General features: G+C 65.4%; 95 protein-coding genes, 1 tRNA gene and 2 pseudogenes. 61 read left to right on the forward strand and 37 right to left on the reverse strand.

Features of this window, described 5'->3' with window-relative positions:
* Window positions 1-364: hydroxypyruvate isomerase family protein (locus WCE05_RS10140; RefSeq protein ID WP_368815841.1), on the forward strand; the 364-nt coding region annotated here is incomplete at its 5' end.
* Window positions 365-457: 93 nt separating this feature from the next.
* Window positions 458-1,348: a 2-hydroxy-3-oxopropionate reductase gene (locus tag WCE05_RS10145; RefSeq protein ID WP_368815842.1), complete on the forward strand. Its 891-nt coding sequence runs from the start codon at window positions 458-460 to the stop codon at window positions 1,346-1,348.
* Window positions 1,349-1,428: 80 nt separating this feature from the next.
* On the opposite strand, the gene glcC is transcribed toward WCE05_RS10145, so the two are convergent.
* Complete coding sequence (glcC, locus tag WCE05_RS10150) at window positions 1,429-2,208, reverse strand: transcriptional regulator GlcC (RefSeq protein WP_225789236.1); 780 nt, start codon at window positions 2,206-2,208, stop codon at window positions 1,429-1,431.
* A gap of 258 nt (window positions 2,209-2,466) precedes the next feature.
* Here glcC and glcD point away from each other — a divergent pair, with 258 nt between their 5' ends.
* The 10 genes from glcD to WCE05_RS10200 all read left to right on the forward strand — a co-directional run bounded on the left by glcD (window position 2,467) and on the right by WCE05_RS10200 (window position 15,102).
* Window positions 2,467-3,966, forward strand: a complete 1,500-nt coding sequence (glcD, locus tag WCE05_RS10155; protein WP_368815843.1) for a glycolate oxidase subunit GlcD — start codon at window positions 2,467-2,469, stop codon at window positions 3,964-3,966.
* Window positions 3,966-5,018, forward strand: coding sequence for a glycolate oxidase subunit GlcE (gene glcE, locus WCE05_RS10160; protein WP_368815844.1), 1,053 nt, complete (start codon window positions 3,966-3,968; stop codon window positions 5,016-5,018). The genes glcD and glcE overlap by 1 nt, the downstream gene beginning before the upstream one ends.
* Before the next feature lie 9 nt (window positions 5,019-5,027).
* Window positions 5,028-6,245 (forward strand): glycolate oxidase subunit GlcF, encoded by a 1,218-nt coding sequence (gene glcF, locus WCE05_RS10165; RefSeq protein ID WP_368815845.1) that lies wholly within the window; start codon window positions 5,028-5,030, stop codon window positions 6,243-6,245.
* A 9-nt stretch (window positions 6,246-6,254) separates the two neighbouring features.
* Complete coding sequence (locus WCE05_RS10170; RefSeq protein ID WP_225789232.1) at window positions 6,255-6,653, forward strand: heme-binding protein; 399 nt, start codon at window positions 6,255-6,257, stop codon at window positions 6,651-6,653.
* 45 nt (window positions 6,654-6,698) lie between these two features.
* Window positions 6,699-8,876 carry a malate synthase G gene (locus tag WCE05_RS10175; protein WP_368815846.1) on the forward strand — a complete coding sequence of 726 codons (2,178 nt, stop codon included), beginning with the start codon at window positions 6,699-6,701 and terminating at the stop codon, window positions 8,874-8,876.
* Between the two features lie 217 nt (window positions 8,877-9,093).
* A complete protein-coding gene (locus WCE05_RS10180) occupies window positions 9,094-10,779 on the forward strand; it encodes a lactate permease LctP family transporter (RefSeq protein WP_368815847.1) in 1,686 nt (561 codons plus the stop codon).
* Window positions 10,780-10,965: 186 nt separating this feature from the next.
* Window positions 10,966-12,654 carry an FAD-dependent monooxygenase gene (locus tag WCE05_RS10185; RefSeq protein ID WP_368815848.1) on the forward strand — a complete coding sequence of 563 codons (1,689 nt, stop codon included), beginning with the start codon at window positions 10,966-10,968 and terminating at the stop codon, window positions 12,652-12,654.
* A 10-nt stretch (window positions 12,655-12,664) separates the two neighbouring features.
* Window positions 12,665-12,847, forward strand: coding sequence for a DUF2783 domain-containing protein (locus WCE05_RS10190; RefSeq protein WP_225789228.1), 183 nt, complete (start codon window positions 12,665-12,667; stop codon window positions 12,845-12,847).
* A 70-nt stretch (window positions 12,848-12,917) separates the two neighbouring features.
* Window positions 12,918-14,243: an MFS transporter gene (locus tag WCE05_RS10195; protein WP_368815849.1), complete on the forward strand. Its 1,326-nt coding sequence runs from the start codon at window positions 12,918-12,920 to the stop codon at window positions 14,241-14,243.
* Window positions 14,244-14,292: 49 nt separating this feature from the next.
* Window positions 14,293-15,102 carry a LuxR C-terminal-related transcriptional regulator gene (locus tag WCE05_RS10200; protein ID WP_225789226.1) on the forward strand — a complete coding sequence of 270 codons (810 nt, stop codon included), beginning with the start codon at window positions 14,293-14,295 and terminating at the stop codon, window positions 15,100-15,102.
* A gap of 45 nt (window positions 15,103-15,147) precedes the next feature.
* On the opposite strand, the gene WCE05_RS10205 is transcribed toward WCE05_RS10200, so the two are convergent.
* Genes WCE05_RS10205 through WCE05_RS10220 form a run of 4 tightly spaced genes read right to left on the reverse strand, consistent with a single transcriptional unit; the run spans window position 15,148 to window position 20,108 of the window.
* A complete protein-coding gene (locus WCE05_RS10205) occupies window positions 15,148-16,404 on the reverse strand; it encodes an OprD family porin (RefSeq protein WP_368815850.1) in 1,257 nt (418 codons plus the stop codon).
* A 45-nt stretch (window positions 16,405-16,449) separates the two neighbouring features.
* A complete protein-coding gene (locus WCE05_RS10210) occupies window positions 16,450-17,163 on the reverse strand; it encodes a sulfite exporter TauE/SafE family protein (protein ID WP_253080609.1) in 714 nt (237 codons plus the stop codon).
* A 20-nt stretch (window positions 17,164-17,183) separates the two neighbouring features.
* Window positions 17,184-18,581: an amidohydrolase family protein gene (locus WCE05_RS10215; RefSeq protein ID WP_368815851.1), complete on the reverse strand. Its 1,398-nt coding sequence runs from the start codon at window positions 18,579-18,581 to the stop codon at window positions 17,184-17,186.
* Between the two features lie 21 nt (window positions 18,582-18,602).
* The gene (locus WCE05_RS10220) at window positions 18,603-20,108 is read right to left on the reverse strand and encodes a uracil-xanthine permease family protein (RefSeq protein WP_225789222.1); all 1,506 of its coding nucleotides are present in this window, start codon (window positions 20,106-20,108) and stop codon (window positions 18,603-18,605) included.
* 98 nt (window positions 20,109-20,206) lie between these two features.
* Here WCE05_RS10220 and WCE05_RS10225 point away from each other — a divergent pair, with 98 nt between their 5' ends.
* The gene (locus tag WCE05_RS10225) at window positions 20,207-21,232 is read left to right on the forward strand and encodes a substrate-binding domain-containing protein (RefSeq protein WP_368815852.1); all 1,026 of its coding nucleotides are present in this window, start codon (window positions 20,207-20,209) and stop codon (window positions 21,230-21,232) included.
* Between the two features lie 58 nt (window positions 21,233-21,290).
* Here the strand turns inward: WCE05_RS10225 and WCE05_RS10230 are convergent, their stop codons facing one another.
* A complete protein-coding gene (locus WCE05_RS10230) occupies window positions 21,291-21,470 on the reverse strand; it encodes a hypothetical protein (RefSeq protein ID WP_253091559.1) in 180 nt (59 codons plus the stop codon).
* 149 nt (window positions 21,471-21,619) lie between these two features.
* Between WCE05_RS10230 and WCE05_RS10235 the strand changes: the two genes are divergently transcribed.
* The 5 genes from WCE05_RS10235 (at window position 21,620) to WCE05_RS10255 (ending at window position 26,204) form a co-directional block, all read left to right on the forward strand.
* On the forward strand, window positions 21,620-22,555 hold the full coding sequence (locus tag WCE05_RS10235) for a cyclase family protein (protein WP_253080607.1): 936 nt from the start codon (window positions 21,620-21,622) through the stop codon (window positions 22,553-22,555).
* Between the two features lie 302 nt (window positions 22,556-22,857).
* Window positions 22,858-23,754, forward strand: coding sequence for a LysR family transcriptional regulator (locus WCE05_RS10240; protein ID WP_368815853.1), 897 nt, complete (start codon window positions 22,858-22,860; stop codon window positions 23,752-23,754).
* A 101-nt stretch (window positions 23,755-23,855) separates the two neighbouring features.
* Window positions 23,856-24,653, forward strand: coding sequence for an SDR family NAD(P)-dependent oxidoreductase (locus tag WCE05_RS10245; protein WP_253091555.1), 798 nt, complete (start codon window positions 23,856-23,858; stop codon window positions 24,651-24,653).
* Window positions 24,654-24,673: 20 nt separating this feature from the next.
* On the forward strand, window positions 24,674-25,081 hold the full coding sequence (locus tag WCE05_RS10250) for an SRPBCC family protein (protein ID WP_225789219.1): 408 nt from the start codon (window positions 24,674-24,676) through the stop codon (window positions 25,079-25,081).
* Between the two features lie 136 nt (window positions 25,082-25,217).
* Window positions 25,218-26,204, forward strand: a complete 987-nt coding sequence (locus tag WCE05_RS10255; protein WP_368815854.1) for a zinc-binding dehydrogenase — start codon at window positions 25,218-25,220, stop codon at window positions 26,202-26,204.
* Window positions 26,205-26,232: 28 nt separating this feature from the next.
* Here WCE05_RS10255 and WCE05_RS10260 read toward each other — a convergent pair whose 3' ends face one another.
* Window positions 26,233-27,018: an SDR family oxidoreductase gene (locus WCE05_RS10260; RefSeq protein WP_253091557.1), complete on the reverse strand. Its 786-nt coding sequence runs from the start codon at window positions 27,016-27,018 to the stop codon at window positions 26,233-26,235.
* 176 nt (window positions 27,019-27,194) lie between these two features.
* Between WCE05_RS10260 and WCE05_RS10265 the strand changes: the two genes are divergently transcribed.
* Complete coding sequence (locus tag WCE05_RS10265) at window positions 27,195-27,506, forward strand: hypothetical protein (RefSeq protein WP_368815855.1); 312 nt, start codon at window positions 27,195-27,197, stop codon at window positions 27,504-27,506.
* 124 nt (window positions 27,507-27,630) lie between these two features.
* On the opposite strand, the gene WCE05_RS10270 is transcribed toward WCE05_RS10265, so the two are convergent.
* Window positions 27,631-28,149, reverse strand: coding sequence for a DUF1993 family protein (locus WCE05_RS10270; RefSeq protein WP_368815856.1), 519 nt, complete (start codon window positions 28,147-28,149; stop codon window positions 27,631-27,633).
* A gap of 468 nt (window positions 28,150-28,617) precedes the next feature.
* Window positions 28,618-28,857 carry a hypothetical protein gene (locus WCE05_RS10275; protein WP_368815857.1) on the reverse strand — a complete coding sequence of 80 codons (240 nt, stop codon included), beginning with the start codon at window positions 28,855-28,857 and terminating at the stop codon, window positions 28,618-28,620.
* Window positions 28,858-29,079: 222 nt separating this feature from the next.
* On the opposite strand from WCE05_RS10275, the pseudogene WCE05_RS10280 reads away from it, so the two are divergent.
* Window positions 29,080-29,522, forward strand: a pseudogene (locus WCE05_RS10280) (GFA family protein).
* 244 nt (window positions 29,523-29,766) lie between these two features.
* Here WCE05_RS10280 and WCE05_RS10285 read toward each other — a convergent pair.
* Window positions 29,767-29,854 (reverse strand) — tRNA-Ser (locus WCE05_RS10285).
* Between the two features lie 124 nt (window positions 29,855-29,978).
* On the opposite strand from WCE05_RS10285, the gene WCE05_RS10290 reads away from it, so the two are divergent.
* From WCE05_RS10290 to WCE05_RS10325, 8 genes are all read left to right on the forward strand, one after another.
* On the forward strand, window positions 29,979-30,650 hold the full coding sequence (locus WCE05_RS10290) for a Bax inhibitor-1/YccA family protein (protein WP_225789213.1): 672 nt from the start codon (window positions 29,979-29,981) through the stop codon (window positions 30,648-30,650).
* A 276-nt stretch (window positions 30,651-30,926) separates the two neighbouring features.
* Window positions 30,927-32,306, forward strand: coding sequence for a nucleobase:cation symporter-2 family protein (locus WCE05_RS10295; RefSeq protein ID WP_225789212.1), 1,380 nt, complete (start codon window positions 30,927-30,929; stop codon window positions 32,304-32,306).
* A 91-nt stretch (window positions 32,307-32,397) separates the two neighbouring features.
* Window positions 32,398-32,790 carry a sulfurtransferase complex subunit TusD gene (tusD, locus tag WCE05_RS10300; RefSeq protein WP_225789211.1) on the forward strand — a complete coding sequence of 131 codons (393 nt, stop codon included), beginning with the start codon at window positions 32,398-32,400 and terminating at the stop codon, window positions 32,788-32,790.
* Between the two features lies 1 nt (window position 32,791).
* Entirely contained in the window at window positions 32,792-33,151 is a 360-nt protein-coding gene (tusC, locus tag WCE05_RS10305; RefSeq protein ID WP_253091048.1) for a sulfurtransferase complex subunit TusC, read from the forward strand.
* Window positions 33,151-33,447: a sulfurtransferase complex subunit TusB gene (tusB, locus tag WCE05_RS10310; RefSeq protein ID WP_225789209.1), complete on the forward strand. Its 297-nt coding sequence runs from the start codon at window positions 33,151-33,153 to the stop codon at window positions 33,445-33,447. The genes tusC and tusB overlap by 1 nt, the downstream gene beginning before the upstream one ends.
* On the forward strand, window positions 33,444-33,779 hold the full coding sequence (locus tag WCE05_RS10315; protein WP_225789208.1) for a TusE/DsrC/DsvC family sulfur relay protein: 336 nt from the start codon (window positions 33,444-33,446) through the stop codon (window positions 33,777-33,779). Before tusB ends, WCE05_RS10315 begins: the two co-directional genes overlap by 4 nt.
* 14 nt (window positions 33,780-33,793) lie before the next feature.
* The gene (locus WCE05_RS10320; protein WP_225789244.1) at window positions 33,794-34,777 is read left to right on the forward strand and encodes a glycosyl transferase family protein; all 984 of its coding nucleotides are present in this window, start codon (window positions 33,794-33,796) and stop codon (window positions 34,775-34,777) included.
* 96 nt (window positions 34,778-34,873) lie between these two features.
* The gene (locus WCE05_RS10325) at window positions 34,874-35,836 is read left to right on the forward strand and encodes a glutathione S-transferase family protein (protein ID WP_368815858.1); all 963 of its coding nucleotides are present in this window, start codon (window positions 34,874-34,876) and stop codon (window positions 35,834-35,836) included.
* 33 nt (window positions 35,837-35,869) lie between these two features.
* On the opposite strand, the gene WCE05_RS10330 is transcribed toward WCE05_RS10325, so the two are convergent.
* Both WCE05_RS10330 and WCE05_RS10335 read right to left on the reverse strand, forming a co-directional pair.
* Window positions 35,870-36,652, reverse strand: a complete 783-nt coding sequence (locus tag WCE05_RS10330; RefSeq protein ID WP_368815859.1) for an SDR family NAD(P)-dependent oxidoreductase — start codon at window positions 36,650-36,652, stop codon at window positions 35,870-35,872.
* An 84-nt stretch (window positions 36,653-36,736) separates the two neighbouring features.
* The gene (locus WCE05_RS10335; protein WP_225789205.1) at window positions 36,737-37,783 is read right to left on the reverse strand and encodes a sigma-54-dependent Fis family transcriptional regulator; all 1,047 of its coding nucleotides are present in this window, start codon (window positions 37,781-37,783) and stop codon (window positions 36,737-36,739) included.
* 158 nt (window positions 37,784-37,941) lie between these two features.
* Between WCE05_RS10335 and WCE05_RS10340 the strand changes: the two genes are divergently transcribed.
* The gene (locus tag WCE05_RS10340) at window positions 37,942-38,865 is read left to right on the forward strand and encodes a LysR family transcriptional regulator (protein ID WP_225789204.1); all 924 of its coding nucleotides are present in this window, start codon (window positions 37,942-37,944) and stop codon (window positions 38,863-38,865) included.
* A 140-nt stretch (window positions 38,866-39,005) separates the two neighbouring features.
* Here WCE05_RS10340 and WCE05_RS10345 read toward each other — a convergent pair whose 3' ends face one another.
* The 3 genes from WCE05_RS10345 to WCE05_RS10355 are packed head-to-tail and all read right to left on the reverse strand — an operon-like array spanning window position 39,006 to window position 42,721.
* Window positions 39,006-39,797: an SDR family NAD(P)-dependent oxidoreductase gene (locus WCE05_RS10345; protein ID WP_225789203.1), complete on the reverse strand. Its 792-nt coding sequence runs from the start codon at window positions 39,795-39,797 to the stop codon at window positions 39,006-39,008.
* 12 nt (window positions 39,798-39,809) lie between these two features.
* Entirely contained in the window at window positions 39,810-41,693 is a 1,884-nt protein-coding gene (locus WCE05_RS10350; protein WP_368815860.1) for a TRAP transporter large permease subunit, read from the reverse strand.
* Window positions 41,690-42,721 carry a TRAP transporter substrate-binding protein gene (locus tag WCE05_RS10355; RefSeq protein ID WP_225789201.1) on the reverse strand — a complete coding sequence of 344 codons (1,032 nt, stop codon included), beginning with the start codon at window positions 42,719-42,721 and terminating at the stop codon, window positions 41,690-41,692. Before WCE05_RS10355 ends, WCE05_RS10350 begins: the two co-directional genes overlap by 4 nt.
* Window positions 42,722-43,118: 397 nt before the next feature.
* Here WCE05_RS10355 and WCE05_RS10360 point away from each other — a divergent pair, with 397 nt between their 5' ends.
* The 5 genes from WCE05_RS10360 to WCE05_RS10380 all read left to right on the forward strand — a co-directional run bounded on the left by WCE05_RS10360 (window position 43,119) and on the right by WCE05_RS10380 (window position 48,226).
* On the forward strand, window positions 43,119-44,285 hold the full coding sequence (locus WCE05_RS10360) for an acetyl-CoA acetyltransferase (RefSeq protein WP_225789200.1): 1,167 nt from the start codon (window positions 43,119-43,121) through the stop codon (window positions 44,283-44,285).
* Window positions 44,285-45,865, forward strand: a complete 1,581-nt coding sequence (locus WCE05_RS10365; protein ID WP_225789199.1) for an acyl-CoA synthetase — start codon at window positions 44,285-44,287, stop codon at window positions 45,863-45,865. The genes WCE05_RS10360 and WCE05_RS10365 overlap by 1 nt, the downstream gene beginning before the upstream one ends.
* Window positions 45,862-46,413, forward strand: a complete 552-nt coding sequence (locus tag WCE05_RS10370) for a hypothetical protein (protein WP_225789198.1) — start codon at window positions 45,862-45,864, stop codon at window positions 46,411-46,413. Before WCE05_RS10365 ends, WCE05_RS10370 begins: the two co-directional genes overlap by 4 nt.
* Window positions 46,410-46,808, forward strand: coding sequence for a PPC domain-containing DNA-binding protein (locus WCE05_RS10375; RefSeq protein WP_225789197.1), 399 nt, complete (start codon window positions 46,410-46,412; stop codon window positions 46,806-46,808). The genes WCE05_RS10370 and WCE05_RS10375 overlap by 4 nt, the downstream gene beginning before the upstream one ends.
* A gap of 107 nt (window positions 46,809-46,915) precedes the next feature.
* Window positions 46,916-48,226 (forward strand): OprD family porin, encoded by a 1,311-nt coding sequence (locus WCE05_RS10380; protein WP_225789196.1) that lies wholly within the window; start codon window positions 46,916-46,918, stop codon window positions 48,224-48,226.
* A 52-nt stretch (window positions 48,227-48,278) separates the two neighbouring features.
* Here WCE05_RS10380 and cysG read toward each other — a convergent pair whose 3' ends face one another.
* From cysG to ftsK, 6 genes are all read right to left on the reverse strand, one after another.
* On the reverse strand, window positions 48,279-49,673 hold the full coding sequence (gene cysG / locus WCE05_RS10385) for a siroheme synthase CysG (protein WP_225789195.1): 1,395 nt from the start codon (window positions 49,671-49,673) through the stop codon (window positions 48,279-48,281).
* Window positions 49,674-50,954, reverse strand: coding sequence for a serine--tRNA ligase (serS, locus tag WCE05_RS10390; RefSeq protein WP_253101530.1), 1,281 nt, complete (start codon window positions 50,952-50,954; stop codon window positions 49,674-49,676). It lies immediately after the preceding gene.
* A 24-nt stretch (window positions 50,955-50,978) separates the two neighbouring features.
* A complete protein-coding gene (crcB, locus tag WCE05_RS10395) occupies window positions 50,979-51,353 on the reverse strand; it encodes a fluoride efflux transporter CrcB (RefSeq protein ID WP_225789193.1) in 375 nt (124 codons plus the stop codon).
* Window positions 51,350-52,675: a replication-associated recombination protein A gene (locus tag WCE05_RS10400; RefSeq protein WP_225789192.1), complete on the reverse strand. Its 1,326-nt coding sequence runs from the start codon at window positions 52,673-52,675 to the stop codon at window positions 51,350-51,352. Before WCE05_RS10400 ends, crcB begins: the two co-directional genes overlap by 4 nt.
* Before the next feature lie 12 nt (window positions 52,676-52,687).
* Window positions 52,688-53,311 carry an outer membrane lipoprotein chaperone LolA gene (gene lolA, locus WCE05_RS10405; protein WP_225789191.1) on the reverse strand — a complete coding sequence of 208 codons (624 nt, stop codon included), beginning with the start codon at window positions 53,309-53,311 and terminating at the stop codon, window positions 52,688-52,690.
* A 62-nt stretch (window positions 53,312-53,373) separates the two neighbouring features.
* Window positions 53,374-55,788: a DNA translocase FtsK gene (gene ftsK, locus WCE05_RS10410; RefSeq protein WP_253080565.1), complete on the reverse strand. Its 2,415-nt coding sequence runs from the start codon at window positions 55,786-55,788 to the stop codon at window positions 53,374-53,376.
* A 392-nt stretch (window positions 55,789-56,180) separates the two neighbouring features.
* Here ftsK and aat point away from each other — a divergent pair, with 392 nt between their 5' ends.
* The 3 genes from aat to infA all read left to right on the forward strand — a co-directional run bounded on the left by aat (window position 56,181) and on the right by infA (window position 57,946).
* On the forward strand, window positions 56,181-56,861 hold the full coding sequence (gene aat / locus WCE05_RS10415; protein ID WP_368815861.1) for a leucyl/phenylalanyl-tRNA--protein transferase: 681 nt from the start codon (window positions 56,181-56,183) through the stop codon (window positions 56,859-56,861).
* Between the two features lie 55 nt (window positions 56,862-56,916).
* Window positions 56,917-57,624, forward strand: a complete 708-nt coding sequence (locus WCE05_RS10420) for an arginyltransferase (RefSeq protein WP_225789188.1) — start codon at window positions 56,917-56,919, stop codon at window positions 57,622-57,624.
* Window positions 57,625-57,727: 103 nt separating this feature from the next.
* A complete protein-coding gene (gene infA, locus WCE05_RS10425; RefSeq protein WP_002553999.1) occupies window positions 57,728-57,946 on the forward strand; it encodes a translation initiation factor IF-1 in 219 nt (72 codons plus the stop codon).
* A gap of 88 nt (window positions 57,947-58,034) precedes the next feature.
* On the opposite strand, the gene clpA is transcribed toward infA, so the two are convergent.
* Both clpA and clpS read right to left on the reverse strand, forming a co-directional pair.
* A complete protein-coding gene (gene clpA / locus WCE05_RS10430) occupies window positions 58,035-60,305 on the reverse strand; it encodes an ATP-dependent Clp protease ATP-binding subunit ClpA (RefSeq protein WP_368815862.1) in 2,271 nt (756 codons plus the stop codon).
* Between the two features lie 30 nt (window positions 60,306-60,335).
* Complete coding sequence (gene clpS / locus WCE05_RS10435) at window positions 60,336-60,698, reverse strand: ATP-dependent Clp protease adapter ClpS (RefSeq protein ID WP_225789186.1); 363 nt, start codon at window positions 60,696-60,698, stop codon at window positions 60,336-60,338.
* 230 nt (window positions 60,699-60,928) lie between these two features.
* Here clpS and cspD point away from each other — a divergent pair, with 230 nt between their 5' ends.
* Window positions 60,929-61,186: a cold shock domain-containing protein CspD gene (gene cspD / locus WCE05_RS10440; RefSeq protein ID WP_317235052.1), complete on the forward strand. Its 258-nt coding sequence runs from the start codon at window positions 60,929-60,931 to the stop codon at window positions 61,184-61,186.
* Between the two features lie 174 nt (window positions 61,187-61,360).
* Here the strand turns inward: cspD and icd are convergent, their stop codons facing one another.
* Window positions 61,361-62,617: an NADP-dependent isocitrate dehydrogenase gene (gene icd / locus WCE05_RS10445; protein WP_225789185.1), complete on the reverse strand. Its 1,257-nt coding sequence runs from the start codon at window positions 62,615-62,617 to the stop codon at window positions 61,361-61,363.
* 560 nt (window positions 62,618-63,177) lie between these two features.
* Between icd and WCE05_RS10450 the strand changes: the two genes are divergently transcribed.
* From WCE05_RS10450 to WCE05_RS10485, 8 genes are all read left to right on the forward strand, one after another.
* Window positions 63,178-65,403, forward strand: coding sequence for an NADP-dependent isocitrate dehydrogenase (locus WCE05_RS10450; RefSeq protein ID WP_225789184.1), 2,226 nt, complete (start codon window positions 63,178-63,180; stop codon window positions 65,401-65,403).
* A 159-nt stretch (window positions 65,404-65,562) separates the two neighbouring features.
* The gene (locus WCE05_RS10455) at window positions 65,563-66,003 is read left to right on the forward strand and encodes an NUDIX hydrolase (RefSeq protein WP_225789183.1); all 441 of its coding nucleotides are present in this window, start codon (window positions 65,563-65,565) and stop codon (window positions 66,001-66,003) included.
* 55 nt (window positions 66,004-66,058) lie between these two features.
* A complete protein-coding gene (gene mnmA, locus WCE05_RS10460) occupies window positions 66,059-67,183 on the forward strand; it encodes a tRNA 2-thiouridine(34) synthase MnmA (RefSeq protein ID WP_225789182.1) in 1,125 nt (374 codons plus the stop codon).
* Window positions 67,180-67,800, forward strand: coding sequence for a high frequency lysogenization protein HflD (gene hflD / locus WCE05_RS10465; RefSeq protein WP_225789181.1), 621 nt, complete (start codon window positions 67,180-67,182; stop codon window positions 67,798-67,800). Before mnmA ends, hflD begins: the two co-directional genes overlap by 4 nt.
* 128 nt (window positions 67,801-67,928) lie before the next feature.
* Window positions 67,929-69,299 carry an adenylosuccinate lyase gene (gene purB, locus WCE05_RS10470; RefSeq protein WP_225789180.1) on the forward strand — a complete coding sequence of 457 codons (1,371 nt, stop codon included), beginning with the start codon at window positions 67,929-67,931 and terminating at the stop codon, window positions 69,297-69,299.
* Between the two features lie 81 nt (window positions 69,300-69,380).
* On the forward strand, window positions 69,381-70,547 hold the full coding sequence (locus tag WCE05_RS10475; RefSeq protein ID WP_225789179.1) for a cupin domain-containing protein: 1,167 nt from the start codon (window positions 69,381-69,383) through the stop codon (window positions 70,545-70,547).
* Window positions 70,540-70,974, forward strand: a complete 435-nt coding sequence (locus tag WCE05_RS10480; RefSeq protein ID WP_225789178.1) for a GNAT family N-acetyltransferase — start codon at window positions 70,540-70,542, stop codon at window positions 70,972-70,974. Before WCE05_RS10475 ends, WCE05_RS10480 begins: the two co-directional genes overlap by 8 nt.
* A gap of 267 nt (window positions 70,975-71,241) precedes the next feature.
* Complete coding sequence (locus WCE05_RS10485; protein ID WP_368815863.1) at window positions 71,242-73,215, forward strand: DNA topoisomerase III; 1,974 nt, start codon at window positions 71,242-71,244, stop codon at window positions 73,213-73,215.
* A gap of 138 nt (window positions 73,216-73,353) precedes the next feature.
* Here WCE05_RS10485 and WCE05_RS10490 read toward each other — a convergent pair whose 3' ends face one another.
* The 3 genes from WCE05_RS10490 to WCE05_RS10500 all read right to left on the reverse strand — a co-directional run bounded on the left by WCE05_RS10490 (window position 73,354) and on the right by WCE05_RS10500 (window position 76,542).
* Complete coding sequence (locus WCE05_RS10490) at window positions 73,354-74,451, reverse strand: extracellular solute-binding protein (RefSeq protein WP_368815864.1); 1,098 nt, start codon at window positions 74,449-74,451, stop codon at window positions 73,354-73,356.
* Entirely contained in the window at window positions 74,448-75,560 is a 1,113-nt protein-coding gene (gene aguA / locus WCE05_RS10495; RefSeq protein ID WP_225789175.1) for an agmatine deiminase, read from the reverse strand. Before aguA ends, WCE05_RS10490 begins: the two co-directional genes overlap by 4 nt.
* 94 nt (window positions 75,561-75,654) lie before the next feature.
* Window positions 75,655-76,542: a LysR substrate-binding domain-containing protein gene (locus tag WCE05_RS10500; protein ID WP_253091044.1), complete on the reverse strand. Its 888-nt coding sequence runs from the start codon at window positions 76,540-76,542 to the stop codon at window positions 75,655-75,657.
* A 158-nt stretch (window positions 76,543-76,700) separates the two neighbouring features.
* Here WCE05_RS10500 and WCE05_RS10505 point away from each other — a divergent pair, with 158 nt between their 5' ends.
* The 4 genes from WCE05_RS10505 to WCE05_RS10520 all read left to right on the forward strand — a co-directional run bounded on the left by WCE05_RS10505 (window position 76,701) and on the right by WCE05_RS10520 (window position 80,866).
* A complete protein-coding gene (locus WCE05_RS10505) occupies window positions 76,701-77,990 on the forward strand; it encodes an FAD-binding oxidoreductase (RefSeq protein ID WP_253091043.1) in 1,290 nt (429 codons plus the stop codon).
* A 7-nt stretch (window positions 77,991-77,997) separates the two neighbouring features.
* A complete protein-coding gene (locus tag WCE05_RS10510; protein WP_225789243.1) occupies window positions 77,998-78,555 on the forward strand; it encodes a helix-turn-helix domain-containing protein in 558 nt (185 codons plus the stop codon).
* A gap of 9 nt (window positions 78,556-78,564) precedes the next feature.
* Window positions 78,565-79,917, forward strand: coding sequence for a glutamine synthetase family protein (locus WCE05_RS10515; protein ID WP_368815865.1), 1,353 nt, complete (start codon window positions 78,565-78,567; stop codon window positions 79,915-79,917).
* A gap of 175 nt (window positions 79,918-80,092) precedes the next feature.
* The gene (locus tag WCE05_RS10520) at window positions 80,093-80,866 is read left to right on the forward strand and encodes a TSUP family transporter (protein ID WP_225789171.1); all 774 of its coding nucleotides are present in this window, start codon (window positions 80,093-80,095) and stop codon (window positions 80,864-80,866) included.
* Between the two features lie 48 nt (window positions 80,867-80,914).
* On the opposite strand, the gene nudC is transcribed toward WCE05_RS10520, so the two are convergent.
* The 3 genes from nudC to WCE05_RS10535 all read right to left on the reverse strand — a co-directional run bounded on the left by nudC (window position 80,915) and on the right by WCE05_RS10535 (window position 83,592).
* Entirely contained in the window at window positions 80,915-81,745 is an 831-nt protein-coding gene (gene nudC, locus WCE05_RS10525; protein WP_368815866.1) for an NAD(+) diphosphatase, read from the reverse strand.
* A 33-nt stretch (window positions 81,746-81,778) separates the two neighbouring features.
* Window positions 81,779-82,591, reverse strand: coding sequence for a crotonase/enoyl-CoA hydratase family protein (locus tag WCE05_RS10530; protein ID WP_225789169.1), 813 nt, complete (start codon window positions 82,589-82,591; stop codon window positions 81,779-81,781).
* 107 nt (window positions 82,592-82,698) lie between these two features.
* Window positions 82,699-83,592: a LysR substrate-binding domain-containing protein gene (locus tag WCE05_RS10535; protein WP_368815867.1), complete on the reverse strand. Its 894-nt coding sequence runs from the start codon at window positions 83,590-83,592 to the stop codon at window positions 82,699-82,701.
* 93 nt (window positions 83,593-83,685) lie between these two features.
* Here WCE05_RS10535 and WCE05_RS10540 point away from each other — a divergent pair, with 93 nt between their 5' ends.
* The 8 genes from WCE05_RS10540 (at window position 83,686) to glpT (ending at window position 92,744) form a co-directional block, all read left to right on the forward strand.
* Window positions 83,686-85,128 (forward strand): aldehyde dehydrogenase family protein, encoded by a 1,443-nt coding sequence (locus WCE05_RS10540; RefSeq protein ID WP_368815868.1) that lies wholly within the window; start codon window positions 83,686-83,688, stop codon window positions 85,126-85,128.
* Between the two features lie 13 nt (window positions 85,129-85,141).
* Complete coding sequence (locus WCE05_RS10545) at window positions 85,142-86,128, forward strand: dipeptidase (RefSeq protein WP_253081539.1); 987 nt, start codon at window positions 85,142-85,144, stop codon at window positions 86,126-86,128.
* Window positions 86,129-86,183: 55 nt separating this feature from the next.
* Window positions 86,184-87,734, forward strand: coding sequence for a BCCT family transporter (locus WCE05_RS10550; RefSeq protein ID WP_253091042.1), 1,551 nt, complete (start codon window positions 86,184-86,186; stop codon window positions 87,732-87,734).
* A gap of 26 nt (window positions 87,735-87,760) precedes the next feature.
* Window positions 87,761-89,455, forward strand: a complete 1,695-nt coding sequence (locus WCE05_RS10555) for a hypothetical protein (protein WP_368815869.1) — start codon at window positions 87,761-87,763, stop codon at window positions 89,453-89,455.
* 2 nt (window positions 89,456-89,457) lie between these two features.
* Window positions 89,458-90,147, forward strand: a complete 690-nt coding sequence (locus WCE05_RS10560) for a DUF3726 domain-containing protein (RefSeq protein WP_225789163.1) — start codon at window positions 89,458-89,460, stop codon at window positions 90,145-90,147.
* A gap of 33 nt (window positions 90,148-90,180) precedes the next feature.
* Window positions 90,181-90,564, forward strand: coding sequence for a RidA family protein (locus WCE05_RS10565; RefSeq protein WP_225789162.1), 384 nt, complete (start codon window positions 90,181-90,183; stop codon window positions 90,562-90,564).
* A 201-nt stretch (window positions 90,565-90,765) separates the two neighbouring features.
* Window positions 90,766-91,146, forward strand: coding sequence for a DUF2195 family protein (locus tag WCE05_RS10570; RefSeq protein WP_225789161.1), 381 nt, complete (start codon window positions 90,766-90,768; stop codon window positions 91,144-91,146).
* A gap of 245 nt (window positions 91,147-91,391) precedes the next feature.
* Window positions 91,392-92,744, forward strand: a complete 1,353-nt coding sequence (glpT, locus tag WCE05_RS10575) for a glycerol-3-phosphate transporter (protein ID WP_368815870.1) — start codon at window positions 91,392-91,394, stop codon at window positions 92,742-92,744.
* Window positions 92,745-92,933: 189 nt separating this feature from the next.
* Here the strand turns inward: glpT and quiC are convergent, their stop codons facing one another.
* Window positions 92,934-94,841 (reverse strand): 3-dehydroshikimate dehydratase QuiC, encoded by a 1,908-nt coding sequence (gene quiC, locus WCE05_RS10580; protein WP_225789159.1) that lies wholly within the window; start codon window positions 94,839-94,841, stop codon window positions 92,934-92,936.
* A 499-nt stretch (window positions 94,842-95,340) separates the two neighbouring features.
* Here quiC and WCE05_RS10585 point away from each other — a divergent pair, with 499 nt between their 5' ends.
* Window positions 95,341-96,714, forward strand: coding sequence for an MFS transporter (locus WCE05_RS10585; protein ID WP_225789158.1), 1,374 nt, complete (start codon window positions 95,341-95,343; stop codon window positions 96,712-96,714).
* A gap of 131 nt (window positions 96,715-96,845) precedes the next feature.
* On the opposite strand, the gene WCE05_RS10590 is transcribed toward WCE05_RS10585, so the two are convergent.
* The 5 genes and pseudogenes from WCE05_RS10590 to WCE05_RS10610 all read right to left on the reverse strand — a co-directional run.
* Window positions 96,846-98,258: a DOPA decarboxylase gene (locus WCE05_RS10590; RefSeq protein ID WP_225789157.1), complete on the reverse strand. Its 1,413-nt coding sequence runs from the start codon at window positions 98,256-98,258 to the stop codon at window positions 96,846-96,848.
* Between the two features lie 173 nt (window positions 98,259-98,431).
* Window positions 98,432-99,376, reverse strand: coding sequence for a LysR family transcriptional regulator (locus tag WCE05_RS10595; RefSeq protein WP_253081533.1), 945 nt, complete (start codon window positions 99,374-99,376; stop codon window positions 98,432-98,434).
* 222 nt (window positions 99,377-99,598) lie between these two features.
* Window positions 99,599-100,303 carry a YebC/PmpR family DNA-binding transcriptional regulator gene (locus WCE05_RS10600; RefSeq protein WP_225789155.1) on the reverse strand — a complete coding sequence of 235 codons (705 nt, stop codon included), beginning with the start codon at window positions 100,301-100,303 and terminating at the stop codon, window positions 99,599-99,601.
* Window positions 100,304-100,466: 163 nt separating this feature from the next.
* Complete coding sequence (locus WCE05_RS10605; RefSeq protein ID WP_368815871.1) at window positions 100,467-101,858, reverse strand: FAD-dependent oxidoreductase; 1,392 nt, start codon at window positions 101,856-101,858, stop codon at window positions 100,467-100,469.
* 83 nt (window positions 101,859-101,941) lie between these two features.
* Window positions 101,942-103,189, reverse strand: a pseudogene (locus WCE05_RS10610) (MFS transporter); the annotation flags it as partial.
* Window positions 103,190-103,448: 259 nt separating this feature from the next.
* Between WCE05_RS10610 and WCE05_RS10615 the strand changes: the two are divergent.
* Complete coding sequence (locus WCE05_RS10615; RefSeq protein ID WP_225789152.1) at window positions 103,449-104,318, forward strand: LysR substrate-binding domain-containing protein; 870 nt, start codon at window positions 103,449-103,451, stop codon at window positions 104,316-104,318.
* 121 nt (window positions 104,319-104,439) lie between these two features.
* Window positions 104,440-104,811 (forward strand): DUF2784 domain-containing protein, encoded by a 372-nt coding sequence (locus WCE05_RS10620; RefSeq protein WP_225789151.1) that lies wholly within the window; start codon window positions 104,440-104,442, stop codon window positions 104,809-104,811.
* Here WCE05_RS10620 and tam read toward each other — a convergent pair.
* A complete protein-coding gene (tam, locus tag WCE05_RS10625) occupies window positions 104,801-105,577 on the reverse strand; it encodes a trans-aconitate 2-methyltransferase (protein ID WP_253091039.1) in 777 nt (258 codons plus the stop codon). The genes WCE05_RS10620 and tam overlap by 11 nt on opposite strands.
* Window positions 105,578-105,743: the final 166 nt, after the last annotated feature.

Genomic DNA, 105,743 nt, shown 5'->3' on the forward strand with positions numbered 1-105,743 from the left:
GGTCATGGAAATGATCAACACCCGCGACATCCCCGGCTTCTACCTGAACACCACCAAACAGGCCCTGGAGATCCAGGCCGAAGTCGGCAGCGCCAACCTGTTCCTGCAGTACGACATCTATCACATGCAGATCATGGAAGGTGACCTGGCGCGCACCATGGAAGCCAACCTGAAGTTGATCAACCACATTCAGCTGGCCGACAACCCCGGCCGCAACGAACCTGGCACCGGCGAGATCAACTACCGCTTCCTGTTCGAACACCTGGACCGCATCGGCTACCAGGGCTGGGTGGGCGCGGAGTACAAGCCACTGACCACCACCGAGGCGGGCCTGGGCTGGCTGAAGACCCACAACGCGATCTGAGAATGCTCTCGAAGGGGCAGCCCCGGCTGGCTTCCATATTCCCAGCGTCGCCTGCTCCACCGAGATTCAACAAATACAACGAGGTAATCTCTCATGGCTAAAATCGGTTTCATCGGCACCGGCATCATGGGCAAGCCCATGGCCCAGAACCTGCAAAAAGCAGGTCATAGCCTCTTCGTTTCCACCCACCACGATGCCGCTCCGGCCGACCTGATCGCCGCAGGCGCCGTCGCCCTGGCCAACCCGAAGGAAGTGGCCCAGGAAGCCGAGTTCATCATCGTCATGGTCCCCGACACCCCACAGGTCGAAGCCGTCCTGTTCGGTGAAAACGGCGTGGCCGAAGGCGTTGGCCCGAACAAGATCGTGATCGACATGAGCTCGATCTCGCCCACCGCCACCAAGGTCTTCGCCGAGAAGATCAAGGCCACCGGCGCCGCCTACCTGGACGCCCCGGTCTCCGGCGGTGAAGTCGGCGCCAAGGCCGGCACCCTGAGCATCATGGTCGGCGGCTGCCCGAACGCCTTCGAACGCGCCCTGCCGCTGTTCGAGGCCATGGGCAAGAACATCACCCGCGTCGGCGGCAATGGCGACGGCCAGACCGCCAAGGTGGCCAACCAGATCATCGTCGCCCTGAACATCCAGGCCGTCGGCGAGGCCCTGCTGTTCGCCGCCAAGAACGGCGCCGACCCGGCCAAGGTCCGCGAAGCGCTGATGGGCGGCTTCGCCTCCTCGAAGATCCTCGAAGTGCATGCCGAGCGCATGATCAAGGGCACCTTCGACCCGGGCTTTCGCATCAACCTGCACCAGAAGGACCTGAACCTGGCCCTGCAAGGCGCCAAGGAACTGGGCATCAACCTGCCCAACACCTCCAACGCCCAGCAAGTGTTCAGCACCTGCGTCGCCCTCGGCGGCGGCAACTGGGACCACTCGGCGCTGATCAAAGGCCTGGAGCACATGGCCAACTTCTCGATTCGCGGGGAGTAAGCGGCAAGCTTCAAGCGGTAAGCTGCAAGTAGAAGCCGATCAGCTTTTTCTTGCAGCTTGCCGCTTGAAGCTTGCAGCTGCTACTTCCACCCCTCCAAACGCATGGTCGCCCGAACGAGGCGCTGTTCTTCTTGCTCGATCTCGCGCAAGTTGTCGCGGACGCTGTTGATATGCTCCCGCGCCGCTCGCTGGGCCTGTTCGGGCAACTGCTCCATCACCGCATGGTAGAGCCGTGAGTGCTGGCGATCGATCTGTCGCTTCTGCGCGGGCCGACAGTAGAGATTATTGACCGAGGCGAAAACGGTACTCAGCATCAAATCGCTGAGTGATTGCAGGGTATGCACCAAGACCGGGTTGTGCGACGCCTCGCTGATCGCCCGGTGGAAGGCATGGTCGCGCCGGGCGTGCTCTTGCGGGTCATGTGAGTAGGGATGCTCCTGGGCATCGACCATCTCGTCGTAGCGTCGCTTGATCAGCACCCGGTCGACATCGGTGGCACGCAACGCGGCCAGCCTCGCCGACTCCGCCTCCAGGAGCGCCCGCACCTCCAGCAAATCGAACAAGGTGCGTGGCTGCGAGCTGAACAGATGCATCAGCGGCGTCGCATTCCCTGTTCGGCTCAAGTCTGCGACGAACGAGCCTCGCCCTTGCTCGGTCTCAACGATACCCCTCCCACGCAGCACCCGCAGGCCTTCGCGCAACGCCGAGCGGGAGCAGCCCAGTTTCTCCACCAGGCGCCGCTCGGAAGGCAATGCCTGGCCTACCTTGAGCACACCATCGACGATCAGCTTTTCGATGCGCTCGGCCACCTGGTCGGCGACTTGCGTCTTGCTTTGCTTGCGTGAATCAACGGTGTCCATCGCCACCTCTCAACTGGTCGGACCAGCTTCTTGTTATCGTGCGCTTCGGGGACGAGTTTCACGCAAAAAACCTGATGCTACTACCCACATTCGCCCCTCACGCCAAAAAAGTGGTCCGACCAGTTCACCCGCTCATCGACTCACAGGCTCGGAACGCGCAGCCTACGCTCGACGTCGGCCCGGTGGGCCAGCTTCGGGTGGACCAGGCCCCAAGCGCGCCGGCTGCCGCCAAGAACAACAAAAATACAAGTGAGCCTTATGAACATTCTCTACGACGAGCGCGTCGATGGCGCACTGCCTCGAGTCGACAAGGCCGCCCTGCTCTCGGCACTACGCCAGGCCCTGCCTGACCTGGAGATTCTCCATAGCCAGGAAGACCTGCGCCCTTACGAATGCGATGGCCTCAGCGCCTACCGCGTGGTGCCCCTGCTGGTGGTGCTGCCCGAGCGCCTGGAGCAGGTGCAGGCCCTGCTGAAGATCTGCCATGCCCGCCAGGTGCCGGTGGTGGCCCGCGGCGCCGGTACCGGGCTGTCCGGCGGCGCCCTGCCGCTGGAGCAAGGCATCCTGCTGGTGATGGCGCGCTTCAACCGCATCATCGAGATCAACCCCGAAGGCCGCTTCGCCCGCGTCCAGCCAGGGGTGCGCAACCTGGCGATTTCCCAGGCCGCGGCCCCCCACGGCCTGTACTACGCCCCCGACCCATCCTCGCAGATCGCCTGCTCGATCGGCGGCAATGTCGCCGAGAACGCCGGCGGCGTGCACTGCCTGAAGTACGGCCTGACCGTGCACAACCTGCTCAAGGTCGAGATCCTCACCGTCGAGGGCGACTACATGACCCTGGGCAGCGACGCCCTGGACGCACCCGGCTTCGACTTGCTGGCACTGTTCACCGGCTCCGAAGGCATGCTCGGCATCGTCACCGAGGTGACCGTCAAGCTGCTGCCCAAGCCCCAGGTCGCGCGGGTGCTGCTGGCCAGCTTCGACTCGGTGGAAAAGGCCGGGCGCGCGGTAGGCGACATCATCGCCGCCGGCATCATCCCCGGGGGCCTGGAGATGATGGACAACCTGTCGATCCGCGCCGCCGAAGACTTCATCCACGCCGGCTACCCGGTGGATGCCGCCGCCATCCTGCTGTGCGAGCTCGACGGCGTGGAAGCCGACGTACAGGACGACTGCGTGCAGGTCGAGGCGGTGCTCAAGGCCGCCGGCGCCACCGACGTGCGCCTGGCCTGCGACGAGGCCGAGCGGGCACGCTTCTGGGTCGGGCGCAAGAACGCCTTCCCCGCCGTGGGGCGAATCTCCCCGGACTACTACTGCATGGACGGCACCATCCCTCGCCGCGCACTCCCCGGGGTGCTCAACGGCATCGCCGAGCTGTCGCACGAATATGGGCTACGCGTGGCCAACGTGTTCCATGCCGGCGACGGCAACATGCACCCGCTGATCCTCTTCGATGCCAACCAACCTGGCGAGCTGGAGCGCGCCGAAGCCCTGGGCGGCAAGATCCTCGAACTGTGCGTGGCGGTCGGCGGCAGCATCACCGGCGAACACGGCGTGGGGCGCGAGAAGATCAACCAGATGTGCGCGCAGTTCAACAGCGACGAGCTGACCCTGTTCCACGCGGTCAAGCATGCCTTCGACCCGCAAGGCCTGCTCAACCCCGGCAAGAACATCCCCACCCTGCACCGCTGCGCCGAGTTCGGCTCGATGCACGTGCACCACGGCAAGCTGCCGTTCCCTGAACTGGAGCGTTTCTGATGCGACACGATCACGACGCCAGCGCCGCCCTGCTGGAGCAGGTCAACCAGGCGCTCAACGAACGCACGCCGTTGCGCATCCAGGGCAGCAACAGCAAAGCCATGCTCGGCCGACCGGTGAGCGGCGACGTGCTCGACACCCGCAGCCACCGCGGCATCGTCAGCTACGACCCGACCGAGCTGGTGCTGACCGCACGGGCCGGCACGCCGCTGCTGGACATCGAGGCCGCGCTGGATGCCGCCGGGCAGATGCTGCCCTTCGAGCCGCCGCACCTGGGCCGCGAGGCCACGTTGGGCGGGATGGTCGCCGCCGGGCTGTCCGGCCCGCGCCGCCCGTGGGCCGGCTCGGTTCGCGACTACGTGCTCGGCACCCGCGTCATCACCGGCCACGGCAAGCTGCTGCGCTTCGGCGGCGAGGTCATGAAGAACGTCGCCGGCTACGACCTGTCGCGCCTGATGGTCGGCAGCTTCGGCTGCCTGGGGCTGCTGACCGAGGTTTCGCTGAAAGTGCTGCCCAAGCCGCGCAAGTGCCAGAGCCTGCGCCTGGAGATGGACGTGCACCAGGCCCTGGGCGAGCTGGCCGAATGGGGCCAGCAACCGATTCCGATCAGCGCGGCCTGCCACGATGGCAAAGCCCTGTACCTGCGCCTGGAAGGCGGCGAAGGCTCGGTAGCCTCGGCGGTCGAACGCTTGGGTGGCGAGGCCCTCGATGGCCGCTACTGGGCTGACCTGCGCGAGCAGCGCCTGGACTTTTTCGAAGCGCCCGAGCCACTGTGGCGCCTTTCGCTGCCGCACAACAGCCCACCGCTCGAACTGCCGGGCCGGCAACTGCTGGACTGGGGCGGCGCGCAGCGCTGGCTGAAGTCCGACGCGCCGCCTGTGCTGATTCGCCAGGCCGTGGCCCGCCTGGGCGGCCACGCGACCCTCCACCAACCAGACCCGGCCCCTTTCCACCCACTGGCCGAACCGCTGCTGCGCTACCACCGCAACCTCAAGCAGCAACTCGACCCCCAGGGCATCTTCAACCCGGGCCGTCTGTACGCCGAAATCTGAGAGCGCGCCATGCAAACCAACCTGAGCGAACAAGCCAAAAGCCTTCCCCGCGCCGAGAAAGCCGAGCGGATCCTGCGCTCGTGCGTGCACTGCGGGTTCTGCACCGCCACCTGTCCCACTTACCAGTTGCTGGGCGACGAGCTGGACGGCCCGCGTGGGCGCATCTACCTGATCAAGCAGGTGCTCGAAGGCCAGGAGGTCACTGCCAAGACCCAGACCCACCTGGACCGTTGCCTGACCTGCCGCAACTGCGAAACCACCTGCCCCTCCGGCGTGCAGTACCACGACCTGCTGGACATCGGCCGTGCCGTGGTCGAGGCACGAGTACCGCGTTCGTTCGGCGAGCGCCTGCTTCGCGAAGGCCTGCGCACGGTGGTGCCTCGGCCGGCCGTGTTCAAAGCCCTGACTCGCACCGCAAAGGCCTTCCGCCCGCTGCTGCCGCAGACACTGCAAGCCAAGCTGCCGCGCCATCCGCACCCGGCCAAGCCGCGTCCCCGGGTGCTGCATGCCCGTCGTGTGCTGATGCTCGAAGGCTGCGTGCAACCGTCCCTGTCCCCCAACACCAATGCCGCCGCCGCCCGCGTGCTCGATCGCCTGGGCATCTCGGTGACGCCAGCCCGCGAGGCCGGTTGCTGCGGCGCGGTAGACTATCACCTCAATGCCCAGGACAAGGGCCTGGAACGCGCCCGCCGCAACATCGACGCCTGGTGGCCGGCCATCGAGGCCGGTGCCGAGGCCATCGTGCAAACCGCCAGCGGCTGCGGCGCCTTCGTGCGCGACTACGGCCACCTGCTCGAGCATGACCCGACCTACGCCGCCAAGGCCACACGGGTCAGTGCCCTGGCCCGCGACCTGGTCGAGGTGCTGCGCGCCGAGCCGCTGGAGCGCCTGGGCATCCACGGCGACCGGCGCCTGGCCTTCCATTGCCCATGCACCCTGCAACATGCGCAGAAACTCGGTGGCGCCGTGGAAGACGTGCTCGAACGCCTGGGCTTCAGCCTGACCCAGGTGCCCGACAGCCACCTGTGCTGCGGCTCGGCCGGCACCTACTCGCTGACCCAGCCCGAGCTGTCACGGCAATTGCGCGACAACAAGCTCAACGCCCTGGAAAGCGGCAACCCGGAAGTCATCGTCACCGCCAACATCGGCTGCCAGACCCACCTCGACGGCGCCGGACGCACGCCTGTGCGCCATTGGATCGAGCTGGTGGAAGAAGCACTCGTCTAGGAGAACGCCATGCAACGCAAAGCTGTACTCGAGCAGGCCGACGTCGCCCGCATCCTCGCCGCTGCCCACGAAGAGGCGCAGCGCAACCAATGGGCGGTGTGCATCGCCGTGGTCGATGACGGCGGCCACCTGCTGGCCCTCCAGCGCCTCGACGGCTGCGCGCCCATCGCGGCCTACATCGCCACCGAGAAGGCCCGTAGCGCGGCCCTCGGCCGGCGTGACACCAAAGGCTATGAAGAGATGGTCAACGGCGGGCGCACAGCGTTCGTCAGCGCGCCGCTGCTGACCTCGCTCGAAGGCGGCCTGCCGCTGCGGGTGGACGGCCAGGTGGTCGCCGCCGTGGGGGTTTCCGGCGTCAAGGCCGAGCAGGACGCCCAAGTGGCCGCAGCCGGTATCGCCGCGCTCTGAGCGCGGCTTCAAGAACAGATGGACCCAGTGATAGGAGAGACGAGCATGACCGAACGCGTGCCTTGCCAGCGTTTGCAGGTGGCGGAGAACTTCAAGCGTTTCATCGAGGATGAGGTGCTCCCCGGGACCGAGGTCGCAGCGGAGCGTTTCTGGAAGGGCCTCGATGCCCTGGTGCACGACCTGGCCCCGCGCAACCGCGCCCTGCTGGCCGAACGCGACCGCCTGCAGGCCGAACTGGATACCTGGCACCGAGCGCATCCTGGGCCGGTGACCGACATGGACGCCTACCAGCACTTTCTCACCCGCATCGGCTACCTGCTGCCGCAACCTGAAACGGTCAAGGTCGGCACCGAGCACGTCGACAGCGAGATCGCCGTGCAGGCGGGGCCGCAACTGGTGGTGCCGGTGATGAACGCGCGCTATGCCCTCAATGCCGCCAACGCCCGCTGGGGCTCGCTGTACGACGCCCTGTACGGCACCGACGCGATCGCCGAAGACGACGGTGCGGCCAAAGGCCCCGACTACAACCCGGTACGCGGTGCGCGGGTGATCGCCTTCGCCCGCGCCTTCCTCGACCAGGCCTTCCCGCTGCAGGGCGCCTCCCACGTCGAGGCCAGTGCCTACCAGGTGGTGGCCGGCCAGTTGCAGGTCTCGCTGAAAAACGGTGAGGCGACCGGCCTGGCCCAACCGGGTCAGTTCGTCGGCCACCAGGGCGAAGCCTCGTCGCCAGCCGCCGTACTGCTCGTGCACCACGACCTGCACGTGGAAATCCAGATCGACCCGACCAGCCCCATCGGCAGCACCGACGCCGCCGGGATCAAGGACCTGCTGCTGGAGTCGGCGCTGACCACCATCATGGACTGCGAAGACTCGGTGGCCGCGGTCGATGCCGACGACAAGGTGGCCGTCTACCGCAACTGGCTGGGCCTGATGAAGGGCGACCTGGCCGAGCGCGTGCGCAAGGGTGGCCAGACCTTCACCCGCACCCTGAACCCCGACCGCACCTACCACGGCCGCGATGGCGCGCCACTGACCCTGCCGGGGCGCTCGCTGCTGTTCGTGCGCAACGTCGGCCACTTGATGAGCACCCCGACCATTCTCGACGAGCAAGGTCAGGAGATTCCCGAAGGCATCCTCGATGCGGTGGTCACCAGCCTGGCCGCCCTCCACGACCTGCGCCGGCGCGGCAACTCGCGCAACGGCAGCGTCTACATCGTCAAGCCGAAGATGCACGGCCCGGCCGAAGTCGCCTTTGCCGATACGTTGTTCGGCCGTGTCGAAGACCTGCTCGGCCTGGCCCGCCACACCCTGAAGATGGGCATCATGGACGAGGAACGGCGCACCAGCGTCAACCTCAAGGCGTGCATCGCCGAGGCGGCCAGCCGCGTGGTGTTCATCAACACCGGGTTCCTCGACCGCACGGGCGACGAGATGCACTCGGCCATGGAAGCCAGCGCCATGCTGCGCAAGGGCGACATGAAGTCCACCCCGTGGATCCAGGCCTACGAACGCAACAACGTGCTGGTGGGGCTGGACTGCGGCCTGCGCGGCCGTGCACAGATCGGCAAGGGCATGTGGGCCATGCCGGACCTGATGGCGGCCATGCTCGAACAGAAGATCGCCCACCCCAAGGCCGGCGCCACTACCGCCTGGGTGCCCTCGCCCACCGCCGCCACCCTGCATGCCCTGCACTACCACCAGGTAGACGTGCGCCAGGTGCAGCGGGAGCTCGAACGCATCGACCTGCACAGCCAGCGCGAAAGCCTGCTGCGTGACCTGCTCAGCGTGCCGGTCAGCCCCACGCGCGACTGGAGCACCGCCGAGATCCAGGCGGAACTGGACAATAACTGCCAGGGCATCCTCGGCTACGTGGTGCGCTGGGTCGAACAGGGGGTCGGTTGCTCCAAGGTGCCGGACATCCACGACGTCGGCCTGATGGAAGACCGCGCCACCCTGCGCATCTCCGCCCAGCACATCGCCAACTGGCTGCACCACGGCGTGGTCAGCGCCGACCAGGTTCGCGCGACGCTGGAGCGCATGGCGCGGGTGGTCGACGAGCAGAATGCCGGCGACCCCGCGTACCGGCCGATGGCATCGGATTTCGAGAGCTCGTATGCCTTCCGCGCAGCCAGCGACCTGGTGTTCAAGGGGCGTGAGCAGCCCAGCGGGTATACCGAGCCGCTGCTGCATGCCTGGCGGCTGCGTTTCAAGCAGGCGCGCTGAATCTGTACCGGGCTGCCTTGCAGCCCATCGCCGGCAAGCCGGCTCTCAGGGCCAAGTCGATCACCAATGGTGTGACTTGCAAGGCCCTGTGGGAGCGGGCGTGCCCACGAACAGGCCCGAACAGACACCACCTGACCACTGACCCACCCGGAGACCTCATCCCCGTCGACACGCCCCCCCCCTGACAAGCTACCAACAATAAGAAGAGGCTTTTGACATGCAAACCTGGCAACAGATGTACACCCCGCTCGGCAGCCTAGGCCTGTCGGCGCTGGTCGCGCTGATCCCGATCATCTTTTTCTTCGTCGCCCTCGCCGTCTTTCGCATGAAAGGCTACCTGGCCGGCACCCTCACCCTGGTGCTGTCGATCCTCGTCGCCACCCTGGCCTACGGCATGCCCCTGGACATGGCCTTCGCCGCCGCCGGCTACGGCTTCGCCTACGGCCTGTGGCCGATCGCCTGGATCATCGTCGCGGCGGTGTTCCTCTACAAGCTCACGGTCAAGAGCGGCCAGTTCGAGGTGATCCGCAGTTCGGTACTGTCGATCACCGACGACCAGCGCCTGCAGGTGCTGCTGATCGGCTTCTCCTTCGGCGCCTTCCTCGAAGGCGCGGCAGGTTTCGGTGCGCCTGTGGCAATCACCGGCGCCCTGCTCGTGGGCCTGGGCTTCAACCCGCTGTATGCCGCCGGCCTGTGCCTGATCGCCAACACCGCCCCGGTGGCCTTCGGTGCCCTGGGCGTGCCGATCATCGTCGCCGGGCAGGTGACCGGCATCGACGCCTTCAAGATCGGCGCCATGGCCGGGCGCCAGTTGCCTCTGTTGTCGGTCATCGTGCCGTTCTGGCTGGTGGCGATCATGGATGGCTGGCGCGGCGTCAAGGAGACCTGGCCCGCCGCCCTGGTGGCCGGTAGCAGTTTCGCCATCACCCAGTACCTGACCTCCAACTACATCGGCCCGGAGTTGCCGGACATCACGTCGGCGCTGGTCAGCATCGTGTCGCTGACGCTGTTCCTCAAGGTCTGGCAACCGACCCGCGCTGCGGATTGCGAGGTCGTCGGCATGTCTGGCGGCGCCGCCGTGATGGGCGGCTTCTCCGGCGCTCGCAGCGCCACGCCCTCGCCCTACGCCTTCGGGCAGATCCTCAAGGCCTGGTCGCCGTTCCTAATCCTCACCGTGCTGGTGACCATCTGGACGCTCAAGCCGTTCAAGGCCCTGTTCGCTCCGGGCGGAGCGCTGGAGCAACTGGTACTGGTGCTCGCCATCCCGCATCTGGACCAGTTGGTGATGAAGGCCGCGCCCATCGTCGCCGAGCCCACTCCCATGGCGGCGGTGTACAAGTTCGACCTGGTGTCGGCGGGCGGTAGCGCGATCCTGCTGTCGGCGCTGTTGTCGATGTTCGTCCTGCGCATCGACTGGAAGACAGGCCTTGCCAGCTTCAAGGAGACCCTGGTCGAACTGAAGCTGCCGATCCTGTCCATCGGCATGGTGCTGGCCTTCGCCTTCGTCACCAACTACTCGGGCATGTCCACCACCCTGGCGCTGGTGCTGGCCGGTACTGGCGCGGCGTTCCCGTTCTTCTCGCCGTTCCTCGGCTGGCTGGGCGTGTTCCTGACTGGCTCCGACACCTCGTCCAACGCGCTGTTCGGCTCGCTGCAGGCCACCACCGCGCACCAGATCGGCGTCAGCGACACCCTGCTGGTGGCTGCCAATACCAGTGGCGGCGTGACCGGCAAGATGATCTCGCCACAGTCGATCGCCGTGGCCTGCGCCGCCACCAGCATCGTTGGCAAGGAGTCGGACCTGTTCCGCTTTACCCTCAAGCACAGCCTGATCTTCGCCGCCATCATCGGTTTGATCACGTTGTCGCAGGCGTATGTGTTCACCGGTATGTTGGTGCATTGATACCCATTGGGCGCAGGGAGAGAGCAGCGGGCTGCTCTCTCCCTGCTGCCAGCGCACCTTCACCTGGCCGCTTGATGAACGCTTGTCCCTTTATGGGGACATGGGCGGCAAAACATCGCGATTAGGATTGCCTTCGATTTCAGTGGTCTCTGCCCACAAACACAAGAACATCGGAGAGCATTCAGCATGCACTGCCCATCGGTCGAGCCACGACGCTCGCTTTATTTCGATTACCAGGTCTATCCCGCCTTTACCGCGGCCGTGGGTGCCGTCTCCCGCCATCGTGAGGCGGTCGTGGTGGTCGGCGCCGGCCCCATTGGCCTGACGGCGGCATTGGAGCTTGCGCGATATGGCATCCCCAGCGTGGTGCTGGAGGCCGAGCAGCAGGTCAGCGAGGGCAGCCGTGCCATCGTCTTCACGCGTCGTTCGCTGGAGATCCTGCAGCAGGTGGGTGTCGCTGATCGAGTCACCCAGGCCGGGCTTGCCTGGCGCTTCGGCAATTCGTTCTACCGCAACCAGCTGGTGTACCGCATGGAAGCGCCCCACGATGACGACGACCGCTTCCCGCCCATGACCAACCTGCAGCAGCCATGCCTGGAGCATGAACTGGTGCAGGCCGCCCAGGCCAACCCGCTGATCGAGCTGCGCTGGGGCAACAAGGTTGTCGAGGTACGCCAGCACGATGATCACGCATGCCTGGAGGTGGATACGCCAGCCGGCCTGTACTCACTGGAAAGCAGCTGGGTCATCGCGGCCGACGGTGCACGCTCGGCCCTGCGTAGCCTCCTTGGCCTGAAACTGGAAGGGGCAGCCTATGAAGGCCGCTTCGTGATTGCCGATATCCGTATCAAGATCGACCTGCCCACCGAACGGCTGGCCTACTTCGACCCACCCTGGAACCCGGGGAACACGGTATTGATGCACCGTGAGCCGGACGATATCTGGCGTATCGACTACCAGTTGCCGGCTGACGAAACGCCCGAGCAGGCGCTGTCGCCCGAGTCGTTGCGCGCGCGTATCGACGCGCAGCTGGCCTTGGTGGGTGTGCAGGATCGTCGTTGGGCGTTGGACTGGAGCTCGGTGTATTCGGCACGTGCGTTGACACTGCCCGAGTACATCCAAGGGCGGGTTGTGTTCGCGGGAGATGCCGCCCACTTGCTGCCGATTTTCGGCGTGCGCGGGGCGAATACCGGGTTTCAGGACGTCAGCGACCTGTGCTGGAAACTGGCCTTGCAGATCAAAGGCCTGGCTGGCCCTGAACTGTTGCCCTCCTATAGCCATGAACGGGTGGGCGCGGCTCGCGAGATCATCCAGGAGGCGGGAAAGAGCACACGCTTCATGACACCACCCAGCACGGGGCAGCGCTTGCTGCGCGATGCGGTGCTGTCCTTGTCGCTGAGCCAGGCGTTCGTTCGGCCGCTGTACCACTGGCGCACCTCCAGGCCGCATGACTATTGCGACTCGCCGCTCAATTGCCGGGACGACGATGACCACCTGTTCACCCAGGGGCCACGGGTAGGCGCTACGCTGCTGAACCTGCGCCTGGGCGACGACGACTTCCTCTTCGATCACCTTGGGGCGGCGTTTCATCTGCTCTGGTTCAGCGATGCCGCAGAACTGCCACAGGACGTTCAGGCCCAGGTTTCGAGCTTGCAGGCGCAAGGAGTACCGCTTCGGGTGATCGCCGTGGGTGCCCAGGTCAAGGGCGCGGACTTGTCCCTGGATGATCGCAGTGGCCGCCTGCGCCAACGCTATGGGGCACCGCTGGGCGGTGCCTACCTGGCCCGTCCGGACCAACACGTATGCGCGCGTTGGCAAACCCTGAGCGCAGCTGCGCTGGTGGCCGGCATCCATAGCGCCCTGGGCAATCACTGAGGAGAGCATCATGTCGACCCTGACCATCGCCGATCTGGAAACCCTCTACGACCACCTGGCCGACAGCCTGGACCGCACGCCCGAAGGCAAGCGGGAGCTGATGTTGGTCAAACTGGCCCTGCTGGCGGCCGAAGCGCTGGGCGATGCCGAGCGTTTCGCCCAACTGGTCGAGATCGCCTCGCGCGATCTTTAGCTGGCCTGTCCCCGTCGCCCGGCGCCCGCCGGGCAATGGACTTCCCAATAATAACAATCAGGTGGTCCCCATGACCCACGCTGTCGCCGAGGCCGCGCCTGCCTGCGCATCCAGTGACTATCACCGTGTCGGGCGCAAAGTTGCCCGTCGGTTGATCCCCTTCTTGTTCCTGTGCTTCGTGCTGTCGTTCCTGGACCGGATCAACATCGGCTTCGCCGGCCTGACGATGATGGCCGACCTGCAGTTGAGCAGTACCCAGTTCGGCCTCGCCACGACGCTGTTCTATGTCGCTTATATCGCCTGCGGTATCCCCAGTAACCTGGCCTTGGCCCGTATTGGCGCCCGACGCTGGATCGGTTGCTTGATGATTGCCTGGGGGCTGGCCTCGACCGCGACGTTGTTCGCCACTGGCCCACTGTCCCTGTACCTGCTGCGGATCGTGGTGGGCATTACCGAAGCCGGATTCCTGCCCGGCGTGCTGCTGTACCTCACCCTGTGGTTCCCGAGCGCCTACCGCGCCAGGGCCAATGCGCTGTTCATGATCGCCATGCCGTTCACGGCGGGTTTCAGCTCGGCATTGTCGGGGCTGATCCTCGGGCTCGACGGCACCTGGGGTTTGAAAGGATGGCAATGGCTGTTCCTGCTCGAGGGGTTGCCCTCGGTGCTGGTCGGGTTCGTGGTGTTCCGTTACCTGGATGACAGCCCGCGCCAGGCCAACTGGCTCGATGCCAAGGAGCAAGCATTGCTGCTCGCTGCGCTGGACGCCGAGCGCAAGGGCCCCGGCAAGCCGGCAGCAGCGCCACGCAGCGTGCTGATGGAGCTGGCCTCGCCGCGCATCCTGTTGTTCGGCATGGTGTATTTCTGCCTGGTCAACACGCTGGCGATGATTGCGGTATGGACACCCTTGATCGTCAAGAGCTTCAACAGTACCGGGAGCCACCAGGCGATCGGCCTGCTTGCCGCCGTCCCCCAGGTCGTGACCATCGTCTCGATGGTCGTCTGGGGACTGCATTCGGATCGCACCGCCGAACGCCGCTGGCATTTGGTGCTGCCCATGTTGCTGGCGGCGATCGGCTGGTTGCTGGCGCTGCCCGGCGGTGGCGCGACGCTGCAGTTGACCGGTGTATGCCTGGCCGCGGCCGGCTCCTACACGGCTATGTCGATTTTCTGGACCACGCCCGACCAGTGCTTGAGCATCGAAGCCCGGGCGCTGGGCATTGCCCTGATCAATGCCCTCGGCAACCTGGGCTCGGCCCTGAACCCACTGCTGGTGGGCTGGCTCAAGGACCTGACCCAAGGCTTCACGGCCGGGTTCATCTACGCAGGCGTGCTCATGCTGGTCGGGGCGCTGTTGGCCTTGTGTCTGCCGCTGTCGGCTAACCGAACCGCCGCCTGATAGACTGGCGTACAGTGCTCGAAGTCGACGCCCTAGTGAGGAAACGGATATGCAATTCTGGCCGCTGCGCACGATCGAGCCGGAGCGCTGCCTGAACATCGGGCAGGCAGCCGCCTTGCTGGGCCGGGTTGGAGAGAACCATCGGCGGCAACTGGCCGGCGACCTGCTGCAGTTGATTGGCAGCGGCATTCCCCTGGCGCAGTGCACGGTGTTCGCCTACGCGCCACGCCGCAACCCCCAGGTGTTCACCTTCGCCGACCGGGCCCGCGAAGTGTCGCTGTTGCAGATTTCCAGCCGTTATGCCGAGCGCTTCTACAGCCAGGACGGCAACCAGCACGCCATGGCCTGCAGCAATGGCGGCGAGCGAATCGTGGTGCAGCGCCAACGTATCGACGACATCGGCCATGCTGAATACCGGCGCATCTGCTACGAGCAACCGAAGATCGCCGAGCGGCTCGCACTGCTGGCCAGCTGTGACAAGGGGCGCTGGCTGTCGGTGAACTTCTACCGAGGGCGTGAACACGGCAGCTTTTCTGCCCAGGAGCTGGACTTCATGGAGGCCTCGGCGCCGCTGTTGATGCAGATCGTGCGGATGCATTACCTGGCTTACCTGCAAGCCAATGAACTGCCGCTGTTGCTGACCGAGCGGCTGGCTGGCCTGTATCCGGAGTTGACGTTGCGTGACCGGGAGCTGCTGCGCTTGCTGCTGAGCGGTATCGACAACGATGAAATCGCTGTGAGCCTGGGGGTACGCCCTTCCAGTGCGGCCACCTATATCAAGCGTCTTTATCGCAAGCTGGGCACCAGTGGGTTGCGGGAGCTGATTGGGTTGGCGACTCAGGCAGGGCGTTGGCGGTGATGCTTTGCGGGTCCAAAGGGTGAGGTAGTGGGAGCGGTTTTGAGTTTAAAAGAGTTCGACCGGCAAACTCACAATCAACCGGTTCTCAGTAAAATCGCTTACCCCAAAATCCCGCCCCACCTCAGCGTTGACCCAACGAACGCTGAGCCCCTGAAGGCTGCGAAACTGAAAGGTATACGTCAGCCCCACATCACGCGCCCACTCCCGCCCGTTGGAGGTCTCGGCGCTATGGATATGGTCGCCGTGGGCGTAGCGTACCAACAGCGTCAACCCCGGTATGCCCAGCGCGGCGAAGTTGTAGTCGTAACGCAGTTGCCAGGACCGCTCGTTGGCGTACACGAAGGTGTTGGCGAACATGTCGTTGGCCAAGGTGCTGCCCAGCGAGCGGTCGATCGTGACCCAACCGTCCTCCCCGTACATTCGCTGCCACCCCATGTAGAACCGGTGACCACCATGGGCGGCAGACAGCAGCAGTGAAGCCGCCTGGTTGTCCAGCGCGCCTGCCAGCGAACGGCCTGTGTCGCGGGTGTCGAACGCTCCCAGCACACCGCCGACCGTCCAACCGCCAACCGGTTGATAGTGCGTGAGGCTGTAGTAGTTCTGCCGGTAGACGTTGTCCAGCTCCGCCGTCCACAACCCTAGCGCCGAATCCTTGCCCAGGCGGTACTCGCCGCCGGCGTAGGTGAATCGGTCAGAGGTCGCGGTTGCAACGGTACGGCCGCCGACCGAGGGGTAAAGGTCTTCGCTGTCTGCGGCACTGCGCGGGCTGAAGGCGTGGATCTGGCCGACATGCAGGACAAGGCGATCGATCTCCCTGGAGGTCAGCATGGCGCCTTGAAAGGTCTGCGGCAGCAACCGACCGTCATTGAAGCGCAGGATGGGCACGTCTGGCATCAGTTCCCCCAAGCGCAGTTCGGTGCGCGACAAGCGCACCTTGGCGGTCAGCCCCAAACGGCCATAGCTGGCCGGCGCACGGCCATCGTCATGGTCATAGGGCAGCAGTTCGGTGCCAGTGCGGTCCGGGCTGCTGTCCAGTTTGACGCCCACCAGGCCCAGGACATCCAGGCCCACGCCCACAGCGCCCGGGGTGTAGCCGGAAGTGCCTTTGATGATGAAGCCCTGGGCCCACTCCTGGCGCTGGCTTTGCACCGCACCGGTGTCACTGTAGTCGCGGTCGAAGTAGTAATTGCGCAGCAATACCGTGGCCTTGCTGTCATCGATCAAGCCTGCATCCGCCATGGCGGACCAGGCAGACGTGCACAACAGAGCCGCCCGGGTAATCGGGTTGTTCAAGGCAAACATGACGAATTCCTTTTTTGTACTTGTTGTGGAATGCGATGGGGGGGCTTATTGCACCAGCAGAAGCGCCCCGGAGACGAAGGCGAAGATGAGTACGAAGCGGCGCAGGCGCGTCTCGTTGATCAGGTGGCGGGCCCAGTGGCTGGCGACCACACCCAGCGCCAAAGGCACGCACAGGGCCAGCACCGGAGAGACCTGCTCGGTGTGCAAATGCCCGCCCACAGCCAGCGCCACCAGCGAAATCACCTCTCCCACCAGAAAGCACAGGGCCACAGAGCCCCGCAAGGTGGCCACCGGCGAGTGCTGGTACACCAGGGCGAGCGGCGGGCCGCCCACACCGGTGGCGGTTTCGGTGATGCCGGTGATCACGCCGGTTGAGATCAGCGCCCGGCGCCCGGGCACAAAAGACGGCGCCAACCAAGTGGCCAGGCACGCGGCGATCGTCGACAGCCCGATCAGCAGGTTGAGCTGCGAAAGCGGCAGCAAGAGCAGGATCCAAAGACCGCCAAACGTGCCGGCAAAACGCCCCAGGGTAATCCACGAGCTGCCTCTGAAATCGATGGCGCTACGCTCGCGCCAGGCAACGGCGGCATTGAGCGGCAACATCAATATCAGCAGGCTGATGGGCAAGGACTCCGGCGCCAGCAACCCCATTACCGGTGCCACGATCAGTGCGAAGCCCATGCCCGTCGTACCCTGGATAAGCGCACCGCACGCGACGGCGACAGCAATGATGTACAGGGGGTCGAAGGGTAGATTCATCGTTCTTTCGTTCCTGTCAGTCAAGCCACGCTCGGCAAGGGGTGCACTTTATGGATGGGGGCCTGGTCGACGACGCTTCTGGCCAGCGCATCGACCCGGCGCATCAGGTCGCGTGCATCCCAGTCAGTGGGCCAGCCTTGCCACAGGCGTACCTTGCCCTGCACCACCACGGCCTGGATCTGGTCGCGGTTGGCGAGCCTGACCAGGTCCCAGGGCAGGTTCCAGGACGGCAGCAACTCGGGGACCGCCAGGTCCACCAGCAGGAAATCCGCCGCCTTACCCGACGCGATGCGCCCGGTCACCTTGCCCAGCCCCAGCACGTCAGCGGCGCTACCGGTGCCCATGTCCAGCCACAACTGGCCGCTGCCACACACCGAGTCGCCAACCGGCAACCCATGGGCAAAGCGCTGCGCGGCTTCGGCGTAATCGAGCAGGCGGAAACCGTCACCACGGGTGCCGTCGGTGCCCAGGCCAACGGGAATTCCCAGGCAGTGCATCAGGTGCGCCTGGGCAACGGCATTGCCTTTCCAGGCGCTGGCCACCGGGTTGTAGCTCACGGCTGCGCCGCTATCGCGCAGCAGGCAGAGCTCGTTCGAGGTCAGCAGTGTCGCGTGGGCCAGCAATGCCCCCGGCCCCAACGCGCCCGCCCGGTGCAGTTGCTCGAGGGGCCTTACCCCGTAACGCTCAAGGGAACGCTCGACTGCAACCAGGTGTTCGTTGACATGGCTCTGGAACACCCTGCCCGCCTCATGGCACAGGCGGTACGCAGCGCCCAGGGTGGGGTCGGTGGCAATCTCGGGGATGGGGATTGCCAGCGACGGAGTGATCAGCGAGTCGTTGTCCCACGCGGCCAGGTGCTGCTCAGCCACCGAGAGCACCTGGCGGGCATCGAGTACACGCTCGCCTTCCAGATCGTTGCAGGTTTTGGCCAGTACGCAGCGTATGCCCACTTCATGGACCGCCTGGGCAATTGCCTCCACCCCCTCCTTGGAGCGGGTACCGGCATCGCACACCGTGGTGAAACCGCCACGCAACGACTCGAAGGCGGCCAGTTTGCTGGTCAGGTACAGCAGGTCGGTATCCAGCGAGCCCTCAAGGGGAATCCACACGCGACGAAAGATCTCCGACGGCTCGCCAAACACCAGGCCTTTGCCGAAGCTCTGGCTGAGGTGGTGATGGGTATCGATGAAGCCCGGCATCAACAGCTGGTTTTCAAGACGCAGGACGGCATGGTCGGGATAGCGGCCTTGCAGCAGCGCCAGCGGGCCGACATCGGCGAAGTGGCCATCGACCACGCGCACGGCGTGATCTCGGAGCGGCCCTTCCGGCAGCAACAGCCAGTCGGGGGCCAGCAGTTGGCCGGGCGCGACAAGGTGCTCTGGCGAAACTGCCAGGTGATGGGTAAAGGAGCAGTTCATATAAAAACCTTAGTGTGCAGGTCAGGAGTTGATCAGCTTTGCCTTGGCGTCCGCGGCGGTGTGCGGGCGGCCAATGCAATGGAAAAGAAAGTTCATGACAGCCGCGGTCAGCGCGCCCATGGCAACGCCATTGCCGAGCAGCCCGGCGATGCCGTTGGGGAACTGGCTGTAGACGCCAGGCACAAGAATCGGTAGTAGCCCGACGGCCAGGGCGATGGACACCACATACATGTTGCCGTGGTTGCGCAGGTCCACTTTGCGCAGCATGTCGATGCCCATGGTGCCGACGATGGCAAACACAATCAGGCTGGTACCGCCGACCACGGCTTCAGGTACGCCTTCGATCAACCGTGCCAGCGGGGCAAGCAAGGCGAAGACCAGCAACAACACGCCGGAAACTGCAGTCACATAGCGTGAACGTACATGGGTGGCGCGGATGACGCCGATGTTTTCGCCGCTGGTGATGATCAGCGAAGTGCCCATGAAACCACCGAAGATCGAGGTCAGCGCATCGCCACGGATCGTCCGCACCACGTCTTTATGTACGTCCAGGGGTTTGTCTACCGCTTCACTGATGGCCACGGTCTGGCCGGTGGCCTCTACCATCGAAACCAGGCAAAAGAGCATCAGCGGGATCGAGGCGAACACATCGAAGTGCGGCACGCCGAACGGCATGAAGGTCGGCAGGCTCAACAAGGGGTAGGCACCAAGGCCTGCGCGGTCGAATGCGCCGATGGCCACTGCAAGCAAACTGCCGCCCAGCAAGCCCAGCAAGATCGACAACTGGCCCAGCGTGCCGCGCAACAGCCGCGCGCAGAGCACGGTGATGGCGATGGTGGCAAAGGCCAGCAGCAGTTGCTGGGGCGCGGCGAAATGCGCGCTGCCGGGCTGGCCGACAATCAACTGGCCCGACAGCTTGACCAGGTTGACCGCGACCAGCAGCAACATGGTGCCCACGACCACCGAAGGGAAAAACCGTAGCAGGCGCCGAAACACCGGCAACACCAGAAAGTAGAAAATGCCCGTCAGGATCACCGCGCCCGATGCCGTCGCCACACCGTTCTGCTGGGCGATCAGGATGAACAACATGATCGGTGCGCCGCCAGGCAGCATGATGAACGGCAGGCGTGCGCCACAGCCCCGCAAGCCCAGCGACTGCAACAACGTGCCCAGGCCACAGACCAGAAAGGTGGCGCTGAGCAGCTGTAGCGTCAGCTCACTGGAAAAGCCGAGGGCCGTGGCCATCAGAAACACCGACGCGATCGGCGATGCCGCCATCACCAGCACATGCTGGGCACCAAACATCAGCAACTGGCGCCAGGGCAGGCGCTCATCAACAGGGCTAACAGGGTTCTTTTCGATATCCGGCATATCCCACCTCGACCTGAGCCGCCAGCGACGGCCCATTGAATTATTGTTATTTGGATCTGGACGAGCCTTGGCAGGAAAAATGCTGTCATCTCCCCTACCAAATCGATTTGTTTGTTTACCCAAATCGATTTGGGTGAAATGTATCCCTGTCCACATCGACTGTCAACGCATCCATCACCCCGGCGCGCCTCAGTAGCTGATAGCCTTCAGGCAGCGTATAACTGCCGCCATCGCTTCAAAGAGCCCACCTGTCTATGCCCAACAGCACGTCTCGCCGCCTCACCATTGCCGATGTCGCCAACGCCGCCGGGGTGTCGCGCACCACCGTGTCCCACGCGCTGAATGATCGCGGGCAAGTCGATCCGGCGACCCGGGCACTGGTGAAGGAAGTCGCTGAACGCCTGGGTTACAGCCCCAACCTGCGTGCCCAGCGCCTGCGCACCGGCCGTGCCAACGCCATTGCCCTGCTCTCCTCCATGCCCTTTGCCGTGGCCGGTGGGTCGTCGCGCTTGGGCTTCTTGATGGAAATCGCCGCCACCGCTACAGAGGCGGCGCTGCGTCGAGGCGTGGCGCTGGTGCTGGTGCCGCCCATGGATGAGGCCCAGGACCTGCTTGATAGCCTGGATATCGACGGTGCGGTGATCATCGAACCGGTCGCCAACGACCCGAACGTTGCGCGCTTGCGCAAACGCGGCGTGAAGCTGGTGTCCATCGGGCGCCAACCCGAGGCACAGGCCTTGCCGTACATCGACATGCATGGCGAAGCCACCGGGACACTGCTGCTCGACCACCTGCACCAACAGGGCGCCCGGCACATCGGCCTGGTGATCGGGGCGCAATCCCGGCACTCCTACCTGGACATGGAGCAGGCCTACCGGGCGTACTGCACCGCCAACGACCAGGTACCGGCGATCGTTCGGGCAGATGAAGGGGGGGGCGAAGCAGCCGGTGCGGCCGCGTGCCTTGAACTGTTGCAAGCGCATCCAGACATCGACGGCCTGTGCGTGCCGGTCGATGCCTTTGCCACCGGCGCCGTGCGGGCGTTGCGGGACAAAGGGCTCAAGATCCCCCAGGACGTGAAGGTGGTGACGCGCTACGACGGCTTGCGGGCACGCGAAAGTACACCGCCACTGACGGCGTTGGACATGCATCTTGAAGACGTGGCTGCCCTGGCCATCGAGCTGCTCTTCGAGCAAATCAATGATACTGGCGAGCGTCAGCGTATTGATGCTCCGATGGCTACGCTGGTTGCGCGTGAGTCGAGCCTAGGCTCTGTATGAAACCTTTGGAGGCCTGATTTTTCGTTTGCTCAGGCGCAGCATGGCAGGACATGGGTGCTCAAGTGCCTGGTAAACGATGCTGCAAGCCGGTAGGGATGGCATTGCTGTCACGCTCCAGTTGCTGGATCGACTTGGCCGACTGCTCGATCTCCTGGCTCAGGCGGTCTACGCTCTGCACCGCTGCGTCAATCTGCTGCTGACCTTCGCGGACCTGCTGCTGGCTAATGATGCCGCTCAACCGGTAGCCGCTTTCAGGCCTCACCGCGCAGAGGGGCCGTCATCCTTTGACCTACACGCAAAAGTCATTGTCCTGCCCGCCGCTTTTTCTCGCCCTTGCCCCCGCCCAGAATCCGGGCCTGACATCACTTCCCGATCAGGAGATTCCGGATGAACCACTTCAAGCCCCTGCTGCTCGCCGCCGCCCTGGCCACCAGCGCCCAAGCCACCCTGGCCGCTGACTGGCAGGATTCACCCTACGGCAAGCAGGACGAAATCGGCGCCGCCAACCTGCTCACCCCCGAGGTGGTCAAGCAGGCCGTCGGCCTGGTCAAGACCGGCAAAACCTACCCCCTCGCCGTGCCGGTGAGCAAGGACCTGCCGGCCTTCCGCCACCGCAGCTTCCACCTCTACAACATCCAGCCCGGCGAACAGGCCGGCCGGACCCTGGGCAAGAACAAGTTCAGCTTCAACGACGAGCTGGTCAACGGCTGGACCGGCGTCGGCACCCAGCTCAACGGCATCGGCCACATCGGTATCGACAACGTCTACTACAACGGCAACAAGGCCGCCGACTTCGTCACCGTCGAAGGCGTGACCAAGCTTGGGGTCGAGAAGGTACCGCCGATGGTCACCCGTGGCGTGGTGCTGGACATGACCACCTACTACGGCAAGGCCATCGTGCCGGGCGGCACGTCGTTCACCGTGAACGACATCAAGGCCGTGCTGAAGAAACAAGGCATCACCTTGCGCAAGGGCGATGTGGTGCTGTTCAACACCGGTTGGCTGGAGCTGATCGGCAAGGACAACCAGCAGTTCCTCGCCACCGAGCCCGGCATCGACCTGCCAGCGGCTCGATGGCTGGCCGACCAGGGCATCGTCGCCTTCGGTGGCGACACCTGGGCCTCGGAGGTCTACCCCAACCCGACGGGCGAAGAGTTCCCGGTCAACCAGTTCATGCTGGCCAAGCGCGGCATCTACAACCTGGAACTGATCGACACCCGCGCCCTGGTGCGCGACAAAGCCTTCGAGTTCCTGTTCGTGTTGGGCCAGCCGCTGTACAAGGGCTCGACCCAAGTCAACATCAACCCGGTGGCCATCCACTGATCGTACATCATTGATGCCTCTTGCCTGTGCGCCGCGATAGGCAAGTGCATCTCTATTAATGACTCCCAGTCAAAGGTTTGAAACCGGACACCCCCTGCTCGCCCCGGCCATCGGGGCCTTTGGTATCGGCACCACCGAATTACCCCTATGGGTCTGCTGCCGGTGCATGCTGCTGGTATGGCTGGGCGGACGCGGCAAGGTCGCTACCAGCGCCGTGGGCGAGACAGTAGTTCGCCCGCCAGGGAGGCTAGCCAAGGCAGAGCTGTCCGAGTAAAACTCCGGACAGTTCCCTTGGAGGTCTCATGCAAGATCTACGTCAGTTGCGCTACTTCGTCGCCGTCGCCGAATGCGAGAACGTTGGACGCGCGGCCGAGCAGCTTCACATCTCCCAATCCCCCCTGAGCCGGCAGATCGCCCAGCTCGAGGGCAATCTGGGCCTTGCCCTGTTCGAGCGGCGCAACCAACGCCTGTACCTCACCGCTGACGGCCGCACCTTCTTGTCCGAAGCCCGCGGCCTGCTGAAGCATGCCGAGCGCCTGGAGTCGCTGGGCAAGCGCCTGGGCCGTGGCGAGGAAGGCGGCCTGTGCATCGGCTACGTCAACCACGCTATCCATGCCGGCGTCCTGCCCGGCGCGGTGCGGGCCATCCGCAGCGAACGCCAGAACATCCATATCGCCCTTTACAACATGACCCCGCGCGAGCAGTTCGAAGGCCTGCGCCAGCGCAGCCTGGACATCGCCTTGGTCTGCGAGCCCCCGCCCAGCGACGACCCCGACCTGCGTGGCCAACCCGTGCTGGACGACCCTCTGCTATTGGCCATTCCCGCCGAGCACCCCTTGGCCGTCAAGGCCGAACTCACGCCCGCCGACCTGCATGAGCAGGAATGGATCATCACCGGTGGCCAGCCTGACCAGATCAACAAACGCGACGATTTCATCGCCCGCTGCGCCGACGCAGGCTTCACCCCGCGCCTGTCGCTGGAGGCCAACGACCCGCTGAGCGTGCTCGGACTGGTGTCCGCCGGGCTGGGCCTGGCGATGGTCCAGAGCAGCCTGTCCACCAGCGCAGGGCCCACCGTTGTGCTGCGCAAGCTGTCGTGGTTCAGCCCCTGCGTGCAGCTGTGGGCAGCCTGGCACCGGGTGGATCTGCGGCCGATCGTGAGCGTGTTCCGCAAGCGGGTGTTGGCGCAGGCAGAGTAGACATACAAGGTCTTAACTCAGTCGAATTATGTCTTTTACAGTCTTACCAGGCAGCACTAGCATGGCTCCCATCGATGCAACTCATCCACAGGAGCCATCCCATGAACATCGACCTCGGCGCACGCACCGCCATCATCAGCGGCTCGACCGGCGGTATTGGTCTGGCCATCGCCCGCGGCCTGGCCCGCGCCCATGCCGACGTGGTCATCGCCGGCCGTAGCCAGAAGTCGGTCGACGCCGCCCTGGCCGAACTGCACGCCCAAGGTGGCCGTGGCCAGGTCCACGGCGTGGTTGCCGACCTGGGCACCGCCGAAGGCGCCCAAGCCCTGTTCGACGCCCACCCGAGCGCCGACATTTTGGTCAACAACCTGGGCATCTATGATGACGTCGATTTCTTCGATGTCCCCGACAGCGAGTGGAGCCGCTTCTACGACACCAACGTGCTGTCCGGCGTGCGCCTGGCTCGCCACTACGCACCGGGCATGGTCGACAAAGGCTGGGGGCGGATCCTGTTCATCTCCTCCGAGTCCGGCATTGCCATCCCGGCCGACATGATCAACTACGGAGTGACCAAGGCCGCCAACCTCGCCGTATCCCACGGCCTGGCCAAGCGCCTGGCAGGCACTGGCGTCACCGTCAACGCGGTACTGCCCGGCCCGACGCTCACCGACGGCGTTGCCACCCTGGTGGCTGAAGCAGCCAAGGTGTCCGGCCGCAGTCTTCGCGAAGAAGCGGACAACTTCGTGCGCACCGCTCGCCCGAGCTCGATCATCCAACGCGCCGCCGAGGTCGATGAAGTCGCCCACCTGGTGGTGTACCTCGCTTCCCCTTACTCCTCCGCCACCACCGGTGCGGCCCTGCGGGTCGACGGTGGTGTGGTCGACAGCCTCGCTATCTGAATTCAACTGGAGAACCCATCATGGCCAACGCCTACGCATCCCTGAAAACCCACCACAGCCCTGATCACGTCTGGGCCCTGATCGGCGGCTTCGACAGCCTGCCCGACTGGCTGCCGTTCATCCCTGAAAGTATCTCCAGCGAAGGCGGCCGCGTGCGCTCGCTGAAAGACCCGGATGGCAACACCATCATCGAGCGCCTGATGGCCTTCGATGAACAACAGCGCAGCTACAGTTACTCGATCCTCACCAGCCCGTTCCCGGTGACCGGCTATCTGTCGACCCTGCGGGTCAAAGCCGACGGCCAGGGCAGCCTGGTGGAATGGCTCGGCGAGTTCACCCCGGTTGGCGTGAGCGACGATGAAGCCATCGCACTGTTCACCGGCATCTACGACGGTGGTCTGCAAGCCCTGGCCAAGACCCTGGGCTGAAATGAACACAAGGGGCCGTCGCACAGCGGCCCCTCGTCATTGTTGCCCCTCGATCAACACGCCTTTGCGCCAGTGCAGCTGTTTCCCCCCGCTACACCTCGCTACCCTTCCCCTTCTTCTCTCAAGAGGATTCCCCATGTCCACCACGCATCGCGCCTGGGGTTGGACCCCGGGCGCCGGCCTGGACGGCCTTGAGCTCATCGACAAACCCCTCCCCCCACCCGGCCCCGGCCATGTGCTGGTGGCTAACCGCGCCATCGCCCTGAACCCGGTGGACTGGAAGATCTGCGAATGGGGCCATGCCGATTGGCGCCAGGGCACCGTGCCCGGCGTCGATGGTGCCGGCACCGTTGCCGCCGTCGGTGAAGGGGTCGACCTGCCCCTGGGCACCCGTGTCGCCTATCACCAGTCCCTGTCCCGCGATGGCAGCTTTGCCGAGTACTGCCTGCTCGATGCAAGCCTGGTGATGCACATCCCCGCCAACCTCGATGACCCCGCCGCCGCAGCGGTCCCGTGCCCAGCCCTCACCGCCTGGCAGGCCCTGGCCAAGGTAGCCGACGGCGCCTCCCGTGACGTGCTGGTAGTGGGCGCCGGTGGCGCGGTGGGCTTCTACCTTGTTCAGCTCGCCGTGCAGCGCGGTTTGCGCGTATGGGCCACCGCTGGCGAGAAACACCACGACCGCCTCAGGCAACTGGGCGTGGTCGGGGTGTTCGACTACCGCGCCAGTGACTGGCAAGCACGCCTGCAAGCCGCCCTGGGTGAGCGCCCGCTGCATGCATTGTTCGACACCGTCAGTGGAGAGCATGCGGCGAGCCTGGCTTGCCTGCTCGGCTACAACGGCCACCTGGTGTGCATCCAGGACCGCCAGGAAGCCGCCCCCCTGCCCGCCTTCAGCACAGCGATCTCGTTGCATGAAGTAGCGCTCAACAGCATCCATGCCCATGGTCTGCGGCTCGATCGCCAGGCGTTGAAGGTCGAAGGGGAGCGTTTGCTGCAAATGGTCGCCGAGGGCCGGCTGGTAATGCCGCAGCGCCTGGACTTTGCCTTCGATGCGCTGCCGAAGGCATTGCGCCAACTCAAGGAAGGCCGCGCATCGGGCAAGTGGGTGACGCGGCTGGGGTGATCCAACCGCCTCGCCCAGGCGTGCAAGGTCAGAAAGTACCCGGGTAGGCACCGCCGTCGATCAGCAGGTTCTGCCCGGTGATGTAGCCTCCGTGGACGCCGCACAGGAAGGCGCAGTACGCCCCGAACTCCTTGGCATCGCCGAACCGCGCCGCCGGAATCGCCTGGCGGCGTGCCTGGGTGATCGCCTGCAGGTCGCCACTGGCCTGGCTCGCTGCCTGCAGAGTCTTTTGCAGACGGGCAGTGTCGAAGGCGCCTGGCAGCAAGTTGTTCAGGGTCACGTTGCGCCCGGCCAGACGCTGCTGACGGGCGAGACCTGCGATGAAACCGGTCAGGCCGCTGCGCGCGCCATTGGACAGGCCCAGGATATCGATCGGCGCTTTCACCGCGCCCGAGGTGATGTTCACCACCCGGCCAAAGCCGCGCTCGGCCATGCCATCGACCACGGCCTTGATCAGCTCGATGGGCGTGAGCATGTTGGCGTCCAGGGCCTTGAGCCAGTCTTCCCGACTCCAGTTACGGAAATCACCTGGCGGTGGACCACCGGCGTTGTTGACCAGGATATCGACCTGCGGGCAGGCGCTGAGCAGGGCCTCGCGTACCGCAGGCTCGGCCACGTCGCCTGCGACCGTGCGTACCTCGATGCCCGAGAAGCGGCTGCGCAGTTCGACGGCCGTCTGCTCCAGGGTGGTGGCGGTGCGGGCGTTGATCACCAGGTTGACGCCCTCGCCGCCCAGGGCCTCGGCGCAGCCTTTGCCCAACCCTTGGCTGGCGGCGCAGACGATGGCCCAGCGGCCCTTGATACCTAGATCCATGTTGGCTCCTCGTCGATTGATGCGTTGGACATTATCACGCGTTGAAGCGCACTGGCCCCTGTGAAAGCAGCGGTTCGGTTGCCCCTACAGGATGCCTGCACGGGCCATTGGCGGGAAAACCCCACGGGTTGTTTGGTGCTTTCAATAGCACCGTTACCTCTGGAGCGGGTTTACCCGTGAAGACGATGCGCTGCATCTGCATCAACGATGCTGTAAATCTGGTTACCGGCCAGCGCGCTGAGGAGACGCCTGGCTCTGGCCCTTTCGTCATGCGCGCCGAGGGCCACCACCTTTCCCTGAACATCGAGACAGGAAAAGCCGTCTGGCGCTACTGCGTAGAGGTAACCGGCCACTACATGGCACCGAAGAAAGCCGGCGGCATGAAGCGCGTGAACAAAACGGTCTCGGTGGTCGCCAACTACTGCCCGTTCTGCGGCAAAAAGTGCACAGCAGACGATGAAGAGACAACCAGAGCCACATCAGCCTGACGTTAACTGCCCATCTGTGCCCGCCCATACAGGAAAGCATGGCGCAGAGCCCTCGTTGCCCATGTCGATTTACAGGCGCAGTCATAGAAGGTTCTGCGGTGTGGGTGGGCAGAAAATCACCAACTCACTGTCGCAGATAGGCGAACATGTGTTGTACGTAATCGGCCTTCCCGAGCGGCACACCGTTGTGACGCAGAATGTTGTATGCCGTGACTAGATGAAAGTAGAACTGCGGTGTAACCCAATTGACTGCGTACTCACTGCCAGTCATATCAAAAGTGATGCTATTTGGTAGCTCAATCGCGATTTGGAGCTCTGCTGCTGCATCTACCGTCGCTGCATCAGCAGTGTCGAGAATTCGTAAAGTTCGCTCGATCAGCGCCTTCGCCGATGCCATATCCTCTGGCGGCGAGAGCGACTCCAGCGGCTGCCGTGTAAGCCGCTGAACCGCCTCCTGCGCCTGGACACACGCAAACTGAACTTGCCTAGCGAGATTGTGCATGTCTGGTGCTAGCCGAGACTCAAGCAAGATTACCGGATCATAGCCACGATCACGGGCGCAGGTCTCTCCCTTAGATAGAAGAGCCGATAAGGATCGTAACATCTGGGCAAAACAGGGGATGGTGATTGCGTAGATCGACATATATTTTCCCTGAGTAATCATTCGACATGGGCACAAGCAATCAACCTTTTTCACTGTCACCCAGTGTGCTGAATCCTAGCAGATAACTGCAGCTTACCCGCCAACAGCATTTTTTACTGCCCCCAAGTTCTTTGACATAGAGAGATTTGAGCCGGAGACCGACGCCAGGTGTTTTACGGGGCGCTGGACTTCATCGCCAGCGCAGAGCGCCCTGCCCCATAGACAGTTCAGGGGGAGACAGTGCGGTGTTGATGGATGCGCGAGCTTAGTGCACCGCGAGGCCGAAAGGCGGCAGCCGCAGGCTGTGCGGCAAAGCCGGGTTAGCTCCGGCCTCACCCCCCTTCCCTTGACGGCCAGGAAAGACTGACCAGATCCATCCCCCCGACATTGCAATGGTGATCGCCATGCATCGCGAGCCCGCAACGCTCATCAGTGCGGCGGCCGTTTTGTCGAGATCTGCGTCGGACATCACCACCATGTGATTCTTCGTGCTGCTGAGCGCTTGCCATTGGCAGCGTCCACGGCACAGATATGCAGTGCGATGAGCGCGGTGCTGACGAAACTGACGGCCATCAGGGTGGGCAAGGACCGAATCGACTTGTCTCCCTGCCCCCCATTGACCACGCCTGCGAACGAGCCAGCCTCGGCCCACGCTGTCTCCCGTGCAATTGCCCGGATCACCTTTTCGGACCCGCTCAGCTTGGCCATATGCCCCCTTGCTGATGGCGTGATGGCCTCAAAGGGGACTTATCACGAACAACCCGAAACGTCACTTACTGCCGAATGCCAAGGGTTTTTGCTGGTCGACGTGAGTAATGCCCTTATAAGATGTCTCTCTGGTTATTGGCATTTTCAAAATCCCAGAGGTAACACTGGACCCTGACCCGTGAACACCTACTTTGACGTCTCAAACTCAAGTAGAGGAACGTTATGGCTGATGAAATAGACGATGATCGTCCTGTTTACCGGGCAGCCTGCCATTGCGGGGCGGTACAGTTCTCATTGCGCTTGACCGATGGCACGCGTACAGCACGTAGATGTAACTGCTCCCTCTGCCGTATGCGTGGTGCCGTGGCGGTATCAGCTAACCTGGGCGACATCACTATTACCCAAGGGGAAGAGGCGCTCACTCTTTATCAGTTCAACACACGCGAAGCGAAGCACTACTTCTGCTCTAAGTGTGGCATCTACCCTTCCACCGGCGCCGTTCTGCGCCCGATCAGTACGGCGTTAATGTGGCCTGTATTGAGGGAATGAGCCCATTTGATTTCCCAGAGGTGCCTGTCAATGAGGGTCGGACTCATCCTAAAGACCGTGTAGGCAGGGGCTCCGGGGTTGCAGGATGGGTGCGATACGAAAGCAATGCAGAGTGACTGCACAGCTTGCTTGGAGACAGCACTGCGAGGCTGTGGCTCTCGCTGCAAAGAGCACGTCTATTATGCGCCTCCCGCTGGTTCAGCGGCATAAGCCATGAAGCCTAGAGGAAGCAAGCTCGAGGTTGAGACTGAGAAGCTTCTGGCTGTCCGCGAGCGTCCGCTTTCAACCAAAAGCTGCCGCTGGGTAGAAAAACCATCACCCACAAAAAAGCCCCATTTTCAGGGGCTTTGATGAGAAATATGGCGGAAGCGTAGAGATTCGAACTCTAGGATAGTTGCCCATCGACGGTTTTCAAGACCGTTGCCTTAAACCACTCGGCCACGCTTCCAGAACGATTTTGCGGCCGCAATCATACCGTAATGAAACAAGCTGTCAAACTCTCTGTGTCGCGGGCCACGACGGCTCTGATATGCTCCTTGCAACCATACGTTTCAAACCACAGGAGTGTCGCCATGCGCGAACAGGATTATGCCGTACAACACGGCCAGCAGGTCGAGCAGCAGGAGGTCAGCCGCGTCCTGCGCAACACATACAGCCTGCTGGCGCTCACCCTCGCCTTCAGCGGTGTCATGGCCTTCATCGCCCAGCAGATGCGGGTCGGCTACCCGAACATCTTCGTCGTGCTGATCGGTTTCTACGGACTGTTCTTCCTCACCGCCAAGCTGCGTGATTCGGCCTGGGGCCTGCTCTCCACCTTCGCCCTCACCGGCTTCATGGGCTTCATCCTCGGGCCTATCCTCAACCGCTACCTGGGCATGAGCGGCGGTGCCGAAGTGGTCAGCTCGGCGTTCGCCATGACCGCCCTGGTGTTCGGCGGCCTGTCGGCCTACGTGCTGATCACCCGCAAGGACATGAGCTTCCTCAGCGGCTTCATCACCGCGGGCTTCTTCGTTTTGCTGGGTGCCGTGCTGGCCAGCTTCTTCTTCCAGATCAGCGGCCTGCAACTGGCGATCAGCGCCGGCTTCGTGCTGTTCTCGTCGGTGTGCATCCTGTTCCAGACCAGCGCCATCATCCATGGCGGGGAACGCAACTACATCATGGCGACCATCAGCCTGTACGTGTCGATCTACAACCTGTTCGTCAGCCTGCTGCAGCTGTTCGGCATCATGGGGCGCGACGACTGATCGCGGTTCTTGTCGAGAAAAGCCCGCTTCGGCGGGCTTTTTCGTCAGTGGCCAAGCGCTGTAACCCACTGGGCTGCTTTGCAGCCCATCGCGGGCAAGCCCGCTCCCACAGGGTTCCCGCAAACCACATCACGGGGCGGACAGTTAAGCGGGGGTACGTCTGCTTGGCGGTGGCCCCAACCATCGCGTCCTTGCCCGCACCAGTGGGGTACCTCTACCCCTAACCTTCCAAGCCCCGTAGAATGCGCTCCTTTTTTCATCCGGGGCAGCTTTCCCATGAGTTCCATCGAACACGTGCCGGGCGCGGCGGCGCCTGCCAATGAACTGGTCCTTGGCCTGGAGGACAAGCCGCGGCCGCTGATCGGGCTGCTGGCGGCGCTGCAGCACCTGCTGGCGATCATCGTGCCGATCGTCACGCCGGGCCTGCTGATCTGCCAGGCCCTGGGCGTGTCGCCACGGGACACCAACCTGATCGTGTCCATGTCGCTGGTGATCTCCGGTATCGCCACCTTCGTCCAGTGCAAGCGCTTCGGGCCGTTCGGGGCGGGGCTGCTGATCGTCCAGGGCACCAGCTTCAACTTCGTCGGGCCGCTGATCGCCGGTGGCGCGCTGATGGTCAAGCAGGGTACGCCGGTGGAAAGCGTGATGGCGGCGATCTTCGGCGTGGTGATCGCGGGCTCCTTCGTGGAAATGGGCGTCTCGCGCATCCTGCCGTTCATCAAGCGGCTGATCACCCCGCTGGTCACCGGCATCGTCGTGCTGATGATCGGCCTGACCCTGATCAAGGTCGGCCTGATCAGCATGGGCGGTGGCTTCGCCGCCATGGGCAACGGCACCTTCGCCAACGGCGAGAACCTGCTGCTGTCGGGCGTGGTACTGGCGATCATCGTAGTGCTCAACCGTATCCCGGTGGTGTGGATGCGCAGCTGTGCCATCGTCATCGCCCTGGCCGTGGGCTACGCGCTGGCGGGCTACCTGGGCCGTCTGGACTTCACTGGCATGCACGAGGCCGCGCTGTTCCAGGTGCCGGTGCCGCTGCACTTCGGCCTGGGCTTCTCTTGGGCGCTGTTCATCCCGATGCTGGTGATCTACCTGGTGACGTCGCTGGAGGCCATCGGTGACGTCACGGCCACCAGCAAGGTCTCGCGCCAGCCAGTCGAAGGCCCGCTGTGGATGCAGCGGATCAAGGGCGGCGTGCTGGTCAACGGTGCCAACTCGCTGCTGGCCGGGTTGTTCAATACCTTCCCCAGTTCGATCTTCGCCCAGAACAACGGCGTCATCCAGCTGACCGGCATCGCCAGCCGCCACATCGGTATCTGGATCGCTGTCATGCTGGTACTGCTGGGCCTGTTCCCCAGCGTCGCCGGGGTGATCCAGGCGGTGCCCGAGCCGGTGCTCGGCGGCGCGGCCATGGTGATGTTCGGCGCGGTGGCGGCCTCGGGCATCAATATCCTGGCCAGCACCCGCCTCGATCGCCGGGCGCTATTGATCATCGCCGTTTCCCTGGCCCTGGGCCTGGGTGTCGCGCAGGTGCCGGAATTCCTCGCACACATGCCGGCCGCCCTGCGCAATGTGCTGGAGTCGGGCGTGGCCACTGGCGGCATCTGCGCGCTGGTGCTGAACTGGTTCCTGCCCGAGGGCAAGGAAGCGGCCTGATCGTCCTCTCGCCTGGCCTGCAAAGCCCGCGCCCACACAGGTGCGGGCTTTTTTGCTTTATCATGGCCGCATTCCTTTGCACGAGCTTCCCATGAAATTCGCCATCGCGGTCTTTTCCCCGGCCCATGCGCCCTCTTCGCGGCGCGCCCTGCGCTTCGCCGAGGCGGCGCTGGCCGGCGGGCACGAGATTGCCCGCCTGTTCTTCTACCAGGACGGGGTGCACAGCGCCTCGGCCAACATCGTCGCCCCCCAGGACGAACTGGACGTGGCGGCCCAATGGCGCACCTTCATCAGTGCCCACCAGCTCGACGCCGTGGTGTGCATCGCCGCGGCCCTGCGCCGGGGCGTGCTCGACGAGGCCGAGGCCAACCGCTACCAACGTCCGGCGGTGAACCTGCCGGCACCGTGGGAGCTGTCCGGCCTGGGTCAACTGCACGAGGCGGCGCAGGTCGCCGACCGCCTGGTCTGCTTCGGAGGCGATTGAGATGGCCAAGTCCCTGCTGATCATCAGCCGCCAGGCGCCTTGGAATGGCCCGTGCGCCCGCGAGGCGCTGGATATCGCCCTGGCCGGCGGCGCCTTCGACCTGCCCCTGGGCATGCTGTTCCTCGATGATGGCGTGTTCCAGCTCGCCGCCGGCCAGCAACCCGCCGCGCTGCAACAGAAGAACCTCGCCGCCAACCTCCAGGCGCTGCCGATGTTCGGCGTCGAGGAGCTGTTCGCCTGTGGCCACAGCCTGGCCGAGCGCGGCCTGGACGCCGGCGCCCTGGAGCTGCCGGTGCAGGTGCTGGACGATGCGGCCCTGTCGGCCTTGATTGCCCGTTTCGACCAGGTGGTGACGCTCTGATGACGACCCTTCATGTAATCAGCCACTCGCCCTTCGGCGATGATCGCCTGGCCAGTTGCCTGCGCCTGCTTGGCGTCGATGACGCCCTGTTGCTATGCGGTGATGCCGTGTACGCCCTGCGTGCCGGCAGCGAGCCGTATCGTCGGCTGCAAGCGGCCGGCCTGGGCCAGCGTCTGTTCGCCCTCGACGAGGACCTGCAGGCTCGCGCCCTCACCGGCGAACTTGCCAAGGCCGTGGACTACCCGGCCTTCGTCGCGTTGTCACTGCACTACGACAAGGTCAATACCTGGCTATGAGCACCCTGACTGTCGGCGATCGGCAGATCGCCCTGGACAAGGACGGCTTCCTGGTCGACCTGCAAGACTGGTCCCGCGATGTCGCCGAGGCCCTGGCCGCGCGCGAAGATATCCCGCTGACCGAGGCCCACTGGGAAATCCTCGAGCTGCTGCGCCAGTTCTACGAGGAATACCAGCTGTCGCCGGCCACCCGCCCGCTGATCAAGTACACCGCGCTCAAGCTGGGCCCGGAGAAAGGTAACAGCCCACACCTGAACCGCCTGTTCAACGGCACGCCCGCCAAACTCGCCGCCAAGCTGGCGGGCCTGCCCAAGCCGACCAATTGCATATGACCGAACCCCGACCGCTGACCCTGGAAACCCCGGCCGAACACCCCTTCGCCGAATTCGTGCGCATCCTCGGCAAAGGCAAGCGTGGTGCCCGCGGCCTGACCCGTGAAGAAGCCCGCGCAGCCATGACCCTGCTGCTGGAGGGCAAGGTGGAGGATACCCAGCTCGGCGCCTTCCTCATGCTCCTGCGGCACAAGGAAGAAAGCGCCGAAGAGCTGGCCGGCTTCACCGAGGCCCTGCGTGCCCAGCTGCAAGCCCCGAATATCGCCGTGGACCTGGACTGGCCCAGCTACGCCGGCAAGAAGCGCCACCTGCCCTGGTACCTGCTGGCGGCCAAGTGCCTGGCCGGCAACGGCGTGCGTATCCTCCTTCACGGCGGTGGCGCGCATACCGCCGGGCGGCTGTACACCGAGCAGTTGCTGGCCCTGCTGGAGATCCCCCTGTGCCGCGACTGGCCGTCGGTGGCCAATGCCCTGGACGAGCGCCGCCTGGCGTTCGCCCCATTGCAGGACTGGGCCCCGCCGCTGCAACGGATGATCGACCTGCGCAACACCCTCGGCCTGCGCTCGCCGATCCACTCCCTGGCCCGGGTGCTCAACCCGCTGAATGCGCGCTGCGGCCTGCAGAGTATCTTCCACCCTGGCTACCAGGCGGTGCACCGCGAAGCCAGCCGCCTGCTCGGCGACCATAGCGTAGTCATCAAGGGCGATGGTGGCGAAATCGAGATCAACCCGGACGTGGCCAGTCATCTCTATGGCACCACGGGCGGCGAAGCCTGGGATGAGGAATGGCCAGCGCTGAGCGCCCAGCGGCATGTCAAGCCGGCCAGCCTGCAGCCGGAGCACCTGCTGACGGTATGGCGCGGCGAGGCCGGGGACAGCTACGGCGAGTTGGCCGTGGTGGCGACCATGGCCCTGGCCCTGCGCGGGCTTGGCCAGGAGCGTGAAACGGCCTTCGAGACGGCTCGCGGCTACTGGGCGGGTCGCAAGAACATCGAATAATTCGATCCGATCAGTGCAGTCTTTGCGCTATTCATTCGAACGCTTTTGCCTAGACTGGGCTCCAACGACCAACGATTGTGTTCCGAGGAGCTCACCATGGGCCTTTTGATCGACGGCCGCTGGCATGACCAGTGGTACCAGAACAGTAAGGACGGCGCCTTCCAGCGCGAGAATGCCCAGCGCCGCAACCCGCTGCCCGCCGCCGAAGCCGGGCGCTACCACCTGTATGTGTCGCTGGCCTGCCCCTGGGCGCACCGCACCCTGATCTTTCGCGCCCTCAAGGGCCTGGAGCCGCTGATCGACGTGTCGGTGGTCAGTTGGTTGATGGGCGAGCAAGGCTGGACCTTCGACCAGCAACAGGGCTCCACGGGCGATCAGCTGGACGACCTCCAGTATCTGCACCAGCGCTATACCCAGGACGACCCGCACTATACCGGGCGCGTGACCGTACCGGTGCTGTGGGACAAGCAGGAACGACGTATCGTCAACAACGAGTCGGCCGAGATCATCCGCATCTTCAACAGTGCCTTCGACGAACTGACCGGCAACCGCCTGGACCTCTACCCCGAGCCGCTGCGTGCGACCATCGATACGCTCAACGAACGTATCTACCCGGCGGTGAACAACGGCGTCTACCGTGCGGGCTTCGCCACGACACAGGAGGCCTACGAGGCCGCGTTCGACGACGTGTTCAACGAGCTGGATCATCTGGAACAGCTGCTAAGCCGCCAGCGTTACCTGGCTGGCGAGTACCTGACCGAGGCCGATGTACGCCTGTTCACCACCCTGGTGCGCTTCGACGCGGTATACCACGGCCACTTCAAGTGCAACCTGCGCCGGCTCGCCGACCACCCGAACCTGTCCAACTGGTTGCGCGAGCTGTATCAGTGGCCAGGGGTGGCGGCAACGGTGAACATGGCGCATATCCAGAAGCACTACTACATGAGCCACAAGACCATCAACCCGAACGGCATCGTGCCCAAGGGGCCGCTGCAGGATTTCAACCTGGCGCATGACCGCGAGCGCCTGCCAGGCCGTGGTATCTGGCAGGCTCATTGAAATTTCTGTTCTGGCCGAAGGACTTGTCGCGCGTCAATCGCGCATGAAGCCGCCATCCACATCCATGATCTCGCCGGTGACGAATCCCGCCTCCGCCGATGACAGGAAACACACCGCCGCCGCAATGTCTCGCGGCGTGCCGGCGCGCCCCAGCGGCATCTGGGCCAGCACCTGGGCCCGGGCCTGGGGCGCCAGCACGCTGGTCATCTCGGTGTCCGTCAATGCTGGCGAAACCGCATTGACGGTCACATCGAAGGGCCCGGCCTCACGCGCCAGGCCCTTGGTCAGCGCAATCACCGCGCCCTTGGCCGCCGCGTAGCAGCTGTTGCCCAACAACCCGCCGCCACGCTTGCCGGCAACCGAGGCAATGTTGACGATGCGCCCGCCGCGTCGTGCCATCATCCCCGGCAGCACCGCCTTGACGCAGAAGAACACGCTGTTGAGATCAATCGCCATGACCCGGTTCCACTCCTCGGTCGTCAACTCCAGCAGCGGTGCAGTGGAAACGATGCCGGCGTTGTTGACCAGGATATCGACCCCGCCCAAGCGCCGCTCGACCTGATCGACCATGGCCCGCACCTGCTCCTCGTCGGCCACATCCACACCCAATCCAAGCGCCTGGATACCTTGTTCACGCAATAGGCCGGCGGCACGCTCGACGGCTTCCGGGTCGAGGTCGGCCAGGGCCACCCGCGCACCGCAGTGGCCAAGCGCCACGGCGATGGCGTAGCCGATGCCGCGCGCAGCACCAGTGACCAGCGCGGTGCGGTTGGCCAAGGTGAAGTTCAGAGGTGCATAGACAACAGGGGCATTCATAGTTGTTTTCCCTTGATGTGGACGAAGCCAGGCCCACCCCCTGCATCCCAGGGGGCATGATGTAAAAACAGCGATAACGATGGATCAGGCGCTGCGGCAGGCACCGAGTGCCAATTGCTCCTTGAGCGGCGGGATATCCAGGCGTCGCAATACCCGATATAACGACGGCCGGCAGATACCCAGCTCACGGGCCGCGGCAGACATGTTCCAACGACAGGCCTGCAGCACCTCGAGCACGCTGGCACGCTCGTCGCCCGAGCGCTGCGGGCGGATTGGCGTGACGTTCGGCAGCGCTGGCCGGGGCACGATGGCAGTGCCGCCCAGTTGCGCCAGGAAATCTACCGGCAGGTCGCCACGCTGGATTCGCGTGCCTTCCATCACCGCGCAGGCGTAGCGCACCACGGCGCGCATCTGCCGCAGGTTGCCGGGCCAGGCATGGCTCAACAGCAACGACCATGCTTCAGCGCTGATCACCTGGCGTGGATCGCGGCCGGGCAACTCGTGGGCGACCATGTTGCACAACAACTCGCCACGGTCGCTGCGCTCGCGCAACGGCGGCAAGTGCACGACGCCGGTGGCGATACGATAGAACAGGTCCTCGCGGAAGCTGCCATCGGCGACCCGGGCCGCAAGGTCCTGGTGAGTCGCACAGACCAGCGCGAAGTTCACCGGCAGGCTGCGCTCGCCGCCCAACGGGGTGACCTCGCGCTCGGCGATCACCCGCAGCAGGCGGGTCTGCTGCTCGTAGGGCATGTCGCCGATCTCATCGAGAAACAGCGTACCGCCGTCGGCCTGTTGCACCTTGCCCTTCTTGCCGCCAGGCAGCGCCCCGGAGAAAGCGCCGCGGGTATAGCCGAACAGCTCGCTCTCGATCAGGGTTTGCGGGATCGACGCACAGTTGAGCGCCACCAGTTGCGCGGCACGGCGCTGGCTATGGGCATGCAGGGCGCGGGCAAGAATTTCCTTGCCGGTGCCAGTTTCGCCGCGGATCAACACGGCGATGCCGCGCTCCATCAGGCGCAGCGCGCGGCGAAAGGCCTGGCGTACCTGAGGGTCGCTGTCATGGGCAATATCGGTTTCGGGCACTACGGGGGTGGGAGCAAGCACAGCAGGTTCGGTCAGCGAGGGCATCAGCGTCACCTTTTGTTGTTCTATAGCTCGTGACTATGTCGACGGGCAACGCTTATGGCGTTGCCGAAGCCGATGGGGTGTTGCACTTGCACATTAGGGAGGCTCACTTATATTTTCCAATACATAATCAAGCATCCATTGATACCTTTGCGAGCATCATGATCGAACTCCGCCACCTGCAGTACTTCCGTACCCTGGCCGAGACCCTGCACTTCGGCCGTGCCGCAGAACGCCTGCACATTTCCCAGCCACCGCTGTCGCGGCAGATCGCCCTGCTGGAAGAGGAGCTTGGGGTCAAGCTGTTCGATCGTTCGCGCCGGCGCGTGGAACTGACCGAAGCCGGGCAGCGCTTCTACCTGGACACCGGCACGGTGTTCGCCGCCTTCGAGCAGGCCAAACGCAACGCCCTCGCCGCAGCCCGCGGTGCGGCCGGGGCTCTGTCGGTCGGTTTCATGATGTCCACCGCCTACAGCATCACCCCGGCCATCACCCGGCGCTACGCGGCGCTGTATCCGCAGGTCGACCTGAAACTGACCGAAACCCTGCCGCTGGACCTGGCCCAGGACATCAGCAGTGGCAACAAGGACGTCGCGATCATGTACCGCCCCCAGGACTGTTCGGGGCTGGAGACCATGACCCTGTACCGCGAGGAAATGACCCTGGTCTTGCCACCGGCCCATCGCCTGGCCCAGCGGGCGATGGTCGAGCCCCGTGACCTGGCGGGCGAGAGCTTCATCATCGTTCCTCGGCGCATCGCCCCGGCCCTGCACGACATGATCTGCGGTTACTGCCTGCAGCACGGCGTGACGCCGAACATCGGCATGGAGATCAACATGCAGCAGACCATCGTCAACCTGGTGGGCGAAGGCCTGGGGGTGGCGATAGTGCCGCGCTCGATGCGCAACATGCGCCTGGCCAGCACGACCTTCCGGCCACTGCGTGATGCGCCGGTGATCGAAGTGGTGGCGGTGTGGAAGGCGGATAACCACAACCCGTGCATTGCCACATTCGTGGAAACGGCGCGGCAGGCTGGGGAGCAGGCGACACAGGAGGACGACGCACGGCGGGCGCTCGAACATTGACCGTGAGTGGGCAATAGGGATTCTTAGAAAAAACTATCGTCGCAACGGTTCCTGTGGGAGATCACCCAGCCCTTCGGGCTACGCTGTCGCGCAGAGGACAGGGACCGAAAGGGCTGGGCAATCTCCTACAGTGGCTCAGCTCAGATCTCCAGGATCCCCGAAGCCATGAACCCGCCATCCACCGGGATCACGTGCCCGCTGATATACGAGGCATCTTCCGACGCCAGGAAGGCCACCGCCCCCGCCATCTCCGCCGGCGTTCCGTAACGGCGCAGCGGCACCGCCCGGGCGTAAGACTCGCGCGTGGCCGCCGAATGCAGGGTTCGGGTCAGCGGCGTATCCACCGGCCCTGGAGCAATGCCATTGACGGTGATGCCATGCTCGGCCAATTCGATGGCCATCTGCCGGGTCAGGCCGATCACCGCCGCCTTGGACGTGCCGTAGGCGGTACGCCCCATGCTCGCGCGCATGCCACTGATCGAGGCGACATTGATCACCCTCCCCCAGCCTTGCTCGCGCATCAGCAGGGCCGCCTGCTGGCTGCACAACAAGGTGCCGGTCAGGTTGATGTTCATCACCCGCTGCCAGCCCTCCAGGTCGGTCTCCAGAAACGCCTGGGTGCGGGCGACACCGGCATTGTTGACCAGTACATCGCAACGCCCGCAGCGCGTACGCAGGGTGTCGAACAACACAGCGATGGATTGCGGATCACCGATGTCGATGACCATGGCCAGGGCATCGATGCCCTGGGCCTGCAGCCCCGCCGCCGTTTCTTCGGCTGCCGCCAGGTTGATATCGGCCACTACCACGGTGTGGCCATCGTGCCCCAGGCGCTCGGCGATGGCCGCGCCGATGCCCATCGCCGCCCCGGTCACCAGGGCTACCCGGCCCTCGGCCGGCCAGTTGATTGTGGTTGTCGCAGCTTGGCTCATGATAGGACTCTCTTAGAGGAAACCAATGGAAATCCACGGGAAACAGGCGACGATCACCAGGGCCACCAGCAAGGCCCCCAGATAGCCCCAGACCCTGCGAATGACATGATCGGACGATGTCTTGCTGATGGCGCAAGCGGCATAGAAGCCCACCCCCAGCGGTGGTGCGAACAGCCCCACGCCCATGGCCAGGATCACCACCATGGCGTAGTGCACCGGGTGGATGCCGAGCATTTCGGCCAGCGGGAACATCAACGGGCCGAACAGCACGATGGCCGGGATGCCTTCGAGCACACTGCCCAGCACCAGGAACACAATGATGGTGACGAACATGAAGCCCAAGGTGCCGCCAGGGATCTCCTCGATCAGCTCGACCAGCGAATTGGAGAAGCCCGACTGGGTCAGCGCCCAGGCCATGGCCGAGGCCATGCCGATGATCAGCAGGATGGCCCCGGACAACGCCGCAGCCTCGAGCAGCATCGGGTACAGCCTGCGCCACTCGATATGGCGCATGAACAGGTGCATCGCCAGGCCGACCAGTACCACGTAGGCCACGCCGATGGTCGATACCTCGGTGGCGGTGGCCGCGCCCTCCAGCACAGCGACGCGAATCAGCAATGGCAGGGCCAGCGCCGGCAAGGCGATCAGGAAAGTCTTGCCCACACGCGACAGCGGCGCGCGTTCGATCCTGGGCCCCTGCTCCTTGCGCGAGCGCCACCAACACACCACCGCGATGGCCACGGTGGCGACCACCGCCGGCATCAACCCACCGATGAACAGCGCGGTGATCGACACACTGCAGACCGCACCAATGGTGATCAGCACCAGGCTCGGCGGAATGGTCTCGGTCATCGCCCCGGTAGCCGACAGTAGCGCCGCCAGTTCCTCGGGCTTGGACCCGCGGCGTTTCATCTCCGGGAACAACGCTGGCGCCACAGCCGCCATGTCGGCCACCTTGGAACCAGAAATACCGGAGACCAGGAACATCGCACCCAGCAACACATACTGCAGGCCACCGCGCACATGCCCGAGCAGCGAGGCCATGAAGTCGATCAGGGTACGCGCCATGCCGGAGAGCTGCAGCACCACGCCCAGCAGCACGAACAGCGGTACCGCCAACAGCACCATGTGCGACATGCCTTCATCCATGCGTCCGACCACGATCGACAATGGCGCATGGGTCGCCAAGGCCAAGTAGGCCATGGTCGCGGTGCCAAAGGCGAAGGCGATGGGGATGCCGCCGAACACGCAAGCGCCCAGCAGCACCAGGAAGAACACCACCAGGTTGTAGTTGCCCATCTGCTCCAGCAGCGGCTGTGCCAACCACAGCACGCCTGCCACCACCGCCACCACGCCCAACCCGGCCATGAACTGGCGCACGGTCGAGTAACGCGCCATGCGCGCCACCGCCGCCAGCAGCATGAGCACCGCGCCCACCGGCAGCGCCGCCGCGCGCACGCCATCGGGAATGCCCAAGGCCGGCGTGGTGATCCACATCTGTTCATGGGAATGCTGCATGGCGGGCGAGATGATCAGCGCCACGAACAGACAGACGATCAGCGCCGACAAAGTTTCACTGAAGCCGCGCCAGGCAGCGGGCAGCTTGTTGACCACCGCCGACATACGCATGTGCTCGCCGCGGTCCAGCGCCAGCACCGCGCCGAACATCGACAACCAGATGAACAGCGACGACGCCAGCTCATCGGACCAGATCAACGGGCTGTGCAGCACATAGCGCGCGATAACACCCGCCAGCAGCACCAAGGTCTCTATCACCATCAAGGCGACGGCGATCACCCCGACCACGCGCATGGTCCAGGTGTTCAAGCGGATCAGCGCCCGGGCCGGCAGGCGCTGTGGAAGGTTGGAGGCCGTGACCGCTGGGGCGCTCATCATGCCAGCTTCCCGGAGAACTGCTCGAGAATGGCCCAGGCTTCATCGCCGAACTTTTCGTGCCAGTGCGCGTAGTAGTTACCGTTGCGCAACTTCTCGCGGAACGGTTCGGCTGGTGCTTCGACCAGCTCCAGGCCTTGTGCCTTGAGGGTATCGCGGGTGCTGCCTTCGAGCTTGGCGAGGTCTTCGCGCTGGGCCAGCACCGCCGCGTCGATGTGCTTGCGCAGCACCGCCTGGAGCTCGGCCGGCAGGCGGCCGATGGAGGCGCTGTTGCCAAGCATCCAGAAACCGTCCCAGACATGGTTGGTCAACGAACAGTACTTCTGCACTTCGTAGAGCTTGGCCGAAGCCACCAGGGTCAACGGGTTTTCCTGCCCCTCGACGATGCGCGTCTGCAAGGCCGAGTAGACTTCAGCGAAGTTGATGCTGGTCGGCGCGGCGTCCAGGGCACGGAAAATCGACATGATGATCGGGCTGGGCGGCACGCGCAGCTTCATCGCACGCAGGTCGTCGGGGGTGGCCACCGGCCGGGTACTGGTAGTGGTGACCCGGAAGCCGTTGTCCCACATGCGTTCGTAGGCGAACAGCGTGCCGGTCTTGGCGATTTCATTGCGCACATGGGCGCCCAGCGCGCCGTCCATGGCGCTCCACACCTGTGAATAGTCCTTGAAGGCAAAACCCACCGCGCTGATCTGTACCGAAGGCACCAACGTGCCAAGAATCACTGGCGACAGCGAGAACAGGTCGACCGCGCCGGAACGCACCTGGGCCAGGGTGTCGGTGTCGCTGCCCAACTGGCTGCTGGGAAACACCTGCACGCTGAGGGCGCCGTTGGTTTCTTCCTTGATGGCCTTGGCCATCTCCCGGGCGCGGATGTTCATCGGGTGGCTGATCGGCAGGTTGTTGGCGAACTTCAACTTGAAGTCCGCGGCGCGGCTGCTGCCGCTGTACAGGCCCAGACCGGCGGCAGCGACGGCGGCCGATGCCATGGAGGCCGTCTTGATGAAGGAACGGCGGGTGAAATCGCTCATGAAGCTCTCCTGACCTAGTTGTTCTTATTGATCGAGTTGCTGGAATACGGCGACGGTGACGTTGTTGTTAGCAATACGAGTGCCACCCCTTTGCAAGGTGCGGCCATGCCTGTCGCCGAATATGCCAGGATTCATTCAAGCCTATGTTTTGACGAAAGAATTTATTTATCTGCGGCTGGCGAGCGCACCGCTGGCTTGACACCCGATGTGCCGACGGGAAGTGACAGGTGTCTCCCTGAACTGTCGCCTGCTCGGCAAAGGCGACACCTGTTCGATGCCCAGGGCTACCGTGCGAACCCCTGGGTTGGCGGCAAAGCCGCACGCCAGAGGCCTGCCCGGACCTTGGCACCGCCCTTGCTATCGATCTCGCAAACCACATCAAGCGAGGACGCACCTCATGGATTCGCCCGTCATCCGCGGCTGGTACCACTCCCCCTTCGGCAAGTTCCCCGAGATCGACCCCGAGCAGATGATGGCCGACGCCGCCATCGGCGCGCTCAGCCATGCGGGGCTCGAGGCCGAGCAGATCGACTCGGTCCACGTCGGCCACTTCAACGCCGGCCTGCTCTACCAGGACTTCCCCTCCGCACTGCTGGCCAATCACCTGCCAGCGCTGCGTTTCACCCCGTCGGTACGCCTGGAGAACGCCTGTTCCACAGGTTCGGCGGCGATCCATTCGGCGCTGCAGGCGGTGCTCAGCGGCCACTCCCGGCATGCCCTGGTGGTGGGCTTCGAGAAGATGAACGGCCTGCCGACTGCGGAGGTCGGTCGCATCCTCCTCAAGTGCTGCTATGCGCGCGAAGAAGCGCAGATCGAAAACGGCTTCGCCGGCGTGTTCGGCAACATCGCCAGCGCCTATTTCGCCCGCCATGGCGACCAGTCCGACGCCCTGGCCATGATCGCGGCGAAAAACCACGCCAATGGCGCACTCAATGCCTTCGCCCACATGCGCCGCGACTTGGGCTTCGACTTTTGCCGCACACCCTCGGAGAAAAACCCCTTCGTCGCCGGCCCACTCAAGCGCAGCGACTGCTCGCTGATCACCGACGGCGCTGCGGCGCTGGTGGTCAGCCGTGCCGACCTGGGCGATAGCCAGCGCAACACCGTGCGCTTCCGGGCCGCGGTGCAAGTCAACGACTACCTGCCGCTGTCGCGCCGCGACCCTACCGTGTTCGAGGGCGCCGCACGCGCCTGGCGGCAAGCCCTGGCCCAGGCCGGGATGACCCTGGCCGACCTGTCGCTGGTGGAGACCCACGATTGCTTCACCATCGCCGAGCTGCTCGAGTACGAGGCCATGGGCCTGGCCGAGCCTGGCCAGGGTGCGCGGGTGATCAAGGAAGGTATCAGCCACAAGGACGGCCGCCTGCCGATCAACCCGTCGGGCGGGCTCAAGTCCAAGGGCCACCCGATCGGGGCCACCGGCGTGTCGATGCACGTGATGGCCGCCATGCAGCTCAGCGGCCAAGCCGGCGATATGCAACTGTCCCGTGCCGACCGTGCTGGTGTGTTCAACATGGGCGGCGCTGCTGTCACCAACTACGTGAGCATTCTGGAGGCTGTGTGATGACCGGTATCGACAACGTCATGAACCTCGGTGAACTGCTGGCGCAAACTGCCCGCCGGCTACCCGACGAACCGGGGTTCATTCGCGGCCACCAACGCTACAGCTGGCGCCAATTGCTCAACCGTGTCGACAGCGTGGCCGCTGCGCTGCGCGCCAAGGGGCTGGGCAAGGGCGACCGCCTGCTGGTGCATTCGCGCAACAACCTGCAATTGTTCGAGAGCGCCTGGGTCGCCTTCCGCCTGGGCATGGTCTGGGTACCGACCAATGTGCGCATCACACCGCCCGAGGCGGCCTACCTGGGCAGTTCCAGCGGCGCGGTGGCGATGCTCTACGACGAAGGCTTCGCCCACTACGTGGACGCCGTTCGCGAAGCCTCGGCGGCGTTGCGCCTGGTGATCGCCATCGGCACGCCGCGCACGGGTGAGCTGGGCTACGACCAACTGCTCGACCAGGGCGCAGCGCTGCAGCCCAGCTTCCGCCCGGCCGAGGTGCTCTATCACGACCCACTGTGGTTCTTCTACACCTCAGGCACCACGGGCCACCCCAAGGCTGGCGTGCTGACCCACGGGCAGATGGCATTCGTGGTCAACAACCACCTCGCCGACCTCATGCCGGGCCTCACCCAGCGATCCCGCTCGCTGGTGCTGGCACCGCTGTCGCATGGCGCCGGTATCCACGCGCTGGTCAACGTCGCCCGCGGCGCTGCCTGCATCCTGCCTTCCAGCGACCGGCTGGACTGCGACGAGGCCTGGCGGCTGGTGGAACGACACAAGGTCGACAACCTGTTCACCGTGCCGACCATCGTCAAGATGCTCACCGAGGATGAAGCGGTCGCTCGCCATGATCACAGCAGCCTGCGCTATGTCATCTACGCTGGCGCGCCCATGTACCGCGCCGACCAGTGCCACGCCCTGCGCACCTTGGGCAAGGTGCTGGTGCAGTACTACGGGCTGGGCGAGGTGACGGGCAATATCACCGTGCTGCCCGCCGACTGCCACGATGCCGAGGACAGCCCATGGGCCAAGGTCGGCTCCTGCGGTTACCCGCGCACCGGTATGCAGGTGGCGATCCTCGACGAGCAGGGCAACGAACTGCCCACTGGCAGCGATGGCGAGATCTGCGTGCGCGGCCCGGCGGTGTTCGCCGGCTACTACGACAACCCGCAGGCCAACGCCGCCTGCTTTCGCCATGGTTGGTTCCACACCGGCGACCTGGGCCATGTCGACGAGCAAGGTTACCTGTTCATCACCGGGCGCGCCTCGGACATGTACATCTCCGGCGGCTCGAACGTCTACCCGCGCGAGATCGAGGAAGCACTGCTGACCCATCCGGCGGTCAACGAAGTGGCGGTGCTCGGCCTGCCGGACGAAAAATGGGGCGAGTGCGGTTGCGCGGTGATCGTCACCACCGAGCAGGTCAGTGACGAACAGTTGCTGGCTCACCTGGAGCCGCGCCTGGCCCGCTACAAATGGCCCAAGCGCTTCGTGCGCTGGAAAACCATGCCCAAATCGGGCTACGGAAAGATCGTCAAGAAGCAGATCCGCGCCCTGCTCGATGCCTGCGAGGAGCCTGCCCTATGACCCCGCACTTCGAACAGCACGCCGGCGTGCGCCATTTCATTCACAGCGGCCAACCCAAGCAGCCGCGCTTGCTGGACTGCGAAGTGGCCGATTGCGAGGAACTGCGCATCGTCCTGCCACAGGCCTGCAACGTCGCCTCGGCCTTGCTCGACGCCCTCAGCGGGCACAGCTACCGCAGCGCGGTGGGGCGCATCCTGTGTGGTACCGCGGCGCGGTTGAGCTATCACCGCATGGTCACTACCCGCGACACACAACGCCCGTACGATTATGGCCGCCCGGTGGAGCTGGACGGCTGCATCACCTTCATCAGCGGTGCATTGACCGTGGGTCGAGATGCCCGCGGCGCCCCCTTGCTGCACTGCCACGCCGGCTTCATCGACCGCCACGGCCAGCAACACGGCGGCCATTTGGTACTCGACCGGCTGGTGGTCGGCAGCGACCCCCTGGTGCTGCGCCTGTGCCTGTTCGAGCAGGTCGCCTACCAGGTACAGCCCGACGCGGAAACCCACTTCAACCTGCTCCACCCGGTGTTCCAGGAGGCCTCATGAACCTTGCAGCGAGCCAAACCGAGTCCCAGGTACAGAGCGGCCGCCTGGGCCGCCTGGTGGTGGCCCGACTCAAGCCCAACGAAGACATCATCGACAGTGCCGAAGCCCTGTGCGCAAGCCACGGCATCCGCCTGGCCGTGGTCCGCGGCGGCCTGGGCAGCCTGATCGACGCCCAGTTGCACTACCTGGGCCACAACGGCATGCAGGCTATCCATGTGCCTGGGCCGGGGGTGGAAATCCTCAGCCTCAGCGGCGAGATCGCAGCCGGTGAAAGCCGCCTGCAGGCGGTGGTCGCCGATGCCGATGGCAATATCTTCGCCGGCCGGCTGCAAAGAGGCCGCAACCTATCGTTCATCACCGTCGAACTGACCCTTCAGGAATGGCTGCCTGACTGACCCCTACCCAACGTCACACCCTGGGCGCCAGCGCGTCCAGCCCCCTTGCGCCCGGCGTACGGGCGCTTTTTTGCATCAGGAAAACAACAATGACAAGAAAGCCCTTCATGCACCTTTCCCTGCTGACCGCCACCAGCGCCCTGCTCGCTCCCCCCGCCCAGGCAGCCTTCGTCGAAGATGGTAAAGCCGCCCTGACCTTGCGCAACTACTACTTCAACAATGACTTTCGCGACCGCCCCGGTGCCGCAGGGCAGAGCAAGACCGCCGAATGGGCCCAGGGCTTTCTGCTCGACTACAAGTCCGGTTTCACCGACGGCACCGTCGGCGTTGGCGTCGACGCCCTCGGCATGCTGGGGGTGCGCCTGGACGGCGGCGGCGGCAACCACCGTGGCAGCTCGATGATTCCCGACGACAGCGACGGCAGCGCCGTCGACCAGTGGAGTCGACTGGGGCTGACCGGCAAACTGCGCTTCTCCAGGACCGAGGCGCGCTACGGCACCTTGCAACCGAAATTGCCGATCCTGGTGACCAACGACGGTCGCGTGCTACCGCAGACCTTCGAGGGCGGCATGATCACCTCCCAGGAGTTCGATGGCCTGACGCTGACCGGAGGGCGCCTGGAGCACACCACCGGACGTGGCTCGAGCAACCGCTCCGGCCTGGCTGTCGCGGGGGGCACCCAAGAGAGCAACGCGTTCCTCTTCGCCGGCGCCGACTATCAATTGAGCGAAGCACTCAAGCTGCAGTACTACGCCGCCAAGCTCGAGGACTACTACGTGCAGCACTTCGGCGGCCTGGTACACGTCTGGACGCTGGCCGACAACCAGTCGCTGACCACCGACCTGCGTTACTTCAAGACCGATGCCGACGGGCGCAACGATTCGGCCTCTGGACGTGCAGCGGGTTATCAGGTGAGCGGCTTGGCCGATACGCCGGGCAAGATCGACAACGACACCTGGAGCGCGATGTTCACCTATGCACTCGGTGGTCATGCGTTGCTGCTGGGCCATCAGCGGGTATCTAACAGCGGCAACTTCGTGCAACTCAACCAGGGCAATACCGGCGAAGGGGCGGCGGGTGCCAGTATCTATCTGTTCACCGATCGCCTGGTGACCAGTTTCACCCGGGCCGGCGAGCGCACCACCTTCGGCCAGTATGCCTACAACTTCGCGGCGCTGGGGGTGCCGGGGCTGACTGCCTCGGTGGCCTATCTGAAGGGCAGCCACATCCGCATGGCATCGGGTGGCGACGAGCAGGAATGGGAACGCGACATCGCCCTGGATTACGTGGTGCAAGACGGAACGCTCAAGGGACTGGCGTTCAGCTGGCGCAATGGCATGCTGCGCAGCGGCGTGCCGAGCGAATGGAACCAGGACCAGAACCGGGTGATGGTGAGCTACTCACTACCGTTGCTGTGAGCCTGAACCGCAGGAGCGGGCTTGCCCGCTCCTGCGAGGTCATCTACTCCGATCAGGAAGTGTGCTGCGCGCCCTCGAACCAGGCCAGCTTGTCACGCAACTGCACCACCTCCCCGACGATCACCAATGTCGGCGCATGCACCTCATGCCGTGCCACCAGCTCCGGCAGGTCGGCCAGGGTGCCAGTGAACACCCGCTGGTTGCGTGTCGTCCCTTGCTGCACCAACGCTGCCGGGGTACTGGCCGCACGGCCATGGCGGATCAACTCGGCACAGATGGTCGGCAGCCCCACCAGGCCCATGTAGAACACCAGGGTCTGGGCCGGCGCTACCAGGTCATGCCACGGCAGGTTGCTGGTGCCATCCTTCAGGTGACCGGTGACGAAACGCACCGATTGGGCATAGTCCCGGTGGGTCAGCGGGATCCCGCCATAGGCGGAGCAGCCGCTGGCCGCGGTGATGCCCGGTACCACCTGGAACGGGATGCCCTCCCCAGCCAACTCCTCGATCTCCTCACCACCACGACCGAAGATGAACGGATCGCCGCCCTTGAGCCGCAACACGCGCTTGCCCTGGCGGGCCAGGTCGACCAGCAGGCGGTTGATCTGCTCCTGGGGCACGGCATGGTCGGCGCGGCGCTTGCCCACATAGATCCGCTCGGCATCGCGCCGGCACATCTCGATGATGGCCGGCGCCACCAGGCGGTCGTAGAGCACCACGTCGGCCTGCTGCATCAGGCGCAGGGCACGGAAGGTCAGGAGGTCCGGATCGCCCGGCCCGGCACCGACCAAGTACACCTCGCCGCCTTGCTGCACCGCCGCGCCATCGACCTTGGCCTGCAACAGGCGCTCGGCCTCGCTGCCCTGCCCGGCCAGCTGGCGCTCGGCGATCGGCCCCTGAAAGACCTCCTCCCAGAAACCGCGACGCTGGTTGACGTCCGGGTACAGGGCCTTGACCTTGTCGCGAAAACGCGCCGCCAGCCCGGCCAGTTCGCCATAGGCGGCCGGGATCCAGGCCTCCAGCCTGGCACGGATCAACCGCGCCAGCACCGGTGCGTCGCCACCGCTGGACACCGCCACCACCAGGGGCGAACGGTCGACGATGGCCGGGAAGATCACCGTGCACAGCGCCGGGGCATCCACCACGTTGACCGGCAGGCAGCGGCCTTGTGCGTCCGCCGACACCTGGGCATTGAGCGTCGGGTCGTCGGTGGCCGCGATCACCAGCCGGCAGCCTTCCAGGTCGCCGACCTGGTAGCCACGCACCAGGACCTCGCCGCCCCCCTCCTGGGCCAACGCCGCCAGCTGGCTGTCGACCTGCGGCGCGACCACCCGCAGCGCGGCGCCGGCATCGGCCAGCAGACGCGCCTTGCGCAAGGCGATCTCGCCGCCGCCGACGACCAGCACGCGGCCGCCCTGCAGCTTGTGGAACAGCGGCAGGAAATCCATTTAGCCGATGACCTCGATACCACCCATGTACGGCTTGAGCACTTCCGGCACACGGATCGAACCGTCGGCCTGCTGGTAGTTCTCCAGCACCGCCACCAGGGTGCGGCCCACGGCCAGGCCGGAGCCGTTGAGGGTGTGCACCAGTTCCGGCTTGCCGGTTTCCGGGTTGCGCCAGCGCGCCTGCATGCGCCGCGCCTGGAAGTCACCACAGTTGGAGCAGGAGCTGATCTCGCGGTACTTGTCCTGGCTCGGCACCCAGACTTCCAGGTCGTAGGTCTTCACCGCACTGAAGCCCATGTCGCCGGTGCACAGGGCCAGTACGCGGTACGGCAGCTCCAGGGCCTGCAGCACGCGCTCGGCGTTGGCAGTCAGGCCCTCCAGGGCTTCCATCGACTTGGACGGCTCGACGATCTGCACCATCTCGACCTTGTCGAACTGGTGCTGGCGGATCATGCCACGGGTATCGCGGCCCGAGGCACCGGCCTCGCTGCGGAAGCACGGGGTATGGGCGACGAACTTGACCGGCAGTTGCTTGGCATCGAGGATCTCGCCGGCGACGATGTTGGTCAGCGACACCTCGGCGGTCGGGATCAGGTAGAAATCGGCCTCGCCTTCACGGGCGATCTTGAACAGGTCTTCCTCGAACTTCGGCAACTGGCCGGTGCCCTGCAGGGCCGGCGCCTGCACCAGGTACGGGGTGTAGGCTTCCTCGTAGCCGTGCTCGCGGGTGTGCAGGTCGATCATGAACTGGGCCAGGGCGCGGTGCAGGCGGGCTATCGGGCCGCGCAGCAGGGCAAAGCGGGCGCCGGAAAGCTTGGCTGCGGTCTCGAAGTCCAGGCCGCCGCTGATCTCGCCCAGGGCCACGTGGTCCTTGATCTCGAAATCGAACGCACGCGGCGTGCCCCAGCGGCGCACCTCGACGTTGGCATCCTCGTCCGCGCCGACCGGTACGCTGGCGTCCGGCAGGTTGGGGATGGTCAGGACGATGGCGTCCAGCTCGGCCTGAATGCCGTCCAGCTCGACCTTGCCGGCGGCCAGCTCGTTGGCCATGCGCTCGACATCGGCCATCAGCGGGGCGATGTCCTCGCCCTTGGCCTTGGCCTGGCCGATGGACTTGGAACGGGCGTTACGCTCGGCCTGCAGCTGCTCGGTGCGGGTCTGCACCGCCTTGCGGCGCTCTTCCAGGGATTCGATGCGCGCGACATCCAGGCTGAAGCCACGGGAGGCCAGGCGGTCCGCCACTTCCTGAAGTTGGCCGCGTAACAGTTTGGAATCGAGCATATCGTTCTCTCGTTGTGTGTTGGTTCAGAATTTGGTCAGGGACAGGCCGGCCCAGGTGGCCAGCAGCCCGCCCACTACGCTGATACCGGTATAGCCCAGGGCCAGCGGTACTTGCCCGCTTTCCATCAGGCGCACGGTATCCAGCGAAAAGGAGGAAAAGGTCGTCAGGCCACCGAGGAAGCCCACGATCAGCCCTGCGCGCAGCTCGACCGGCGCCAGCGGCTTGTGCAGGAACAGGCCGTAGAGCAGGCCGATCAGCAGGCAGCCGACCAGATTGACCGCCAGCGTACCGGCATAGAAGTGTCGTGGCCAGTGGGCAGCGACCCAGTTGGCGGTGGCGAAGCGCAGCAGCGTGCCGGCGACGCCGCCCGCGCTGACGGCGGCGATGAGTACGATCACGGTTTTCTCCGTTGGCGGGGGCTGTTGCGGTCGAGCTCGGCCAGGTGGCGCAGCTTTTCGCCGATCTTCAGTTCCAGGCCCCGGGGTACCGGTTGGTAGTACTGGCGCGGCTCGAGCTGCTCGGGGAAGTAGTCCTCGCCGGCGGCGTAGGCATCGGGCTCGTCGTGGGCGTAGCGGTACTCCTCGCCGTAGCCCAGTTGCTTCATCAACTTGGTCGGGGCATTGCGCAGGTGCAGCGGCACCTCCAGCGAGCCGTGCTCGGCCGCCTCGCGCATGGCCGCCTTGAAGCCCATGTACACCGCGTTGCTCTTCGGCGCACAGGCGATGTAGGTGATGGCCTGGGCCACCGCCAGTTCGCCTTCCGGGCTGCCCAGGCGCTCCTGCACGTCCCAGGCCGCCAGGCACAGGCTCAGGGCACGGGGGTCGGCGTTGCCGATATCCTCGCTGGCCATGCGTACCACGCGGCGGGCGATGTACAGTGGGTCGCAGCCCCCATCGAGCATGCGCGCATACCAGTACAGGGCGGCGTCCGGGTTGGAGCCGCGCACCGACTTGTGCAGCGCCGAGATCTGATCGTAGAAGGCCTCGCCGCCCTTGTCGAAGCGGCGGCGGCTGTCACCGAGCAGGCTCTGCAGCAGGTCGACGCCGATCTCGCCACCGTCCTCGGCCAGGTCCGAGGCGTTCTCCAGCAGGTTGAGCATGCGCCGACCATCGCCGTCGGCGGCGGCCATGAGCATCTGAAAGGCTTCGTCGCCGACCTGCAGCCGACGCTCGCCCAGGCCGCGCTCCTCGGTCAGGGCGCGGTTGACCAGCTTGCGCAGGGCGGCTTCGTCCAGGCTCTTGAGCACATAGACCCGGGCCCGCGACAGCAGCGCGTTGTTCAGCTCGAACGAGGGGTTCTCGGTGGTGGCGCCGATGAAGATCAGCGTGCCGTCTTCCACATAGGGCAGGAAGGCATCCTGCTGGGACTTGTTGAAGCGGTGCACCTCGTCGACGAACAGGATGGTCCGACGGCCGTACTGGCCAGCCTGCTGCTTGGCCACCTCGACCGCCTGGCGGATCTCCTTGACCCCGGCCAGCACCGCCGAGACGGTCTCGAAATGCGCATCGCAGAACTGCGCCAGCAGCCGCGCCAGGGTGGTCTTGCCGACCCCGGGTGGCCCCCAGAAGATCATCGAATGCAGCGCGCCCTGCTCCAGCGCCTCGCGCAGCGGCTTGCCGCGTGCCAGCAGGTGCTCCTGGCCGACGTACTCGTCCAGGTTGGACGGACGCAGGCGGGCGGCCAGGGGCTGGGCGACAGGTTCGCTTCGAAACAGGTCCATGATGCGCTCTCGTTACTCCTGGATGACGTCGGCGCCTTCCGGGATCTTGAACTGGAACTTGCTCGCCGGGACCGCCTCGTTGGCCTTGACCCCGTTGAACAGGATATTGGTGCGCTGCCCGACGCTGTCGATCAGTTGCATGTCGTTGATCAGCCCACGGCGGAACGACACCCGCAGCGAGTCGAACAGGGTGTCCCGGGTCTTGGGCTTGAGGGTGAAGTCCAGGACCTCGCCCTGCTCCTTGGAGGTGATGTCGAAGCTCTGGCTGATCTTCGACACGTCACCGGACAGCAGCAGCGCCGGGGTCTGGTTCAGGCGCTCGTCGAGCTTCTTGACGGTGGCCTGCTCCAGGTCCGGGTCCCACAGGGTGACCTTCTGGCCATCGGACACCACCACCTGTTCCTGGGGCGCATCGGTGTGCCAGTAGAACAGGCCTGGGCGCTTGACCGCCATCTCGCCGCTGGTCTCCTGCAGGCTGGTGCCACTGGCATCCAGGGTCAGCTGGGAGAAACGGGCAGTGATGGTCTGCGACTTTTCCAGCAATTGGGTCAGGCGCGCCACGTCCTTCTCGTCGGCATGGGCCGACACGGCGCCCAGGGCCAGGGCAGAAACCAACAGCATGCGAATCGCGCGCATGGGAATCCTCGTCGAACAGTGAATGGGCCGGGCGCCGCCTTCGGCGCCCGGCAAGGTGATCATCAATCGCGTGGGCCGCCCGGGGCAATCACTTCCCGCGAGCCGTTGCTGTTCATGGGGGTGACCACGCCAGCCATCTCCATGGCCTCGATCATCCGCGCAGCGCGGTTGTAGCCGATCTTCAGCTTGCGCTGCACCGCGGAAATGGATGCCCGACGGCTTTCCAGGACGAACTGCACCGCTTCGTCGTACAGGGCATCGGCTTCCGGATCGTCGCCATCGCCACCACCGCCACCACCACCGTCGAAGCCGCTGCCGGCCTCCTCGACACCGTTGAGGATGTCGTCGTTGTAGTCCGGTGCGCCACGCAGTTTCCAGGCCTCCACCACGCGGTGCACCTCGTCGTCGGAGACGAAGGCGCCATGCACGCGGATCGGCAGGCTGGTGCCCGGCGGCATGTAGAGCATGTCACCGTGGCCGAGCAACTGCTCGGCGCCGCCTTGATCGATGATGGTCCGCGAGTCGATCTTGCTCGACACCTGGAAGGCCATGCGGGTCGGGATGTTGGCCTTGATCAGGCCGGTGATCACATCCACCGACGGACGCTGGGTGGCGAGGATCAGGTGGATACCGGCGGCCCGCGCCTTCTGGGCGATACGGGCGATCAGCTCTTCGACCTTCTTGCCGACGATCATCATCATGTCGGCGAATTCGTCGACCACCACGACGATGGTCGGCAGGGTCTTCAGTGCCGGCGGCTCGTCGTCCATGCTCTCGCGGCGGTACAGCGGGTCGGGGATCGACTCGCCGGCCTCCTGGGCGTCCTTGATCTTGCGGTTGAAACCAGCCAGGTTGCGCACACCCATCGCCGCCATCAGCTTGTAGCGCCGCTCCATCTCGGCCACGCTCCAACGCAAGGCGTTGGCGGCGTCCTTCATGTCGGTGACCACCGGGCAGAGCAGGTGCGGGATGCCCTCGTAGATCGACAGCTCGAGCATCTTCGGGTCGATCATGATCAGGCGCGCGTCTTCCGGGCTGGACTTGAACAGGATCGACAGGATCATGGCGTTGACCCCCACCGACTTACCGGAACCGGTGGTACCGGCCACCAGCAGGTGGGGCATCTTGGCCAGGTCGGTGATGACCGGCTTGCCACCGATGTCATGGCCCAGTGCCAGGGTGACCGGCGACTTGGCCTCGTCGTACTGGGACGACGACAGCACCTCGGAGAAGCGCACGATCTGGCGGTTCTCGTTGGGGATCTCGATACCCACGGTGGTCTTGCCAGGGATCACCTCGACCACGCGCACACTGGTCACCGCCAGGGAGCGCGCCAGGTCCTTGGCCAGGTTGGCGATGCGACTGACCTTGACCCCGGCCGCCGGCTGGATCTCGTAGCGGGTGATCACCGGGCCTGGGTGGATCGAGTCCACCGAGACTTCGACGCCGAATTCCTTGAGCTTGATTTCCAGCAGGTGGCCGACGCCGGCCAGCGACTCGGGCGAGTACTCGATCTTCTTCTGCTCGGCCGGGTCGAGGATGGAAATCGACGGCAGGGTGCCTTCCACGGCGCTGTCGACGAACAGCGGCGCCTGTTTTTCCTTCATCACCCGCTTGCTCGGCTCCGGCGCCTTGGCCGGGGCCGGCATGATCACCGGCGCCGGCTGCTGCTCACGCTGGGTCACGTGCTTGTTCAGGGCTTGGTCACGCTCGATGATGCGCTCGCGGGCCTTGACCTGCTCGCGCTTGTCGGCCACCACCGGGGCGACCACTTCGTCGATCTGCTCGTCCACCTCGCGCAGTTGCGCCACCAGGCGCTTGCGCTCGTTGCGCGCCGCCCACCAGCGATTGGCCGCGCTCTGCACCAGTTCGAACAGGTCGAGGGTGATCTTGCCGGTGATGTCCATCACCTTGAACCAGGACAGGTCGGTGAAGACGGTCAGGCCGAACAGGAACAGGGCGATGAACATCAGCGTGCTGCCCTGCACGTTGAGCAGGTTGCGCGCCAGGTCGCCCAGGCTTTCGCCCAGCGCGCCACCGGCGGAGAACGGCAAGCTTGCAGGCGGATGGAAATGGATATGCGCCAGCGCCGCGCCCGACAGCACCAGGAACACCAGGCCGATCAGCCGCCAGGAGAACAGCCAGCCGCTCCACTGCCAGGGCTGGTGGCGTTCGCGGAAGATCTGCCAGGTCTTGATCGCCAGCAGCAGCGGGAAGATGTAGGCGAAATACCCCAGCACCATGAACAGGATATCGGCGAAGTAGGCACCGGCACGGCCGGCGGCGTTCTGCACCTGCTCGACGTTGCTGGTGTGGCTGAAGCCCGGATCCGCCGTGTCGTAGGTCAGCAGTGCCATCCACAGGTACAGGCACAGGGCGCCGACGGCGATCAGTGCGCCTTCCTTGAGGCGGTAATGCAGCTGCTGCCGCCACAGGGGCACGGGCAAGGGGGTCGGGGTTGCGGTGGATTTCTTCAAAACGCGTCTATTCCTGCGCTTGCTGCGCGTCCAGTAGTGATCGACCCGGTGACCGGTCGACGAACCACTACTTTTAACATTACTGCCCGCCAGCCGCCATGGCGGCACGCCATACGGGGCGTGAATGGGGGCCAATTTCCTATGCCTGCAATTTGAGCACGCATTTTCTTTCGTGACAAAGGCTTATGCTGTGTTTTTGCACAGGTATGACAGCAAATGTCCGGGTTGGTGCCGGATGGCGGGCGATTGTGTAGGAAATCTTCCATTGCATGCATGAGCAAGCGTCAATCGGTGCCGCCCCCCTGCCACACGCTCTTACAAGGCCATGCATTGACCTGCAACCACCGCCGCGCCATGCTCTTCACCCTCCCCTCCCCCACCGCCGAAAGACAATGCTCACCTGGTTGACCCGTGACTCGCTCACCTTCCCGCCCCTGGAAAAAGCCCTGCACGAGCCCAACGGCCTGCTCGCCGCCGGCGGCGACCTGAGCCCGGAGCGATTGGTGCAGGCCTATCGCCATGGTTGCTTCCCCTGGTACCAGGACGGCCAACCGATCCTCTGGTGGTCACCCGACCCACGCACCGTGCTGTTCCCGGACGAGCTGCACGTGTCTCGCTCACTGGCCAAGCTGATGCGCCAAGGCCGCTACCAGGTCACCTTCGACACCGACTTCCCGGCGGTGATCGCCGCCTGCGCCGCCCCCCGCGACTATGCCGACGGCACCTGGATCACCGACAACATGCGCGCCGCCTATTGCGAGCTGCATCGGCGCGGCATCGCCCACTCGGTGGAGGTACGCCAGGAGGGCGAGCTGGTCGGCGGCCTGTATGGCCTGGCCATGGGCCGGCTATTCTTCGGCGAATCGATGTTCAGCCGCGCCGACAATGCCTCCAAGGTGGGCTTCGCGACGCTGGTCGAGCACCTGCGGCAGGCCGGCTTCGTGCTGATCGACTGCCAGATGCCGACCAACCACCTGCACAGCCTCGGCGCCCGCGCCATCAGCCGCGCCAGCTTCGCCGACCACCTGGCGCGCTACCTGGACCAACCCAGCGGCGCCACCTGGGTGCGCTAGGCGAGTTCTGCCAGCTGGCTTACACTTAAGGCAAAGTCTTGCCGAGGGGTCGATCATGACAGAGTTGGCGCGGTTGAAGTTCTATGCCACTCAGCCCCACTCCTGCAGCTACCTCCCGGACGAGCAGGCCACTACCCTGTTCCTCGATCCCAGCCAACCGATGGACGTGCATGTGTACGCCGACCTGTCGGAAATGGGCTTTCGCCGCAGTGGCGACCACCTGTATCGCCCCCATTGCCAGCACTGCAATGCCTGCGTGCCAGCGCGCATCCCGGCCGCGCGCTTCATCCCCAACCGCCAGCAACGGCGCATCCTCAAGCGCAACGCCGACCTCACCGTCAGCGCCGCACGCCCGGCGTTCAAGGAAGAGTATTTCGACCTGTACCGGCGCTATATCGAGCAGCGCCATGCCGACGGTGACATGTACCCGCCAAGCCGCGACCAGTTCTCCACCTTCCTGGTGCGCGACCTGCCGTTCTGCTGGTTCTACGAGTTCCGCCTGGAAGGCAGGCTGATGGCAGTGGCGGTGTGCGACCTGCTGCCCAACGGCCTGTCGGCGGTCTACACCTTCTACGAGCCCGAGGAAGAGCGCCGCAGCCTGGGCCGCTACGCCATACTCTGGCAGATCACCGAGGCGCTGCGGCAGAACCTCGACGCGGTCTACCTCGGCTACTGGATCAAGAACTGCAAGAAAATGAACTACAAGACCCAGTACCGCCCCATCGAACTGCTGATCAACCAGCGCTGGGTCACCCTCAATTGAAAGCATTGGCTTGAAACACAGTTTTCGGGCATAATCCACGCCACTTTTTTTGCCCGATGCAGTGGTGCGTCGGGCCGTCACTGGATACCGAGGGCTTTACTGCATGTCGAAAGAAGACAGCTTCGAAATGGAAGGTACTGTCGTCGACACCCTGCCCAACACCATGTTCCGCGTGGAGTTGGAAAACGGGCACGTCGTAACCGCGCACATCTCCGGCAAGATGCGCAAGAACTACATCCGCATTCTCACTGGCGACAAGGTCCGCGTCGAACTGACGCCGTACGACCTGAGCAAGGGCCGCATCACCTACCGCGCGCGCTAAGCTCAAGCCAATGAAAAGCCCGGCCATGTGCCGGGCTTTTTCATGGATTACGAGAAACCGGGGCCGCAAAGCGGCCCCGTTCCTACGGTCACGCCACCTCGGCCGTGGTCTCGAAGTCGAACACCAGCTCGCCATCGCGCAGGTCGATGTGCACCACCCCGCCGTGCTCGGCCAGCTCGCCGAACAGGATCTCCTCGGCCAGCGGCCGCTTGATCTTGTCCTGGATGAGCCGTGCCATCGGCCGCGCGCCCATCTGCACGTCGTAACCGGTGGTCGCCAGCCAGCCGCGGGCATCGTCGCTGACTTCCAGCAGTACACGCTTGTCTTCCAGCTGCGCCTGCAGTTCGATGAGGAACTTGTCGACGATGCTCTTGATCGTCTCGTGGCTCAGGCGGCCGAACTGGATGATGGTGTCCAGGCGGTTGCGGAACTCCGGCGTGAAGCTCTTGCGGATGACTTCCATGGCGTCGGAGGTATGGTCCTGCTGGGTGAAGCCGATCGAGGCCCGCGCGGCGGTCTCGGCGCCGGCGTTGGTGGTCATGATCAGGATCACGTTGCGAAAATCCGCCTTGCGCCCGTTGTTGTCAGTCAGGGTGCCGTGGTCCATCACCTGCAGCAGCAGGTTGAAGACTTCCGGGTGGGCCTTCTCGATCTCGTCGAGCAACAGCACGCAATGCGGCTGCTTGGTGATCGCCTCGGTCAGCAGACCGCCCTGGTCGAACCCGACGTAGCCGGGCGGCGCACCGATCAGGCGCGACACGGTATGCCGCTCCATGTACTCGGACATGTCGAAGCGCACCAGCTCGACACCCAGGGCCTTGGCCAACTGGCGCGCCACCTCGGTCTTGCCCACGCCGGTAGGGCCGGCGAAGAGGAACGAACCGACCGGCTTGTCGGGCGCCTTGAGCCCGGCACGCGAGAGCTTGATCGCCGTGGCCAGCGAGTCGATCGCCGCGTCCTGGCCGAACACCGTGAGCTTGAGGTCACGCTCGAGGTTGCGCAGCAGCTCCTTGTCGGAGCTGGTGACATGCTTCGGTGGAATCCGCGCGATCTTGGCGACGATGTCCTCGACCTGCGGCACGTCGATGCGCTTGACGCGGCTGTCCTCCGGCTGCAGGCGCTGATAGGCGCCGGCCTCGTCGATCACGTCGATGGCCTTGTCCGGCATGTGCCGGTCATTGATGTAGCGTGCGGCCAGTTCCGCCGCGGCACGCAGGGCCTCATCGCTGTACTCGATGTTGTGGTGGGTCTCGAAGCGGCCTTTCAGGCCACGCAGGATACCCACGGTGTCTTCCACCGACGGCTCGGTGACGTCGACCTTCTGGAAACGCCGCGCCAAGGCACGGTCCTTCTCGAAGATGCCACGGAACTCCTGGAAGGTGGTCGAACCGATGCAGCGGATGTCACCGGACGACAGCAACGGCTTGAGCAGGTTGGACGCATCCATCACCCCTCCCGACGCCGCGCCGGCACCGATGATGGTGTGGATTTCGTCGATGAACAGGATCGCCTGCGGGCGCTTGCGCAGTTCGCCAAGCAAAGCCTTGAAGCGCTTTTCGAAATCGCCCCGGTACTTGGTGCCAGCCAGCAGGGCACCCAGGTCGAGGGAGTACACCACGCTCTGGGCCAGCAGGTCCGGGACCTGGCCATCGACGATGCGCTTGGCCAGGCCTTCGGCGATGGCGGTCTTGCCCACGCCGGCCTCGCCGACCAGCAGCGGGTTGTTCTTGCGCCGGCGGGCGAGGATCTGGGCGACCCGCTCGACTTCCTGCTCGCGCCCCACCAGTGGGTCGATGCGGCCCAGACGGGCCAGTTCGTTCAGGTTGCTGGCATAGGCGTCCAGCGGATTGCCCGAGGACGCGGCCTCGCCGCCCTCCTCGTCCTGCATGTCCTGGTCGCCTTCGCTGTGCGGCCCATGGCCCGGCACCTTGGAGATGCCATGGGCGATGTAGTTGACCACGTCGATGCGGGCCACGCTCTGCTGCTTGAGCAGGAACACGGCCTGGCTTTCCTGTTCGCTGAAGATCGCCACCAGCACGTTGGCGCCAGTGACTTCGCGCTTGCCGGAACTCTGCACATGGAACACGGCACGCTGCAGTACACGCTGGAAGCCCAGGGTCGGTTGGGTCTCGCGGTCCTCGTCATGCACGGGGATCAGCGGCGTGGTGGAGTCGATGAACTCCTGCAGGTCGTGCTTGAGCTTGTCGAGATTGGCGCCACAGGCGCGCAGAACGGTCGCGGCGGCCTCGTTGTCAAGGAGTGCCAGCAGCAGATGCTCGACGGTCATGAATTCATGACGCTTCGAACGGGCCTCCTTGAAGGCCAGATTGAGGGTGACTTCGAGCTCGCGGTTTAACATAGCTTCACCTCATACCCAAGTGGTCGGCGATTAACCGTCCTTCTCGATTTCACAGAGTAGCGGATGCTGGCTTTCCCTGGCGTATTGGTTGACCTGCATGGCCTTGGTCTCGGCGATGTCGCGGGTAAACAATCCGCACACTGCCCGCCCTTCGGTATGGACGGTCAGCATGATCTTGGTCGCCAGCTCGCGGTTCAGATTGAAGAACGTCTCGAGCACTTCGACGACGAAATCCATCGGTGTGTAGTCATCGTTGAACAAAACCACCTTGTACATCGGTGGCGCCTGCAGGATCGGCTTGGCTTCCTGTACCGCCAGACCGGAGCCGTCGTCCTCGTTAGATTGCGGGCGATCCTGATTGAATGTTAGTCGAATCTGGCTGAGTGGATGCATGGAAAGAATTTCATCATATCGACAGGTTAAGGTAGTGGGTTGACCGCGAAGGCCGCGCCCGGCGCGGGCGCCGTCTGACCTTGACTATCGGCAAAACGGTGTTACAACCAATAAGAACCCACCGTGGTCGATAAAGATCCGCGCAGTCAACCAGATTTTTTCGCATGGTTCGTATGCGGATGACGTGGATGATACTCCAGTGATGGAGTCCTTTGCAGAGGGACATGAGGATGGCGAGCGGTAAAGTCAAGTGGTTCAACAATGCCAAGGGCTATGGATTCGTCAATGAGGAGGGCAAGAGCGAAGACCTGTTCGCCCACTATTCGCATATCCAGATGGACGGCTACAAGACGCTCAAGGCCGGCCAGCCCGTGACCTTCGATATCGTCCAGGGCCCCAAGGGCCTGCACGCGGTGAATATCTGCGGTGCCGGCGCCACGGCCGCGAAGGCCGAAGCCCAGCCTGTGGCGAATACCGTCCAGGCCTGATCCACACAGCCTTCTGCAGGCACATCGGGAACCGGCCAGCCCTCGCAGGGCTGGCCGGTTTTCATTTGTTGCCTAAATTAGAACGAAACCTGACCCAGTGTTTTTAGGGGCGCCCCTGTGGGAGCGGCCTTGTGTCGCGAAAGGGCTGCAACGCAGCCCCAACGACCCGCGCCTTCACATGTGCTTGATCATCTCGTCACCGAAGCCCGAGCTGCCGACCAGCGTGGCCCCGTCCATCAGGCGTTCGAAGTCATAGGTAACGGTCTTGGCCGCGATGGCGCCATTGGTTCCCTTGATGATCAGGTCGGCCGCCTCGGTCCAGCCCATGTGCCGCAACATCATCTCCGCCGAGAGGATCACCGAGCCTGGGTTGACCTTGTCCTGCCCGGCGTACTTGGGCGCGGTGCCATGGGTCGCCTCGAACATGGCCACGGTGTCGGACAGGTTGGCCCCCGGCGCGATGCCGATGCCGCCCACCTCCGCCGCCAGGGCGTCGGAGAGGTAGTCGCCGTTGAGGTTGAGGGTGGCGATCACGTCATACTCGGCCGGGCGCAGCAGGATCTGCTGGAGCATGGCATCGGCGATGGCGTCCTTGACCACGATATCGCGGCCAGTCCTGGGGTTCTTGAACGTCATCCAGGGGCCGCCATCGAGCAACTCGGCCTTGAACTCGTCGCGCGCCACCTCGTAGCCCCAGTCCTTGAAGGCGCCTTCGGTGAACTTCATGATATTGCCCTTGTGCACCAGGGTCACCGACTCGCGGTCGTTGTCCACGGCGTACTGCAACGCCTTGCGCACCAGGCGCTTGGTGCCCTCCTCGGAGACTGGCTTGACGCCGATGCCGCAGTTCTGGTCGAAGCGGATCTTGGTGACGCCCATTTCCTCCTTGAGGAACTTGATCACCTTGTTCGCCTCGGGCGAGCCGGCCTTCCACTCGATGCCGGCATAGATGTCCTCGGAGTTCTCGCGGAAGATCACCATGTCGACGTCGCCAGGCTTCTTCACTGGGCTGGGCACGCCCTGGAACCACAGCACCGGACGCAGGCAGACATACAAGTCCAGTTGCTGGCGCAGGGCCACGTTGAGCGAGCGAATGCCGCCGCCCACCGGGGTGGTCAGCGGCCCCTTGATCGACACCACGTACTCGCGCACCGCGTCGAGGGTTTCCTGGGGCAGCCAGGTGTCCTGGTCATAGACCTGGGTGGCTTTTTCGCCGGCATACACCTCCATCCAGGCGATCTTGCGCTTGCCGCCGTAGGCCTTCTGCACGGCGGCATCCACCACCTTGATCATCACCGGCGTGACATCGATGCCAATGCCGTCGCCCTCGATGTAGGGAATGATGGGGTTGTCTGGAACGTTGAGCGAATGGTCTGCATTGACGGTGATCTTGGTGCCTTCTGCCGGAACCTTGATTTTCTGGTATCCCATGCTGCACTACTCCGCTTGCCAAGTGTGATTGGACATCCTGCGATCCATTGAGCCTAAACCAGCTTTTCCGGGCTGCAAGCTTCAAGCTGCAAGCGGCAAGCTGATCGGCGCTGGATTCAATGACGAGCACGCCTCCAAAACCGCGCCGACCGCAAGCTCAGCCACACCGCATAGCCGCTTTTTCTTGCCGCTTGCAGCTTGAAGCTTGCAGCCCCTCGAGCCTGCGGCATCACGCCACATTGCTCCTACGCCTTTGGTCTTATAAGTGAATCGATATCACTTCGCCTTGCTGATTAGGCCGAAGGGTTTGGTATACTCCGGCGCTGACCGCAGGGTCATTGGGGCGAACCCTTGGAAAAACGCGGCTCGCCCTCGGCCATCAACGGCCAAAAAGCCTGGGCCGTTACCGCGACCCAGCCGTTTGACGCTCGACTGATGCATCCACCATCACCGCTCGTAGCCTCTCGACCAATTGCCCATGGCGCCGCCAGGGCGAAGCGCCTACCCTGCGCACCTCGAGACTTCGAGCACGCTCAGCAAAACAGAGAGTTAACCCGCATATGCCCACCCGTTCCAAGATCATCTACACCTTCACCGACGAAGCTCCCGCCCTCGCCACCTACTCACTGCTGCCAATCATCGAAGCCTTCACCGCTTGCGCTGACATCGCCGTCGAAACCCGCGATATCTCCCTCGCTGGCCGTATCCTCGCCGCGTTCCCCGAGCAGCTCGGTGCCGAGAAGCAGGTAGGCGATCACCTGGCGGAACTGGGCCAGCTGGCCACCACCCCGCAAGCCAACATCATCAAGCTGCCGAACATCAGCGCCTCGGTACCGCAGCTCAAGGCCGCGATCAAGGAACTGCAGGGCAAGGGCTACAACATCCCCGACTACGCCGACGAGCCGGCCACCGAGGCCGAGAAGGAAGCCCGCGCGCGCTACGACCGCATCAAGGGCAGCGCCGTGAACCCGGTCCTGCGTGAAGGCAACTCCGACCGCCGCGCCCCGCTGTCGGTCAAGAACTACGCCCGCAAGCACCCGCACAAGATGGGCGCCTGGGCCGCCGACTCCAAGTCCCACGTGGCGCACATGAGCCAGGGCGACTTCTACGGCAGCGAAAAGGCCGCGCTGATCGAGGCCGATGACAGCCTGCGCATCGAGCTGGTCGGCAAGGACGGCGCCACCACTGTCCTGAAGGAAAAGACCCCGGTCAAGGCCGCCGAAGTCATCGACTGCGCCGTCATGAGCCGCAAGGCCCTGAAAGCCTTCATCGCCGAGCAGATCGCCGACGCCAAGGCCTCCGGCGTGCTGCTGTCGGTCCACCTGAAGGCGACCATGATGAAGGTCTCCGACCCGATCATGTTCGGCGTCATCGTCGAGGAGTTCTACAACGACGTGCTGGCCAAGCACGCCGCCGCCCTGGCCGAGGTAGGCTTCAACGCCAACAACGGCATCGGCGACCTGTACGCCCGCATCAAGGACCTGCCAGCCGACAAGCAGGCCGAGATCGAAGCCGACGTCCAGGCCCTGTACGCCGTCCGTCCGGCCCTGGCCATGGTCAACTCCGACAAGGGCATCACCAACCTGCACGTGCCGAGCGACGTCATCGTCGACGCCTCGATGCCGGCCATGATCCGCGACTCGGGCAAGATGTGGAACGCCGCGGGCGAACTGCAGGACACCAAGGCAGTCATCCCTGACCGTTGCTACGCCGGCATCTACCAGGCCGTGATCGAGGACTGCAAGGCCAACGGCGCCTTCGACCCGACCACCATGGGCAGCGTGCCGAACGTCGGCCTGATGGCGCAGAAGGCCGAGGAATACGGCTCCCACGACAAGACCTTCCAGATCAAGGCCGACGGCGTCGTGCGCGTGGTCGACGGCAAGGGCCAGGTGCTGCTGGAGCAGAACGTCGAGGCCGGCGATATCTTCCGCATGTGCCAGACCAAGGACGCGCCGATCCAGGACTGGGTCAAGCTGGCCGTCAACCGCGCTCGCCTGAGCGACACCCCGGCGGTGTTCTGGCTGGACCCTGCCCGCGCCCACGACGGCGTGATGATCGAGAAGGTCCAGAAGTACCTGAAGGACCACGACACCAGCGGCCTGGACATCCGTATCCTGGCACCGGTCGAGGCCATCAAGTTCTCCCTGGCGCGCATCCGCGAAGGCAAGGACACCATCTCGGTGACCGGCAACGTACTGCGTGACTACCTGACCGACCTGTTCCCGATCATGGAGCTGGGCACCAGCGCCAAGATGCTGTCGATCGTTCCGCTGATGAATGGCGGCGGCCTGTTCGAGACCGGTGCCGGCGGTTCGGCGCCCAAGCACGTGCAGCAGCTGGTCGAAGAGAACTTCCTGCGCTGGGATTCGCTGGGCGAGTTCCTGGCCCTGGCCGCTTCCCTGGAGCACCTGGGCAACGCCTACGCCAACCCACGCGCCAAGGTCCTGGCCAACACCCTGGACCAGGCCACCGGCAAGTTCCTCGACGGCAACAAGTCGCCAGCACGCAAGGTCGGCAACATCGACAACCGCGGCAGCCACTTCTACCTGACCCTGTACTGGGCCGAAGCCCTGGCCGCGCAGAGCGACGATGCCGCCCTGCAGGCGCGCTTCGCCCCACTGGCCAAGGCCCTGGCCGAGAACGAGGCGACCATCGTCGCCGAGCTCAACGCCGTGCAGGGCAAGCCGGCCGACATCGGTGGCTACTACGCCCCGGATGCCGAGCTGACCAGCAAGGTGATGCGCCCGAGCCAGACCTTCAACAGCGCGATCGCCGCACTGTAAGGTTCGCTTGACGTAACAGCGCAAACCCCGGCCACGCACCGGGGTTTGTGCTTTTTCAGCTTCGAGTTTCGAGCTGCAAGCGGCAAGAGAGAGCAGCCTGCGATCCGCTTTTTCTTGCCGCTTGCAGCTCGACGCTCGCCACTTTGGAAGAAACCGAGCATGTCCTGGCAACCCCACATCACCGTCGCCACCATCGTCGAAGACCAGGGCCGCTTCCTCATGGTCGAGGAATTCAAGGCCGGCCAGCACGTCTTCAACCAGCCCGCCGGGCACCTGGAAGCCAACGAGACCCTGCCCCAGGCCGCCCTGCGCGAAACCCTCGAGGAAACCGCCTGGGAAGTCGAGCTCACCGGCGTGGTCGGCATCTACCTGTACACCGCGCCGAGCAACGGCGTGACCTACCAGCGCATCTGCTTCGCCGCCCGCCCCGTGCGCCAACGCCCGGAGCTGGCCCTGGACAGCGACATCGTACGCGCCGTCTGGCTGACCCGCGACGAGCTGCTGGCCGACCCCACGCGCTGGCGCAGCGAACTGGTGCCGCGCTGCATCGACGACTACCTGGCAGGCCCCTTGCACAGCCTCGACCTGCTGCGCGACTGACGCGCGAGGCCCGGCCTGATAGAATCGGCCTTTTTCCCAGATACAACCGGTAGCCATGACCAGCCCAGCACTCAAAGACCCCGCCAAGACCCGCGTCATCGTCGGCATGTCCGGCGGCGTGGACTCTTCCGTCTCCGCCCTTCTGCTCATGGAGCAGGGCTACCAGGTGGAAGGTCTGTTCATGAAGAACTGGGAAGAGGACGATGGCACCGAATACTGCACCGCCCGCGAAGACCTGGCCGATGCCCAGGCCGTGTGCGACCGCATCGGCATCACGCTGCACACCGCCAACTTCGCCGCCGAATACTGGGACAACGTGTTCGAGCACTTCCTCGCGGAATACAAGGCCGGCCGCACGCCGAACCCAGACATCCTCTGCAACCGCGAGATCAAGTTCAAGGCCTTCCTCGACTACGCCCTGTCGCTCGGCGCCGACCTGATCGCCACCGGCCACTACGTGCGTCGCCGCGACACCGGCGAGCTCACCGAACTGCTCAAGGGCCTGGACCCGAACAAGGACCAGAGCTACTTCCTGCATGCCGTCGGCGGCAAGGAAATCGCTCGCACCCTGTTCCCGGTCGGCGAACTGGAAAAGCCCGAGGTACGCGCCATCGCCGAGAAACACGGCCTGGCCACGGCCAAGAAAAAGGACTCCACCGGCATCTGCTTCATCGGCGAGCGCCGCTTCAGCGACTTCCTCAAGCAGTACCTGCCGGCCCAGCCCGGCAACATCGAGACCACCGAAGGCGAAGTGATCGGCCGCCACCACGGCCTGATGTACCACACCATCGGCCAGCGCCAGGGCCTGGGCATCGGCGGCATGAAGGACGCCGGCGACGAGCCGTGGTACGTGCTGGAGAAGGACCTGTCGCGCAACGTGCTGGTCGTCGGCCAGGGCAACGAACACCCCTGGTTGTTCTCCCGCGCCCTGCTGGCCTCGGAGATCTACTGGGTCAACCCGGTCGACCTGTCCGCCCCGCGCCGCCTCGCCGCCAAGGTGCGCTACCGCCAGGGCGACCAGGCCTGCGTGCTCGAGCGCACCGCGAGCGGCTACCGGGCCGTGTTCGACGAGCCGCAACGGGCCGTGACCCCGGGCCAGTCGGTGGTGTTCTACGACGGCGAGGTGTGCCTGGGTGGCGGTGTGATCGAAACCGCCGAGCCCTGGAGCCCACGCGCATGAATGGTACCCAAGAGCAACTGGTCGCCCTCGGTGGTGTGTTCCAGGCCGCGGTGCTGGTCGACCGCATCGCCCGTACCGGCCAGGCCAGCGAGGCCGACATCGGCTGCATGCTCGGCAGCCTGCTGGTGCGCGACCCCAAGGACACCCTGGAGGTGTTCGGTGGCGACGACCTCAACCTGCGCGACGGCTACCGTGCCCTGGTCGGCGCCCTGGAGCGCGACCCCAGCAGCCTGCAGCGCGAACCCCTGCGCTATGCCCTGTCGATGCTGGGCCTGGAGCGCCAGTTGGCCAAGCGCGGCGACATGCTCGACACCATCGGCCAACGCCTGCCGCAGATCCAGGCCCAGGCCGACCATTTCGGCCTGGTTCACGAAAATGTCATCGCTTCCAGTGGAGCCTTGTACCAGGACACCCTGAGCACCCTGCGCCAGCGTATCCAGGTGCATGGCGACATGCGCTTCCTGCAGCAGGCCAGCAATGCGTCGAAGATCCGCGCCCTGCTGCTCGCCGGTATCCGTGCCGCGCGCCTGTGGCGCCAACTGGGCGGGCACCGCTGGCAACTGGTGTTCAGCCGGCGCAAGTTGCTCAACGAGCTGTACGACATGATGCGGGGGTAAGCGCAAGCTGCAAGTAGAAGCAGCGTAGCGTTCGCATTCTCTTGCCGCTCGTAGCTCGAGGCTCGCTGCGGCCCTTTTTCATGTATGATATGCGCCCCTTCAAAAGCCTGACTGTCCGAGAACACGCCATGCAGCTCTCCTCGCTCACTGCGGTTTCCCCTGTAGACGGCCGCTACGCCGGCAAAACCCAGGCCCTGCGCCCCATTTTCAGCGAATACGGCCTGATCCGTTTCCGCGCCCTGGTCGAGGTGCGCTGGCTCCAGCGCCTGGCCGCCCACCCGCAGATCGCTGAAGTGCCCGCCTTCTCGGCCGAGGCCAACGCCCTGCTCGACACCCTGGCCAGCGACTTCAAGCTCGAGCACGCCGAGCGCGTCAAGGAAATCGAGCGCACCACCAACCATGACGTCAAGGCCATCGAGTACCTGCTCAAGGAGCAGGCCGCCCAACTGCCCGAGTTGGCCAAGGTCAGCGAGTTCATCCACTTCGCCTGCACCAGCGAGGACATCAACAACCTGTCCCACGCCCTGATGCTGCGCGCCGGTCGCGACGAAGTGCTGCTGCCCTTGATGCGCCAGATCGCCGAGGCCATCCGCACCCTGGCCCATCAGCATGCCGACGTGCCGATGCTCTCGCGCACCCACGGCCAGCCGGCCTCGCCGACCACCCTGGGCAAGGAGCTGGCCAACGTGGTCTACCGCCTGGAGCGCCAGATCGCCCAGGTCGCCGCCGTGCCGCTGCTGGGCAAGATCAACGGCGCCGTAGGCAACTACAACGCCCACCTGTCGGCCTACTCGCAGATCGACTGGGAAGCCAACGCCCGTGCCTTCATCGAGGAAGAGCTGGGCCTGCAGTTCAACCCCTACACCACCCAGATCGAGCCGCACGACTACATCGCCGAGCTGTTCGACGCCATCGCCCGCTTCAACACCATTCTCATCGACTTCGACCGCGACGTCTGGGGCTACATCTCCCTGGGCTACTTCAAGCAGAAGACCGTCGCTGGCGAGATCGGCTCCTCGACCATGCCGCACAAGGTCAACCCGATCGACTTCGAGAACTCCGAGGGTAACCTGGGGATTGCCAACGCCCTGTTCCAGCACCTGGCCAGCAAGCTGCCGATCTCCCGCTGGCAGCGCGACCTGACCGACTCCACCGTGCTGCGCAACCTGGGCGTGGGCTTCGCCCACAGCGTCATCGCCTACGAGGCCAGCCTCAAGGGCATCGGCAAGCTGGAAGTGAACGTCGCCCGCATCGCCGAAGACCTGGACGCCTGCTGGGAAGTCCTGGCCGAGCCGATCCAGACCGTCATGCGCCGCTACAACATCGAGAATCCCTACGAGAAGCTCAAGGAGCTGACCCGTGGCAAGGGCATCAGCCCCGAAGCCCTGCAGGCGTTCATCGATGGCCTGGACATGCCGACCGACGCCAAGGCCGAGCTCAAGCAGCTCACCCCGGCCACCTACATCGGCAACGCGGCGGCCCAGGCCAAGCGCATCTGAGCCAGCCTCCGCGTTCGACGCCCGGCCTGGCCGGGCGTTTTTATTCCCGGACGAAAATTACGTTTTTTCAATAGGTTGAACATGAATCCTGATACTCCACTGCAGCTGCTGGGTGGCCTTACGGCCCGCGAATTCCTGCGCGACTACTGGCAGAAGAAGCCCCTGCTGGTGCGCCAGGCCTTCCCGGACTTCCAAAGCCCGATCGACCCCGACGAGCTGGCCGGCCTGGCCCTGGAAGAAGAAGTCGAGTCGCGCCTGGTGCTCGAGCACGGCGAACGCCCCTGGGAGTTGCGTCGCGGCCCGTTCGCCGAGGACACCTTCGCCACCCTGCCGGAGCGTGACTGGACCCTGCTGGTGCAGGCGGTCGACCAGTTCGTCCCGGAAGTGGCCGAGCTGCTGGAGCACTTCCGCTTCCTGCCCAGCTGGCGTATCGACGATGTGATGATCAGCTTCGCCGCTCCCGGCGGCAGCGTTGGCCCACACTTCGACAACTACGACGTGTTCCTGCTCCAGGGCCACGGCAAGCGCAACTGGAAGATCGGCCAGATGTGCGACAGCGACAGCCCGCTGCTGGACCACGCCGACCTGCGCATCCTCGCCGATTTCGAGCAGCAGGACGAATGGACCCTGGAACCCGGCGACATGCTCTACCTACCGCCGCGCCTGGCCCACTACGGCGTGGCCGAAGACGACTGCCTGACCTACTCGGTGGGCTTCCGCGCGCCGAGCGCGGCCGAAGTGCTGACCCACTTCACCGACTTCCTCAGCCAGTTCCTGCCGGACGAAGAGCGCTACAGCGACGCAGACGCAGAGCCTGCCAGCGACCCGCACCAGATCCAGCACGATGCCCTCGAGCGCCTCAAGACCCTGCTGGCCGAGCACATGGGCGATGAACGTCTGCTGCTGACCTGGTTCGGCCAGTTCATGACCGAGCCGCGCTACCCGGAGCTGGTGTCCGGCGAAGAACTGAGCGAGGAAGAGCTGATCGACAGCCTCGAACAAGGCGCGATCCTGGTCCGCAACCCCAGCGCGCGCCTGGCCTGGTCGGAAGTCGACGACAACCTGCTGCTGTTCGCCAGCGGCCAGAGCCGCCTGCTCCCGGGCCACCTGCGCGAGCTGCTGAAACTGATCTGCGCCGCCGACGCACTGCACATCGAAAACCTTGTACAGTGGCTGGAAGACGAAGATGGCCTGACGCTGGTATGCCAGCTGGTCAAACAAGGAAGCCTGGGATTTGCCAATGAATAAGATCAGCGTTCGCCTCGCCGACTGGCACAAAGACAACGCCGATATCCACCGCATCCGCAGCGCGGTGTTCGTCGCCGAGCAGCACGTGCCGCCGGAGCTGGAGTTCGACGCCGAAGACCCGAGCGCCGTGCACTTCCTGGCCCTGGAGGGCGACTACCCGATCGGCACCGCACGCCTGCTGCCCGACGGCACCATCGGCCGGGTCTCGGTGCTCAAGGACTGGCGTGGCCTGAAGGTGGGCGATGCACTGATGCGCGCGGTGATCGTCGAGGCGCAGAACCGCGACCTCAAGCAGCAGATGCTCAGTGCCCAGGTGCATGCCACACCGTTCTACGAGCGCCTGGGGTTCCGGGTGGTCAGCGAGGAATTCCTCGAGGCCGGCATTCCCCATGTCGACATGGTGCGCGATTCCCGCGAACTGGCCTGATCCCCCAGGGCCGGCCCTGCCGACCATCGCGACGCAAAGTGCTCCCACAGGGCCCAGCAGAGAACCTGTGGGAGCCGGCTTGCCGGCGATAGGGCCGGCACAGCCCACACAAGACAGTTGCTCCTACAGGCCCCTGCAAGGGCCCCAGTTTCCCGCCCCTCGAAAAACCCGCTTGCAAGAACACTGTACACCCATACAGATAATTCTTGCCTGCCCGCCTCGTTTTGCGCATCCTGACGCCATCGTCACCATGAAGTGTTTCCGGCCATGCGCCTCTTTCTCTGCGAAAAACCCTCCCAGGCCAAGGACATCGCCAAGGTCCTCGGCGCCACCCGCAAGGGCGACGGCTGCTGGCACGGTACCGATGTCTGCGTGACCTGGTGCATCGGCCACCTGCTCGAGACCGCACCACCGGACCGCTACGACGAGCGCTACAAGCGCTGGGTCCTGGCCGACCTGCCGATCATCCCGCAGCAGTGGAAGATGCTGGTCAAGCCCAAGACCGCCAGCCAGTTCAAGGCGGTCAAGCGCCTGCTCGGCGAAGCCCGCGAGCTGGTGATCGCCACCGACGCCGACCGCGAAGGCGAGATGATCGCCCGCGAACTGGTCGAACATTGCCGCTACCGTGGGCCGATCCAGCGCCTGTGGCTGTCGGCGCTGGACGACGCCTCGATCCGCAAGGCCCTGGCACGCCTGCTGCCCGGCCACCAGACCTTCAACCTGTACCACTCGGCCCTGGGCCGCTCCCGCGCCGACTGGCTGATCGGCATGAACATGAGCCGCCTGTTCACCCTGCTCGGCCGCCAGTCCGGCTACCAGGGCGTACTGCCGGTAGGACGGGTGCAGACCCCGACCCTGCGCCTGGTGGTGGACCGCGACCGTAGCATCGCCGACTTCGTGCCAGTCCCCTACTGGGCCATCGACGTGCAGTTGGAGCACGCCGGCAGTGTCTTCAACGCCCAATGGCGCGCCCCGGAGGACGCCTGCGACGACCAGGGCCGCTGCCTCAAGCAGGCCCTGGCACAGCAAGCGGCCGCCGACATCGACGCGGCCGGCAGCGCACGGGTGCTCAAGGTGGCCACCGAGCGCGTGCGCGAAGCGGCCCCCCTGCCCTTCGACCTGGGCACCCTGCAGGAAGTGTGTTCGAAGAAGCTTGGCCTCGGTGCCCAGGAAACCCTCGACATCGCCCAGGCCCTGTACGAAACCCACAAGCTGATCACCTACCCGCGCAGCGACTGCGGCTACCTGCCGCTCAGCCAGCATGGCGAGGCGCCAGCGATCCTCGCCGCCCTGCAGCGCGCCGACGCCAGCCTCGCCCCGTTGCAGCCCCATCTCGAGCCACAACGCCGCTCGCGGGCCTGGAACGACGCCAAGGTCAGCGCCCACCACGGCATCATCCCCACCGCCGCCGCCAGCGACCCTGCGCGCCTGCCACCCAAGTACCGGGCCGTCTATACCCTGGTCCGTGCTCGCTACCTGGCGCAGTTCCTGCCCAACCACGAGTACGACCGCACCCAGGCCGAATTCGACTGCGCCAGCCATGCCTTGCGTGCGGTGGGCAAGCAGATCGTCGAGCCGGGTTGGCGCCGCGCCCTGCCCGAGGCCCTGACACCCGCCAAAGGCCGCGAGGCGCCACCGCCCCAGGTGCTGCCACCCCTGCACGAAGGCCTGGACTGCGCCGTTCACGGCCTGCAACTCAAGGACCTGTGGACCCAGCCCCCCAAGCCGTTCACCGAAGGCGACCTGATCAAGGCGATGAAGAACGTCGCCAAACTGGTGGACGACCCACTGCTCAAGCAGAAGCTCAAGGAAACCACCGGCATCGGCACCGAGGCCACCCGCGCCAGCATCATCCAGGGCCTGATCGAGCGCGGTTACCTGGTCAAGAACGGCAAGGCGCTGAGCGCTACCCCGGCGGCCTTCAGCCTGATCGACGCCGTCCCCCGCGCCATCGCCGACCCAGGCACCACGGCGATCTGGGAACAAGCCCTGGACATGGTGCAGAGCGGTGAGATGAGCCTGGACGAATTCGTCGCCCGGCAATCGGCGTGGATGGGCAAGCTGGTGCAGCGCTGCTCCGGCATGCGCCTGACCATCAATGGCCCGGCGGTACCGGCCGGGGGCAAGGGGGCGCCCTGGAAGAAGAAGCGCAGGAGCGCTGGCAAGGGCAAGGCAGCGGGAAGTTCGGCCAAGGCCGTCAGCGGCAAACCGAGGTCAGGGCGGCGCAAGGCGGCGACCTGAACCACAGATGCGCCGGCCTGGGTAATCCTGGGGCCGCGTCGATCACAAGTGATGCGGTTTTGCAGGCCCCTGTGGGAGCGGGCTTGCCCGCGAATGGGCCCGTACAGGCACCCAGGCAGTTCAGGTCATTCCCTCAGCCTAGGTCCCGCTCTTCAACCGACTGAACGCCCGGGTCAACTCCCGGTTGAAGGCCTTGCCATTGTCGTTCTTGGTATACAACCGCGCCCGCACCTCGGCCGGCGGGTAGGTCCCCGGCGCATTGCGGATCCCAGGGTCCACCAACTCGTCGGCAGCCGTGATCGCATTGGCGTAGTGGATGGTGTCGGTGATCGGCGCGATCACCTCGGGCCGCATCAGGTAATCGACCAGTTGCCAGGCCGCCTCGGGATGCGGCGCATCCTTGGGCACCACCAACGCATCGAGCCAGATCAGCGTTCCCTCGCTGGGAATGCGGTAGTCCAGGCTGAAGGCCTTGCCAGCCTGCTGCGCCTGCGTCTGGGCGATGGCCACGTTGCCGTTCCACGACATCGCCACGCACGTCTCGCCGTTGGCCAGGTCGTTGATGTTGCGATCATTGTCGAAATAACGGATATAGGGGCGGATCTTGCGCAGGTGCGCCTCGGCCGCCCGCAGATCCTCCACGCGCTGCTGGTTGATGTCCAGCCCCAGGTAGCGCATCGCCGCGGCGAACACCTCGTTGGGGTCGTTGAGCAGGCTCACCCCACAATCGGCGAATTTCGCCGCCACCTGCGGATCGAACAGCATCGCCCAGCTGTCACGCGGTGCATCCGGCAAGCGTGCCGCCACCGCCTCCTGCTGGAAGCCCACCCCCGTGGTGCCCCAGGCATAGGTGCCAGCATAGCGATTGCCCGGATCGAACACCGCCATGTGCTGACGGAACTCCTCGCCGATACCCGCCAGGTGCGGCACCTTGCTCTTGTCCAGCGGTTGCAGGGCACCGCTGGCGATCGCCCGGCTCAGGTGCTGGCCGGCGCTGAGCACCACGTCGTAGCCGCTACGGCCGGTCAGCAGCTTGGTCTCGGCCGTCTCCAGGGAGTCGAAGTGGTCGGCGACCACGCGGATGCCCGTCTGCTTCTCGAAGTTGGCCAAGGTGTCCGGGGCAAGGTACTCGCCCCAGATGTACAGGTTGACGGTCGGCTGTTGTGCGTCGGCTGCCTGGGCCACCGCCGCCGTGCAGCCCAGGGCGAGCGCCAGGGTCAGGTTGCGCAGTTTCATGGGCGGCGGCCTCCCGCGTATTGCGGCATGGTGATACAGGCGACGTTGCCACCGCCCAGCAGGATCTCCCGGGAGTGCTCGATACCGAGAATGCGATGGTCAGGGAACAGTTCCGCCAGGGTAGCCTGGGCCACGGCGTCGTTGCGGTCGCCGAACAGCGGCACGACGATGGCCGAGTTGCCCGCGTAGTAATTGATGTACGAGGCGCAGATGCGCGTACCCGCCTGGCGCAGGTGGGTACCGTCGACCTGGTCCAGGCCTGCGGCTTCCTCCGCCGTCCATTCCAGCACCTGCGGCTGCGGCAGCTTATGCACCTTGAGGGCCCGGCCACGGCTGTCGCGGGTGCTGCGCAGGATGTCATAGGCTTGCTGGTAGATCTCCCACTGCGGGTCGTTGCGATCGTCGGTCCATTGCAGCACCACTTCGCCGGGGCGCACGAAGCAAGCCAGGTCATCGACATGGCCGTCGGTCTCGTCGAACTTGCAGCCACGCGGCAGCCAGATCACCTGTTCGGCGCCCAGGTAGTCCTGTAGCCGGCGGGTCACCTCGTCCTTGCCCAGGTGCGCGTTACGGTTGCGGTTGAGCAGGCACTGCTCGGTGGTCAGCAGGCTGCCCTGGCCATCGCTCTGGATACCGCCCAGCTCAGCGATCAGCGGCGCGCGGTAGTGGTCCAGGTTCTCGATCTCGAGGATCTTGCGGGCGATCTGGTCGTCCTTGTCCCAGGGGTAGTAGAGACCACCGTCCAGCCCGCCGTAGGCATTGAACTCGAAGTCCACGCCGCGCACCTCGCCGCTGTCGTCGTTGACCACGAAGCACGGGCCGCTGTCGCGGAACCAGGTGTCGTTGCAGGTCATCTCGACCACCCGTACATGGGCCGGCAGCAGGCGCCGGGCATTGGCGTACTGGGCAGCGGAGGCGCAGACGGTCACCGGCTCGCTGGAGGCGATGGCCGTGACGATCTCGACCCAGACCTTCTGCGCCGGCTTGCCGCCGTTGCGCCAGACATCCGGGCGCTCCGGCCAGCCGAGCCAGCAACCGGCCTTGCGCTCGAATTCGCCAGGCAGGCGGAAACCATCGGCCTTCGGGGTGGTGGTGAGCGAACGTGCCATGGGTCAACCTCGTCATCGGTGAGTGATGACTGCACGCTACGCCGCCGGGCGCCAGGCTTCCAACGATGAAAACTCAGCGATAGTTGAATTGAATTCAGGGCTCGGCGATCTGTTCGATGAACCATTCGATGAATTCGGCCACCGCGCCGCGCTCCAGGCGCAAGCGCTCGCAGACCAGCGCGTACTGCCCCTGGGCCGTCACGCTGGCGTTGAACGGGCGCACCAGGCGGCCGCTCTGCAGGTCGGCCTGGCAGGTCAGGTTGTCGCCCATGGCCACGCCCTGCCCCAGCGCCGCCGCCTCCAGGGCCAGCGCCGCATGGGGGAAGTACAACTGGCGGGTGGGCAAGGCGTCGTCGGCGTGGGTGGCCAGCCAGGTGGTCCAGGTGCGGCCATCCTGGTCGTCGTGCAGCAGACAGTGGCGCACCAGGTCGCGCGGACGCTTGAGCCCGCCCTGGTTGAACAGCCCCGGGCTGCACACCGGGAAGAACTGCAGCAGCGGCAAGGGCCGGACGAAGTGGGTGCTGGCGTCCAGGGCGCTGGTGCCGTAGGTGATGGCGACATCGACCTCCATCGCCGGGGCGCCGGCGTCGATCGGCTGCTCGTGCAGGTGCAGGGTGATGTGCGGGTAGCGGCTGCTGAAGTCGGCCAGCCGGGCCACCAGCCATTTCTGCGCCAGCTCCGCCGTGACCGCCACCCGCAACACCGCCTGGGAAGCCGGATCGCGCAGCTCGTCGCAGGCCTTGCCGATCAGCTCGAAGGCCTGCTGCAGGTGGTGCAGCAGACGCTCGGCCTCGGCACTGGGGCGCACCTGGCGGCCCACCCGCTCGAACAGGGCGACGCCCAGTTGATCCTCCAGTTGGCGGATCTGGTGGCTGACGGCGCTGTCGGTCACGCACAGCTCGGCGGCGGCGCGGCCGAAGTGGCCGTGGCGGGCGGCACACTCGAAGGTGCGCAGGGCGGTCAGGGAAGGCAGGCGGCGCATGAGGGGGTTCCCTTCTGGATGGCAGTCGGAGCCGAATCATATCGGGCTATTTCGAGGAGCCGTTAAGTCTTTTGCCGCTGCACCGGCCCCACTGGCGCTGTGAAATTTATCTGCTATTTTTTCATGAAATAAACAACAATAAATTTCACGAGGCCCGCATGTTCAAGCAATCCGCCCAACACGTCGCCAGCTACTACGCCCGGACCTACCCCACGACCATCCCCCTGCGCCCCACCCTGCAAGGCCCTCTGGACACCGACGTGCTGATCGTCGGCGCCGGCTTCAGCGGCCTGCACACCGCGCTGCGCCTGGCCCTGGCCGGCAAGCGCGTGGTCTTGCTGGAAGCCAGTCGGGTGGCCTGGGCGGCGTCCGGGCGCAATGGTGGCCAGGCACTGCTGGGTTGGTCCTGCGACATGCCGCCCCTGGAGAAGGCCCTGGGCCTGGAGCGGGCGCGCCGGCTGTGGGACAGCATGTATTGGGCCGCCGAGGAGATGCGCGAACTGCCCCAGCGTCACGGCTTCGAGGTGGATTACCGGGTCGGCAGCCTGTGGACCGCCGTGCTGGCCCGGCGCGTGAAGATGCTCGAACAGGCGCAGCACGAAGCCCGGGAGAAATGGGGCTACGACTGCCTGCGCCTGATCGGCCGCGACGAGCTGCCCGAATGGGTCGACAGCCCACGCTACCAGGCCGCCCTGTACGACCCCAACGGCGCCCACCTCAACCCGCTGAAACTGGCCCAGGGCCTGGCCAGCGCGATCGAGGCGGCAGGCGGGCAAATCTTCGAGCAAAGCCAGGTGCGCGACTACCACGAGAGCGCCAGCGGCTTCGTCGCCCGCACCGACCAGGGCGAAGTGCGCAGCCAGGTACTGGTACTGGCCTGCAACGCCTACATCGACCGCCTCGACCGCACCCTCTCGCGCCGGCTCCTGCCGGTGGGCTCCTACCAGGTGGCCACCGCGCCCCTGGAGGCGGCGCTGGCCCAGTCGCTGCTGCCACGCAACAGCTGCGTGATCGACAACCAGTTCGTCCCCGACTACTTCCGCCTGACTCCAGACCATCGCCTGCTGTTCGGCGGTGGCTGCACCTACCTGGGCGGCATTCCCAAGGACGTGGCCGCTGCCACCCGCCCCTACCTGGAGCGGGTGTTCCCGCAGTTGGCCGGCGTGGCCATCGACTACGCCTGGGGTGGGCACATCGACTGCAGCCTGCACCGCACGCCGGACATCGGCCGCCAGGGCCAACGCTACTGGCTGCAAGGTTTCTCTGGCCATGGTGTGCTGCCGACCCTGGCCGGCGCACGGGCGGTCAGCGACGCGATCCTCGGCGACGACGAGCTGTTGGCGTTGTACGCCGGCATCGACAACGGCCGTTTCCCCGGCGGCGACCTGATGGCCGCGCCGTTGGAGGCCGCGGCCAAGGCCTGGTACAGGTTGCGCGACCATGTCTGAGACGCCCCTGCACACCGACGACGACATCCAGGGCCTGGCGCTGCTGATCCGCGACCTGCGCAAGCACCGCGGCCTGACCTTGGGCGAGCTGGCCGGCCGGGTCAACCGTTCGCTGGGGTTTCTCTCGCAGGTCGAGCGTGGTCTGTCGAGGCCCACCGTGGCCGACCTCACGGCCATCAGCGAAGCCCTGCACGTACCGACCACCTACTTCTACCAACCCAGCAAGCCGCGGGCCCTGGGCTGGGTGACGCGCCCCGGCGAACGACGCACGCTGTACTACGCCCAGGGCGTGACCGACGTCCTGGTCTCGCCCAGCCTCACCGGCAGCTTCGCCATGCTCGAAAGCCACCTGGCGCCCGGCGCCAGCAGCGGCGAGGGCCATCTGGACGACAGCGCCGAACAAGGCGGTTTCATCCTGGAAGGCCAACTGACCCTGTGGCTCGAAGGGCATGACGCCCCCGTCACCCTCGGCCCCAACGACAGCTTCCAGCTCCCGCCGCACAGCCAGTTCCGCTACGCCAACCTGACCGACCAGACGACCCGCGTCCTCTGGGTATTCCGTTGAGAGCACAGCATGACAACGACAACAAGCTTTCCCGACCTGCTCAGCGAAGTTCGCGCCTTCCGCGCCCGCCATCCACAGGTGCGCCATGTGGACCTGATCAGCCTGGACATCCCCGGGCACTTCTATGGCAAGCGCTACCCTGTGGACATGCTCGAGAAGGTCGCCGCCGGCAGCCCCCTGAAACTGCCGCAGAACTGCGTGCTGCTGGGCGTCCAGGGCGGGCTGTTCCCCATCGGCGACTACTGCTTCAATGATGGCGACCCGGACGCCCTGCGGCGCCTGGTGCCGGGTACGCTCAAGCCGGTGACCTGGGAGCGCGAGCCGCTGGGGCAGATGCTGGTCACCTCCGACGGTACCGCCGCGCCCATCGAGTTCGAGCCACGGGAAGTGCTCGCCCGCGTGCTGCAACGCCTCGAACGGCGCGGTATCCGCCCGGTGGTGGCGTTCGAGCTGGAGTTCTACCTGTTCGACCGCGCGCTCAAGGAGGGCCTACCCTGCTTCCCTCGCGATCCGCTCAGCGGCGATGCCGACGACCAGCCCAACATGCATATCGAGCGCCTCTCGCGCTTCTGCGACGTGCTGCGGGACATGGTCGAGACCGCCAACGCGCAAGGCGTGGACGCCAACGTGATCACCGCCGAGCTGGGCCCGGGGCAGTTCGAGATCAACTTCGGCCATTGCGACGACGGCCTGCGCGCCGCCGACTGGGCCGCCCTGTTCTGCCGCAGCACCCGCGGCGTGGCGCTCAAGCATGGGCTGCGCGCCTCGTTCATGAGCAAGCCCTACCTGGACGCGCCCGGCAGCGGCATGCACGTGCACGTCAGCCTCTACGACAACGCCGGCAACAACCTGCTGGCCGCCGACGCGCAGCGCCCGCTGCGCCATGCGGTGGCCGGCTGCCTGGCGCTGCTGCCGCACTGCATGCCGGTGTTCGCCGCCAACCACAATGCTTTTCGCCGCTACGGCGCCATGGTCAATGCCGCCAGCCGCGCCAGCTGGGGCTTCGAAGACCGCGATGCGTGCATCCGCATTCCCGAGTCGGATACGCGCAACCTGCGCATCGAGCACCGCCTGGCGGGGGCCGATGCCAACCCGTACCTGGTGCTGGCGGCGATCCTCTGCGGCATGGAGCATGGGCTGCAGGCCGCGCAGGAACCGATCGCGCCGCTCAACGAGGATCGCGGCAGCGGGATCGATTTTCCCCGGGACATGCTCGGCGCGGTGGCGGCAATGCGCGGGCATCCGGCGGTGAACGAGGGACTTGGGGAGGAGTTCGTGATGGTGTATTGCGAGAACAAGCGCCAGGATCACCTGGCGTTCATGCACGAGGTCAGTGCGCGGGAGTATCGCTGGTTCCTCTGATGCCCGCTCGCCCCTTTCGCGGCGGTCCGGCGTTACGGCAAGCCCGCGAAAGGGCCGGACACCGCCGGCACATAACCCAAAGGCATGACTGGCAACCCCTCCTCCCGAGGATTACCATGTACGGCCTCTAGCGCGGCCGTTTGCCGCACCCCGCCTCCCAGCCTGCCAAAGCCCCATGCCCTTCGAACTCACCGTAGAACCCCTTACCCTGCTGATCCTCGCCGCAGTCGCCTTCGTCGCCGGTTTCATCGACGCCATCGCCGGCGGTGGCGGCCTGCTCACCACCCCGGCGCTGCTCACCGCCGGCATGCCGCCCCATCTGGTGCTGGGCACCAACAAGCTCAGTTCCACCTTCGGCTCGGCCACGGCCGGCTTCACCTACTACCGGCGCAAGTTGTTCCACCCGGCCCAATGGCGCCCGGCGCTGCTGGGGACCCTGGTCGGTGCGTTGCTCGGTGCGGTGGTCGCGCACATCATGCCCGCCGACTGGCTGAACAAGATGCTCCCGGTGATCGTGTTCGCCTGTGGCATCTACCTGCTGTTCGGCGGCACGCCCAAGGCACCGCTGGATGCCGATGTACCGATCAAGAAGACCTGGCAGTTCCCCCAGGGCTTGAGCCTGGGCTTCTACGACGGCGTGGCCGGCCCCGGCACCGGGGCGTTCTGGACGGTGAGCACGCTGCTGCTCTACCCCATCGACTTGGTGCGCGCCAGCGGCGTGGCGCGCAGCATGAACTTCGTCAGCAACATCGCGGCGCTGACGGTGTTCATCCTGTCCGGGCAGGTGGACTATATCGTTGGCCTGGCCATGGGCCTGTCGGTGATGGTCGGTGCTTTTTTTGGCGCACGCACGGCGATCAGCGGGGGCAGCAAGTTCATCCGCCCGGTGTTCATCGCCGTGGTGCTGGCGCTGACCGTGCGCCTGGTATGGCAGCACTGGGTCGGATAGCGCAGTGTTTGCGCAGCGTTGGGGTGCTTCGCGGCATTTGCTACGGACCTAGGCCGGGAATGCCGGCTCCTGCTGGCCCAACCGACGCGCCACATAGAGGTCGATCAGGTAGCGGGCGATGGAACGCCCGGCCGGCAGTGGCGGCAAGTCATGCACGCTGAACCACTTGGCATCCTCGATCTCGTCCGGCTGCATGACGATCTCGCCACTGGCGTACTCGGCATGGAAGCCCAGCATCATCGAGTGCGGGAACGGCCAGCACTGGCTGCCCACGTACTGGATGTTCTTCACCTGCACCGCCACTTCCTCCAGCACTTCGCGCACCAGGCACTGCTCGGCCGACTCGCCCGGCTCGGCAAAGCCCGCCAGGGTGCTGTAGACGCCGGTGACGAAGCGCGGCGAGCGGGCCAGGAGGATTTCGTCGCCGCGGGTGATCAGCACGATCATGCTCGGCGAGATGCGCGGGTAGCTGCGCAGGTCGCAGGCCTGGCAATACATGGCGCGCTCCCAGCGGATCTGCGCCATGGGCTGGCCGCAACTGCCACAGAAGCGGTGTTCGCGGGCCCAGGTACCGATCTGCGCCGCGTAGCCGAGGACCCTGTAGGTGTCGGCGTCGCCCTCCAGCATGAACTGGCGCAGGCCGCGCCAACTGCAGCCCGGCAGGTCGGTGGCGGCGCGCAGCTCGAGGAGGAACACCGGCTGGCCATCGAAGTGGCCGATGCCATGCTCGCAGAGCACGTCCAAGTCCTGGCGCGCCAGCCAGTCACGGGGGAACAGCGCACCGTTGGCGTCCACCAGGAACCCCTGCGGGCTGCGGGCCACGGCCCAGCCTCCGACGATCTGCGGGTCGAGTACTGCGGTAGTCCAGCGTGCTGACATGTTCGGGTTCCTTGCTGGCGCCCGCTGGCCAGGTCAGTCAGCGAACGTCGGTTTCTGTTTGCTCATGTGGGCCGCCACGGCGACCCGCAGGTCCTCGGACTGCAGCATGGCGGCATTCCAGGTGGCGATGTACTCCAGGCCATCGTCGATGCGATGGTCGCGCATGTAGCTGAGCATCTCCTTGGTGCCGGCCACGGCAATGGGGGATTTTCCTGCAATTTCCCTGGCGATGGCAAAGACTGCATCGAGCAGCGCCGCCTGGTCGTCATGGACCCGATTGACCAGGCCGATGCGCAGGGCCTCCTGGGCATCGATCGTGCGTCCGGTGAAGGCCAGTTCGCGCAGCATGCCGTCACCGATGATGCGCGGCAAACGCTGCAAGGTGCCGACATCGGCGGCCATGCCCATGTCGATCTCCTTGATCGAGAACTGCGCGTCCGCGCTGCAATAGCGCATGTCGCAGGCCGACACCAGGTCGATGGCGCCACCGATGCAATAGCCCTGGATCGCCGCCAGCACCGGCTTGCGGCAATTGTCCACGGCATTGAACGACGCCTGCAGGCGCAGGATGGTACGGCGCAACAGGCGGGCGTTGCGGCCGACATCCTTGCCCATCTGGCCCGCCAGCGAGGCCAGCATCATCAGGTCGATGCCCGAGGAGAAGTGCTTGCCAGCGCCGCTGAGCACCACCGCGCGCACCGCATCGGTGTCGTCGATCCACTGGAAGATGGCGACGATCTCCTCCCAGAAGGCCGCGTTCATCGCATTGATCTTCTCCGGGCGGTTGATCTGCACATGGGCAATGTTGTCGGTCAGTTCGACCTTGAACGCGGTGTATTCGGTCACGGGCGGTACTCCAGCGGGGAAGGGTTCACATCGCCGGACTATAACCCACCCGCAAGGCTGCACATGTGCCAAAAGCGGGACTCCTGGCCCCCATGAATGAACCGCCCCTACCGATCCCCCGCCTTGGGCAACTGCGCCCGCAAGAACGTCATCAACGCCTCGGCCGCAGGCGACAGGCTGCGCCCCTTGCGCGTCAGCATGCCGATCTGGCGCTCCACCTTCGGCTCGGCCAGCGGCAGGAAGGCGAGCTTTTCGTTCTCCAGCGGGAACGCCAGGTACGGCAGCGTGCTGATCCCCACGCCCTCCTCCAGCATCGCGATCAGCGAAATCATGTTGGAGACGAACAACCGGCTGTGCGCCAGCAGGCACTCGGCCTCGGTGCCCTCCAGCAGCCGCGAGGTGCCGTTGCGGATGATCGGCAACCCCTGCAACTGCGACCAGTGCAACGTCCCGCCGCCCCGCACCAGGGGATGGTCGCTGCGGCACACCACCCCCACCTGGTCGTTGAGGATCGGCACGAACTCGACCTGCTCATCGGCCATCCACATGCTGCTGATGACGAAGTCCACCTGCCCCTGGGCCAGCAGTTGCTGCACGCTGTCGGCGCTGCCGTCCTGGATGCTCACCTGCACGTTCGGGTGCTCGGCCACGAAGCGCCCCAGGGGCCCCGGCAGCAGCCGGCTGGCCACCGAAGGCACGGTGGCGATGCTCACCTGGCCGATCTCGTGCCGAGCCAGCAAGGTGGCCTCGCGAGCGATGCGGTCGTGGTGCTCGACCAGGCCACGGAACAACGGCAGGCAATGCTCGCCAAAAGGCGTCAGCTCGACCCGCCCGCCGCCCTTCTCGACCAGCGCCTGGCCCAGCTTCTGCTCCAGCTCGCGCACCGCCAGCGATACCGCCGGCTGGGTGCGGTAGGCCTGGCGGGCGGCAGCGTGGAAGCTCTTGAGCTCCGCGACCCACAGGAAATAGCGCAACTGGGCGATCTTCAGCTCGGGCAACATGGTTAGCGTTCCTTATCGAATCATTTTTTTTATTAATTTTTATTTGCGCCATATTGCTCGCAAGATGAGAGCCAGGCAAACGGAGGCTTCTCAATGTCACTCACTCCCTACAAGAACTACATCGATGGCCAATGGTGCGAAGGCCAGTCCACGCTGGCCAACCACAGCCCTTCGGATACCCGCGACCTGATCGGCCAATACCACCAGGCCAGCGCCGAACAGGCCCGCCAGGCCATCCAAGCCGCCCGCGCCGCGCAACCGCAGTGGGCCGCCAGCGGCCTCGAAGCCCGCCAGCAGGTGCTGATGGCCATCGGCGACGAACTGATCGCCCGCAAGGACGAACTCGGCGAGCTGCTCTCCCGTGAAGAGGGCAAGCCCCTGGCCGAAGGCATTGGCGAGGTCAACCGCAGCGGCCAGTTCTTCCACTACTACGCCGCCGAAGTGCTGCGCCAGATGGGCGAGACCGCCGCTTCCGTGCGCGCCGGTATCGACATCGAGGTGCACCGCGAACCGGTAGGCGTGGTGGGCATCATCACCCCCTGGAACTTCCCCATGGCCACCGCCGCCTGGAAGATCGCCCCGGCCCTGGCCTTCGGCAACGCCGTGGTGTTCAAGCCGGCCAACCTGGTACCGGCCAGCGCCTGGGCGCTGACCGAGATCATCAGCCGCCAGGGCCTGCCCGCCGGCACCTTCAACCTGGTCATGGGTAGCGGCGCCAATATCGGCGAAACCTTGGTGAACTCGCCGGAGATCGACGCCCTGACCTTCACCGGCTCGCTGGAAACCGGCCGCCGCGTCGCGGTCGCCACCGCCGGCAACCTGGTGCGCTGCCAACTGGAGATGGGCAGCAAGAATGCCCTGGTGGTGATGGACGACGCCGACCTCGACCTGGCGGTGGAGTGCGCGCTCAACGGTGCGTTCTTCGGCACGGGACAAAAATGCACGGCCTCCTCGCGGCTGATCGTCTGCGAGGGTATCCACGACCGCTTCGTCGAGGCCCTGCGCCTGCGCATGCGCCAGCTCAAGGTCGGCCACGCCCTGCAGGCCGGCGTGCAGATCGGCCCGGTGGCCGACGCCCGCCAGTTGGAGCAGAACCTGGACTACCTGCGCCTGGCCCAGGCCGAAGGCGCCACGCTGATCGAAGGCGGCGAACGGCTGCAACTGGAGACCGACGGCTACTACATGCGCCCGGCGCTATTCGTTGACAGCCGCAATGACATGCGCATCAACCGCGAGGAAGTGTTCGGCCCCATCGCCTGCGTGATCCGCGTGGGCGATTTCGAGGACGCCCTGGCCACGCTCAACGACACCCCGTACGGCCTGACCGCCGGCATCGTCACCCAGTCGTTGCGCCACGCCACCGAGTTCCGCCGCCGCGCCCAGACCGGCTGCGTGATGGTCAACCTGCCCACCGCCGGCACCGACTACCACGTGCCCTTCGGCGGCCGCAAAGCCTCCAGCTTCGGCCCGCGCGAACAGGGGCAGTACGCCCGCGACTTCTACACCGTGGTCAAGACCACCTACCTGCGGCCTTGAAGGAGCACGCGCCATGCACGACCTACTGATGATCGACGGCCTGCAGTACTCCAACTGGAGCCCGGAAATATTCCAGCAGATGCAAGCCGGTGGCCTGAGCGCGGTGCACGCCACCATCGCCTACCACGAGAACGCTCGCGAAACCCTCTCGCGCCTCGGCGAGTGGAACCGCCGCTTCGAAACCTGGCCACAGCTGATCCGCCCGGTACGCACGGCCAGCGATATCCGCTTGGCCCACGAAGAAGGCCGGGTGGGGATCTTCTTCGGCTTCCAGAACTGCTCGCCGATCGAGGACGACATCGCCCTGGTGGAGATCTTCCGCCAGCTGGGGGTGTTCGTCATGCAGCTCACCTACAACAACCAGAGCCTGCTGGCCAGTGGTTGCTACGAGCGTGAAGACAACGGCATCAGCCGCTTCGGCCGCCAGGTCATCGCCGAGATGAACCGGGTCGGCATGCTGATCGACATGTCGCACAGCGCCGAACGCAGCACCCTGGAAGCCATCGAGCTGTCGAGCCGGCCGGTGATCGTCTCCCACGCCAACCCGTCGAGCTTCCATGCCGCCAAGCGCAACAAGTCCGATGCGGTGCTGCGCGGTATCGCCGAGTCCGGTGGCCTGCTGGGCTTCAGCACCTACCCCTTCCACCTCAAGGGCGCCTCGGCCTGCAGCCTGGAAAGCTTCTGCGACATGATCGCCAGCACCGCCGACCTGATGGGGGTCGAGCACATCGGCATCGGCACCGACCTGTGCCAGGCGCAACCGCTGTCGGTGCTCGAATGGATGCGCAACGGGCGCTGGAGCAAGGAAAAGGACTACGGCGAAGGCTCGAAGGACAACGCCAACTGGCCGGCACCGCTGCAGTGGTTCCGTGACAGCCGCGACTTCCCCAACATCGCCCAAGGCCTGCGCGCCCGAGGCTTCGCCGAGGACGAGGTGCGCCAGATCATGGGCCTGAACTGGTTGCGCCTGCTGGAAACCGCCACCACGGCGCAGGCCTGAATCTCCCCGCACGGACAGCTTGAACAATAACAACAACGCAGGTTCCGGAGGCTTCATGAAAAACCCAACCACCCTGCCAGCGGACGGCCAGGCCATGCGCCTGCCGCTCGCCCGGGATATCGACTGGCCGCTGTTCTTGATCAGCGGCGGTTTCCTCGCGGCGTTCCTGGTCGCGGCGCTGGTCGACATCGACGCGGTATCGGCACTGGTCGATACCCTGTTCGCCTGGTCGACCAAGGCCTTCGGCCTGTACTGGCAGGTGCTGATGCTGGTGACCTTCGTGGTCAGCCTGGGCATCGGTTTCTCGAAATATGGGCGCGTGCGCCTGGGCGGCGTCGAACAACGCCCGGACATCAGCACCTTCAACTGGATCGCGGTGATCATGTGCGCACTGCTGGCAGGCGGCGGCGCCTTCTGGGCTGCGGCCGAACCGCTGATGCACTTCGCCAGCCCGCCCCCCCTGTTCGCCGGCGTGCAGCCGCACAGCGAGGCGGCGGCCACGGCGGCGCTGGCACAGTCCTTCGTGCACTGGGGCTTCCTCGCCTGGGCGGTGCTCGGCAGCCTGCTGGCGATCGTGCTGATGCACCTGCACTACGACAAGGGCCTGCCGCTGGCGCCCCGCACCCTGCTCTACCCGCTGTTCGGCGAGCGCGCCCTCAGGGGCCCGATCGGCACCCTGGCCGACGCCACCTCGATCATCGCCGTGGTCGCCGGCACCATCGGCCCGATCGGTTTCCTCGGCCTGCAAATCAGCAGCGCCCTGCACGCGGCGTGGGGCCTGCCCAACGACCTGTTCACCCAGTCGCTCACCATCGTCCTGGTGACGCTGATGTACACCGTCTCGTGCCTAGTGGGGCTCAAGGGCATCCGTTTCGTCAGCGAGATCAACGTCTGGCTGATGCTCGGGCTCGCGGTGTTCATGGTGGCGTTCGGCCCCACCCTGTTCATCCTCGGCAGCTTCCCCTCGGCCCTGGCCCTGCACGTGGAGCACTTCCTGCCGATGACCCTGTTCCGTGCCGACCCCAAGTGGCTGGATTGGTGGACGGTGTTCTTCTGGGGCTGGTTCATCGGCTATGCCCCCATGGTCGCGCTGTACGTCGCGCGGATCTCCCGGGGCCGCACCATTCGCGAGATCATCATGACGCTGTCGATCGTTGCCCCGCTGGTGACCATGTTCTGGTTCACCGTGGTCGGCGGCAGCGGCATCGGCCTGGAGCTGCAGACCCCGGGTATCGTCACCGCCCATGGCAGCCAGCCCGAAGACCTGCTGCTGGGCGTGACGCAGAACCTGCCCCTGGGTGGCCTGGTCAGTGCGCTGTTCCTGTTCCTGAGTTTCATCTCGGTGGCCACCAACGGCGACGCCATGGCCTTCACCGTGGCACTGGCGATGTCCAGCAGCGACAAGCCGAAGAAATGGCTGCGCGGTTTCTGGGCCATCGGCATGGGCCTGGCGGCCGTGGTGCTGATCACCATCGGCGCAGGCGGCGTGACGGCCCTGCAGTCCTTCATCGTCATCACCGCGGTGCCGGTGTCGCTGCTGATCCTGCCGGCGCTGTGGGATGCCGTGCGCATCGCCCGGCACATGGCCCACGCACAAGGCCTCTGAACATGATGCATCCAGGAACCCTAACAATGTCCAACACCCTGTTCGCAGCGCACGCGCTGCGCCCCGCCAGCCAGGTCATGGACCTGGCCCGGCTGGGCAGCCACTTCCAGAGCCCCTTGAGCTTCGTGCGCAGCAGCATGCGCCGGATGATGAACCAAGGCTGGCGCATCCAGCGCAGCCGTTTCGACCTCGATGGCGAAGGTTTCGGCACCGTCATCTACCGCATCGACACGCCGAATGCGCACTACCACTGCGTGATCTTCTCGGCCTACCTGCCGCCGGAAAAACGCAGCGACCGGGTGATCGCCGACCAATGGGACGTGAGTTTCGTGCTGCTGGCCGGGGACGTCGACGAGGCGCAACTGGCCGACCTGCAGCGCAACGTACCCCTGCAGGAAGCCGGCCGCTTCGACGCCCGTGTGCTGGTGCTGTCGCGCGCCAACCGCAGCCTGCGCAACTTCGACCGCTTCCTCGCGGCCCTGGCCGAAGGCCAGCAGCCCGACCCGCGGCAACTGGCCGAAGTCGGCTACCTGTATCGCACCACCGCCGTCTATGGCAACGGCAAGTTCGGCATCGCCGACTTCGGCTGCCTGCATGGCAACGAGGACTTCAGCCAGCCCTTCGCGGCACAGATGTTCACCGTGTACCTGCTGCGGCACTTCAGCATCGAACAGATCGAACACATGGCGCGGGCACGCAACCCACGGCGTGCGGTGAGACTGGCCCCGGCGCTGCAACGCTACCTGGGGGTCGGCAACTCCACCGGGCTGGGCATGGCGCCATTTCTGCTCAACCACCCGCAACTGGTCGACCAGTGGGTCTGGGCACGGGAAACCGCTCTGGCCCGGGTGCTCGCGCAAGCAGCCGACCCGGCCCACATGCAGCGTCTGCATGACCTGCTGGCGCGGGCACGCCTGCACCTGCAGCAGAGCCATACCGAAGACCTGCGCCAGCACGCGCAGGACCAGCAGACCCTGGCCGACCTCGCGCCTCTGGTCGAGTGGCTCGATCGCCAGCCCACCGGCAACGACCTCTGGGCACGCCTGCTGGCCTGGAGCGAAGCGCACGCGAGCGTCGGCTGCCAGGAGTTGCTGGTCAGCCTGTTGCTGGAGCTGTACCCCGAGCAGGTGCTACCGCTGGCCGAGCAGATGGGCGTGGTCGAAGGTTGGCGCCTGGACGCACAAATGCCCCTGGCGCACCTGCGCAAGCTGATCGAAAGCCACTACGGCTGGGCGCTGGCCTACGACTTCAGCGATGCCGACGCCGAGCACTTCTTCTGGTACCGCTCCGCAGACAAGGAAGAGCCCCGCCTGGGCATGCGCGTCGAGGAACCGGGCGCCGAGAAGGAAATGCAACTGGGCATCGCCCGCAACATCCAGCAGTGCCATGCCGCACTGGTCGATCACCTGCACGCCCACCCCGATGCGCTGACTGCGCACTTTCTGATCGCCCAGCCGGCGTTCAAGGGCACGGTACGCCGCCTGCAGGGCATGGCGCTACGCAGCTATGGCGAGATCCGCGCCAACCTGCTGGCCCGCGACATGCTGCCGATCCACCTGCTGCGCTGCAAACTGGCGTTCTTCGGTGCTGGCAAGTTCGACCCCAAGTCGAGCCGCTGGGTGCGCATCACGCTGTTCCAGGGGGCGCCGCTGGTGAGCGAAATCGGCCAGCCATTCGCAGACGACTGGAACTTTGCGGTCATGCCGGACGGAGATCACTGACCATGCGCGTATCCCTCAACGAAATCCAGGTGATGTGCCGCAAGGCCTTCGAAGGCATGGGTTTTGCCGCCGGCGATTGCGAGGACGCGGCCGACATGGTCGGCTGGCTGCAATTGCAGGGGCTCGATGGCGTCGCGACGCTGGAAAAGGCCTTGGACTACCTGCGCAACGAAGCCGACCAGCCCTTTGCCCTGAGCTATGAAGACAGCGCCCTGCTGGTGATCGATGCTCGTGGCCAGAGTGTGCTGCGCTGCGCCGCGACCGTGGTGGAGCTGGCCCTGGCCAAGGCGCTGCGCACAGGCCAGGCGGTGCTGCGGATCCACCACTGCCACAACCGCCTGCTGTTGCTTGGCTACCTGTGCCGGGCCGCCGAGCTCGGCCTGGAGGTCCAGGCCCGTTGGAGCGATGCCCGTCAGTTGCACATCGCCACCTTCGCCGCGCTCGACAGCCACCCTGACCTGCACGAGCTGCCGTCGACAGCCGAGTGCATCGAACAGAGCATCACCGTCACCTTCAGCCGCCCGGCCAACTGCGCCCAGCGAGTCGCCTGCGCGCAGGCCGCGCTCAACCAAGGCTTCAGCGTCAGCGAGCACACCTGGCAGCGGCTCAAGCAACTGGCCGGGCACATCCTCGTCGAAAGCACCGAAGCCTCGCGCCGGCACGGTGCTGGAGGCGGCAGCGACGCCGACTGACAAGCCCCCTCCCATCCCCCCAGGAACACACTCATGAAATACGCCATCAAGACCGACCTGTTCGCGTCCAAAGCCCCGCTGGAGTGGGCCGTCGTCGGCAACGGCACGCTCTACACCGCGCAGATCCCCATCGATGCCCAGGGTCAGGTGGTCGCCGGCGGCATCGAAGCCCAGGCGCGCCAGACGCTGGACAACCTGCGCCATACCCTCGAGGCTGCGGGCAGCTCGCTGGATGCCGTGACCCAGGTACTGATCTACGTCACCGACCGCAGTTACCTGGCAACGGTCAATGCCGTGTACGCGCAATACTTCCAAGCGCCCTTCCCCAACCGCGCCGCGGTCGTGGTGGCAGGGCTGGCACGCGAGGAAATGCTGGTGGAACTGGTGGTCTACGCCTGCCTGCCGTTGCAGGCGTGATGCCCTGACGACAATGCTGGAGCCGCTCATAAGCCCGGCGCTGCTCTACACTTCAGGGGGCGCTTTGCGCAGAGAACAGGGACTGAAAGGGCAACGCCCCCTGTGGGAGCGGCCTTGTGTCGCGAAAGGGCTGCGAAGCAGCCCAACAGCCCATTACTTCAGGACACCTTGAAGGACTGCCCCTTACACCGGAACACCACCATGGATGCCAGAGCCCTGCGCCTCGGCAGCCTATGCCTGGCCGCCCCGCTCGCTGGCGCCCTGGCTGGCGCGCCGACCCTCGACAATACCCTCTCCACCTGTCTCGCCGCTCACCTCGCCCCCCCGCGCACAGCGCAAGGGCAAGTACTACTGCCGCTCACCCTGGAAGCCAGACGCTCCACCGGCGAGTGTGGCTGCACTTCGGCACTGATCCGTTATCGCCTGCTGGCCACGGGGGCCGGCGCCACTTCGTTCATCCTCCAGGAAGGCCTGCTCGACAGTCGCCATGCAGGCGCCCGCACGCTGATGTTGGTGGCGGATGCCCGGTTGGCTGCTGGCCGGGAAATCGAAGTGACGCTGGGGTGCAGGGCGCCTGACTGAGCCCGAACCCAATCCAGTGGTGGAGTGAGGCACCCGTAATCGACTCGCTATGGGAGCCGGCTTGCCGGCGATGGCCGCGTAGCGGCCCAGAACAGCCAATATCGAAGACGCCCGCTGCCTCGGCAACGCCCTCCCCCGCCGAACATTCGAAATACAACACATCCGGACCTAAGCACGATATTGTTTTCCATATCGAAAACATGATATTCGTTTTCGCACACCAATAATAAAACCGGAGATACAGGATGTTCGCCCTCTTCCGTCCCGCCATGCATCGGGCGCCACTGCCCACCGAGCACGTCGACACCACCTACCGCCGCCTGCGCTGGCAGATCTTCGCCGGCATCTTCATTGGCTATGCCGGCTACTACCTGCTGCGCAAGAACTTCTCCCTGGCCATGCCCTACCTGATCGAGGAGGAAGGCTACACGCGCGGCCAGCTCGGGGTGGCCATTTCCGCCGTGGCCATTGCCTACGGCCTGTCCAAGTTCCTCATGGGCCTGGTCTCGGACCGCTCCAACCCGCGCTACTTCCTGCCGTTCGGCCTGCTACTGTCGGCAGCGGTGATGTTCCTGTTCGGTTTCGCACATTGGGCCACGTCCAGCGTGACGGTCATGTTCGTGTTGCTGTTCATCAATGGCTGGGCCCAGGGCATGGGCTGGCCGGCGAGCGGGCGAACCATGGTGCACTGGTGGTCGCGCAAGGAGCGCGGCGGCGTGGTGTCGGTGTGGAACGTGGCGCACAACGTCGGCGGCGGCCTGATCGGCCCGCTGTTCCTGCTGGGCCTGGGCTGGACCAACGACTGGCACGCTGCGTTCTACGTGCCTGCGGCCGTGGCGGTACTGGTGGCGGTATTCGCCTTCGCCGCCATGCGCGACACGCCCCAGTCGGTCGGCCTGCCGCCGGTGGAGCAGTACAAGCACGATTACCCCGAAGGCTACGATGCCAGCCATGAACAGGAATTCAGCGCCAGGCGGATCTTCGTCGACTACGTGCTGCGCAATAAATTGCTGTGGTACATCGCCCTGGCCAACGTCTTCGTCTACCTGTTGCGCTATGGCGTGCTGGACTGGGCGCCGACTTACCTCAAGGAAGCCAAGCACTTCAGCGTCGACACCACGTCGTGGGCCTATTTCTTCTACGAGTGGGCCGGGATTCCCGGCACCCTGCTGTGCGGCTGGATGTCGGACCGGATCTTCCGTGGCAACCGCGGGCTGACCGGCATCGTGTTCATGGCGCTGGTCACCGTCGCCACCCTGGTCTACTGGCTCAATCCGCCGGGCAACCCGGGCATCGACATGGCTGCGCTCTTTGCCATTGGCTTCCTGATCTATGGGCCGGTCATGCTGGTGGGGCTGCAAGCGCTGGAGTTGGCACCGAAAAAAGCTGCTGGTACCGCAGCCGGTTTCACTGGGCTGTTCGGTTACCTCGGCGGCTCGGTCGCCGCCAGTGCGGCGATGGGCTACACCGTGGACCACTTTGGTTGGGACGGTGGGTTCGTGATGCTGGTGGCGGCGTGCCTGCTGGCCATTGCCTTTCTGCTACCGACGTTGCGGCATACCCAGGCGAGCAGCCGTACGCGCGAGGCATTGGCCTGAGGGCAACATGATGATCCTGGGGCTGCTTTGCAGCCCATCGCCGGCGGTGCTCACGAGTCTTGAGTCATGTAGAGGACGTTCCTGCAAGCCGCATCCTTTGTGGCCGACGCGCACCCTGTGGGAGCCGGCTTGCCAGCGATGGGGCGCGAAGCGGCCCCAAGTGACAAACCGCCTCACAGCACATGCCGATCACAACACCGGCTTGCGCCCCACGCCGCTGCGGGCCTTGGCCAGCGCTGCCAGGCGTACGGCGACGTTGGCCGCGCCATATCCGGCATACCCGCCCTTGCGCTGGAGGATTTCGAAGAAGAAACGCCCCTCGAATGGCTCGGTGTACACGTGGAACAGCTCGCCACCCTGGGCATCGCGGTCGTACAGCACGTTGTAGTAGGCCAGCTCGCTGAGGAACTCGTCGTCGAAGTCGAAGCGCGCCGCCAGGTCGTCGTAGTAGTTCAGCGGGATCTCCAGCAGCGGCACACCGGCCTCCTTGGCCCTGGCCACTTCGCGGAAGATGTCCTCGCATGCGAAGGCGATATGGTGCACGCCCGAGCCACCGTAGCTGGACAGCGCGTGGGCAATGGCGGTGTTACGGCTCTGCGAGATGTTCAGCGGCAGCCGCAGGCTGGCGCAGGGGCTACGCAAGGCGCGGCTCTTGACCAAACCGTAGGGGTCGGGCAGCACCACCTCGTCGTCGGCGGTGAAACCGAACAGGCTCTTGTAGAACAGCACCCAGCTGTCCAGCGATTCGGCCGGCAGGGCCAGGGCCATGTGGTCGATGCGCCGCAGCCCGCCGGTGGCAGCCGCCGTGGGGGCGAGGTGGAAGTCGCTGTCGTAGATGGTCTGGCCCGTGCCTGCCTGTTGCACCAGGTAGATCAGGCTGCCGTCCGGCGCACGTACCGCGGGGATCTCCCGCTCGTTCGGGCCCACCAGCCCGCGAAACGGCTGGCCACGGTAGGCGATGGCACGCTGCAGGGCCGCTTGCCCATCCTTGACCCGCAACGCTGTGGCGCACAGGGACGGGCCGTGGGCCTCGAAGAAGTTGTGGGCGAAGGAATAGGGCTCGGCGTTGAGCACGATGTTGATATCGCCCTGGCGTAGCAGGCGCACCGCCTTGCTACGATGCTGGCCGGCCACGGCGAAGCCCAGGCGCTCGAGCCAACTGCCCAGGCGCGCGCCGAGCGCCTCGTCGACGGCAAACTCGAGAAACTCCACGCCCTCGTAGGCACTGGCCGCCGGCGTATTGAACAGCACGCCCGGCTCCACGGCCTTCGCCTCCTGTTCAAGCCGCAGGCGGGTCTGCTCCTCCAGGTAGAGCAGCGAGCGCAGGCCATCGGCGGCATTCTGCCGGGGAGGGGCTGCGCGAAAACCGTCGTTGAAGATCTCCAGCGACAGCGGCCCGCGATAACCGCTGGCGAGGATCGGCGCGAGAAAGCCCGCCAGGTCCATCTCGCCCTGCCCCGGGAAACAACGGAAATGCCGGCTCCACTCCAGTACGTCCATCGCCAGGATCGGCGCATCGGCCATCTGCACGAAGAAGATCTTGTCGCCGGGAATATCACGGATACCGCCAGGGTCGCCGTTGAGCGACAGGGTGTGGAAGCTGTCGAGGATCACCCCCAGGGCTGGATGGTCAGCCTGGCGCACCAGTTGCCACACCTGCTGCCAGGTATTGACGTGACGCCCCCAGGCCAGGGCTTCGTAGCCGATGCGCAGGCCGCGCTGGCCCGCGCGTTCGGCCAGCAGGCGCAGGTCATCCACCAGCACCTGCTCGTCGCCCAAGGCATCGGCCTGGACGTTGCTGCACACCAGCACCAAGTCGGTGCCCAGCTCCTGCATCAGGTCGAACTTGCGCTCGGCGCGGTCGAGGTTCTTCTGCAAGCGGTCGCGGCGGCAGCCCTCGAAATCGCGAAACGGCTGGAACAGGGTGATGGCGATGCCAAGATCGGCGCACATCTGGCGGATCTCACGGGGGCTGCCGGCGTAGTACAAAAGATCGTTCTCGAAGATCTCGACGCCGTCGAAACCGGCGGCGGCAATGGCTTCGAGCTTTTCCGGCAGGGTACCGCTCAAGGACACGGTGGCGATCGAACGCTGCATGGCTGGAGTTCCTTGTTATTGGAGCGCGGCCTTGGGCCTGCGCGGACGACAATGCCGAAAACCTGGGCAGGCTCCTGGCATGATCGATTATTGGCAGGTAAAGTCACCCCAGCAATTTATTTTGTACGGAACAGTTAGTTTTGTGTTCGATTATCGAACAAAAGCGGGTTGCACGAATTGATTCGGTGCCAAGCCGTGGGCAACCATGATTTCCAGCACAGGCCCACCTCCCCTGCCCCACGTTCGGCGGGCCCTGTGCCGAGAAGCCCAGCGTCACGACATAATAAGTTCAATAAAACGGGTACCGACCTATGCACATTTCCCTCGCCCTGCGCCCCGCCCCTGCTCGTTCGTCCTGTACAGGCGGGCTTGGCCTGCGACCGTTCGCCACCCGGCACTGACCCACTCCTGCAACCGCTCGTGCAGCGACGCTCGCCGGCCCGTAGAACGGCGCCCGACGTCCCCGCCCGGTGACCTACAAGAACAAACGGAGACAACGATGGCCCACTCCAGCTCCCAAGCCAAGAAAGCGACCGCCAGCGGGTGGATAGGCTCGGCACTCGAGTACTACGACTTCTTCATCTATGCCCAGGCCGCGGCGCTGATCTTCCCGCAGATCTTCTTCCCGTCCAGCGACCCGAAAATGGCTATCGTCGCCTCGCTGGCGACCTACGGCGTCGGCTACCTGGCGCGCCCGCTGGGCGCCTTCGTGCTCGGCCACTGGGGCGACACCCGCGGCCGCAAGAACGTGCTGCTGCTGTGCATGTTCCTGATGGGCCTGTCGACCATGGCCGTGGGCCTGCTGCCAACCTACGAGGACATCGGCTTCCTCGCCCCGGCCCTGTTGGTGGTATTGCGCCTGGTCCAGGGCTTCGCCGTGGCCGGCGAGATCTCCGGGGCCAGCTCGATGATCATGGAGCACGCACCGTTCGGGCGCCGTGGCTATTACGCCAGCTACACCCTGCAAGGCGTGCAGGCCGGCCAGGTGATGGCGGCGGCGGTGTTCCTGCCGCTGGCTTACTTCATGCCCAGCGAAGCGTTCAACGACTGGGGCTGGCGTATTCCGTTCCTGCTGAGTGCGCTGGTGCTGGTGGCCGGTTTCATCATCCGCAGGGAAGTCCACGAGACGCCGGCCTTCGTCCAGGAAGAGCAGCAAGACAAAGTGGCCAAGTCGCCGATCAGCGAAGCCTTCCGCCACAGCTGGAAGTGCATGGTGCTGGTGATGTTCATGTCGCTGATGAACGTGATCCCGGTGGTCGCCACCATCTTCGGCGCGGCCTACGCGGTGCAGCCGGCCTACGGCGTGGGCTTCGACAAGAGCGTGTACCTGTGGATCCCGGTGGTGGGCAATATCGTCGCGGTGCTGGTGATCCCTTTCGTCGGCAACCTGTCCGACAGGATCGGCCGTCGCCCGACCATGATCGCCGGCTGCCTGGGCTCGGGCCTGCTGGCGTTCGTCTACCTGTACGCCATCAGCATCCAGAGCGTGCCCCTGGCCTTCGTCACCTCGATCCTCATGTGGGGCATGGTCTACCAGGGCTACAACGCCGTGTTCCCCAGCTTCTATCCGGAGCTGTTCCAGACCCGCTACCGGGTATCGGCCATGGCCATCGCGCAGAACATCGGCACCATGCTCACGGCGATGCTGCCGGCGCTGTTCGCCACCGTCGCCCCGCCCGGTTCAGGCAACATCCCGCTGGTGGTCGGCGGCCTGGCGTTCTTCATCACCTGCCTGTGCGCCCTGGCGGCCTACATCGCGCCGGAGACCCATCGCCTGGCCATGGAAGACCTGGGCAACCCGCAGGCCAAGCCGATGGAGAAGGAAGCCTACGAGGCCAGCCGCAAGAGCAGCTTTCAGGCGATGAGCCACTGAGTTTCCCCGGGGCTGCGCTGCAGCCCATCGCCGGCAAGCCGGCTCCCAGGTTGGCGCCGCTCTCAGGCATGGCGCGGTCTGTGTGGGAGCGGGCTGGCCCGCGAAGGGGCGCGCAGCGGCCCCAGGCGCTGTCAAGCAGCGACGACAGCCTGCAACCGCTCCCACAACCGCTGCACATGCTCACGCTCGGTGGGCAGCGCCCCCACCGATACCCGTACCATCCAGCGCCCCTCCAGGGTCGCTGGGGTCACGTAGGCCTGCCCGGAGCCATTGAGCCTATCGGCCCAGGCACGGGTGTGGGCATCCAGCGCCTCGCCGTCCAGCCCTGCCGGGCGATGGCGGATGCACAGGGTCTGCAACTGCACCGGTGCCAGCAACTCCCACTGCGGTGCCGCCTCGACCTGCTCGGCCAGCCAACGGGCGTTGTCCAGGTCGCGGCGCAGGCGCTGTTGCAGGGCCTCGACACCTTCGCTGCGCAGCATGAACCACAGCTTCAGGGCACGGAAGCGGCGGCCCAGGGGGATGCCCCAGTCACGCAGGTTCTTGACCTCGCCATCGACCGCCGATTGCAGGTAGCTGGGGTTGGTGCTCATCACCCGGATCAAGTGCTGGGGATCGCGCACGTAGTAGATCGAGCAGTCGAACGCCACGCCCAGCCACTTGTGGGCATTGACCACCACCGAGTCGGCCTGCTCGATGCCGTCCCACATCCAGCGGCACTCGGGGAGGATCATCGCCGAGCCGGCCATGGCCGAGTCGACGTGCAGCCATAACCCGTGGGCCTGGGTGATGGCACCGATCGGGCCCAGCGGGTCGAGGGCCGTGGTGGTGGTGGTGCCGGTGGTGGCGACCACCGCGCAGGGTTGGTTGCCGGCGGCCAGGTCCTGTTCGATGGCGGCCTGCAACGCCTCGGGGCGCATGGCGAAGCGCTCGTCGGTGGGGATCAGGCGGATGTTGTCGCGGCCGAAGCCCGCCAGCAACGCGGCCTTGTCCACCGAGCTGTGGGCATGGGCGCTGACATAGACGACCAGCGGCTTGGCCTGGCCTTGCAGGCCGCCACGGACCAGGGCGTAGTCGCTGGCGCGCTCGCGGGCGCAGATCAGCGCCACCAGCGTGCTGGTCGAGGCCGTGTCCTGGATCACGCCGCTCCACTGCGCCGACAGGCCGAGCAACTGGCGCAGCCAGTCGAGGGTGGTTTCCTCCAGCTCGCTCAGGGCCGGGCTGGACTGCCAGGACAGGCCCAACACGCCAAGCCCGGTGCTGAGGAAGTCGCCCAGCACCGACGACAGGGTGCCGTTGGATGGGAAATAGCCATAGAAATCCGGATGCTGCCAGTGGGACAGGCCCGGCATCAGCAGCGTGTCCACGTCGGCGAGGATCGTCTCGAACGGCTCGCCCTGCTGCGGCGCACCGGCCGGCAGGGCGGCCTTGAGGTAACCGGGCTCGACCTGGGCCATCACCGGACGCTCGGCGACGCCCTGGCGGTAGTCGGCGATCAGGTCGATCAGTTGGTGGCCATATTGGCGGAATTGTTCCGGGGTCACGGGCGGTCTCCTTGGCGAGCGGTCGGGGGGATGGCGGTGGTCGTTCGGGACGGTGGGTTGGGGCTTGCCGGCGATGGGCTGCAAAGCGGCCCCACTACTCTCGAACAACCCGAGCCACCTGGCCAGTCTAGGGACCGATCCGTCGCCGAAGAACCCCGCTTCGCGCATAGCTGCTATGGCGAAGGCGCATGCCCGCCCTGCACGCCGAACTGCGACTGGCGCCACAGCTCGAATACCCGGTTGCGCAGCCAGCGGTGCTCGGCCGACGCCTGCAGGCGCTGGTGCCAGACCACCCAGTAGCGCTGGGTATGCTCGATGAAGCGCAGCGGCCGCCAGGCCAGCCGGTGCAGGCGGCAGAGCTGGCGGGCGATGTGCTCGGGCACGGTGGCCAGGGCCTGGCCGTTACCCAGTACCTGCACGGTGGCGGAGAAGAACGGCACTTCCAGGCCGATCCGCCGCTGCAGGCCCTGGGCGCGCAGGTGGCGGTCGATGAAGCTGTCCTTGTCGCCGCCGCCAGAGATGCGCACGTGCTTGAAGGCCAGGTAGTCGTCCTGGCTCAAGCCGTCACGGGCGGTCAGCGGGTGGTCGTGGCGCATCAGGCACACGGCCCGGTCCTCGCCGAGCAAGCGACCGTGCAGGTTGGGTGGCGACTCGTCGAACAGCGTGGTGGCCAGGTCGATCTCGCCGCTGGCCAGCAGGGCATACTGGCCGGCCTGCCAGGTGCGGTACTCCAGGGACACGCCCGGCGCCTCGCGTTCCAGCGCTGCCACCAGCAGCGGCAGCATGTGCTCGGCTACATAGTCCGAGGCGGCCAGGCAGAAGCGCCGCTCGCAACGCGCCGGGTCGAAGGCTGCCGGCTGGCGCAGGGCCTGTAGCTCCTCCAAGACCTGGCGCAGGGGCTCGACCAAGGCTTCGGCATGCTCGCTGAGCACATAGCCGCGCCCCTGGCGCACCAGCAACGGGTCGTCGAAGGCCTCGCGCAGGTGAGCCAGTTGGCGGCTCAGGGCTGACTGGCTACAGCCCAGGCGCTCGGCGGCGTGGCTGAGGTTCTTCAACTGCAGGAGGCAGTCGAGGGTGCGCAGGTGGGCGAGGCTGAGGGAGGCGAAGGTCGGGTTCATCGGTCGGCTCCAGGGCCCTGGCGAGGGCTACGCCCTCGATCGCGGGCAAGCCCGCTCCCACAGGGACCGCGCTGGCCACACAGGATGCGGTTCGCAGGGCCATGTGGGACCAACTGTCCGCTCCCACAGGGCCGAGTCGACCACAAATGATGCGGTTGGCAGGGCCCCTGTGGGAGCGGGCTTGCCCGCGAATGGGGCGCAAGGCGCCCCCAATGGCACAGATCAGTCAGTCAGGCCGACATAGACGTTCTGCACGTCATCGTGGTTGTCGATCGCTTCGAGGAACGCCTCGACCTCGGCCAGGGCCTCGGCACTCAGGCTGGCGGCGCTCACCGGGTTCTTCGGGGTATAGCCGATCTTCGCCGAGGTGACGGTGAAGCCATGCTCCGGCAGGGCCTTCTGCACCGCATCCAGGTCGGTGGTATCGGTGATGAACAGGGTCGAGCCCTCTTCCTCGCCTTCCTCGAAGTCCTGGGCGCCGGCTTCGATGGCCGCCAGCTCAGGGTCGGCGTCGCCGTTCGGGGTGGCCTCGATCAGGCCGACGTGGTTGAAGTCCCAGGCCACGGCGCTGCCCAATTGGCCCTTGCGAAACAGCACACGGATCTCGGCGACGGTGCGGTTGACGTTGTCGGTCAGGCACTCGACGATCAGCGGCACCTGGTGCGGGGCGTAGCCTTCGTAGGTGACCGCGTTGTACTGCACCGACTCGCCATCCAGGCCGGCGCCCTTCTTGATCGCGCGCTCCAGGGTCTCGCGGGTCATCGAGGCTTTCTTGGCTTGCTCGATCGCCAGGCGCAGGCGCGGGTTCATGTCCGGATCGGCGCCGGACTTGGCGGCGATCTGAATTTCCTTGGCCAGCTTGCCCATGATCTTGCCCTTGGCATTGGCTGCGGCTTCTTTATGTTTGGCTTTCCACTGTGCGCCCATGTCGACTCTCTTTGTTCCAGCGGCCGGTTCAGGAAGCGACCGGCCAAAAGTGGGAGCAGTTTATACGCCCTCGCCCACCTGATCGACAAGAAATCTCATGCAGCACGGCCGCTGGAAATGGCCTTGCACCCGCGCAAGGGCCGCCGTGCGGCCCTCCCGGCCATCAGGCCTTGTCGGCCTTGCCCGCCGCCGCGGCGAAACGTGCCAGGCGCACATCCAGGCGGCGCGGGCGCACGCCGCGGTCCTCGGCGCGCTCCTTGCGGCGGATGGCGTTGCGCACCATCAGCGAGCCCAGGTAGCGGATCGGCTCCGGCGGGAATTGCCCCAGCGGGCCCTTGACCAGCGGCGAGCGGGTCCAGGGGTTGTCCAGGCCCAGCACCAGCGACGAGAGGATCTGCCCACCCATGTGGCAGGGCCCGACACCACTGCCTGAGTAGCCGAAGCCATAGAACACGTTGCCCTGCCCATCCAGCCGGCCGAAGAACGGCAAGCCGGTCACCGAGCGGTCCGAGGGGCCGTTCCAGCTGGCCGCCAGCGGCACCTGCGCCAGGGCCGGGAAGAACTCGCCGAGGCTTTCGCGCAGCAGCGGCTGGTACGGCGACGGCTGGTCGAACACCGGCAACATGCGTCCACCATAGGCGAAGGTATTGCCGCCCTTGCCGAGCATCAGCCGACCGTCGCTGGTGTTGTGGTAGTAATGCACGAAGATGCGCGAATCGAGGACGCTGATGCCGCTGTCCAGGCCGATCTCGCGCAGCAGTTCCGGGCAGGGCTCGGTGATCACCATGTCGCTGGAAACGATCGCCACGCTGCGCTCGAACTGGGGAAAGGCCCGCGCCATCCAGGCGTTGAGACCGAGTACCACCCGGTCGGCACGGACGGTCCCGCCCTGGGTACGCACCTGCACCGGCGCCCCATGCTCCAGGCCCGTCATCGCCGTGCCCTCGTGGATGCGCACGCCCCGCTGCAAGGCCACCCGGCGCAGGCCGCGCACCAGGCGCCCCGGCTGCACGGTGGCGGCGGCCGGTGAGTACCAGCCTTCCAGGTGGCGGGCGGAGCCGGCCAGGCGCTGCACCTGCTCCAGCGGCAGGCGCTGGAACGAATTGATGCCCCTCTGCTCCAGCGCGGCGATCACCGCATCGGTGCCACCGACCTGGGCGGCGTTGGTGGCGGTGTACAGGGTGCCGTCCATGCGGTAGTCGCAGTGGATGCCGTTGGCCGCGCAGAACTCGCCGATGGCGCCGATGCTGCGCTCCGACTCGCGCACCAGGCGCACGGCCTCCGCCGTGCCGAACAGGCGCTCGAGGGTGAAGTACTTGGCCGACCATGACAGCGCGCAACCGCCGTTGCGCCCGCTGGCGCCGGCACCGCAGATGTCCGCCTCGATCAGTAGCACATCCAGCGCCGGCGCCTGCTCCTTGAGCATCAGCGCGGTCCACAATCCGGTGTAGCCGCCGCCGACGATGCACACGTCGCAGCGCACGTCGGCATCCAGCGGCGGGCATACCGCCTCGTCTTCCTGGTCAAGGGCCTGTTGCAGCCAGAAGGGTCTCATCTGCTCACTTTCCTTTAGGTACGGGCCGGCTTGATCGCCATGCCGGTATTGGGTGCCACGTCGTTGGCCTGCACGGCGCTGGCCGGGCGGCTGTTCCAGTGCGGCAGCAGGACCAGGGCGGAGAACAGCGCGGTGCCGGAGAAAATGATGAACACCGTGACGCTGTCGAAATACCCCGGCAGCAGGCCACCGAGCACCGCTCCCACCGAGCCGCAACCATTGACGAAGCCCGCCGCGGTGGCACCGGCCTTGGCCGTGCCGAAGTCGATCGCCGCAGCGCCGCTGATCATCGAGTCCGGGCCGTACAGGGTCAGGCCCATGACGAACAGCAAGGCCACCACCAGGATCACGCTGCCGCTGTGCATCGCCGCCATGAACGCCGCCAGGGTGGCGGTCAGCAGCACCAGGCTGATCACGCAGGCGGGCATGCGCCGGGCGCCGAACAGCTTGTCCGAGGCCAGGCCGATGATGATCGGCCCGAGCAGCCCGGCCAGCTCGAAGGCGGTGGGAATGATGGCCGCGCCGACCTTGCCCACCGAGGGCATTTGTTCGAAGACGATCACCGGGCCCCAGAGCAGGATGGCGTAGCGCGCAGGCTTGAGCATGAAATAGGCCAGGCCCAGGGTCAGCACCGTGCGGTTGCTGAGGATCTCCCGCAGCGGCGCCCAGACACTGCACAGGTTCGCCGCCGGCGCCATGCTCTGCGGCTCCGGCTCCACCGCCGGCAGGCCGACATCCTCGGGCTTGTTGCGCTGCAGGATGAAGAACAGCACCGCCACCCCGGCCACCACCGCGGCACTGGAGAAGAATGCCGCGTGCCAGCTGCCCACCAGGGTGTAGGCCCACCAGCCGGCGAAGGGCGAGGCCACCAGGCCGCCGAAGGCGTAGCACGAGCTCCACAGGCCCAGCACCCGGCCACGCTGGACGGCCGGGAAGAAACTGCCGATGTTCTTGCACAACCCCGCCCAGCCGGTGGACTGCGCCAGCCCCTGGACCAGCATGCACGTGGCGAAGATCGGGAAGGTCGCATAGCTGCCCATCACCACGGCCGCCGCCGCCGAGATCAGCAGCCCGCCGAGCACCACCACGCGCGGGCCGAAGCGGTCGGCGAGCATCCCCCAGGTGAACTGGCCCACCGCGTAGGCGGCCAGGTAGATGGCGTCGAGGTTGGCCATGGCGGCCTTGTCGAGCATGAAATCGGGGTCTTCACCAATGCCCAGCTTGGCGACGGAAAACGCCTTGCGGGTGAAGTAGAAGGCAGCATACGCCAGCCAGGTGATCGCGAAGATCTGGATGCGCCAACGCTTGATGGCGGCTAGGGATTGATTCATTTGACTCTGACCTCTTGCTCAAGTGTGCCGGCAGAATGTGAAGAAACGCCTGTCTTGTTGTTGTGTTGCGCACTGCATGACGGAGGGCCGTCATCTGGTCAGATGGCACCGCGGGTCTGGCGTGACCGGGGCGGCGCCATGGCCGCTGGCAGCCTGTAAAGGGCCACCGGGCTGGTCGTTATGGAACCAGTTGATGACTGATAAATAAAATCGATTTATCGTATTTCACACATAAGCCCAACTTGTTACCGGAGCGCTCATGTCGGTCTCACACGCTCAACTCAAGGCGTTTCACGCCGTCGCCGAGCACGGCAGCTTCACCCGCGCCGCCGATAAACTGTTTCTCACCCAACCAGCGGTTTCCGACCAGGTACGCAAGCTCGAGGAGCGCTTCGGCGTGCTGCTGTTCCACCGCAACAAACGCTCGGTACGGCTGACCGACCTGGGCGAGCGCCTGCTGGGCATCACCCAGCGCCTGTTCGCCTGCGAAACCGAGGCTGTCGAACTGCTGCAGGACTCCCGTGCCCTGCACACCGGCAGCCTGGTGCTGGCGGTGGACGCGCCGGTGCACGTGCTGCCGCAGATCGCCCGTTTCTGCCAGCGCTACCCTGGCATCCAGGTGAAGATCGAGACCGGCAACACCGACGAGTCCCTGGCCCGGCTGTTCAGCTACCAGGCCGACCTGGCCCTGCTCGGCCGTGATGTCGACGATGAGCGGCTCTACTGCGTGCCCATGCGTCGCGACCCGATGGTGGCCTTCGTGTCCCATGACCATCCTTGGGCCAGCCGTGGCTCGATCAGCCTGGCCGACCTGGACGACACGCCGCTGGTGCTGCGCGAACCCGGCTCGGTGACGCGCCAGACCCTCGAGGAAGAGATGCAACGTGCGGGCCTGCGTATCCGTCCGGCGATCCAGGTCGAAGGCCGCGAGGCGGCGCGTGAGGCGGTGGTGGTGGGGATCGGCGTGGGGGTGGTGTCGGCGGCGGAGTTCGGCGCCGATGCGCGCGTCTGTGCATTGCCGATCGTCGATTGCCAGCGGCATTTGACCGAGACGCTGGTGTGCCTGAGCGAGCAGCGCACACGGCGGGTGGTGGCGACGTTCCTGCAGATGGTGCAGGAAGGGCTTTGAGAACACACAGGCCAGGTATTGGCTGGAAGTTACCCGCACAGTGGTGGAGGCAGGCGCAACAACCAACCAAGCCATACCCACCCGCCTATGCTCAGATGACTGCCCCCTGCGAAGGTCCGCCATGTTCTACCGCCTGGCCGCCGACGCCCTGGTCCTGCTGCACCTGGCCTTCATCCTGCTGGTGCTGTTCGGCGGCCTGTGGGTGCTCCGGTGGCGCCCCGCCCTGCTCATCCACCTGCCCGCCCTGGCCTGGGGCCTGGCGGTGGAGTGCCTGCACCTGGAATGCCCACTGACCGACTGGGAGAACCATATGCGCGCTGCCGCTGGCGTGGCCGGCTACCAGGGCGGCTTCATCGAGCACTACATCTGGCCGCTGATCTACCCGCCCGGGCTGACGCCACAGGTCCAGGTGCTGCTGGGCCTGTTCGTGTTGCTGCTCAACCTCGGCGTGTATGGCTACGTGCTCTGGCGCTGGCGGCGTACTAGCGCGTAGCGACCACGAACAAACGCGGAAACGCCAGCAGCACCTTGCCGTCGCTGGCCGGCGGATAGTCATGCTGCATCGCCTGCAGGTACAGCTGCAGAAAGTCCGCCTGCTCCCGCTCGTCCAGGCGCGCCAGGTACGGGCGCAGCGCCGAGCCCTTGAACCACTCCACCACCGCCTCGGCGCCACCGGCCAAGGGGTGGTGATAGGTGGTGCGCCAGACATCCACGCGGGTGCACAGCGGGCTGAGCAGGTCGTAGTAGAACGCCGCGTTGTGCCGGGGCGGCAACGAGAAGTCGGCGAACCTGGCCGCCCAGGGCCCCTGGCTGGCGATTTCGCGCAACTGCCGGTGGGCGGGCTCGTCGAGGTTGTCCGGGGTCTGCACCGCCAGGCTGCCACCCTCGCTCAACTGGCGGACCAGGTGCGGATAGAGGGCGCCGTGGTCTGCGACCCATTGCAGCGAGGCGTTGGCCAGGATCAGGTCCTGGGGCTCGGCGGCCGACCAACCGGCAATCTCGGCGATCTCGCAGCGCACCTGGGGCACGCACAGGCGCCGCCGCTGGCGAGCCTTGTCGATCATGTCCGGGTCGCTGTCCAGAGCGACGACCAGGGCATCGGGATGGTGCTGGCGCAGCACTTCGGTGGAATTGCCCGGGCCGCAGCCCAGGTCCGTGGCATGGCGCACCGGCCGCGGCGGTACCGCCGCCAGCAGGTCGCGCACCGCGCGGGTACGTTCGTCTTCGAAAAGTGAATACTGGGTGGCGGACCAAGCCATGGCGGGTTCCTTCGGCAGGCTGAATGTCTGGAGGCCAGTGTGGCGGGTTGCGGTAAACGGCATCGGAGAACAGAGTCCACCGCCAAAAGAAGAACAAGAACACGAAATGCGCAGCAAAGGGGCCCCCCCCCACGGCCGGGCAGCGGGGCCGGGCGACGCACGGGGG

The organism is Pseudomonas sp. I2, assembly GCF_040984075.1.
GTDB classification, from domain to species: Bacteria; Pseudomonadota; Gammaproteobacteria; order Pseudomonadales; family Pseudomonadaceae; genus Aquipseudomonas; species Aquipseudomonas guariconensis_B.

Coding starts and splice junctions, on each gene's coding strand:
- WCE05_RS10145 (WP_368815842.1), top strand. CDS start 458: ATGGCTAAAATCGGTTTCATCGGCACCGGCATCATGGGCAAGCCCATG.
- glcC (WP_225789236.1), bottom strand. CDS start 2,208: ATGGACACCGTTGATTCACGCAAGCAAAGCAAGACGCAAGTCGCCGAC.
- glcD (WP_368815843.1), top strand. CDS start 2,467: ATGAACATTCTCTACGACGAGCGCGTCGATGGCGCACTGCCTCGAGTC.
- glcE (WP_368815844.1), top strand. CDS start 3,966: ATGCGACACGATCACGACGCCAGCGCCGCCCTGCTGGAGCAGGTCAAC.
- glcF (WP_368815845.1), top strand. CDS start 5,028: ATGCAAACCAACCTGAGCGAACAAGCCAAAAGCCTTCCCCGCGCCGAG.
- WCE05_RS10170 (WP_225789232.1), top strand. CDS start 6,255: ATGCAACGCAAAGCTGTACTCGAGCAGGCCGACGTCGCCCGCATCCTC.
- WCE05_RS10175 (WP_368815846.1), top strand. CDS start 6,699: ATGACCGAACGCGTGCCTTGCCAGCGTTTGCAGGTGGCGGAGAACTTC.
- WCE05_RS10180 (WP_368815847.1), top strand. CDS start 9,094: ATGCAAACCTGGCAACAGATGTACACCCCGCTCGGCAGCCTAGGCCTG.
- WCE05_RS10185 (WP_368815848.1), top strand. CDS start 10,966: ATGCACTGCCCATCGGTCGAGCCACGACGCTCGCTTTATTTCGATTAC.
- WCE05_RS10190 (WP_225789228.1), top strand. CDS start 12,665: ATGTCGACCCTGACCATCGCCGATCTGGAAACCCTCTACGACCACCTG.
- WCE05_RS10195 (WP_368815849.1), top strand. CDS start 12,918: ATGACCCACGCTGTCGCCGAGGCCGCGCCTGCCTGCGCATCCAGTGAC.
- WCE05_RS10200 (WP_225789226.1), top strand. CDS start 14,293: ATGCAATTCTGGCCGCTGCGCACGATCGAGCCGGAGCGCTGCCTGAAC.
- WCE05_RS10205 (WP_368815850.1), bottom strand. CDS start 16,404: ATGTTTGCCTTGAACAACCCGATTACCCGGGCGGCTCTGTTGTGCACG.
- WCE05_RS10210 (WP_253080609.1), bottom strand. CDS start 17,163: ATGAATCTACCCTTCGACCCCCTGTACATCATTGCTGTCGCCGTCGCG.
- WCE05_RS10215 (WP_368815851.1), bottom strand. CDS start 18,581: ATGAACTGCTCCTTTACCCATCACCTGGCAGTTTCGCCAGAGCACCTT.
- WCE05_RS10220 (WP_225789222.1), bottom strand. CDS start 20,108: ATGTGGACAGGGATACATTTCACCCAAATCGATTTGGGTAAACAAACA.
- WCE05_RS10225 (WP_368815852.1), top strand. CDS start 20,207: ATGCCCAACAGCACGTCTCGCCGCCTCACCATTGCCGATGTCGCCAAC.
- WCE05_RS10235 (WP_253080607.1), top strand. CDS start 21,620: ATGAACCACTTCAAGCCCCTGCTGCTCGCCGCCGCCCTGGCCACCAGC.
- WCE05_RS10240 (WP_368815853.1), top strand. CDS start 22,858: ATGCAAGATCTACGTCAGTTGCGCTACTTCGTCGCCGTCGCCGAATGC.
- WCE05_RS10245 (WP_253091555.1), top strand. CDS start 23,856: ATGAACATCGACCTCGGCGCACGCACCGCCATCATCAGCGGCTCGACC.
- WCE05_RS10250 (WP_225789219.1), top strand. CDS start 24,674: ATGGCCAACGCCTACGCATCCCTGAAAACCCACCACAGCCCTGATCAC.
- WCE05_RS10255 (WP_368815854.1), top strand. CDS start 25,218: ATGTCCACCACGCATCGCGCCTGGGGTTGGACCCCGGGCGCCGGCCTG.
- WCE05_RS10260 (WP_253091557.1), bottom strand. CDS start 27,018: ATGGATCTAGGTATCAAGGGCCGCTGGGCCATCGTCTGCGCCGCCAGC.
- WCE05_RS10270 (WP_368815856.1), bottom strand. CDS start 28,149: ATGTCGATCTACGCAATCACCATCCCCTGTTTTGCCCAGATGTTACGA.
- WCE05_RS10275 (WP_368815857.1), bottom strand. CDS start 28,857: ATGGCCAAGCTGAGCGGGTCCGAAAAGGTGATCCGGGCAATTGCACGG.
- WCE05_RS10290 (WP_225789213.1), top strand. CDS start 29,979: ATGCGCGAACAGGATTATGCCGTACAACACGGCCAGCAGGTCGAGCAG.
- WCE05_RS10295 (WP_225789212.1), top strand. CDS start 30,927: ATGAGTTCCATCGAACACGTGCCGGGCGCGGCGGCGCCTGCCAATGAA.
- tusD (WP_225789211.1), top strand. CDS start 32,398: ATGAAATTCGCCATCGCGGTCTTTTCCCCGGCCCATGCGCCCTCTTCG.
- tusC (WP_253091048.1), top strand. CDS start 32,792: ATGGCCAAGTCCCTGCTGATCATCAGCCGCCAGGCGCCTTGGAATGGC.
- tusB (WP_225789209.1), top strand. CDS start 33,151: ATGACGACCCTTCATGTAATCAGCCACTCGCCCTTCGGCGATGATCGC.
- WCE05_RS10315 (WP_225789208.1), top strand. CDS start 33,444: ATGAGCACCCTGACTGTCGGCGATCGGCAGATCGCCCTGGACAAGGAC.
- WCE05_RS10325 (WP_368815858.1), top strand. CDS start 34,874: ATGGGCCTTTTGATCGACGGCCGCTGGCATGACCAGTGGTACCAGAAC.
- WCE05_RS10330 (WP_368815859.1), bottom strand. CDS start 36,652: ATGAATGCCCCTGTTGTCTATGCACCTCTGAACTTCACCTTGGCCAAC.
- WCE05_RS10335 (WP_225789205.1), bottom strand. CDS start 37,783: ATGCCCTCGCTGACCGAACCTGCTGTGCTTGCTCCCACCCCCGTAGTG.
- WCE05_RS10340 (WP_225789204.1), top strand. CDS start 37,942: ATGATCGAACTCCGCCACCTGCAGTACTTCCGTACCCTGGCCGAGACC.
- WCE05_RS10345 (WP_225789203.1), bottom strand. CDS start 39,797: ATGAGCCAAGCTGCGACAACCACAATCAACTGGCCGGCCGAGGGCCGG.
- WCE05_RS10350 (WP_368815860.1), bottom strand. CDS start 41,693: ATGATGAGCGCCCCAGCGGTCACGGCCTCCAACCTTCCACAGCGCCTG.
- WCE05_RS10355 (WP_225789201.1), bottom strand. CDS start 42,721: ATGAGCGATTTCACCCGCCGTTCCTTCATCAAGACGGCCTCCATGGCA.
- WCE05_RS10360 (WP_225789200.1), top strand. CDS start 43,119: ATGGATTCGCCCGTCATCCGCGGCTGGTACCACTCCCCCTTCGGCAAG.
- WCE05_RS10365 (WP_225789199.1), top strand. CDS start 44,285: ATGACCGGTATCGACAACGTCATGAACCTCGGTGAACTGCTGGCGCAA.
- WCE05_RS10370 (WP_225789198.1), top strand. CDS start 45,862: ATGACCCCGCACTTCGAACAGCACGCCGGCGTGCGCCATTTCATTCAC.
- WCE05_RS10375 (WP_225789197.1), top strand. CDS start 46,410: ATGAACCTTGCAGCGAGCCAAACCGAGTCCCAGGTACAGAGCGGCCGC.
- WCE05_RS10380 (WP_225789196.1), top strand. CDS start 46,916: ATGCACCTTTCCCTGCTGACCGCCACCAGCGCCCTGCTCGCTCCCCCC.
- cysG (WP_225789195.1), bottom strand. CDS start 49,673: ATGGATTTCCTGCCGCTGTTCCACAAGCTGCAGGGCGGCCGCGTGCTG.
- serS (WP_253101530.1), bottom strand. CDS start 50,954: ATGCTCGATTCCAAACTGTTACGCGGCCAACTTCAGGAAGTGGCGGAC.
- WCE05_RS10400 (WP_225789192.1), bottom strand. CDS start 52,675: ATGGACCTGTTTCGAAGCGAACCTGTCGCCCAGCCCCTGGCCGCCCGC.
- lolA (WP_225789191.1), bottom strand. CDS start 53,311: ATGCGCGCGATTCGCATGCTGTTGGTTTCTGCCCTGGCCCTGGGCGCC.
- aat (WP_368815861.1), top strand. CDS start 56,181: ATGCTCACCTGGTTGACCCGTGACTCGCTCACCTTCCCGCCCCTGGAA.
- WCE05_RS10420 (WP_225789188.1), top strand. CDS start 56,917: ATGACAGAGTTGGCGCGGTTGAAGTTCTATGCCACTCAGCCCCACTCC.
- infA (WP_002553999.1), top strand. CDS start 57,728: ATGTCGAAAGAAGACAGCTTCGAAATGGAAGGTACTGTCGTCGACACC.
- clpA (WP_368815862.1), bottom strand. CDS start 60,305: ATGTTAAACCGCGAGCTCGAAGTCACCCTCAATCTGGCCTTCAAGGAG.
- clpS (WP_225789186.1), bottom strand. CDS start 60,698: ATGCATCCACTCAGCCAGATTCGACTAACATTCAATCAGGATCGCCCG.
- cspD (WP_317235052.1), top strand. CDS start 60,929: ATGGCGAGCGGTAAAGTCAAGTGGTTCAACAATGCCAAGGGCTATGGA.
- icd (WP_225789185.1), bottom strand. CDS start 62,617: ATGGGATACCAGAAAATCAAGGTTCCGGCAGAAGGCACCAAGATCACC.
- WCE05_RS10450 (WP_225789184.1), top strand. CDS start 63,178: ATGCCCACCCGTTCCAAGATCATCTACACCTTCACCGACGAAGCTCCC.
- WCE05_RS10455 (WP_225789183.1), top strand. CDS start 65,563: ATGTCCTGGCAACCCCACATCACCGTCGCCACCATCGTCGAAGACCAG.
- mnmA (WP_225789182.1), top strand. CDS start 66,059: ATGACCAGCCCAGCACTCAAAGACCCCGCCAAGACCCGCGTCATCGTC.
- hflD (WP_225789181.1), top strand. CDS start 67,180: ATGAATGGTACCCAAGAGCAACTGGTCGCCCTCGGTGGTGTGTTCCAG.
- purB (WP_225789180.1), top strand. CDS start 67,929: ATGCAGCTCTCCTCGCTCACTGCGGTTTCCCCTGTAGACGGCCGCTAC.
- WCE05_RS10475 (WP_225789179.1), top strand. CDS start 69,381: ATGAATCCTGATACTCCACTGCAGCTGCTGGGTGGCCTTACGGCCCGC.
- WCE05_RS10480 (WP_225789178.1), top strand. CDS start 70,540: ATGAATAAGATCAGCGTTCGCCTCGCCGACTGGCACAAAGACAACGCC.
- WCE05_RS10485 (WP_368815863.1), top strand. CDS start 71,242: ATGCGCCTCTTTCTCTGCGAAAAACCCTCCCAGGCCAAGGACATCGCC.
- WCE05_RS10490 (WP_368815864.1), bottom strand. CDS start 74,451: ATGAAACTGCGCAACCTGACCCTGGCGCTCGCCCTGGGCTGCACGGCG.
- aguA (WP_225789175.1), bottom strand. CDS start 75,560: ATGGCACGTTCGCTCACCACCACCCCGAAGGCCGATGGTTTCCGCCTG.
- WCE05_RS10500 (WP_253091044.1), bottom strand. CDS start 76,542: ATGCGCCGCCTGCCTTCCCTGACCGCCCTGCGCACCTTCGAGTGTGCC.
- WCE05_RS10505 (WP_253091043.1), top strand. CDS start 76,701: ATGTTCAAGCAATCCGCCCAACACGTCGCCAGCTACTACGCCCGGACC.
- WCE05_RS10515 (WP_368815865.1), top strand. CDS start 78,565: ATGACAACGACAACAAGCTTTCCCGACCTGCTCAGCGAAGTTCGCGCC.
- WCE05_RS10520 (WP_225789171.1), top strand. CDS start 80,093: ATGCCCTTCGAACTCACCGTAGAACCCCTTACCCTGCTGATCCTCGCC.
- nudC (WP_368815866.1), bottom strand. CDS start 81,745: ATGTCAGCACGCTGGACTACCGCAGTACTCGACCCGCAGATCGTCGGA.
- WCE05_RS10535 (WP_368815867.1), bottom strand. CDS start 83,592: ATGTTGCCCGAGCTGAAGATCGCCCAGTTGCGCTATTTCCTGTGGGTC.
- WCE05_RS10540 (WP_368815868.1), top strand. CDS start 83,686: ATGTCACTCACTCCCTACAAGAACTACATCGATGGCCAATGGTGCGAA.
- WCE05_RS10545 (WP_253081539.1), top strand. CDS start 85,142: ATGCACGACCTACTGATGATCGACGGCCTGCAGTACTCCAACTGGAGC.
- WCE05_RS10550 (WP_253091042.1), top strand. CDS start 86,184: ATGAAAAACCCAACCACCCTGCCAGCGGACGGCCAGGCCATGCGCCTG.
- WCE05_RS10555 (WP_368815869.1), top strand. CDS start 87,761: ATGTCCAACACCCTGTTCGCAGCGCACGCGCTGCGCCCCGCCAGCCAG.
- WCE05_RS10560 (WP_225789163.1), top strand. CDS start 89,458: ATGCGCGTATCCCTCAACGAAATCCAGGTGATGTGCCGCAAGGCCTTC.
- WCE05_RS10565 (WP_225789162.1), top strand. CDS start 90,181: ATGAAATACGCCATCAAGACCGACCTGTTCGCGTCCAAAGCCCCGCTG.
- WCE05_RS10570 (WP_225789161.1), top strand. CDS start 90,766: ATGGATGCCAGAGCCCTGCGCCTCGGCAGCCTATGCCTGGCCGCCCCG.
- glpT (WP_368815870.1), top strand. CDS start 91,392: ATGTTCGCCCTCTTCCGTCCCGCCATGCATCGGGCGCCACTGCCCACC.
- quiC (WP_225789159.1), bottom strand. CDS start 94,841: ATGCAGCGTTCGATCGCCACCGTGTCCTTGAGCGGTACCCTGCCGGAA.
- WCE05_RS10585 (WP_225789158.1), top strand. CDS start 95,341: ATGGCCCACTCCAGCTCCCAAGCCAAGAAAGCGACCGCCAGCGGGTGG.
- WCE05_RS10595 (WP_253081533.1), bottom strand. CDS start 99,376: ATGAACCCGACCTTCGCCTCCCTCAGCCTCGCCCACCTGCGCACCCTC.
- WCE05_RS10600 (WP_225789155.1), bottom strand. CDS start 100,303: ATGGGCGCACAGTGGAAAGCCAAACATAAAGAAGCCGCAGCCAATGCC.
- WCE05_RS10605 (WP_368815871.1), bottom strand. CDS start 101,858: ATGAGACCCTTCTGGCTGCAACAGGCCCTTGACCAGGAAGACGAGGCG.
- WCE05_RS10615 (WP_225789152.1), top strand. CDS start 103,449: ATGTCGGTCTCACACGCTCAACTCAAGGCGTTTCACGCCGTCGCCGAG.
- WCE05_RS10620 (WP_225789151.1), top strand. CDS start 104,440: ATGTTCTACCGCCTGGCCGCCGACGCCCTGGTCCTGCTGCACCTGGCC.
- tam (WP_253091039.1), bottom strand. CDS start 105,577: ATGGCTTGGTCCGCCACCCAGTATTCACTTTTCGAAGACGAACGTACC.